Origin of the sequence: Streptomyces sp. NPDC004327 (assembly GCF_042873935.1) — a bacterium.
Taxonomy (GTDB): Bacteria; Actinomycetota; Actinomycetes; order Streptomycetales; family Streptomycetaceae; genus Streptomyces.
Window position 1 is genome coordinate 392,191 of sequence record NZ_JBIAME010000004.1, and the last position, 115,343, is coordinate 507,533.

Sequence of the window (115,343 nt, forward strand, 5' to 3'; positions counted from 1 at the left end):
ATCCGGCCTCCGGACTCTGGCACCGCCTCGCGACGGAGATGGGATGCGTCCCGGACCACGAGTACGAGCGTCTGCGCCGCGTCGCCGAGCTGCGCGCCCACAGCGTCGACTCCACCCATCCGCCCACGCATCTGCGTCGCCGGCTCCTCGCAGGCGCGGCCCCGCACCCCGCCCGCGTCGTCCTCGACGAGGCCCGGGCCGAGGCCGTCGACGCCGAACTGGCCGAGGCCGCACGGGCCGTGGCGCGCGAGATCGTGAGCGCGGGGTAGCAGCCCCGTCCCGCCCCCGTCCGGCCTCCTCGCCGCACCGGCGCACGCGCCCGATGGGCCGCGCCCCCTCGCGTGTTACCTGCTGGTAGGGAATGATGGCGGCGGACCAACCGAACCATCCACACGGCCGGGGGCGATGCTGCGGTGACCACCAACCACCACGAGGACACGGTGCACGCCTTCCGGGACGACGCGCTCGGCGAGCACGACGCCGTCGGGCTCGCCGCCGCGATCCGGCGCGGCGAGGTCGGGGCCGAGGAGGCGGCGAAGGCCGCGGCCGAGCGGGTGCGGGACGTGGAGGACCGGCTGCACGCCGTGCAGACGTACGTCGACGTGGTGCGGCCCGCCACCGGCGGCATCGGGCTGCTCGCGGGCGTGCCGACCTTCGTCAAGGACAACACCGACCACCGCGGCCTGCCCACGGGCCACGGCAGCGCCGCCTTCACCCCGCCGCCCGCGAAGCAGCACGCGCCGTTCGTCCGGCAGTTCCTCAGCAGCGGCGTCACCGTTCTCGGCAAGACCCGGCTGCCCGAGTTCGGCTTCAGCCCCAGCACCGAGTACGAGCACGCCGAGCCCGTCCGCAACCCCTGGCACACCGGACACTCCGCGGGCGGTTCCTCCGGCGGCAGCGCCGCCCTGGTCGCCGCCGGCGCCGTGCCGCTCGCGCACGCCAACGACGGCGGCGGCTCCATCCGCATCCCGGCCGCCGCGTGCGGCCTCGTCGGGCTCAAGCCCACCCGCGGCCGCGTCGTGGCCAACGCCGAGAGCCGCCGGCTCCCGCTCGACATCGTCAACGACGGCGTCGTCAGCCGCACCGTACGGGACACCGCGACCTTCCTCGCCGCCGCCGAACGCTACTGGCGCAACCACGACCTGCCGCCCGTCGGCCTCGTCGAGGGCCCCGGCGAGCGGCGGCTGCGCGTCGGCCTGCTCCTCGACTCGCCGAACGGCGTGCGCTCCGACGACACCACCCGCGCCGCCGTCACCGAGACCGCCACCGCCCTCGAACGGCTCGGCCACACGGTCGAGCCCGTCGAGGTGGCGCTCGACGCCCGCTTCACCGACGACTTCCTCGTCTACTGGGGCCTGCTGGCCTTCCTCATCGGCGTCACCGGCCGCGGCTACGGCCCCGACTTCGACCGCCACCGCATGGACGGCCTCAGCCGCGGCCTGCGCGCCGCGTACCTCGACGACTGGCGGCGCACCCCGGGCGTGCTGCGCCGGCTCAAGCGCACGCGGGAGGCGTACGCCGCCGCCTTCCGCGGCCTCGACCTCATCCTGTCCCCGGTGCTCGCCCACACCACGCCGCCGATCGGCCACCTCGCCCCGACCGTGCCGTACCCGACGCTGATCGAGCGGATCCTCGCCTACGTCGCCTTCACCCCCGTCAACAACGTCGTCGGCACGCCCTCGATCTCCCTCCCGGCGGCGCGCGCGACGGACGGCGGACTGCCCGTCGGCGTCCTGTTCTCCGGGCGCCCCGGCAGCGAACGGACCCTGCTCGAACTCGCCTTCGAGCTGGAGGCGGACCGGCCGTTCCGGCGCATCCAGGACAGGTGACGGGCGGGAGACCCCTTGTCGCGGCGGGACTCCCTGTGCTCCAATCCGTGTCGAACACCTACGGACCGGGATGCTCGTCAGTCCCGGGGCGGCCCCGGGGCGCGAGGGCCGGACGGCGGGGGGTGCCGCGGGGACGCGGCGCCGGACGCCGGGCGTACGGGATCCAGTATCCACGTACCCGCAGGAGCCGCAAGATGAGCAAGCACGTCCTGGCCCAGAACCAGTACGGCAAGGCCGAGAACCGCATCGTCAAGATCACCCGGCAGGGCAACGACGGTGCCTGGCACGAGATCCGTGACCTGAACGTCTCCGTCGCGCTGCGCGGCGAGTTCCGCGAGGTGCACCACACCGGCGACAACGGGAACTGCCTGCCGACCGACACCACCAAGAACACCGTCTACGCCTTCGCCAAGGAGCACGGCGTCGCGTCGCCCGAGTCCTTCGCGATCCTGCTCGCCCGACACTTCGTCGACTCGCAGCCGGTGATCCACGAGGCGCAGATCCGCGTCGAGGAGTTCGCCTGGGACCGCATCCCGGTCCCGACCCGCGCCGAGCAGCACTCCTTCGTGCGCCGCGGCCAGGAGGTCCGCACCGCGCAGGTCACCTACAACGGCCACACCGGGCAGCTCCAGGTGATCTCCGGCCTCAAGGACCTGACCGTCATGAACTCGACCAACTCCGAGTTCCACGGCTACATCAAGGACGAGTACACCACCCTGCAGGAGGCGTACGACCGCATCCTCGCCACCAAGGTCACGGCCCGCTGGGCGCACTCCGCCCAGGCCACCGGCACCGGGGACTTCGACTGGGACCGCTCCTACAAGCAGGTCAGGCGGCACATGCTGGAGGCGTTCGCGGAGACGTACAGCTACTCGCTCCAGCAGACGCTCAACGCCATGGCCGAGCGGGTCCTCGACCACTGCGCCGGCGTCAACGAGGTCCGCCTCAACCTGCCGAACAAGCACCACTTCCTCGTCGACCTGGAGCCCTTCGGGCTGAAGAACGACAACGAGGTGTACTACGCGGCCGACCGGATGTACGGCCTGATCGAGGGCACCATCCACCGTGACGGCGTCCAGCCGGTGATCGCCACCAGCGACTGGATCACCGCCTGAGCGGATGGTCTCCGCGGGTGCCCCGGCCGGGGCACCCGTACCCGGCTCAGTCGCCGAACGAGCCGTGCCGGCCCGCCCCGGACGCGAAGCGGTCGGCGCCCCGCCGGGTCTCGCCGGCCGTCAGGGGGACCATGCCGTGGCGGAACTCGGCGGCGAGGGCCTCGGGCTCGGGGAGTCCGTGCCGGCCGAGGACGGAGAGCCGGTCGTGGCGCAGGCACAGCTGCGGGAAGGCCGCGATCTCATGGGCGAGCCGTTCGGCGGCCGAGCGGGACTCGCCCGGCGGGACGAGGCGGTTGGCGAGGCCGATCGCGTACGCCTCCGAGGCCGGCACCGGGCGGCCGGTGAGGACGAGGTCCATGGCGCGGCTCTCGCCGATGAGGCGGGGCAGACGGACGGTGCCGCCGTCGATCAGCGGCACGCCCCAGCGCCGGCAGAAGACGCCGAGGACCGCGTCCTCCTCCACCACGCGCAGATCGCACCAGAGCGCCAGCTCCAGGCCGCCCGCCACGGCGTGGCCCGCGACGGCCGCGATCACCGGCTTGGTCAGCAGCATCCGGGTCGGGCCCATCGGCCCGTCGCCGTCGGGCGCCACCCGGTTGCCGCGTTCCGTGCCGACGGCCTTGAGGTCGGCGCCCGCGCAGAACGTGCCGCCCTCGCCCCACAGCACCGCGACCGAGGCGTCCTCGTCAGCCTCGAACGCCCTGAAGGCATCGGCCAGTTGACGTGCCGTCGGCCCGTCCACGGCGTTGCGGGCGGCGGGCCGCGAAAGGACCACGGTCGTCACCGGGCCGTCGCGTTCGACACGGACGGCGGGTGCGGCGGAGGAAGCGTCGGCGGTCATGGGCGGCATTCTCGACCCGCGCCCCCGAAAGCGCCAGCGCCGTCCCGTCCGGCCCGTAGCAGAATCCGGCCGTCTGCGTCCGGACAACCGCCGAGACCGTCCCGTCCGGCCCGCCCCGGTGGGACGATGCCCGTGTCCGGCGGGGGACAGTCGGGGACCAGTCACCAGGAGGGGACATGAGCAGTGACGTCCGCGAGCGGCTTGCCGGACTCGGGCTGCGGCTGCCGGAGGTGAGTGCGCCGAAGGGGGCCTACGTGCCCGCCGTGCGCAGCGGCCTCCATGTCTTCGTCGCCGGCCAGATCCCGCTGAGCGGAGGCGAGCTGACCGCCACCGGCCGGGTCGGGGCCGAGGTCTCGGTGGAGCGGGCGAGGGAACTGAGCCGCCAGTGCGCGCTCGCCGCCCTGGCGGCCGCCGACTCCGTGGCGCCGCTGGAGGCGGTCGTGCGGGTGGTGAAGGTCGTCGGGTACGTGTCCTCGGCGCCCGGCTTCGTCCGGCAGGCCACGGTGGTGGACGGCGCGAGCGAGCTGCTCGTCGAGGTGTTCGGCGCGGCCGGCCGGCACGCGCGCAGCGCCGTCGGCATGAGCATCCTGCCGCTGGACGCGCCTGTGGAGATCGAGATCGTCCTCGAAGTCGCCCCGGAGCGCGCACCGTAGCGGCGGCCGCGGGGCGTTCGGGGCGCCGCGAGCCGATCAGCGGGGCCGACCGGCCGGGCGAGGCTCGTCACCGGCCAACGGTTGGGGCGGCGGCAAGCGGTGTCCGGGACGGTCAGCCGATCCGCACCGCCGTCCCCGTCACCTCGATCCCGCTCCCTGGGTCCGCCGGGACGCCCACCGTCAGCAGGCTCGGCCGGCCCATGTCCACGCCCTGGTGGATCGTCAGCTCCGCTGGCAGCGCCACGAGTCCGAGGTCACGCAGATAGCCGCCGAGGGCCGCGGCCGCCGCGCCCGTCGCCGGGTCCTCGACGACGCCGCCGGGCGGGAAGGGGTTGCGGGCGTGGAAGACGGTGTCGGACTCGCGGTGGACGAGGGCGACCGTGGCCCAGTCGCGGCGCGCCATCAGCGCGCCCAGCGCGGCCATGTCGTAGTCGAGGTCGGCGAGCCGCTCGCGCCCGGCCGCCGCGATCACCGGGTGCCAGGCGCCGGCGTAGGCGGCGCGGGGCGGCAGGGCCGGATCGAGGTCGGCGGGGGACCAGTGCAGCGCGGCGAGCAGTTCGGCCAGATCGGCCTCGTCGATCTCGGCGGTGCGCGGCGCGACGCTCACCAGGGTGGCGACGACGGTGCCGTCCGGCCGGGCCGACGTGGTGACGCTGACCGGTCCCGCCTGGGTGTGCAGCAGCAGCTCGCCGACCCCGTGCCGCTGGGCGTGCGCGACGGCGGTGGCGATGGTGGCGTGGCCGCAGAAGGGCACCTCGGTCTGCGGGCTGAAGTAGCGGATGTCGTGCGCCCCGTCGGGGCGCGGCACGGCGAACGCCGTCTCCGAGTAGCCGACCTCGGCCGCGGTGGCGGCCATGGTCGCCTCGTCGATGCCCGTGGCGTTCAGCACCACGCCGGCCGGGTTCCCGCCGAGCGGATCGGTGCTGAAGGCCACGTAACGCAGGATGTCCATCACCCGAACGTAGCCGCCACGTCACGGCAGCGTCAAAGGCCCTGCGGCAGGCGGTGGCTGACGGACCGTGAGTGCCGAAGCGGCCGGTGGGTGCGGGGAGTTCAGGCCCAGGTGAGGAGCTGCCCCGAGGCGCCGATCCCCACCGCGAATCCCAGTGCGATTCTGCGGGCGCCACGGCTCGGGCGCACCGCGTGGAAGTAGCGCGGGTCGATCAGCAGCGCCTCGCCGGCCCGGGGGGCGATCTCCAGGGACTCGGCGCCCCGGACCACCGCCTCGTCGTAGCCGTACGAGGCGGGCAGCCGGTGCGACTCGTCCTCGGGCTGCCAGCGGTGCCGCCACAGCACCGTCTCGCCGCCCGCCGGCGGCACGCTCAGATAGAGGTTGAAGGCGAACTGGCCGATCAGCGGCACGTCGAGGAGGTCGTCGGCGTACTCGCGCAGCGAGTCGTCGAAGTGCACCCGGAAGCCCTGGTTCGGCTCCCGCGCCACTCCCGCGCCGAGCTCCCGCCCGCCCCGGCGGCCGACCGCCACCCCGCCCGGCCAGTGGGCGCCGAGCCCCTCCCGGCAGAACAGGAAGGGGTCGAAGGACAGGCCGAGGCCCTGCCAGGCCTCGTGGTGGCCGGCGAGCGCCGGCCAGTAGCTGTCGGCGAGCCCGCCGTCGGCCATGTGGTCGCTGACCCCGACCCCGAACCGCATCACCGGCGGCTGGACGCGGGCCGCTCCGTACGAGTCGAACGCCCGCTCCTCCAGCGCGCCGAGCACCTCGGCGCAGCGCTCCGGCGCCATGAAGCCGGGCACCCGGACGGCCGCGTACCGCCCGGCGGCGAGGCCGGCGAGGAGTGCGCGGGTGAAGGCGGGCGCGGTGGCGGTGCGGAAGAACGGGTCGTGCGACACGGGCGCCGGCGGGTCCGGCGCGGTGTGCGCCGGGCTCGTCGCGCTCGTCGAGTTCCCCAGGTTCCCTGACGTCATCTCGTCGGCCCCCCGACTTGTCGAAAGACAGCGGAATACAGCTGCGCCTATCCGGGATGCGATCCGCTGGTCGCGCGGAACGCGGTCTTCGCGTCGAGTTCGAGCGCCTGACGTCCGGCCTCCAGCGCCTCCATGGCGACCTGCCGGCCGAACTCCGCCTGCAACTCCTCCAGCTCGCTCCCCGGGGCGCCCCACGTCGGGGACTCGTCGTCGTAGGTGTCGGTGGGGCGAGAAGTCATGGGCGGACCTCCGAGCGATTCGGTAGGGGACGCGTCACACAGGGTGAGGCACCGTCAGGCTACGCGCAAGGCCGCCGTAGCCGACGGCCTTTGTCAACTGCCGCCGTAACGAGGGTGTTTCACGTCGGCATGCCCCGCATCGCGGCCAGCGTCCCCCTGGCCTGCACCGACAGCGGATGCTCCGAGGCCACCACCCGGTCCAGGTCGCGCACCAGCGCGCGCAGCGCGTTCACCGCTTCGGGCGTACGGCCGCGGATGCCGAGCAGTGCCAGGACGTAGGTGTAGCGCAGCCGCATCACCAGATGGGAGTCCTGCGGCTGCGAGGCGTCGCGCAGCGCCCCGGCGATCACCCGCTCCGCCTCCTCGGCCCGGTTCTGGCGCAGCAGCGCGTGCGTCAGCGTCTCCCGGACCCGCAGGATCTCCGGGGTCGCGGGCGGCCACTGGTTGCGGCGGCTGATGTCCAGGATCTGCCGGGCCTCCGTCTCGGCCTCGCGGTGCGCGCCGAGCGCGAGCACGGTCCGGGCCAGGGTGTGGCGCACCACCAGGGTGTCGTAGTGCTCGGGGCCGCGGACCTCGTTCTCCGCCTCGACGATCGAGCGCAGCAGGACCTCGGCCTCACCCTCCCGCCCCGCCTGCTCGTTGATCGCGCGGGCCAGCTTGTGGCGGCTGGCCAGGGTGTCGGCGTGGTCCTCGCCGAGGATCCGGGTGCGCGCCGTGACGACCAGGCCGAGCACCTGCTCGGCCTGGCGCAGCTGCTCCCGGTCGAGCGAGATGCGCCCCTGCTCGTGCCGCAGGCCCAGGATCTCCCGGTCGTCGGGGTCGAAGCCGTACGAGGTGCAGCGCTCCACCAGCGGCAGGAGCAGGGCGTACGCGGGGCCGAGCAGCCCGGTGGCGATGAGATAGCGGGCGGTCAGCCGGGCCAGCTCCAGGGCCTCGGTGCGCACGGTCCGGTCGGTCATGCCGAGGTCGCCGAGCAGGCAGGTGCGGGAGACCTCCAGGGTGTGCGGTGCGAGCGCGGCCCACAGCGGCCAGTTGGCGGGATGGTCGGGGTTGCGCGGATGGGTGGCGGACATCAGCATCCGCAGCGCGAGGCCGTAGTAGTCGGCGGGCCGCCGCCGGACCTCCTCGTCCTCGCGCAGCACGCCGTGCACGACCGGGTGCAGGGTGAGGACGGCGGCGAGGTTCCGGTCGGTGACACCCTCGCGCTCGTAGGCGTCGACGAGTCCGAGCTGCTCCAGGCCCTCCAGGGCGGGGCGGAGCGAACCGGCGCCGGGGAAGAGCGGGGACTGGGCGAGCACGGGGCCGGCGAGCAGGCAGCGGTAGGGGACCGGGGCGATGCTCAGGCAGGCGAGGACCTTCAACAGGGTCGGCGCGTGCGGCAGCCGGTGCTCGGCGAGCAGGTCGAGGCCGATGCCGCAGACCTTCTCCACGATCTCGCGGCCGAGCAGTTCGGTCAGGTGCGGGCCGTCCCGGTCGGCGGCGGCGTCGCCGTCGGGCGCGACCACCTGCCGGAAGGACTCGAAGTCGCGGATGTCGCTGTCCAGGGTGATCGGGCTCTCGTGCACGGCCTTGATCACGTCGGCGGCGCCGCGCAGGGCGAGCGGCAGCCCGCCCAGCCGCTGGGCCAGCCGGCGGGCGTCCTCGTTGGTGCCGCCGATGCCGCCGGTCCGTTCGAGCAGCATGGACGCGCCGTCGTCCTCGTCGAGGGGCAGCACCTGGTGGACGCGGACGCCCTCGCCCCACGCCTGCTTGCTGCGCACCCGGCTGGTGACGAGGACGGTGCCCTGGGGGTTCTTCGGGGTGCGCAGCCAGCCGGTGCCGTCGGCGACCGGGCCGTCGGGCGGGGCGAGCCGTTCGGGGTCGTCGGCGTTGTCGACGATCAGCAGCCACGGGTCGGGGCACTCGTCGAGCAGCGTCCACACCAGGTCCATGGCCGCGCCGGGCGGGCCGACGAGCCAGGCGCGTTCCACCGTGATCGAGGGGGCGCCGAGATCACGGGCGATCATCCGCATGCGCGCGCTGAGTTCGGGCGTCGACACCCACCACACCCGGTATCCGGCGCGGGCCGCCCGCTCCGCGGCCTCCAGGGCCACCCGGCTCTTCCCCGAGCCGCCGAGGCCCGCCACGACGTGCACCTGCTGACGGGCCTCGTCGGACAGCAGGTGCGCGACGAGGGCGAGCCGGTCCTTGCCCTTGAGCTGGCCGTCCGCCTGCTGCGCGTAGGGCGGCGGCGGGAAGGGCGCCAGGTCCGGGTCCTCGGCGGCGGGCGGGGGCTGGGAGGGGGCGCCGGCGTCGGCCGTGCCGTCCGGGAGCGCCGGGGCGGACTCCGACACGGGTACGGGGGCGGGCTCCGGCGGGGGCGCGGCCGGGCCGGGCTCCGCGGCCGCCTCCAGGAGGGCCTGGCGCACGGCCTGGTAGGCGTGGGCGGAGCGGTCCGCCGGCCGGACGATGCCGAAGTGGTCGGCGGGCACCACTCCGCCCCTGGGGAAGACGCCGCGCGCCACCACGGGCGGCACGATGTCGTCGGCGGAGCCGCCGTAGGCGCGCACCGGGATGGGGCACTCCTGGGCGCCGTGCTCCCGCGCGTACACCACCGAGCTCAGCACCGTGCGCTGAGCCTCCGTCACCGAGCGGTCGAAGGGACGCAGTTGCTGTTCCTGCGGGTTGTTCCACAGCTTGAGCGCCTTGCGCACGGTGAGGAAGAAGCCCGAGCCGGTGTTGGGGCAGGCGAACATGGTGAAGTGCCTGATCCGCGCCAGCTCCCGGCCCTCGCCGTTCCACAGCTTGCGGGCCAGGAAACGCTGCACGACCAGGCCGCCCTGGCTGTGGGTGACCAGGACGATCCGCTCGGCGCCGGCGAGTTCGGTCTCCAGGAAGGTGCCGAGCTGGTCGGCGATGTCGTCGGTCTCGGCGACCCGGCGATCGGGCCGGAGCCGGACGAGCGGGGAGTCGTAGGCGAAGGGATGGACGCTGACCCAGCCGGCCAGCTCGGGGTCGTCCTCGATGAGCGCCGTGAACGCCTGCCACACCCGTGCGGAGGAGAACAGCCCGTGGACCAGCACGAGGTGGACGCGCGTCGACGCCATCGCGAACCTCCGCAATCAGAAAAGGTGTTGAACCAAAGTGATTTCGATCGCAGATGAAGCAGCAGACAGGTCAATGATGCACGAGGTACGACCTGAGGAGCCATAAACAGACAACCCCGGCCCTCGGCACGTGCTCGGCCGGCGTTCGGCCCTCCCGTTCGGCCCTCCCGTTCAGCCCTCCGCCCGGCCGGCGCGCCCGTACGGGACCGTCAGCCGGCGGCGCCGTTCGGTGCGGGCGTGGGTGTGCCGGTCGAGCTCCTCCATGAGGCGGCGGCCACGGTGCTCGGGGTCGAGCTCGTCGAGGACGCGGTCGATCTCGGTGAGCAGGGCTCCGTAGAGCTGCCAGTGGCCGGGTTCGCGCAGGGCGATGACGAGCAGCAGCTCGGCGGCGTGGGCCCGGGCGGCCCGGGCGGCGCGCAGTTCGGCGGCGAGGCGGGCCTCGGCGGCCTCGGCGGGCGCGCTGCCGGGCGCCGTGACGAGGACGGCGAAACTGACGAAGGCGTCGGCGGTGTGCTGCGCGGTCTCCCGGAGGGCGAGCGCGGCCGGCCGGTCGAGCAGGGCCGCGCCGGCCCGGGTCTTGGCGAGGTCGGTCACGGTGCGGGCGAGGACGCGCAGCACGACGGCGCAGATCTCCAGGGTGTCGAGCCCCGTGCGCAGCACGATGCGGTGCAGCAGTCCCTCCTTCACGCGCGGGTTGAGCCGCAGGCTGTCCTCGGCGGTGCGCAGCGCGCCGTCCACCTCGGCCACGTCGTTGTCGAGCCGCCGAGCCTCGTGCAGCCGGGCCGCCGCCCGCTCCACCGGCGGCGCCTCGGTGAACTCCTCGGCCACCTCCCTGAGCAGTCTGCGCATCCGCCGCGCCAGGTCGACGATCGAGTCCCCGGCCGTGTCCACCCACACGGGCGGCGCGAGCACCAGATTGAACAGCAGCCCGACCACGGCGCCGATCACGGTCTCCAGGACCCGGTCCCAGGCGGTGTGGGCGACCTGGGTGACCCCGAGCACCAGCATCGCGCTGATCGCGACCTCGGGAATGAACTCCTCGACCTTCACGAACCGCCCCACGACCAGGGACGCCAGGATGACCAGGGCCAGGCTCCACCAGGAGAGACCGACGATCGCGCTGAACGCGATCGCGATGAGGACGCCGACGACGACGGAGTTCACCCGGCGCAGGCTCGTCGTGAGCGTCGAGTAGAGCGTGACCTGCACGACGAGCAGCGCCGTCAGCGGCGCGGTGAGCGGCGCCGGCTCGCTGCTCAGCCAGAGCGCGACGACGTACGAGATGGTCGCCGCCGCCGTCGACCGCACCGTCTGCACGACGAACGGGTCACGGCGCAGCCGCCTGACGAGATCGGCGAACCGGACGCCCGCCGCGCTGCTCTCTGTCACGTGCTCCCTCGCTCCGGTCGCATGGCTCCGGCCCCCGAGCCTGCCACCCGCGCCGGTCTCCGGAGCGCTCGGCGCACCGTGCCGCTCCGGCGGAGGCCGCGGCCGGCCCCGTACGGCGCGGGGCCTGTCCGGCGGATCGGGGGCGGACAGGCCCCGGGGCGTACGGCGGATCGGGGGCGGACAGGCCCCGGGGTGTACGGAGCGAACGGCCGGGCCGCGGCCGGGCGGCCGCCGTCACAGGAAGGCGTGGCCCTCCCCGCGGTACGTCGGCACGACGTCCACGATCCGGTCGCCCTCCACCAGGTGCAACTCGTCGACGCGCTCGCACAGTTCGCCCGCCTTGGCGTGCCGGAACCAGACCCGGTCGCCGAGCCGCAGGTCGTCCGCGGCCGGCCCGGCCAGCGGGGTCTGGACCTCGCCGGCGCCCTCGGTGCCGAGCAGCCGCAGCCCGGCCGGATGGACCGGCAGGGGCAGCCGGGACGGGCCCGGGGCGCCGGAGGCGGTCCAGCCGCCGCCGAGCACGGTGACATGGCCCGGCGCCGGGCGGCGCACGACGGAGAGCGCGAAGTAGGCGGCGGGCAGCGGGCGGAAGCCGCGGTAGTGGTCGAACAGGACGGGCGCGTAGACACCGGAGCCGGCCCCGAGCTCGGTGACGGCGGCCTCGGCGGACGTCGACTCCAGGCTGCCGGTGCCACCGCCGTTGACGAACTCGAGCGGCGCCACGGCCCGCACCGCCCGGATCGCGGCCGCGCGCCGGGCCCGCAGCTCGCTCGCGGACAGCCGCTGCATCAGCCGCACCGCGGCACGGGCCGGGCCCGATCCGGGCTGGTTGTCGCCCATGCCGGCGATCTGCCCCTCGTACGACATGACGCCGACGAGCCTCAGCCGCGGCCGTGCCACCACGGCCCGGGCCAGTGCGGCGGCCTGCTCGGGCGCGTGCAGCGGCGAGCGGCGCATGCCGAGGTGCAGCCGGCCGCCGAGCAGCCGGAGCGAGGCGTCGAGGTCCAGGCAGACGCGCACGGGCGGGCCGGCCGGCCCGACGGCCTCGGTGATCAGGTCGAGGTGGGCGAGGGAGTCCACCATCACGGTGATCCGGGCGGCGGCCCGCTCGTCCGAGGCGAGGCGGCGCAGCGCCGGCACGTCGGCCGTCGGATAGCCGACCAGGATGTCGCTCCCGGCGCCGTCCGTCCCCCCGTCCTCCTCCGCCAGCCACAGCGCCTCCGGCAGCGTGAACGCCAGGATCCCCGAGAAGCCCGGCATCCGCAGCACGTCCCCGATCAGCGCACGGCAGCGCAGCGACTTGCTGGCCAGGCGGATCGGCTTGCCGCCCGCACGCCGGGCCATCTGGGCGGCGTTGGCCCGCAGCGCCGCCAGGTCGACCACCGCGAAGGGGGGCTGGAGACCGGCCGTGGCGCGCTCCAGGCCGTCGAACCCGGCGGGCGTGAGGGGGCGGGTGGCGGCGGGGTGCGGGGCGGTCCGGGTGTCGTCGTCCGGCGGGGCGCTGGCCATGGTGTGGAGCCTTTCCGTGGGCCGGTTGCAGGCGGGCCCACGGTCTCTTGGGCATGCGTCCAAGTCAAGAGTTCCGGACCCTTGACTTGAACACTTGACCAAGTTCAGTCTTCCGGCAGGCCGCCGCCGGGACGGCGCCGGCCCGCGGACGACCGAGAGGACCCCTGGCATGAACAGCGTGTGGCGCAACTGGGCGGGCAACGAGGAGGCCCGGCCGAGCCGGGTGCTGCGCCCCGCGAGCACCGAGGACGTCGCCACCGCCGTCAAGGACGCCGTACGGGACGGGCTGCGCGTCAAGCCGGTCGGCTCCGGCCACTCCTTCACCGGCGTCGCCGTCGCCCCCGACGTGCAGCTGCGGCTCGACCGCTTCGACGGGGTGACCTCGCTCGACGCGGAGACGGGCCTGGTCACCGTCGAGGCCGGCATGCCGCTGTGGAAGCTCAACCCCCTGCTCGCCGCGCACGGCCTGGCCCTGGAGAACATGGGCGACATCGACCGGCAGACCGTCACCGGTGCCGTCTCCACCGGCACCCACGGCACCGGCGCCCGGCTCGGCGGCATCGCCACCCAGATCCGCGCCCTGGAGCTGGTGACCGCCGACGGTTCGGTCGTCAGCTGCTCGCCCGCCGAGCGGCCGGAGCTGTTCGCGGCGGCCCGGGTCGGCCTCGGCGCCCTGGGCGTGATCACCCGGGTCACCCTCCAGACCGTGCCGCTGTTCGCGATCCACGCCCGCGACACCGCCATGCCCGTCGCCGAGACCCTGGAGCGCGCCCAGGAGCTCGCCGACTCCAACGACCACTTCGAGTTCTTCTGGTTCCCGCACAGCACCACCGCCCTCACCCGGCGCTTCACGCGGCTGCCCGGCGACGCCCCGCTCAAGCCGATCGGCGACCTCGCCCGCCGCTTCGACGAGACCCTCACCAACGTGGCCTTCGAGGCGCTCAACCGCGTCGGCACCCGCTTCCCCGGCTGCGTGCGGCCGAGCGCCCGGCTCGCGGCCCGGCTGATGTCCTCGCGGGAGTGGACCGACCACTCGTACAAGGTGTTCCCGAGCCCGCGGGAGGTCCGCTTCCACGAGGGTGAGTTCGCCATCCCGCGCGAGCACGCCGTCGACGCGCTGCGCGCGATCAAGCGCTGGATCGACGAGCACGACGAGCGGGTCTCGTTCCCGCTGGAGGTCCGCTTCAGCGCCGCCGACGACATCTGGCTGTCCACCGCGAACGGCCGCGACAGCTGCTACATCGCCTTCCACCAGTACCACCGCATGCCCTATCAGCGGTACTTCCGCGCCTGCCAGGACATCCTCGCCGGCTTCGGCGGCCGCCCGCACTGGGGCAAGATGCACGACCTCGACGCAGCCCTGCTGCGTCCCCGCTACGACCGCTTCGACGACTTCACCGCGCTGCGCGACGAGCTCGACCCGGCCGGCGTGTTCGCCAACCCCTACCTGGACCGGGTCCTCGGCCCGGCGCCCGGGGCGGGCCCCGCGTAGCTACCGGCGCGTAGAGGGTGGCCGGCAGGTAAAGCGCGGTAAAAGTCCTGCCGGGCCGGCTGCGGTTCCCGTACGGAGCGTTTACGCCGCCTTATCGCGCCCTTAACGTCACACGGCCCCGTCCGCACTCCCCGGAACGACGGATTCCGCAGCGGGCGGGGCATTGACCTGCGGTTCCGCCCGGGCTTCCATTCAGCCCGGGAGCCACGGACCCTTCACATCACCGGACGCCTCGGAGGCGATACCGCTCCCGCTCAGTTACACCGCTCGCACCGCACCGATCGGAACCGCCTGATGACCGACACCCTCAGCGCACCGCACGCGCTCGCTCCTCCGACCGAGCCCGTGCCGCAGAAACTCAAGCGTTCCATCGGTGTCGTGGGCGGCACGCTGCTCACGCTGTCGTGCGTGACGCCCGCGTCGACGCTGTTCGTGGTCGTACCGGACCTGTTCTCCGGCGTCGGCACGTACGCAGCCCTGACCATCGCGATCGGCTCGCTGCTCTGCATCGGCGTGGCGTTCTGCTACTCCGAGCTCGGCACCCTCATCCCCAGCGCGGGTGGCGAGTACGCCATCGTCTCCACGCTCGCGGGCCGGCTCGCCGGCTGGCTGGTGTTCGTCCTGTCGCTGCTCGTGGTGATGATCGTGCCACCGGTGATCGCGATGGGCACCGCCGACTACCTCGCGCCGCTCGTGCACATCCCGGCCCCGATCGCCGGCGCCGGCGTCATGATCCTCGCGACCCTGGCCGGCCTGCTCGACCTGCGCGCCAACGCCTGGATCACCGGCATCTTCCTCGTCCTCGAGGTCGTCGCGGCGGGCGTCGTCGCGGTCCTCGGCTTCGCCCACTCGCAGCGCGGCCTCGGCGCCCTGGTCCACGGCCAGGTCGCGACCGAGGGCGGCGGCCACTCGCTGGTCACCGGCGCCCTGGTCGTCTCCGGCCTCGCCATCGCGCTCTTCGTCACCCAGGGCTTCTCGACGGCCGTCTACCTCTCCGAGGAGCTGGAGAACCCGCGCAAGAGCGTGGCCCGCACCGTGCTCGCCACCCTGGCCATCTCCACCGCCGTCATCCTGGTCCCCGTCGTCGCCATCACCCTCGGCGCCGGCGACCTGCAGACGCTCACCGGCGGCGACATCAGCGGCATGATCGCGGCCTGGTCGAACTCCGCCGTCGGCACCTTCATCAGCCTCTGCGTCGCGCTCGCCATCATCAACGCCGGCATCGTGATGGTCATCCAGAACTCCCGCGTGCTCTTCGCCTCCGCCCGCGACAAGGCCTGGCCCGAGCCGGTCAACAACGCGCTGTCCCGCCTCGGCCGCTTCGGCTCCCCGTGGGTCGCCACGCTGCTCGTCGGCGTGCCGGGCGCGGCCCTCTGCTTCGTCAACCTGGACACCCTGTACGGCGTGACCGGCGTCTCCGTCACCGGCATGTACCTCCTGGTCGCGGTCGCCGCGCTGTTCAGCCGCAAGGGCGCGCACCGCGAGGTCGCGGCCTGGCGCATGCCGCTCTGGCCGGCCGTCCCGGTGCTGCTCATCGGCGTCATGGCGTACATCCTGTACATGCAGGACGCGAAGTACCTGCTGTGGACCGGCGGCATCACGGCCGTCGCCACCCTCTACTGGGCCTTCTACCTGCGGCCGCGCCAGGACACCCGCTGGCTGGTCAGCATCCCCGAGGACGAGCAGGACTGATCCCCCACCTGCGGCGTCCCCAGAGGGCCGGAGCGGTTTCGACCGCCCCGGCCCTCGGCGTACGCCCGCGAAACCCTGGAGAGTGACTCCACCGCGCGGGACGGCATCGGGGCGTCGGGCGTCGGGAACGAGACGGAGAACGACATCCGCCTCGGCAACTACCGAACGCGCCCGCCCCGGGCCGGTGTTCCGGCCCGGGGCGGCGCGATCCGGCGGCTCACGCCGCCTGCCGCAGCTCCAGCGTGCAGCACTTCACGCTGCCGCCGGCCTTCAGCAGCTCCGACAGATCCACCCCGACCGGCTCGAAGCCGCGCGCCGCCAGCGTCCCGGCGAGCCGGCCGGCGGCCGACGGCAGCAGCACGTGCCGGCCGTCGGAGAGCGCGTTGAGCCCGAAGGCGGCGGCGTCCTCCGGTCCGGCGAGGACCGCGTCCGGGAAGAGCGACTCCAGGACGGCGCGGCTGCCCTCGCAGAACGCGCCCGGGTAGTACATGATCTCCGTCTCGGAGAGCACGCACAGCGCCGTGTCCAGGTGGTAATAGGACGGGTCCACCAGGGTGAGGCTGACCACCGGCAGACCGAAGAACTCCTCGGCCTCCTCATGGGATCGCGGCTCGGTACGGAAGCCGGTGCCGGCCAGGATCATCCGGCCCGCGAGCAGGTAGTCGCCCTCGCCCTCGTTGACGAACCGGGGTGAGCGGGTCGCCCGGTAGCCGCGCTCCGCGAACCAGCCGAGGTACGCGGGTCCCTCCGCCGCCCGCTCGGGGTGGCGGAAGCGGGCGCCGAGGACACGGCCGTCGATGACGGTGGCCCCGTTCGCGGCGAAGACCATGTCCGGCAGCCGGGGCGCCGGCGGTATCTCCTCCACGGTGTGCCCGAGTTCGCGGTACAGCTCGCGCAGCCGGGCCCACTGGGCCATCGCCCGGGACCGGTCGGCCCCGGCCTGCGGCCGCATCCACGGGTTGATGGAATAGGTGACGTCGAAGTGGGTGGGCGGGCACATCAGGAACCGGCGCGCGGTCGCCACCCGCGGCGGCCGCCGGCTCGCCGGAAGCCGCGACGCGACGGTGCCGCGATCCGTGCCCGTGCCCGTGCCCGTGCCCGTGCCCGTGGCCATGTCCGTGTTCGTGCCGGTGTTCGTTCCGGTATTCATGACGCGCCTCCTCGGCGCAGACCCGCGACCCGCGCGGGCATCGACCAGATGTAGGAGAAGCCCTCGCCGGCCCGGTGGTCGAAGCCGTTCTCCGCCTCGTAGGAGGCGTAGTCCGGGTGGTACAGCGAGTGCGGGGAGGAGCGGCCGACCGTGACGGCCGAGCCCTTGTAGAGCTTCACGGTCACCGTGCCGGTGACCCGCTCCTGTACGTCGGTGAAGAACGCGTCCAGCGAGGTGCGCAGGCCGGTGAACCACTTGGCGTCGTAGACGAGCCCGGCGTACCGGCGGCCCAGGTCGGCCTTGTACTGGAAGAGGTCGCGCTCCAGGACCAGGTTCTCCAGCTCGCGGTGCGCCTCGTAGAGGACCGTGGCGGCGGGGCTCTCGTACACCCCGCGCACCTTCAGGCCGACCAGCCGGTTCTCCATGATGTCGATCCGGCCCACGCCGTGCCGTCCGGCCCGTGCGTTCAGCCGGGTCACCAGCTCCACCGGGCCGAGCGCCTCGCCGTCCAGCCGCACCGGCACGCCCCGCTCGAATTCGACGCGGACGAGCTCGGGCCGGTCCGGGGCGGACTCGGGTGCCGCCGTCGCCGTGTACACCTCCTCCGGCGGGGCGAGGCCGATGTCGTCCAGCGGACCGCATTCGACGCTGCTGCCCCACAGGTTGGTGTCGCGGCTGTACGGGCTGGTCTTGAAGGCGGGCGTTTGCACCCCGTGGGTCCGGGCGAAGGCGAGCTGGGCCGCCCGCGTGTGCAGGTCCCACTCCAGGACCGGGGAGATGATCCGCACCTCGGGGGCGAGGGCGGTGATGCCCGCGTAGAAGCGGACCTGGTCGTTGCCCTTGCCGGTGGCGCCGTGGGCGACGGCCTGGGCGCCCTCCGCCCGGGCGATCTCCACCAGCCGCTCGGCGATCAGCGGCCGGCTGAGCGAGGCCGCCATGACGTACTTCCCTTCGTAGAGGGCGTCGGCGCGCAGGGCCCGGAAGGCGTAGTCGGTGACGAACTCGTGGCGCAGGTCCTCGACGTACACCTTGGCGGCGCCGTTGTGCTCGGCGCGGGCCCGGACCTCGTCGAGGTCCTCGCTCTGACCGAGGTCGGCGCAGAAGGCGACGACCTCCGCGTCGTAGGTCCGCTGGAGCCAGGAGAGCGCCAGCGAGGTGTCGAGTCCGCCCGAGTAGGCGAGGACGATCCGCGTCTTCTTCCTCATGACCGCCTCCCCGTGGCCGCGGCGTGGAGTCTGCGGAGCATGGCCCGGGTGTAGAGCCGTTCGCCCCACTGCTCGTCGGAGACGGGCAGTTCGTGTTCGTTCGCGATCATTCCGATCACCTCGTAGAAGAGGACCAGGCAGTGCGCCGCGGTACGGGCGCTGAGGGAGGCCGCGCTCTCGCCGGGGACGATCGGGAAGCGGTTGACCTTCACGATCGGTCCGGCGTCGAGCCGGGGCACGATGTGGTGGCTGGTGGCGCCGAACTCCGTACCGCCCTGGACGAGGACGAAGTCGTAACCGCCGACACCACGGAACTGGGGGGGCGCCGGGTGGAAGTTGAGGGCGCTGACGGCGGCCCGGCCCAGCGTCTCGGGCTTCAGGATCAGGTCCGCCTTGAAGGTGAAGATGTGGTCGCCGTGCCATTCCTCGTGGAGGCGGGGCGGCGGATCGCCGTAGTCCCACAGCAGGACGGTGACGTGGTCGAAGACGTCCCTGAGGTGCTCGGCGGCGAGCCGGCTCCAGGGCGAGGTGTCCCCGATGAACAGGACCCTCCGCTTGGCGGCGCTAGTCCTCATGAGCGTCGACCGTGTCCTTGACGTCGTCCAGGTCTTCGGGGTGGTCGTCGTTGCGGGCATCGCTGAGCTTCCTTCCTGCGAAGATGAACCGGACGGCGACGAGCACCGCCGCCACGGCGAGTACGGTGAGGGCGCTGACCCGCTCGGAGAGGATCCAGGCGCCGAGGAGCACGGCCACGGCGGGCGTGACCAGGGTGTAGCTGGTGGCCAGGGACGTGCGGACCGCCTTGAGCAGGTACATGTACGCGCTGTAGGCGACCAGCGAGCCGAAGACCACCAGGTAGCCCCAGGCCCACAGGGCCGAGGCGTCGGGGACGCGGTCGAGGCGCTCCCCGGCGAGCAGTCCGACGACGGTGACCAGGCTGCCGCCCGCGAGCATCTCGCCCGCGTACGCCGTCGGGCCCTGGGGCAGGTCGAGGTGCTGGCTGAGCACCGAGCCGAGCGACCAGCTGATCGCGGCGGCGATGATGACGATCGAGCCTTTCGTCCCGCCGCCGAGGCCGCCGTCGAGGGCGAGCAGCACGACGCCGGCGAGGCCGAGGACGATGCCGTACACCTCCAGGCGGTTCGGCCAGCGGCGCGTCGCGAGTCCGGCCATCAGGGCCGTCCACACGGGCACGGTCGCGATGCCGACCGAGGCGAGTCCGCTGGAGATGGACCGCTCGGCGATGGCGATGCCGCCGACGCAGCCGCCCTGCATGAGGCCGCCGACGAGCGCGCAGTTGAGCCACTGCCGGCGGGTCGGCGGCCGGTGGCCGCGGGCCAGCAGGACCACGGCGAGGATGATGCCGCCCGCCAGGAAGCGGGTGCCGGTCATCAGCAGCGGCGGGATGGTGTCGAGGGTGTAGTCGATGGCGAGGTAGGTGGAGCCCCAGACGACGTAGACCGAGACGAGGCACAGGACCACGATCGGGGTGAGGGCCGGGGCCGGGGCTTTGCTGCGGATCTGGAGAGTCACGTCGGCACTTCCCTGTCAGTCGCTCGCGCGGAGTCCGGGCGAGCAGGTGTAGCCGAGGATGAGGATGTCCCGGGTCGCCCGCCGGCCGGGATCGACCGGCGCGGTGGGCGTGACGGAGTGCAGGACGTCACGGTCGGCCCAGAGCATCGTGTCGAGCGGGTCGGCGAGCACGAACTCGGCGAGCACGGCGCCCGATTCGCTGTGCACCCGGGAGTCGCCGCCGCGCGTGTTGCTGCGGTCCATCAGATGGATGGCGCCGAAGTCGATCTCGTCGCGGTGGACGCCTTCGGGTGTCGGCTCGCCCACCTCGCGGGCGGTGGCCAGGGTGCGGAACTGGTGGCAGGCCACCTCCCACGGCTGGTCCAGGCTCTCCTGTGGCACCGGGAACTGGGCGAAGTCGAAGCGGATCAGCTCGTTGAGCAGGGCGTTGCGCACCGAGGCCGCGGTGAGCGGGGCCACCTCGCGGTGGATGCCGCCGGCGTACCGATTGGCGGAGGCCGACTGGAAGTACGGCCGGTGGGCCAGGAGTTGGATGCTCCGGGTGCGCGGCAGATACCGGAAGCGGGCGTAGCGGCGCTTCCGGAAGCTCGCGCCGTCCTTCAGGTAGCGGTCGGGCTCCAGGCGGTTCCACTCGTCGGCCAGGGCCCGCTCGGTGGCCCGCGCGGTCGGGTCGACGGTGAGGTCGGCGCCGTGGATGAGCGCGTAACCGCGGTCGCGCAAGGCGCGGTGGTGCGGATTCGACCAGGTGATCCTGGGCATGTCGGTGCTCCTTCGTCCGGTCCGTCTCGGGTGCGGCCCGCGGGGTGCGGGCTCTGTCATCGACTCTCGGGCGCCCGCTGCCCCAGCTGCATGAGCGAGGAGTCCCGTCCCGGTCCCCGTCCCGGTCCCTGTCCCGGTCCCTGTCCTGGTCCTGGTACCGGTCCCGGGGACTGCGCGGCGGTGGACTGCGCGGCTGTGGCGGCCGGCGCGGTGGTGGCGGGCTCGGTGGGGACGAGGGCGGCGAGCGCCTCGCGCAGCACGTCGGCGCCGACCCGGGTGTACGGGCGGCCGTGCTCCAGGTGCGGGGCGCCGAGGCCGTCGAGCAGGACGAGCGCCCGGTCCGGCTCCGCGCCGGCGGCGCCCCGCTGGCGCGGCGCGCGCCCCGGGCCCCGTACCAGCTCCGCGACCACGTCCCCGGCACGGATGCCCGCGGGCAGCGCGACCGGCCCGCCCGCCCGCTCCACCAGCGCGGTGTGGGCCCGTTCGGCGGCCGGGTCCAGGAGCCCCATGAGCCGGGCCGCCCGCGCGGAGACCAGCATGCCGAGGGTGAGCGCGTCACCGTGGGCGAGCGCGCCTTCGGGCGCGCGGGCGAGCAGGGCGCGCGCGACGGCCCGCCCGTAGCGCAGCGCCGCCGCCTGGCCGGTCTCCAGCGGGTCGAAGCAGAGCAGCGTGGCCCGGACTTCCCCGCACAGTGCGAGGAACGAGGCGAGCGTCGCCGGGTCGTAGCGGCCGTCGCGCCGCAGCCGGGCGGCCACCTGGTCGTACGAGCCCGGGACCACCGTCAGGACGTTCCGCACCAGCGCGCACACCCCGGCCCGCAGCGCGGCCGCGTCCAGCGTCTCCAGGAACTCCAGGCGGGCCTGGACGAGGACGGGCGCGGGCGCCGCCAGACCGGCGGCCGACAGCGCCGCGTCCGCCATGGCGCGCGGCGTGGTCGGCAGCCGGAGCAGCGGCGGCGGGGTGCCGTCGGCGCGCAGGAGCCGGTCGGCGGCCTCGATGGTCCGGGTGCCGCCGAGGGCCACGACCGCCGTGCCGTCGGGCACGGTGCGCGGGGCGGTGGCGGGGTGCCACACCTCGGCGGGGGCCGCCGGCTCCAGGGCGCGCAGCACGCGCGCGAGGTGCGCCGCGGGCAGCGCCGGGACGGCGAGGACGGCGATGCGGCGGGCGCCGGTCCGCTGCGCGGCCAGGGCCAGTTCGGCGTCGGCCGCCGGGCCGTCGCCGTGGCGGACCTGGAAGGTCAGGTGCACGGGCCCGGCCTGGACGAAGCGGTCCAGGGCGAGCGCCGGGAAAGTGGTGGTGCACATGGTTCCGACTCCGGGGGAGTGGGGGGTTGCCCTGTCACCGTCTCCGGCCGGAGCTCCCAAGGGCATGAGACGCAAGCCCCGTTCACGCCCCCGCCCGCGCCCGACACGCGCCCGGTCCCGGGGAACCGGGACGCGGGACACTACCGTCCGTCATGATCGGTTACTGGTAGTGTCCGCTCGTGCGCGAAGATGACCGTTCCGTTCCCCGCGTCCTGATCGTCGATGACCATCCGCTGTTCCGCGAGGGGTTGAAGGCCGCCCTGGAGAGCACCGGCAGCGCGCTGGTCGTCGCCGAGGCCACGACGGCCGCCGAGGTGCCGGAGGCCGTCGCGCAACACCAGCCCGACGTCGTCGTCATGGACCTCTCGCTGCCCGACGTCTCCGGCATCGAGGCCACCCGGCGGCTCACCGAGGAACACCCCGGACTGCCGGTCCTCATGCTCACCATGTCCGACGACGACGCCAGCCTCCTCGCCGCACTCCAGGCCGGCGCCCGCGGCTACGTCGTCAAGGGCGCCGGCTCGGACGAGGTCCTCAGCGCCCTGCGCACGGTGGCCGCCGGCGGCGCCGTCATCGGCTCCGACATCGCGGCCCGGCTCTCCCCGCTGCTCTCCGGCAGCCGGATGCGCGACGCCGAACAGCTCTTCCCGGCGCTCACCTCCCGCGAGGTCGAGGTGCTCGACCTGATCGCCCGCGGCCACGACAACCGGCGCATCGCCCGCGAACTCGTGCTCTCCGAGAAGACCGTGCGCAACCACATCACCCATGTCTTCGACAAGCTCCAGGTGACCTCCCGCGCCGAGGCGGTCGCCCGCGCCCGCGACGCCGGACTCGGCGAGGACGCCCCGGGCACCCCCGCGACCTAGGGCCTGTCCGGCCATGATCCACCGGACAGGCCCCAGGCGGTGACCTGGGGCCGTGACCCAGGACCCGGCGGAAACCGGGACCCGGCCGGGACACCCGGCCCATGCGCCCGGGACCCCACGCGCACGAGACTGAAAGACCATCGCCGAACGGGCGGGGAGGAGGCCGACATGCGCGCAGGCCGCCCACGGACAGGGGACGCCTCCTGGACGAGCCGCACCCGACTCCCGCGGACCAGGCCCGACATGGTGCCCGCCTACGTCGTGTGCGTCGTCACCATGCTCGCCGGCGTCGTCTGGGCGGGACTCACCCTCACCCACTTCGGCGACCCCGACCTCCGGCACGTCCGGCTCTACCTCGCCGGCTCGCACGTCCTGCTCGGCCTCGGCCTCGCCCTCACCGGCATGGTGTTCGCCGCCCGCCGCTCCGCCCGCAACCTCGGCCGGCTGCTGCTCGCCGCCGGCTGCACCCTGACGCTCGATCAGGCCATCTCGCTGGTCGCCGTGCTCGCGGGCGTCGGCCCCGGCGTCTTCGCCGCCGTCCTCGTCTTCGCCCTGCTGACGTACTCGCTGCTCGGCGTCGTCATCTACCCGCTGCCGCTGTGGCTGCCGACCGGCCGGCTGCCCCGCTTCTGGGGCCGCCCCTACGTCGTGGTCATCGCGCTCTGGAGCTTCCTGCAGCAGTACTACCACTTCGCCTACCCCGGCACCGTCTACTACGGCCGCCCCACCACGCTCACCGGCGGCGCCTGGACCTGGCTGCAGGACCTGCTCACCCCCTGGATGGACACCGCCACCGCCTGGGTGCCGCCCGCCATCGTCGCCCTCGCCGTGCTGCTCATGGCCCTGCGCTGGCCGTACACCCACAAACGCGAGCGCACCTACGCCATCCTCGTCGTGCCGTACGGGCTGTGGATCACGATCCTGTACGTCCAGCGCTTCGCCGACGCGCCCGAGGGCTTCACCGTCATCGCCTTCTACGTCGCCGCGGCCGCCTGGCCCGCCACCCTCGGCTACATCCACGTCCGCGAGCGCACCTGGGTCCTCGACCGGGCCGGACGGCGGATCCTCACCACCCTCGTCCTCACCTTCGTGCTGTTCCTCGTGTACGCGACCGGCGCCTTCGTCCTGTCGTACTTCGTGCCCGGCTCCACCACCCCCAAGACCGCGCTCATCGCCACCGCCGCCCTCCTCGTCGGCATCCTGCTGCGCCCCACCGCGCACGCCGCCGCCCGGCTCGTCGACCGCTACTACTACGGCGGCCGCGCCCAGCCCTACCAGGCCGTGCGCCAGCTCGCCGACCAGCTCGGGCACGCCCTCGACCCCGGCGACATGCCGAGGCTGCTGTGCGACACCGTCGTGCACACCCTGCGCCTGCCCGGCGCCCGGCTCGTCATCAGCACCAAGCACGGGCCGCGCGAACTGGCCCGCCGCGGCGACCCCGGCACCGCCCAGGAGACCTTCCCGCTCGTCTACCAGGGCAACGACATCGGCCACCTCCTCGTGCCGCCCCGGCACGGCGAACTCGCCCTCGACGACCAGGACCGCGAGGCCGTCCGGCTGCTCGCCGACCACAGCGCCCCCGCCATCGCCTCCCTGCGGCTCTACGAGGAACTGCAGACCAGCCGCGAGCAGATCGTCCTGGCCCGCGAGGAGGAACGCCGCCGGCTCCGCCACGACCTGCACGACGGGCTCGGACCCGCGCTCTCCGGACTGCGCCTCCAGGTCGACGCCGTACGGGCGGCCATACCGGCCGAACCCAAGGCCCTGCGCTCGCTGACCGCCGTCTCCGAGGGCATCGGCCGCGCCATCGACGAACTGCGCCGCATCACCGTCGGCCTCGCCCCGGCCGCCCTCGACCACGCCGACCTGCCGCGCGCGCTGCAACGCCTCGCCGAGCAGCTCGGCCGTACCGTACGGATCACGGTGGCCCTGCGCCCCGATCCCTTCCCCAAGCTCCCGGCGGCGGTGGAGGTCGCCGTCTACCGCATCGCCGCCGAGGCCCTGAACAACACCGTCCGGCACGCCCACGCCGACCGGGCCGAGGCCACGGTGGTGCTCGCGGACTCGGCGGTCACCGTCGAGGTCCTCGACAACGGCGACGGCATCGGCCGGGAGCGCGGCGAAGGCGTCGGCCTGCGCTCCATGGCGGACCGCGCGGAGGAGCTCGGCGGCACGTTCGAGCTGGTCAACACGGGTGTCGGCACCCTGGTGCGGGCCGTCATGCCCTGTGGGCAAGGTGGGACCGGTGTGGGACCTGAGGATCAGGCGCCTGGGACAGCCCCCGGCCGAGACTGAAGACGTCAGATCGGCCGACCGGCCGTCACGACGAACCCGAGGATCGACATGCGCCAGGCCAAGTCAACGTTCCGCACGACAGTGAAGGTGCTGGTCCTGCCGGCGCTGGTCGCGGCAGCCGTCGTGGCCGCCCGCCGGTTCCCCGGCGGCGGCACTCCCGCGGCCGCCGGGGCCCGGCGGTTCCCGGGCGGTGGCACCCCGTTCGCCGGCGGCTCGAAGCGCCGCTTCCCCGGCGGCGGCACGGGCTGACGCTCCCGCCGCACACCTCATCGCTCCGGCCCGATCCCCGGGCCGGAGCGCCCCTTTCCCCTTGCCACACCCCACGTATCGAGGCCCCGAGATGCCTGCTGCCCAAGAATCCGCGATACCGCCGTCCACCGCGCCGGCCGTCCCGCGCACCGCCGCCGCGAAGGCCCTGTACCGGGCCATGACCGGCGCCGCCGGGCCCGCCGCCACCGGCTGGACCGGCCCGCCCCGCTACCCCGAGCCGCCGCGCCGCGGCGAGAAGGTGCTGATCCTCGGCGCCGGAGTCTCCGGCCTCACCGCCGCGTACGAACTGAGCACGCTCGGTTACGACTGCACGGTCCTGGAGGCACAGCACCGGGTCGGCGGCCGCAACCGCACGGCGCGCAACGGCGACCGGTTGTACGAGCTCGACGACGGCACCGGCCGGCCCGTGCCCACGCACACCTGCCGCTTCGACGAGGGGCTCTACCTCAACCTGGGCCCCGGCCGCATCCCGCACCACCACCGCCGGGTGCTCACCTACTGCCGGGACTTCGGCGTCGCCCTCCAGCCGTACGTCATGGAGACCACCGCCAACCTGGTCCGCCCGCCCCACCTGGCCCGGGCCCTGCCCAACCGCCGGGTCGCCAACGACATCCGCGGCCACCTCGCGGCGAAGCTCGCCGAGACGCTGGACGGAGGCGGCCCGAACGGTGCCGACGGTGCCGACGACGGCGACGGGGCGGCCTTCACCGCCGAAGTGCGCGACCTGCTGCGGATCTTCGGCGCGCTCGACGCCGACGGCAAGTACTCCGTCGCCCAGCGCTCCGGCTACCTCCACGACCCGGCCGAGGAGGAGCCCGTACCCGTCCCCGCCCCGCCGCTCACCTTCGAGGAACTCGTCGGTTCGGGCTTCTGGAAGACCCGCTTCTACCAGCCGCTCGACTACGAGTGGCAGGCGACCATGTTCCAGCCGGTCGGCGGCATGGACCACGTCGTCATGGCCCTCGCCCGGGAGGCGCGGCGCGCCGGAGCGACGATCGTCCTCGGCGCCGAGGTCACCGAGGTCGCGCTGCACCCGGCCGGCACGGCCGGGCCCGACGTCACCGTCGGCTACCTCGTGGACGGCGAGGAGCGGCAGGCCACCGCCCGGTACTGCGTCAGCAGCATCCCGGTGCCGGTGTTCCGGGGCGTGCGGCGCAGCGGCTTCTCCGCCGCGTACGAGACGGCGCTGCGGGTGGTCGAGTTCGCGAAGACCTGCAAGGTGGGCTGGCAGGCCAACCGCCGCTTCTGGGAAGGAGATCTGGTGGGCGAGCCCGGCGCCGGGAACGCGCCGGACATCTACGGAGGCATCAGCTGGACGGCCCACGACATCACCCAGATCTGGTACCCGTCGCACGACTTCTTCACGGCCGGCGGCGTCCTCGTCGGCGCCTACAACTTCACCGACGCGGCCGCCCGCTTCGGCGCGCTCCCGCCCGCCGAGCGGCTGCGCCAGGCCCGCCAGGGCGCCGCGGAACTCCATCCCGAGTTCCGCGACACCGCCCTCGTCCCGGAGGACAAGGGCATCAGCGTCGCCTGGCACAAGGTGCCCTATCAGCTGGGCGGCTGGGCCGACTGGCAGCCGGACCGCGAGGACCACAAGGAGGCGTACCGCAGGCTGCTCCAGCCCGAGGGCGGCGACCTGTTCCATGTCACCGGGGACCAGATCTCCCCGCTGCCCGGCTGGCAGGAGGGCGCCATGATGTCGGCCGAGTACGTCATCCACCAGATCCTCGGCCTCATGCCGCGGACGGTGCCGGACGTGATCGGCGTGCCCGACTCGGTCGCCCTCACCCAGGGCATGGTCTGAGGCTCACCCCCGGCCGATCGTGTCGAGGAGCAGGCGTGCGGCCACCGTCGTCCCGTCCGTACGGATGGACCCGGCGACGGCGGCCGCACGCGCGCGGGTCTCGGGGGCCAGGGCGGTCCCGAGCGCGGCCGACAGGGACGCGAAGGTCGGGTTCGGCCCGTCGTGGGCCGCGCCGATGCCCAGGCCGGCCACCCGGCCCGCCCAGTACGGCTGGTCCGCGATCTGCGGCACGACCACCTGGGGCGCGCCGGCCAGGGCCGCCGTGGTCGTCGTGCCCGCGCCGCCGTGGTGCACGACGGCCGCGACCCGGCGGAACAGCACGTGGTGGTCGGCCTCGCCGACGGCGAAGCAGTCGTCCTGGTCGTCGACGAGGGCCAGATCGGCCCAGCCGCGGGAGAGCAGGACCCGGCGGCCCCGCGCGCGCACCGCCTCGACGGCCGCCTTCGCCACGTCCTCGGCGTCACGCATCGGGATGCTGCCGAAGCCCACGTACACCGGCGGCTCGCCCGCGTCCAGGAACGCCGACAGGCCGTCCGACAGCGGGCGTTCGGCCGAGTGCCGCAGCCACGCGCCGGTCTGCACCACGTCGAGGTCCGCGGGCCGCGCCCAGGGGCTCAGCGTCGCGTCCGCCGCCAGCCACGGCCGGTCGGTCAGCACGAAGTCGCGGAAGTGGTCCACCGGCGGCAGCCCGACCGTCTCCCGGTGCGCGTTCAGCCCGGTGCCGAACAGCACGTTCATGTTCTCGACGTCGAGGTCCCACAGCACCCGGTTGTCGGTCTCGCCGGGCGGGAACGGCCGGCCCGGGCGCGGGAACGGCGGGTGGTGCGGCGACGGCAGATAGGCCGGGAAGTACGCCGTGAAGACATAGGGGATGCCCAGCTTCTCGGCCGCCGAGCGGGCGGCGGCCGCGGCCGGGAGCAGGCCCGTCGCCACCACCGCGTCGCAGTCCGCGGCCGCCGCGAGCACCGCCTCGTACGTCGTGACGACCAGCGCCGCCGCCCGCTGCGCCAGCCCCCCGTCCGGCAGCGGCGCCTTCCCGGTCAGCGCGCCCTTCACCATCGCGCGCAGCGGGTCGCCGATCGGCGCCGACGCGATGCCCGCCTCGGCGAGCAGCCCCGCGAAGTCCGGCGGCGCGCACACCCGCGCCTCCACGCCGGACTCCTTCAGCCGCAGCGCGAGCGCGACCATCGGCTCGACGTCGCCTCGGGACCCGTAGGCCATCAACAACACACGCATCGTGCGACTCCCCGTCGTTCGCTCGGTGATTCCCGTGATTCCCGTGATTCCGGGCTCAGTTGATCATCGCGCATGGCGAGGCCCCGCAGGGACATCACCCTGCGGGGCCTGGCTGCCTTCGCGGAGGGGCGGCTCAGTCGCCGTCCGTCGCGTTCAGCTGCGCCCAGGTGTCCTCGACCGTCTCGGCCACCGGGCGGACGCGCAGCCCCGTGGACAGGGCACGGGTCACGTCACCGCAGTGCAGCGCGTCGTGCAGCTCGCCGCCCGGCGGGCACCAGATGGGCAGGTCGGACCAGCCGGACACCTCCGCCGCGTCCAGGACGTCCTGGCCGACCCAGACCAGCTTGGTCCCGGCGCCGGTCGCGGTGACGCAGGCGTCGAGCAGTTCGCCGATCGTGGTGTGGCCCGGAGCGCTGACCATGTCGTACGGGCCGCTGAGGCCCGACTCCAGGGCGTCCAGGATCCACGCGGCCATGTCGCGCACGTCCACGTACTGCAGCGGCGTGTCCCGGGGAGCGGGCGCGAGCAGCGGGCCGCCGAGGGCGATCCGCTTCAGCCACCAGGGCAGCCGGCCGGAGTTCTCCCGGGGACCGAGCAGCAGACCGGCGCGGACCAGCAGGGACCGCTTGTCGCCGAACTCGCGCAGCACGGCCAGCTCGGCGCCCCGCTTGTCGGCGGCGTAGTCCGTGGCGTCCGCGTCCGGGTCGGCGTCCACCACCGGGCCGTCCTCGTCGAGGCCGGCCGGGATGGGCCAGGTGTAGACGGACCGGCTCGACACGAACACGTACCGCTCGGCCCGCTCCGCGAGCAGCCGCGCGGAGTCCCGGACGATCCGCGGCGCCGCCGACCAGGTGTCCACGACGGCGTCCCAGCTGCCCTCCGCGAGCGCGGCGAGCCCGCCGGGTTCCGTACGGTCGCCGTTCAGGACCGTCACGCCGGGCGGCGCCGGGTGCTCGCCCCGGTGGAAGACCGTCACGTCCCAGCCCCGGTCCCGGGCCGCCTCCGCGACCGCGCGGCCCGCGAAGTCGGTGCCGCCGAGCAGCAGTAGCCTCACTGTGCGCATCCCTCCTCGTGCTCAGGCGACCGCTGCGGTCGCCGACGTGCGCTCCCGGTAGTCGGCGAACCGGTCGGCGATCTCCTGCGCCCGGTCCTCCGCCTCCGACAGCTTCATCTCCTGGCAGTCGTACCCCAGTTCCTCCGTCATGATCGCCATCGCGGAGGGTTCGAAGACCACGGTGCCGTCGTCGCGGATCTCGCTGATGCCGTCCTGCACCTGACCGGAGAGGCTGATCGCGTCGGCCTGCTCCCTGGTCATGCCGTCGGGCAGCACGATCTCGTACGAGCCGTCGGCGGCGATCGCGACCGGGTGGCCGCCCACCGCGCCGCCCGCGCCCGGGGCGTGGACCAGGGCCGCCCGGCCGTCGGCCAGCGGTTCGAGCACGCTGAGCGCGGAGGCGGCCGTCATCACCTGGCCGGGCATGCCGCCGGTGCGCCGGTAGCGCTCGGGCAGCCGGTTCAGGAGCGCCGGCACGTCGAGCTCGGCGGTGATGTCGCGGCCGTCCAACCGGATGCCCAGGCCCATCCCGGCCGGACCGCTGTTGCCGGTGCGGGACAGGCGGTGCGAGACGTAGTGGTGGGCGACGAGCCGCACCTCCACGTCGCCGACCGGGCGGCCGAGTTCGTCGGCGACGGCCGCGGTGATGCCGGGCACGTTGTTGGCGACGTTGCCGATGCCGAGGTCGGGGGAGAGGCCGACGGCGGTGAGCGCCGGGTGCACGGCGTCCGGGTAGGCGGCGTTGACGACGACCGGGTTCACGCCGGACAGCCGGACGGCCTCCATCGCCTTCATCGCCGGCACCAGGTGCATCGGAAGCCACGGGCCGTAGTTGGCGGCGTACAGGCGCTGGAACGCCGACTGCTCCAGGGTCGAGATGACCCACCACGACTGGTAGCTCGCCGCCAGGAACAGCACGTCCGGGCGGAATTCGGCGATCCGCTCGGCGGTGCGCGCCACGTCGCGCAGATCGGTGAGCGCGTGGCTGACCCGGGGCTGGTAGCCGCGCTGGATCGCGCAGAACCGGGCCAGGTTGGTGGCGCGGAGCACCGCCTCCTCGTCCCGGCCGACCAGTCGCAGCTCGCGCGCGGGGTCGCTCTGGGCCAGCGCGTGGAACGCCTGGCGGCCGATGTCGCCGGCGCCCAGCACCATGACCTTGCGCGCCTCGCGCGCGGGGGCGGCGGAGTTCGCGGGGGTGTTCATCGGGTCCCTCCAGAGGTCGCGACGGCGGAAGCGGCGAAGACGTGCGCCGCGGTGGGTACGGCTCGCTGGGCGACCGTGGCCGCCACCAGGCCCGGCAGGTCCCGCATCGAGCGGAACACCTCCGCGCCCGCCCGGTGCGCCCCGAGCTCGCGGTCGGGGGTGTACTGCAGGACCCGCATCCCGGCGTCGAGCCCGGCGTCCACGCCGACCGGGCTGTCCTCGATCACCAGGCAGTCCAGGGCGGCTGCGCCGGACATCTCCGCCGCCCAGAGGAACAGCTTCGGGTCGGGCTTCCAGGCGTCCACGTCGTACGCGGAGAACAGCCGGCCGGCGAAGTGGTGCAGGATGCCGGCCTTCGCGAGCCGGCGCTCGATCAGCTCGCGCGGGCTGTTGGACGCCACGCACATCCCGGCCACGCCCGGCAGGGCGGCGAGGCGGTCCAGGGCGTACGCCACGCCGTCGATCGGTTCGAGGTGGTCACCGATCAGTTCCTCGCACTTGGCGCGTGCGATCGGCATGGCGTCCGCGGGCGGCGGCGTGCCCGTCAGCTCCTCCATCAGGTCGAGGCACTCCTGCATCTTCTTGCCGGAGAACAGCTCGTCCCGCCGCTCCTTGTCGAGCGCCAGCCCCATCAGCTCGCCCACGTGGGCGAGTCCGCCGTTCTCGGCGTCCTGGGTGTCCACGAGGACCCCGTCCAGGTCGAAGACCAGGAACAGGCCCCGCGGCCCGTTCACCGGCTCGTACGGCTCACTCATATGCGTACTCGATCCACTCGACGCTCTCGATGGCGGCCACGGTCGCGGCCAGCTCCTCGTGGGTGGCGGCGGAGCCGATGACCGCCGCCGTGTTGCCGCGCGCGCCGATCCGCCAGTCCACCGAGGCGCCGGGCTCGATGAGCACGGCCACCCGGTCGACGTTCGGCAGCCGGCGCAGCGCGGTGACGTTGCGGATGCCCCGCACGCTGCGCGCACCGGCGGGCGGCACGATCAGGTAGTGGAAGGCGACCGGCCCGTCCTTCTTGACGTCCGGCGTCTCGTACGGCAGGCCGAGCGCGGCCGCCACCGCCACGTACGCCGGGTCGGAGGTGCCGGAGCGGACCGCGAGGTCGTCCACCCAGGCGCCGAGCCGGCCGTTGACCTCGATGACCCGGGGGCCGTCGGCGGTCAGCTTGATCTCGACGTCGGCGACGCCGTGGATGTTCAGGGCGCGCACGGCCCGGCAGGCCAGGTCCCGTACTGCCCGCTCGTCCTCCTCGGACACGACCGAGAAGCCGCCGTAGCCGCCGCGCTCGCGGAAGGGCTCGGCGAGCGCGAACTTGCTGGTGACGAAGACCGGGCGGACGTCGTCGCCGTCGGCGACGCAGTCCACCGCGATGTAGTCGCCCCACGGGGCGGCGGTGGGACGGCCGACGAGCAGCTCCTCGATCATCACCGCGGTCTCGACCGGACCGCCGCCGGAGGCGTCGAAGCACTCGGCGATGGCCGCCCGGCACTCCTCCTCGGTCGTCACGGCCTGCGTGTTGCGGCTGGAGGCGCCGACCACCGGCTTGATGATGGCCGGCAGCCCGACGTACGCCAGGGCCTCGTCGGTCTGCTCGGGCGAGGTGACCGTGCGGAAGCGCACCGCGTCCACGCCCGCCTCGGCGAAGCGCTCGCGCTGGAGGTCCTTGTGGGTGATCGCGGCCACGTCGGCGGGAGAGTGGTAGCGCAGCCCGAGCGCGGCGGCCAGCCGGACGGTGCGGGCGATCTGGAACTCGCTGAAGGTGATGATGCCGGTGAGACCGAGGTCCTTGAGGGCCGTGACGGTCTCCTCCTCGGTCCGGCCGGCCAGGTCCACGACCGTGCCGACCGTCCGGAGGGTCGGGATCATCTCCCGGGCGTGCTCGGTGTCCGCGGTGGCGAACACCAGGGCGCAGCCCGCCTGCCGCGCGGCCTCGGCCAGCCGGGTCGGGGCCAGGCTGCCGGTGTCGTACACCACCAGCAGGACCGGTTGGTCACTCATGTCTGTCGTCCACTCTGTGTCGGAAGGAGAAGAAGGCACGGGGGCTTCAGGCCGCCGGCCAGTCGCCGCCGCGGCGCACGGTCATCAGCGCCTGCGCGAGGGACTCCACGGTCGTCAGGCTGAAGAGCACCCGGACCGGGATCTCCAGGCCGAACTCGTCCTGGAGCTTGAGGGCGACCCGGGTGGCGACCAGCGAGTCGCCGCCGAGCTCGAAGAAGTCGTCGTGCGCGCCGACCTCGTCCGCCCACAGGGCCTCGGCCCAGGCCCGGGCCACCGCGCGCTCGGCCGCGTTGCGCGGCGCAACGAACGCGGCCTCCAGCGCGGACCGGTCGCCGTCCGGTGCGGGCAGCGCGGTGCGGTCGGTCTTGCCGCTGCCGGTGAGCGGCAGCGCGTCGAGGAAGACGAACACGGCGGGCACCATGTAGCCGGGCAGGGTGCGCCCGCACCACTCGCGCAGCGCCGTCACGCCGAGCGTGCGCCCGGCCGCCGGCACGCAGTACGCGACGAGCGCCCGCTCGCCCGGCACCGCGTCGTCCCGCACGGCCACCACGGCCTCGGACACCTCGGCGTGCGCGAGCAGCGCCGCCTCGATCTCGCCGAGTTCGATGCGGAAGCCGCGGACCTTCACCTGGTGGTCGAGCCGGCCCAGGAAGTCCAGGCTGCCGTCGGGCAGCCAGCGCACCAGATCGCCGGTGCGGTAGACGCCGTCGGCGAAGCGCTCCGCCGTCAGGTCCGGGCGGCCGAGGTAGCCGCGGGCCACGCCCGCGCCGCCGATGAGGAGTTCGCCGGGCACGCCGACCGGGACGCGGCGGCCGTGCTCGTCCACGACCGACAGCTCGGTGTTCGGCGACGGCCGGCCGATCGGGACCGGGCCCGCCGCCTCGGTGATCTCGGCGAGCGTGGCGTACACGGTGGTCTCCGTCGGACCGTACCCGTTGACGACCCGGCGCCCCGCGCGCAGCATCCGCGCCGCCAGCTCGGCCGGCAGCGCCTCGCCGGCGGTGAAGACCGTCAGCTCGCGGCGGGTGTCGCCGAGGGCGTCGAGCAGCGGCCGCCACGCGGACGGGGTGGCCTGGGCGAGCGTCACCGCGTGCCGGTCGATCAGTTCGGCGAGCGCGCGCGGGGTGTGCACCTGCTCGCGAGTGGCGCCGATGACCCGGCCGCCGGTGATCAGCGGCAGGAACACCTCGACGCCCGCGATGTCGAAGGTCGCGGAGGTGGTGAAGAGCACCCGCTCGCTCTGCGGCGCCGGGAAGGTGTCCCGCATGCCGTACAGCAGGTTGACCAGCGAACCGACCGTGACGGCCACGCCCTTGGGCGTGCCGGTGGAGCCGGAGGTGTAGAGGACGTACGCGAGGTCGTCCGGCCCGGCGCCGGTGAGCGAACCCGTCTCCGGCTCGTGCGCCTCGATCGCCGTCCGGTCCGTGTCCACCGCGACCAGGACCCGGCCCTCGCCGGCCAGCCGGTCGCGCAGCGACTCCTGCGTGACGACCACCGGCATGGAGGTGTCGGCGAGCACGAACGCGAGGCGCTCCACCGGGTGTTCGGGGTCGAGCGGGACGTACGCCCCGCCGGCCTTCAGCACGGCGAGCAGCGCCACGACGAGCTCGGTGCCGCGCTCCAGGCACACGCCGACCGGCACGTCCCGGTCCACGCCGAGGCCCCGCAGGTGCCGGGCGAGCCGCCCGGCCCGCGCGTCGAGCTCGCGGTACGTGACCTCCTCGGCGCCGAAGACGACGGCGACCGCGTCCGGGGTCCTGGCCGCCTGCACGGCGAACAGGCCCGCGACGGTGCCGCCCGTCGGGTAGGCGGCGGCGTTGCGGCCCCAGGCCTCCAGGGTCGCGAGCTCCTCGGCCGGGACGATGTCGAGGTCGGCGAGGGCGGCGCCCGGCCGGTCGCAGACACCGGCGAGCAGGGTGAGCAGCGAGCCCGCGAACCGCTCGGCGGTGGCGTCGGTGAACAGCGCGGTCCGGTAGTGCAGCCGCAGCCGCAGCCCGGCCTCCTCGTCGTCCGCCCAGGACAGCGCCAGGTCGGGCGGGCAGTACCCGGCCGGAGCCGTGTATCCGTCCGCGGCCGCGCCGAACACGGCCTGCACCAGCGGGTGGTGGCCGCCCGACCGCTCCGGCCCGGCGCCGAGCGCCGCCGCGAGCTCGGCGAACGGCGTCGCGGCGTGCGCCCGGGCCTCCCGGACGGCGGCGTCCACCCGCGCGGTCAGCGCGGCGAAGCCGTCGCCCCGCAGCTCCGTGCGGACCACGACCAGGTTCCCGTCCACCGGGACGCCCACCGCCACGTCCCGCTTGCGGGCCCAGCGGCCGAGCACCGTCCGGTAGGCGGCGAGCAGCGCGACCGGCAGCCCGACGCCCAGCTCGGCCGCGGCCTTGCGCAGCGCGTCCGCGGCCCTGGCCGGGACGGTCACGGTGTGCCCGGCCACCGCCGGCGCGGCCTCCGGGGCCGTGGGGCGCGGCCGGTCGAGCGGCGGCTCCAGCGGCTCCAGACCGTCGAGGGCGGACCGCCAGAACGCCGTGTCGGCGGCCCCGCCCGTCTCGTCCAGCGCGTCCGTCATGACCCCTCCTTGGTGCCGAGGATCCGCGCCAGTGCGAGGCGGTCCGTCTTTCCGTTGTCGTTCAGCGGCAGCCCGTCGAGCAGCCGGATCCGTGCCGGCACCATGTGCAGCGGCATCTGGTCGCGCAGCCAGGCGTCGAACGCCGCCGGCTCCACCTCGCGGCCCGCGTAGGCGGCGGCCAGCTCGGTCTCGCCGTCCTCGGCGGTCACCGCGACCACGGCCACGTCCACCACGTTCGGGTGGCGCCGCAGCACCGCCTCCACCTCGCCGATCTCCACCCGGTGGCCGCGCAGCTTGACCTGCTGGTCGAGCCGGCCGTTGTGGATCAGGACGCCGTCCTCGCGGCGGATCCGGTCACCGGTGCGGTACCAGTGGCGGTCGGTGAGCGGCTCGGAGCCGTCGTAGACGACGGCCGGGCCCGCGCCCTCCTCGTAGCTCAGGAAACGGCCCGTGTTCTCCCGCGGGTCCAGGTAGCCGTCGAAGCGCTGCGGGCCGCGCACGCACAACTCGCCCTGCTCGGCCGGGAGTCCGTCCTCGTCGAGCAGCACGCCCTCCATGTGCGGGTACACCGTGCCGATCGGCACCGTGCCGCCCGCGTACTCCGGCCAGTCGGAACTCGGGCCGGTGAGCAGGTGGTTGGTGCAGCACAGGGACAGCTCGGTGGGACCGTACACGTTGTGGATCGCGGTGTGCGGAGCCACTTCGCGCCACAGCTCGACGTGCTGCCGGGTGACCGGCTCGGCGCCGAAGATGCTGTGCCGCAGGGTGACGGCGCGCCCCAGCGGCATGTTGCCGAGCCGCTGCGCCTCGCGGATCACCGACGGCACCGAGAACCAGTGGGTGAGCTCGCGCTCCACGATGAAGTCCACCGGGCGGTAGAGCTCCGCGGCCGACGGCACGACGAGCGTGCCGCCGCCGCCCCAGGTGGCGAACAGGTCGAAGGCGTGCGCGTCGAAGGTCAGCCCGAACACCCCGGAGATCCGGGAGCCCGGCCGGATCTCGAAGCGCGGGATGTTGTGCGAGAGGAACGGAGAGAAGTGCCGCTGCAGGATCGGCACGCCCTTCGGCTGGCCGGTCGAGCCCGAGGTGAACAGGATGTACGCCTCGGCGTCCAGGTCGTCCGGCACCGGCGGCAGCCCGTCGCCCAGCGGCGCGGAATCGGCCCGCTCGGAGTCGTCGAGGTCCAGGACGGTCGGCCGGTACCGCTCGGGCAGCGCGTCGAAGAGCCCCGCCGAACGCGGGCCGACGAGCGCGGCCTCGACGCCGGCCCGCTGGGCCACGTCCAGGTTGCGCTGCTGCGGGTGGTCCGGGTTGAGCGGCAGCACGCCCGCGCCGAGCCGCTGGATCGCCAGATAGCCGGCGTACGCGGCGACCGAGCGCGAGGCGACCAGCGCCACCCGGCGCGGCACGCCGCCGTGCTTGCGCACGATCCGCTCGGCCAGCGTCAGGGCCAGCGCGCGCAACTGCCCGTAGGTGAGGACCTCGGCGCCGATCTCCAGGGCCGGCCGGTCGGGCAGCGCCAGGGCCGAGTTCTCGAAGCGCCGGTAGAAGGTGAGCTGCTGCGCCGGGTCGGCCGGGTCGGGCACGGGCGCGGTGGGGGTCTCGGCGGTCATCGGTTCCTCGATATCCATGTGCGCTCCAGGTTCTCGACCAGGTCGGGGCTGTGGAGACGGCGGCTCTGCTCGATGGCGTAGGCCGCCATGTAGCGGCGCAGCTCGTCCTCCGGCTCCTCGTGGGCGTGCATCACGCGCCGGTTGTTGATCACGGCCGGGGCGGCGAGGACGCCGGCGGCCGCCGTGATCGCCTCCGCCATGCCCTCCTCGGGCACGATCTCGTCGCACAGCAGCCGGCCCTCGGCGGAGTCCGCCTCGATCCGCCGGTCCGCGATGATCATGTGACGGGCCAGCCGGTTGCCCGCCACCCGCGGCAGCCGCAGGTTGGCGACGCCCGGGATGATGCCCTCGCGCAGCGCGGGCAGCGTCAGATACGCCTCCTCGGTGGCGATGACCCGGTCGAAGACCAGCAGGATCTGCGCGCCGCCACCGATCGCGAACGTGTCCACGGCCGCGATCCACGGCTTCTCCACCGGCTCCGGCCACCAGTCGCGGCCGTCGTCCGGCACGCTGAGCCCGCGCAGCAGCTTGTGGATGTAGCCCAGTTCCCGCGTCAGGAAGAAGTCGATCAGCGAGATCCGGCCCTCGTACAGGCGGGTGAGGTTGATGCCGGCGCTGAACACCCGGCGGCCGGCGTACCGCGTGTGCGTCATCGGCGCGCCGCGCATCACGCCGACCCGCACCGCGTCGTCGAGCAGCACCAGGTCGACGGCCGCCTCCAGGGCGGCGACCAGCAGATCGTCCTCGGCGTTCAGGAACGCCGTGTTGTCGACGGTGACCTCGCCGATGTCACCGCGCCGCTCCACCGTGACCACACCGAAGTCGGCGCGGCCGGTGGCCCGGAAGCCGCTGAGGGCCGCGAGCGCCCGCTCGGTCGGCCGGCGCATGGCGTCCAGCAGGTGCCGCCCCGACAGCTCCGACTGCAGCAGGCCCCAGAACAGGATGCCGTGGTCGATCTCCAGACCCAGCTTCTCCCGCTGCGAACGGCGCCGCTCCGCCTCCAGCTCGTCCTTCGTCGGCACCAGGCCGGGCACCAGCTGCGCCGCCGCGGTGGCCAGGTCGTCGAGCCGGTGATGCGCCCGCCGGCCGTCGGTCAGCTCCTCGTACAGCCGGTCCGCGTGCCGCTCCATGAACCGCCGCCGCGCCAGGCGCGCCGCCGTGCGCAGCGGCCCGTGCACCGGCTCGCCCTCCGACCGCTCGGCCAGATCGGCCAGGAAGCGGGTCAGCGTCGTGGTGTCGGCCTCGAAGTCCCCGGTGAGCCCGGGTGCCGGCGTCGCCGTCATCATGATCCCCCTTGAGTACGTGTCGTGCGTGTCGTGCGGGCCCGGGCACGCGCCCTGAGCGCCTGCTGCCGGGCCTGGCCGCGATCCGAACCGGCTTCCGGGGCGGCCCCGTTGCCGCTCCCCCCGCCCTCGCCCGGACCCTCGCCGAAGTACGCGGCCATCGCCCGGATCGTGGAGTGCCGGAAGAGGTCGATCACATCGACCTCGCGGCCCAGCGCCGTCCGCAGCCGGTCCCGCAGCCGGACCAGCAGCAGTGAGTTCCCGCCCACGTCGAAGAACCCGCTCTCCGCGCCGACGGCCCGCCCGAGCACCTGCTCCCAGGCGTCCGCCACCAGCCGCTCCACCTCGCTCACCGGCCGCTCCGCCGCCTCCGCCGCGGCCCGCGCGGCGCGCCGCTCGGCCGCCTGCGCGACCGCCTTGAGCAGCGAGGTCCGGTCGGCGCGGCCACTGGGCAGCAGCGGCAGCCGGTCGAGCACTTCGAGCCGGTGGGGCAGGAGATAGCCGGGCAGGATCCGGCCGAGGTGCGCGCGCAGGGCGTCGGCGGTGAGCCCGGCACCGGGCCGTGCGGTGACGGCGGCGACGAGGGCGCGGGCGGCCGCCGGCGCATCCGCCGTCGCGGGGCCGTCGGCCAGGACCACCTCGGCCCGGGCCACGTCCGGGTGCGCGAGCAGCGCCGCCTGGACGTCCACCGCCGCCACCCGGACGCCGAGGACGCCGGTCTGCTCGACGGCCCGCCCCGCGAACTCCAGTCGTCCGCCGGGCGTCCACCGTGCCAGGTCGCCCGTCGCGAACAGCCGGCCGCCCGGCTCGGTGCCGTACGGGTCGGGCCGGAACCGCTCGGCGGTCGGCCCGGGCCGGCCGAGGTATCCGCGCGCCACGGCGGAGCCGCCGATGTGCAGCTCGCCGATGACGCCGGGCGCGAGCAGCCGGCCCGCCGGGTCCAGGACGTACACGGTGGCGTCGGCGGGCAGGCCGAGCGCGACCGGCCCGTCCGCGCCGGCCGCCACGGGCCCGGCCAGCGCCGGCCCGCCCGTCTCGGCCGCCGCGTACACCTGGTGCACGGCCGCGGCCGGGATGCGCGCCGGGACCAGCGGCTCGCCCGCGGCGAGGACGTACGCGCTGTCGACTCCGGTCCCGGTGGGCGAGCCGAGCACGGACGGCGCCGCGCAGACCGTGCCGGCCGCGCCTCCGGCCGGGACGACGACCCGCCCGCCCCGCACCAGCGGGGCGAACAGCTCGAACACGGCACCCGCCGCGTCCGGCGCGCCCAGCGGCACGACGGCGTCGAGCGCCTCGGCGGGCAGCTCCCGCGCCGCCCAGCGCAACCGGGAGGCCAGCTGGCGGTGTTCGAGGACGACGGGCATCGGCTCGCCGGTGGCGCCGGCCGTACGGAGCACGACGGCGGCGTTGCGGGGCCGCGCGGCCGGGGCCGCCTCGGCGGGCGGGGCGCCGTCCGCGGGAACGGAGCGCTCGGCGTCCACCTCCACCACCCGCACCTGCGTGTGGTCGAAGAACGGCACCGCCACCGGGTCCGCCAGGACGACCCCGAGGGCCGCCTCGGCCACGGCCAGGCGGAGCAGGAAGGCCGGGAGGTCCGAGGCCAGCGGGACGCAGACGCCGCCCGCCTTCCAGACGGCCAGCTCGGCGGCGACGAGGGCGAAGGAGGCCGGGGCGCAGACGCCCACGCGGGTCTCCGGTCCGACGCCCAGCCGGCGCAGCCGCGCCGCCAGGTCCTCGGCGGTGGCCTCCAGCTCGCGGTACGTCCAGGAGCGCGGCCCGGCGGCCACGGCGACCGCGTCCGGGGTCCGGGCGGCCTGTGCGGCGACCAGGGTGTGGACGCACTCCTCCGCCGCGCCGGCCCCGGCGGCCGGGTTCCACTCCGTCAGGAGGAGGCGGCGCTGGGCCTCGTCGGGGCGGAGCAGGGCGGAGACCCGCTGGGCCGGGTCGGCGCCGACGCGTTCGAGGACGACGCGCAGCCGGTCCAGTAGCAGCTCGGCGGTTTCGGCGTCGAAGAGGTCGGTGCGGTAGTCGGCGAGCGCGTGCAGGCCGCCGTCGGCCGTCTCCAGCGTGTCGATCGCCAGGTCGGCCTTGGTCGTGGGGAGCCGCAGCTCGCCCGCGCGGAAGACCGCGCCGCCCGCCCGGTGCTCGGGCGCGGCCGGCTGGTGGGTGTACATGACCTGGTAGAGCGGGTGGTGGCTGGGGTCGCGGGGGACGTCCAGGGCGTCGATGACCTCGTCGACCGGGAGGTCGGCGTGGTCGAGGGCGTCGAGGAGGTCGCCGCGGACCCGGGCGAGCAGCTCGGTGAACTCCGGGTCGTCCGAGACGTCCGCCCGCAGGATCACCGGCCGGGTCAGGTAGCCGACGAGCCCGGCGGACTCGACGGTGTCGCGGCCCGAGACGGCCATGCCGGTGAGGACGTCGGTGGTGCCGTACGCGCTGAGCACGACGTCCACGGCGGCCTTGAGCACCATGTACAGCGTGCACCGCTTCTTCCGCGCGAGGACGCGCAGCGGCTCCACGACCCCGGCCGGTATCTCCGCGGTGCGCCGGTCGCCGCCGTGCCCGGCGGCCGGGCCGCGCGGAGCCCGAACCGGCAGCTCGGTGACCCGGGGCGCGCCGGCGAGGCGGGCCGTCCAGTAGCGGAGGTTCTCGGCCCGGTCCTGCTCGTCGCGCTCGGTGCGGGCGGCGAGGAAGTCCCCGTACGCCACGGCCGGCTCCGGCAGCGCCACCGGCCGGCCCTCGGCGAACGCCCCGTACAGCTCGGTCAGTTCGGTGACGAACAGGGTGAGCGAGGCGCCGTCGAAGACGATGTGGTGGACGCCCACCAGCAGCCGGTGCGCGGTGGTCGCCGCGTCGGTCAGGCGCAGCAGCCGCAGCCGCAGCAGCGGACCGCCGTCGACGTCGAAGGGCTCGGCCGCGAACGCGGCGGCGAGCTCCTCGGCCTCGTCCGCGCCGGCCGGCTCGGCGGCGGGCAGCGCCGGGACGCCGGAGGCGGCGTCGAGCACCGACTGCACGGGCTCGCCGTCCTCGTCCCGCGCGATCCGGACGCGCAACGCGGGGTGCCGGCGGACCAGTTCGGCGAGGGCGCGGCCCAGCGCGTCCTCGTCCAGCGGGCCTTCGACGTCGACGGCGAAGGGCACGCTGAAGAAGGGATCGCGCGGGCGCAGCTGCGCCAGCGTCCACAGCCGGCCCTGGGCCCGGGTGAGCGGGAGCCGCAGCTCCTCGGTGGGGGAGTGGGGGGTCACGAGACGGCCTCCGATTCGGCGGCGGCGCGGGTCCGGCCGAGCGGGGAGACGGCCAGGAGCAGGGCGACGGGCAGCAGCACGGCTCCGGTGAGGACGATGGAGCGGCCGATGCCGGCCAGGTCGGCGGCGACACCGCCGAGCACCACACCGATGATCATGAAGTTGACCATGAGCGCGTTGAGCAGGCCGACGCCGCGGCCGCGCAGCTCCTCCGGCAGGTCGCTGAGCAGGGTGTTGGCCACGGGCACCTGGAAGAGGCCGGAGCCGAGGCCCGCGATCAGACACCACAGGAGCACGGCCGACAGGCCGAGGGTGTCCCGCAGCCGCCCGGTGGGGGCGAGCAGCAGCAGCGACACGGCGAACAGGACGATCGACCAGACCAGCAGCTTCCGGTCGCCGGCCCGGCGCACCAGCGGCGGACCGATCAGCGCGCCGACGACCGAGCCGGCGCCGAACGCCGCCTGAGCGAAGCCGTAGTCGAACGCGCCGAGGTGGAAGCCGGAGAGCAGCTGGGTGTTGAGGTTGGTGGTGAACAGGCCGAGCGCCAGCATGACCGGCACGAGCACGACGGCGAGGAAGCGCAGCGACGGCACGGCGAGCACGCCGCCGATGCCGACGCGCAGCGACCGCCAGTACGACTCGCGCTTGGCGCCGCTCGCGGCCGGCACCGGCACCTCCTTCAGTACGGCCATGCTGCCGAGCAGCAGCGCCGAGACCACGAAGGTGCCCGCGTCGATGACGAAGACCGCCGGGACGCTGCCGAGGGCGAGCAGCACACCGCCCATGGCCGGGCCGACCAGGTTCAGGGTGTGGCTGGTCGACTGGAACAGCGCGACCGCCGTGGGGATGCTGTGGCCGCGCACGATCAGCGGGACCGCGCTGATCCGCGCGGTTTCGAAGAACGCCTTGCCGATGCCGCTGAGCAGGATCAGCGCGAGCAGCGGCAGCGGCGAGTCCCGTACGACGATCATCAGCAGGGCCAGGACGGCCCGGACCAGGTCCGAGCCGACCATCAGGACCCGGGCCGGCACCCGGTCGGCCAGCGGGCCGACGAAGGCGCCGAGCACACCGGACGGCAGCAGCTGGGCGATCACGACGAGGGAGACGTACAGCACCGGGTTGGACGTCTCGGTGGCCACCACGTAGATCAGGGTGATCTTGGTGATGGCGTCACCGAGGAACGACGCGACGACCGCCAGCCAGTAGCGGATGTACGTGCGGTCCTTGAGCAGCTCAAGCATGGGCGCCTCCGTTCGCGTCCGTGCGCAGCACGTCGTTGAGGACGTCCGCGAGTCCCTCCACGTACGGGTGGCGCATCATCGTGTAGTGGTTGCCGGGCACGGTGCGGACGTCGATGTCCCGGCCCGTCAGCTCCCGCCAGGAGTCCGACGGGTCGTGCTCCTCCTCCGCCGCGCGGATCAGCGTGACCCGGCCCTTGACGGCGTCGGGGCGGAAGTTCCACAGCAGCCGCAGGTTGGCCACCCACAGGTCCAGCACGTCCGCGATCTGCTCGCGGCCGGCGTCCGGCGGCAGGTAGTCCGAGGCGCGGGCCAGGTCGAGCAGATAGTCGAGGTGCTCGTCCGGGGTCATCGTGCGCAGCTCGTCGACCGGCTTCAGCCGGTCGCCGTAGTCCCACTGGAGGTTGGCGGCGACGGCCTCCACGATGTCGGCCCGGTCCGGCTCGTCGCCCTCCGGGACGACCGCGGGGGCGTGCGCGTCCATCATGATCACGGACACCTCGGCGCCGGTCTTCTCCAGCTCGGCGGCGACCGCGTAGGCGTTGGAACCGCCGTAGCACCAGCCGGCCACGGTGTACGGGCCCTCGGGCTGCGTCTCGCGGATCAGCCCGGCGTAGGCCGCGGCCCGCTCGCCGAAGCCGTCGAACGGCAGCCGGCCGTCCACCGGCGGCGGCGAGGCGAGCGCGTACACCGGCCGGCCGCCCTCGACGAGGCCGGTGAAGGGCATGTAGCAGACGACCTCGCTGCCCGCGGGGTGCGCGAAGAACACCGGGGCCGCCCCGTCGTCCGACCCGGCACCGAGCTCGATGAGATGGACGCCGTCCTCGTCCGTGTAGCCCTCGCGCAGCATCCGCGCGAAGCGCTCCACGGTCGCGCCCCGGAAGATCGCGGCCATCGGCAGCCGCGCGTCGTAGCGGCGCTCGATCTCCGCCATCAGCCGCAGCACGAGCAGCGAGTGCCCGCCGAGTTCGAAGAAGCCGTCGTGCAGACCGACCGGCGAGACGCCGAGGACCTCCTCCCAGAGGTGCGCGACCTCCAGCTCCAGGGCGTCGCGCGGCGGCACGTAGCTGCCGGCCGTGCGCTCGATCACCGGCGCGGGCAGCGCCCGGCGGTCGATCTTGCCGCTGGTGTTCAGCGGGAAGGAGTCCATGCGGACGACGACCGACGGGACCATGTAGTCCGGCAGGAAGCCGCGCAGCAGCTCGCGCAGCTCCTCCTGGGACGGCGCCGGGCCCTCCTCGGCCTCCACGTACCCGACCAGGCGTTTGTCGCCGGGCCGGTCCTCGCGGACCAGGGCCACGGCGCGCCGCACGGCCGGGTGCTGTTCGAGGCGGGCCTCGATCTCGCCCAGCTCGATGCGGAAGCCGCGCAGCTTCACCTGGCCGTCGTCGCGGCCCAGGAAGACCAGCGTGCCGTCCTCGCGCAGCCGGGCCTTGTCGCCGGTGGCGTACAGGCGCGCGCCCGGGCGGCCGGAGAACGGGTCGGGCACGAACCGCTCCGCGGTGAGCCCCGGCCGGCCGCGGTAGCCGCGGGCCACACCGGTGCCGCCGAGGTACAGGTCGCCCGGCATGCCGACCGGCACCGGGGCGAGCCGCTCGTCGAGCACGTACACCTGGGTGTTGGCGAGCGGGCGGCCGATGGAGATCTGCTCGGTGCCGCTGTCGAGGCGGTGCGCGGTCGACCAGATGGTGGTCTCGGTCGGGCCGTACACGTTCCAGGTGCGGCCCGGCTCGCGGACCAGCCTCTCGGCGAGCGAGGGCGGCAGCGCCTCGCCGCCCACCAGGGCGCGCAGCGTGCCGTCGTTCTCCCAGCCGGCCTCCACCAGCAGGTGCCAGGTCGCCGGCGTGGCCTGGAGCACGGTCGCGCCGGTCTCGGCGAGCACCTCGGCGAGCCTGCGCCCGTCGACGGCCTCCTCCTTGCGCACGATGTGCGTCCGGGCGCCACTGATCAGCGGCGCGTACAGCTCCAGGCCGGCGATGTCGAAGGTCACCGGGGTGACGGCGGCGAGGGTGTCGCCGGGCCGCAGGCCCACCTCGCCGGCCATCGAGAGCAGCAGGTTGACGAGGTTGCGGTGGGTCACCTCGACGCCCTTGGGGCGGCCCGTGGAACCGGAGGTGTAGATGACGTACGCCAGCCGGTCCTCGGCCGTCGCCGGCCTCGGCGGCTCGGGCGAGGCGGCGGCGATGCCGGCCGCGTCGGTGTCCAGGCAGACCCGCTCGCCCGGGCAGCCGGCGAGGACGTCCAGGTGGGCGGAGCGGGTGAGGACGAGGCGGGCGCCGGCGTCGCCGGTCATGTCGGCGAGCCGCGCCGCCGGGTAGCCGGCGTCGAGCGGCAGGTAGGCGCCGCCCGCCATCAGCACGCCGAGCAGGCCGGTGAGCAGGTCGACCGACCGGTCGAGGCACACGCCGACCACGGTCTCCTCGCCGACGCCGCGGCCGCGCAGGTACGAGGCGAGCCGCCCGGCCCGCTCCACCAGCTCCGCGTACGTCAGCGACTCCTCGCCCGAGGAGACGGCCACCGCGTCCGGTGTGGCCGCGGCCTGCCGTCGCACCAGGTCGTCGAGGGCCACGCCGGGCTCCCGCTCGGCCGCGGTGCTGTTCCACTCCACGAGCATCCGGTGCGCGTCCGCCTCGCCGACCAGCGACAGGTCCGCGACGGCCGTGCCCGGGTCGGCGACGATCTGCTCGACGAGCCGGGTGTACTGACGGGCGAAGCGCGCCATCGTGCTGTCGTCGAACAGGTCGGTGTTGTACTCGAAGAGGCAGTGGAAGTGGTCCTCGGAGATGCCCGGGTCGTCGAAGACGCCCAGCATCACGTCGTCCTTCGCCGTCCGGTTGTCGAGGGTCAGCTCCTCCACCCGCAGGCCCGCCATCGGCGCCTGCTCCTCGTAGTGGAAGTCCACCAGGATGAACGACGACTGGTAGAGCGGCGTCCGGCTCGGGTCGCGGTCCAGGTCCAGCTCGTCGAGGAGCGTGCCGAACGGGATGTCGTTGTGGTCGAAGGCGCCCATCATCGTCGTGCGGGTCGCCGCGAGCAGCTCCCGCACCGTCATCCCGGGCCGCAGCGTGGAGCGCAGCGGCAGGACCGTGAGGAAGTAGCCGACCATCGGCTCGATCTCGGGCCGGCCGCGGGTCGACGAGGTGGTGCCGACCAGGATGTCGTCCTGCCCGGACAGCCGGTGGAGCAGCACCTCCCAGGCGGCGAGGAGGAGCACGAAGACCGACACGCCCTCCCGCTTCGCCAGCTCCTTCACCGCGCTCGTCAGCTCCGGGGTGAACGGGAACTGGTGGCGGGCGCCGTTCGCCGTCATCACCGGCGGGCGCGGCCGGTCCGTCGGCAGTTCGAGGACCGCGTCGGCGCCGGCGAGCTGCTTCTTCCAGTACGGCACGTGCCGGCGCGCGACCTCCTCGCGCAGCCAGTCCGGCTGCCAGAGCGCGTAGTCCGGGTAGTGCACCTCGATCTCCGGCAGCTTCGGCTCGCGGCCGGTGGCGTACGCGGAGTACAGCTCGGCGATCTCGGCGTTGAAGATGCCCATCGAGCCGCGGTCCCAGACCAGGTGGTCCACCGCGCCGACGAGCACGTGCTCCTCCTCGGCGAGCCTGATCAGGGTCACCCGCAGCAGCGGGCCCGCGACGATGTCGAAGGGCACCCGCAGCTCGGCCGTGGCCAGCCGCTCCATCTCGCTCTCGCGCCGCTCCGCCGGCACGGACCGCAGGTCCACGTGCCGGATCGGCACGTCCATCGCCGGGTGCACCACCTGCACCGGCTTGTCGCCGTCCTGCGCGAAGGTGGTGCGCATGGCCTCGTGCCGCTCGACGAACGAGTCCACCGCCCGCTGCAGCGCGGCCACGTCGAGCGCGCCGAGCAGCCGGGACGTGAAGTGCACCGTGTAGACGGGGTCCTCGGGGTCGAACTGGTGGATGAGCCAGATCCGCTCCTGGTCCACGGTCAGCGGCACCGGGTCCGTGGTGGTGCGCCGGGCGACCGGGCCGAGGGCCGGCACGGCCGCGGCCCGCGAGGCGCGCTCGCGCATCGTGCGGTCCAGCAGGGCGCGCTGGGCCGGGGTGAGTCCGGCGAGCCGGTCTGCGAAGTCGGTCACGACTGCTGCCCTTCCGCGGACCGGTAGCGGTCCTTCAGTTCGGTGAGGTGTTCCAGGCCCTTGAGCACCACGTCGGGCTCCAGGCCGAAGTCGACGAGGCAGGCCACCTCATTCACGCCGATGTCCACCAGGTCCTCGATCAGCGACTCGCACTTGTCGGGCGTGCCGAGCAGCGCGAGGGAGTCGAAGTAGCGCTCGAAGGTGGCGTTCAGCATGGCCTCCTGCCCCTCCTCGCCGAGCTTGGAGAACTCGCTGCCGAAGCTGTCCTGCTGTGCCAGGAACGTCTTCAGATAGCCCGTCAGCGAGCCGCGGACCAGCTCCCGCGCCTCCTCCTCGTCCTGCCAGAGGAAGGTGTGCACCATGGCGGTGACGATGCCGGTGTCCGGGTCGTGCCCGGCCTTCGCGCGGGCCTCGCGGTAGGCGGCCGTCTTCTCCTTCAGATCGGCCGGACGCTGCGCCACCAGACCGGTCAGCAGGTTCGCGCCGATCTCGCCGGCCCTGACGAAGGTCTCCGGGCTGCCCTGCGCGGACACCCACACCGGCAGTTCCTTCTGGATCGGCCGGGGCAGCGAACGCACGCTCTGCGGCGTGCCGTCGGCGCGCGGCACCTCCACGCTCTCGCCCGCCCACAGCCGGCGGATCGTGGCGATCGCGTCGAACATCTCCTCCTTGCGGTGCGGGTAGCGGGCCTGCCCGTCACCCGGCGCCAGGACGAAGTCGTCCGGGTGCCAGCCGGAGGCCGCGGAGATCGCGGCCCGCCCGCCCGACAGGTTGTCCACGACCGCCCACTCCTCGGCCGACCGCACCGGGTGGTGCAGCGGCAGCACCGTGCTGCCCGCGCGGAGCTGGATCCGCTCGGTCACCATCGCGAGGGCCGCGGCGAGCACCGACGGGTTCGGGTACAGGCCGCCGAAGTCGACGAAGTGCCGCTCCGGCACGGAGATGCCGCTGAAGCCGTTCCGGTCGGCGAACCGGGCGCTGTCGAGGAGCAGTTGGTACTTGCCCGGGCCGGCCGCCGTGCCGTCACCGGAGAAGAAGAACAGGCTGAAGTCCATCCGGCTGTCCGCGCGCCGCGCGCGGCGCGGCACGGCGGCCCTCGCCGCACGCTCCTTCTCGCCGCCCAGCTCCTCGGGCGCCTTCTGCTTGCGCTCGCGCAGCTGCTTCTCCAGCACGGCACGCTGGCTCGGCGACAGCGAGGCGAGGCGCTCCTGGAGCCGCCGCGCGGTCTCCGACTCGGTGTTCTGCTCCGACATGGTCACGCGTCACCCTTCAGCTTCGCCTCGGCCTCGTCCGCCGACAGGCCCTCGATCTCGCGCAGCAGCGCCTCGAACTCGTCCAGGCCGATCGCCTCCGCCTGGTGCGACCGGATCGCCGCCGCGAGACCGTCCACGGTCGGCGCCTCGAAGACGGCGCTCATCGGGAAGTCGCCGTGCAGCGCGCGCAGCCGGCTCACGATCTGGATGGCGAACAGCGAGTTGCCGCCCAGCTCGTAGAAGTCGTCGTCCGGTCCGATCGGCGAGGCGCCGAGCATGTCCCGCCACACCCGGGCCACCGACTGGGCGACCTCGTCGTCCGGCCACACCGTCGCCGGGTCCCAGCCGTCGTCCGCGGCCTGCCGGCCGCCGCCCAGCGAGTCGGTGAACGAGGACGCCGTCAGACCCGCCTGGTCGGCGAGCACGTCCTGGAAGTCCGCCCGCGACACCACGACCTGCGGAAGCCCGCCGGCCAGCGCCGCCCGGGCCAGGCCCAGGCCCTCGGCCACCGGCACGCCCTGCTCGTGACGCAGCCGCTCGTACACGGCCCGCACCTCCGGCAGGCCCGCCATCTGCTGCTCGAACCAGTCGTCCCACGCCCACTGGGCCACGTCGAACGCCACGACCGTGCGCCCGGCGCCCGCCGCGGCCTGCGCGCAGGCGTCGGTGAACGCGGCGGCGGCGGTGTTCTCGGACTGCCCGAAGCCGCCGATGATGCCGGTGGACGACGAGCCCGCCAGCAGGAACACCTCCGGCCGGCCGGTCAGCAGCTCGTCGAGCAGCAGCGTGGAGCGCACCCGCGCCGCGAGGACCGCGTCGAAGTCCTCCCGCGCCTTCAGCGCGACCAGGCCGGAGCCCCGCGCCTCCGGGAAGTGCAGCACTCCGCGCAGCCCGCCCTCGCCGAACAACTCATCTGCCTGGCCGATGACTTCGCCTGCCTGCCGCGGGTCCGCGAGGTCGGCGGCGCGGTACGTGACGCGGTCGTCCGCGAGCAGCGCCGCGAGACGCTCGCCCTCCGGGGCCTCCGCGTCGCCCACGAGCAGCAGCCGCGCCCCGGACTCCGCCAGGTGCTCGGCGAAGCTCAGCCCCGCCTCGCCGGGCAGCCCGGTGACCACGAACCCGGAGCCCTCGGGCCAGGCCGTCTCCGCCGCCACGGGCGCGAGCCCGACCGGCGCGAAGGCGCGCAGCAGCCGTCGCCCGCCCCGGTAGGCGACGAGCGGCTCGGCGCCCGGGCCGGTCAGTTCGGCGACCAGCGGGCCGGCCACCGCGGCGGCCGGGGCGCTCGCGCTCACGTCCACGGCCCGGCAGGTCAGCCAGGTGTACTCCTGCGGCAGCACGGTCACCGCGCCGTACACGGTCGCCCGCTCGGGTCGCAGCACGGCCGTGCCGTAGGCGTCCTGGAGGTCGTCGGTGATCACGTCGACGCGCACCGGGCGGTCCTCGCCGGATTCACCGAGCGCCTGGGCGAGGCCCACCAGGGCGTGGAAGCCGTTGTCCAGGGCCTCGGCGTAACGCGCGGCGGCGTCGCCGGAGCCGTCGCGCCCGGCGACCGACCAGGCGTGCAGCACCCGGTCGGGCGTGACGCCGTCGCCGCGCAGCTCCCGGACGACCTGCGGCAGGTCGCCCGCGGCCGACGGCGCGGCGGTGAACTCGTGCTCGGCGGTACGGGCGTAGCCGGCGCCCTTGCGCACGGTGACGACCGTGTGGCCGGCGCCGCGCAGCCCGGCCGCGACCTCGTCGGCGAGCCCGCGCCCGTCGGCCAGGACCAGCCACGTCAGCGGGCTCTCGCCGGCCGCCTGAGGCAGCGGCGCCGGGTGCCACACCGGGGCGTACGTCCAGCGCGCCGCGTCCTCGCGGACGCCGACCGTGCCCTTCGCCTCCGGCTTCGGCAGCAGATGGCTCGGCCCTTGGAACGGGTAGGCGGGCAGCGGCACCCGGCGCCGGAAGCGGCCGCCGTGCAGCGCCGTCCAGTCGACGGCCACGCCGTGCCGCCACAGCTCGCCGAGGCCCTCGCGCAGCGCGCGGTCCTCGGCCGGGGTGGCGGCCTCGCCGCGCGGGCGGCGCAGCAGCGTCACCACGGGCAGCGGCTCGTCGTGGGTGCGGACCAGGCCGCTCAGCTGGCTGCCCGGGCCGGCCTCGACCAGGACGGAGGGGCCGCGCCGGGCCAGGGTGGTGATGCCGTCGGCGAAGCGCACCGGCTGCCGGGTGTGCGCCACCCAGTACTCCGGGTCGGTCGCCTGCTCGTCGGTGATCCACGTGCCGGTCACATTGGACAGGAAGGGGATCGACGGCTTGTTCAGGGGCACCGAGCGCAGCACCTCGGCGAGCCCGGGCAGCGCCGGCTCGACCAGCCGGGTGTGGAAGGCGTGGGAGGTCTCCAGCTCCTTCACGGAGATCCCGCGGCCCTCCAGGAGGCGGCGGGCCGCGTCGACCTCCTCCGGGGTGCCGGCGACGACGCACGAACCGGGCGCGTTGACGGCGGCGACCACCGCGCCGGTGCCCTCGACGGCCTCGGCGACGGCCCGCTCGTCGAGCAGCACGGACAGCATCCGGCCGGGCGCCAGATCCTGCATCAGCTCGGCCCGCCGTGCCACCACCTTCAGCGCGTCCGCCAGGCCGAACACGCCCGACAGGCAGGCCGCGACCAGCTCGCCCAGGCTGTGCCCGGTCATCGCGTCGGGCCGCACGCCCCACGACATCAGCAGGCGCGCCACCGCGTAGTCCACCGAGAACACGGCGGGCTGGGTCCAGCGGGTCTGCCGCAGCCGCTCGCGCGCGCCCTCGTCGTCGCCGGCGGCGAACACCAGCTCGCGCAGGTCCGCGCCGGTCAGCGGCGCGAGGATGTCGGCGCAGGCGTCGAACGCCTCGCGGAACACCGGCTCGGTGCGGTACAGCTCCGCGCCCATGCCCGCGTACTGGGCGCCCTGCCCGGGGAACAGGAACACCGTGGCGGGCGCCTCGGCGTCCTCGGCGACCGGCTCGGTCGCGGGCACCGTCCGGCGCAGCGCGGCGACGGCCTCGGCGCGGTCGGCGGCGACGACGGCACGGCGGTGGGGGAGCGCGGCCCGGCCGGACTGGAGGGTGTGTGCGACGTCCGCGAGACCCGCCTCGGGCTCGGCCTCCAGGGCGTCGGCCAGCCGCTCGGCGACGGCCCGGAGGTCCTCCGGGGTGCGCGCGGACAGCGGCAGCACCTGGCGGCCCTCGTCGGGCCCGGTGGCCTCGACGGTGGGGGCGGCCTCCAGGACGACGTGCGCGTTGGTGCCGCCGATGCCGAAGGCGCTCACACCGGCGCGCGGCGGCAGCCCGGTCGCGGGCCACGGCAGGCCCTCGGCGTCGACGCGGAACGGGCCCTTGTCGAGGGCGAGCCGCGGGTTCGGCGCCGTGAAGTGGGCGGTCGGCGGGATGTGCCGGTGCTCCAGGGCGAGCGCGGCCTTGATCAGACCGGTCACGCCGGCCGCCGCGTCCAGGTGGCCCACGTTCGACTTCACCGAGCCCAGGTGCACGGATCCGGCGGGCAGTTCGCCGCCGAACACCTCGGTCAGCGCCTGCACCTCGATCGGGTCGCCCAGCGGCGTGGCCGTGCCGTGCGCCTCGACGTACTGGATCGAGCCCGGCTCGACCCCGGCCACCGCGAGCGCCTCGGAGACGACCTCGGCCTGCCCGCGCGCCGACGGGGCCGTGAAGCCGATCTTGGCGGCGCCGTCGTTGTTGACCGCCGAGCCGCGGATCACCGCGTGCACGTGGTCGCCGTCCGCGAGCGCGTCCTCCAGCCGCTTCAGGACGACGACGGCCACGCCGTCGCCGGACACGGTGCCGGTGGCCTCCGCGTCGAACGGGCGGCAGTGCCCGTCCCGGGCCAGGATCGCGCCCTCCTCGTAGGTGTAGCCGCGCGGCTCGAACTCCCGCACCGCCACACCGCCCGCGAGCGCCATGTCGCACTCCTGGGAGAGCAGCGACTGCACCGCCAGGTGCACGCCGACCAGCGACGACGAGCAGGCGCTCTGCACCGTGAAGCTCGGCCCGGTCAGGCCCAGCTTGTACGAGACGCGCAGGCTCAGCATGCCCGGGTCGTTGCCGACGGCCACCTGGATCTCGTCCGACACGCGGCCGTCGGGGCCGCCCTGCGGGATCCGCTCGCGCAGATAGCCGCTGCCCGAGACGCCCGCGAACACACCGGTACGGGTGTCGACGGAGCCCGCCGGGTAGCCGGCCCGCTCCAGGGCCTGCCACGCGGTCTCCAGGAGCAGCCGGTGCTGCGGGTCCATCAGCTCCGCCTCGGAGCGGGTGACCCCGAAGAAGGACGCGTCGAAGCGGTCCCAGCCCTCCAGCGGGAAACCGGACTTGACGAGCGCCGGGTCCGCGAGCAGCGCCTCGGGCACGCCGGCGCCGGCCAGCTCCTCGTCGGTGTAGTGCGTGGCGCCCTCGGCGCCGGCCACGACCAGCCGCCACAGCGCGTCCACGTCGGGGGCCCCGGGGAAGCGTCCGCTCATCCCGATGATGGCGACGGACTGCTCCGGCAGCTCCGTCCCGTGCGTCTGCGCGGTCATGCGATCCCCTCGTTGGTGTCGTCTTGGCGGGCGGCGAGCAGTTCCTCCAGCGCGCCCGCGAGTTCGCGTACGGTCGGCAGGTCGAAGAGCATCCGCAGCGTCACGGGCACCCCGAGCCGCTCCTTGGCCACGGCCACGGCCTGGGTGGCGAGCATCGAGTGCCCGCCCAGTTCGAAGAAGTCGTCGTCGAGGCCCACCCGGTCCACGGAGAGCAGCCCGGCCCAGACGTCGGCCAGCGTCTTCTCGACGGGGGTGGCCGGAGCCGCGAAGTCGGCGTCGAGATCGGGCCGTACGGCCTCCGGCGCCGGCAGTGCCCGCCGGTCCACCTTGCCGTTGATGGTCAGCGGCAGCCGGTCCAGGCCCACGAACACGTTCGGCACCATGTACTCGGGCAGCGTCCGCCCCAGGTGCTCGCGCAGCTCCGAGGGACCGGCCGCGTCCGCCGCGCTCCCCGCGGCGACCCAGTAGGCCACCAGGCGCTTGTCGCCCGCCGCGTCCTCGTCCACGACCACCACGGTGTCGCGGACCTCCGGGTGCGCGGTGAGCGCGTTCTCGATCTCGCCCAGCTCGATCCGGTAGCCGCGGATCTTGACCTGGTGGTCGAGCCTGCCCAGGTACTCGTGGTCGCCGCCCGCCGGCAGCTCCCGCGCGCTGTCGCCCGAGCGGTAGCGGCGGGCGCCCGGCACGGTCGCGTCCGGGTCCGGCAGGAACCGCTCGGCGGTGAGCGCCGGACGGCCCAGATAGCCGCGGGCCACGCCCGCGCCGCCCACGTACAGCTCGCCGGCCGTCCCCGGCGCGGCCGGCAGCCCGTCGGCACCGGCCACCCGCATCGTCCAGCCGCCGAAGGCCTCGCCGATCATGCTGCCCGGGCCGGTCAGGTCGGCCTCGGTCATCCGGCGGTAGGTGGAGTGCACCGTCGTCTCGGTGATGCCGTACATGTTGACCAGCTCGGGACGGTCCTCGCCGTGCCGGGCGAGCCACGGCCGCAGCATCTGTGGCGGCAGCGCCTCACCGGCGAACACCACGACCCGGAGGGCCAGTTCCGCGGGCGTGCCACCGGACTCGGCCAGCTCCTCCTCGTACCGCACGAGCTGCCGGAAGGCGGCCGGCGTCTGGTTGAGGACGGTGACGCCCTCGCGGTGCAGCAGCCCGTGGAAGTCCTGCGGCGCGCGGCGTACGTCGTCGGGGACGACCACGAGCCGGCCGCCGTGCAGCAGCGCGCCCCACATCTCCCACACCGACACGTCGAACGCCGCCGACGAGAACATCGACCACACGTCGTCCGGGCCGAAGCCGAAGTGCTCCCGGGTGCCGGTGAGCAGCGCCGTCACCTGGCGGTGCTCGACCATGACGCCCTTCGGGGTGCCGGTCGAACCGCTGGTGTAGATGACGTACGCGAGGTTCGCGGCGACCGCGCCGCCGCCGTCCGCCGGCGCCTCGGCCGGGCAGCCCGACAGATCGGTGCCGCCGGGGCCGGTGAGCACCGTGTGCGCCGTGCCGCGCACGCCGTCGGCCCGGTCGGTGACCAGGACCGTCGCGCCGGCGTCGGCGAGCATGAACTCCTGGCGCTCGGCCGGGCTCGCCGGATCCACCGGTACGTACGCCCCGCCCGCCTTCAGCACCGCGAGCAGCGCCGTGACCAGCGTCGTGGTCCGCTCCAGGCGCACCGCCACCGGGACCTCCGGGCCGACGCCCAGGGACCGGAGGTGGTGGGCGAGCCGGTTGGCGTCGCGCTCCAGGTCCCGGTAGGTCAGCCGGCCGTCCGGGCCCGACACGGCGACGGCGTCGCCGCGCAGCTCCGCCTGCCGTTCGAACCAGGTGTGCAGGGTCCCCGGCGCGGAGCCCCGTCCGTCAACGGTCAAGGTCGTGCTTCCTCTCGGTGCGTGGCGGTTCGGTGGGTGGCGGTGAAGGACCGGGCGGCCGGCAGCCGGCCGACCGGGGTGTCCGGGTCGGCGACGGCCTCCGCGAGGGTCCGCTCGTAGGCGGCGAGCAGCGCGGCCGCCGTGTCCGGCCCGTACAGATCGGTGTCGTACTCGAGGGTCAGCTCCACGGCGTCGCCGCCGCGCTCCTCCACGTACAGACTCAGGTCGTACTTCGCGGTGTCCTGCGGACCCGTCAAGTCGAGCTCGCACGGGCCGAGTCCGGCGAAGACCGGCGCGCGCCGCTCGCCCAGATAGCTGAACATCACCCGGAACACCGGCGTGAAGTCCCGGCTCCGCCGGGTGACCAGCGCCTCGACCAGCTTGTCGAAGGGCAGCTCCTGGTGCGCCGCCGCGTCCAGGACCGCCGCGCGCACCCGGCCGACCAGGGTCCGGAAGCCGGGCTCGCCGGCGAGTCCGGCCCGCACCGGCACCATGTTGATCAGACAGCCGACCAGGTCCTGGAGCTCCGGCCGGGTGCGCCCGGCGGCCGGAATGCCCACCGTCACGTCCTCGCTCCCGGACCACTCGGCGAGCAGCGTGAACAGCGCCGCCAGGTGCGTCATGTTCGCCGTCGCCCGCTCGCCGCGCCCGAACGCCCGCACCGCGCCGACCAGTTCCGCCGGAAGCAGCCGGGTCGAGACGGCGCCGCGGAAGCTCTTGGAGCGCGGCCGCGGCCGGTCGGTCGGCAGCTCCAGGGCGCGCGGGTCCTCGCCGAGGACCGCGCGCCAGTGCCCGACCAGGGCGTCGAGCGTGCCGCCGGTGAGCCGGGCGCGCTGCCACTCGGCGAGGTCCGCGTACTGCAGCGCCGCCCCGGGAAGCCCCTCCGGCGAGCCGTAGAGCAGCCCCAGCTCGCGGTAGAAGACCTCCACCGAGCCGCCGTCGATGGCGACGTGATGGAACGTCACCACGAGCCGGTGGTCGTCCGCCGCGACCCGCACGAGCCGGGCCGCGAGCGGGGGAGCGGCCGCCAGGTCGAAGACGTGCCGGGCCGCCTCGTCGGCGATCCGCCGCGCCTCCGCCTCCGGATCGCCGGACGCCGACACGTCGGTGAACGGCAGCGGTACGGGCGCCGGCGCGGCGATCACCTGGTGCGGCACGCCGGCGGGTGCCGCGTACGTCGTGCGCAGCACCTCGTGGCGGGCCACCACGGCGTCGAGCGCCAGGCCGAGCGCCGCCCGGTCGAGCGCGCCGCGCAGCCGCAGCACCGTCGGCACGTTGTAGAGCGTGGTCTCCGGGTCGATCTGCTGCATGAACCACAGCCGCTGCTGCGCGAAGGACAGCGCGGGCCGGGCGTCCGCGCCGCGCGGCAGCGCGCGCAGCACGTCCGCCGCCGGGAACGCGTTCGGGAACGCCGCCGGGGCCGGGCCGGGGACCGTGGCCGAGATGCCGGTGCCGGAGGTGGTCGGTCCGGCCGGCGGTGCCTTCATCGCGGCGTCCACCACCTCGGCCATCGCCGCGAACGTGCCCGCGCCGAGCAGCTCCGCGGGCGACACCGTCAGGCCCAGCTCCTCGTCGATCAGCACGGCCAGCCGGCCCGCCGCCTCCGGGCCGCCGCCGAGCGCGGCGAACTCCGCGCCGGGCGCCGGCTCGCCGACGCCGAGCAGCTCCGACCAGAGCCGGGCCAGCTCCTCCGTGACGAATCCGCTCGCGGTCATGCGAACGCCACCCCCTTGCGCGCCGAGCGCACCGTGCGGTGCAGCAGGTCCAGGAACGGCTCCGGCCGCGCCTTGAAGTAGAAGTGGTCGCCCTCGAAGACATGCACGTCGGCCGGGCCCGCCGCCGAGTGGCGGCTCCACAGACCGGCGTCCGCCACCGGCACGTTCGGGTCCTCGTCGCCCGCGAACACGGTGACCGGGCACGGCACGGTCACGTCCGGGGCCACCCGGTAGCGCTCCAGGGCCGCGAAGTCGGCGCGCACCGCCGGCAGGCAGAGCCGGATCAGCTCGGCGTGCTCCGCCACGTCCAGATCCGTGCCGCCGAGGCCGACGATCCGGGCGAGCACCTCGGTGTCCGTCTCCTCGCCGGCCCCGTCGAGCCGGTCGGCGCGGGCCTCGTGGTGCGAGGGCGCGGCGCAGGCCGAGGCGACGAGCGCGGCCGGCCGCGACGCGGTGCGGGCGAGGCGGCGTGCCGTCTCGAAGGCGACGATCGCGCCCATGCTGTGCCCGAAGAACACCGGACGGTCGAGCTCACGGGCGGTCAGCGAGCGCGCCGCCGCGTCGGCCAGCGCCTCCACCGACCGCGCCGGCTCCTCGAAGAGCCGGTTCTCCCGCCCCGGGTACTGGATCACGAGCAGCTCGACGTCGGGGTCGAGCGCGGCGGAGAGCGCGTGGTAGTAGCTGGCGGCGCCGCCCGCGTGCGGGAAACAGACCAGGGTGTGCTCCGCCGCCCGCCGGGGATGGAAGCGGCGGATCCAGAGGTCCTTGGCCCGGTCGCTGCCGCTGCCGCTGTCGGTGTCGTGTGTCAACGTGAGTCCCTGTCGGAGCGCGTGCGTGACGTGCGTGGCGTTCATGACGTGCGTGGACGTCGAGAAGTTCGGGGCGGTTCGGGTACGGGAGGCGGTGCGCGGCCGTCCCGCGGCGCGGCCGGGCGGGGCGGCCGGGGGCCGGCGTACGGCACCCGGCGCGGGGCCGGGAGCCGGCGGCCCGGCCGGCCGTCAGCCCGCCTGGAGCACCGGCTCGGCCGGGCGCGGCGCCCGCCGGGCGTTCGCGAACTCGACCACCTGCGCGGCCATGGTGGCCAGTTGGGCCCGCACGTGCGGGTCGGCGCAGCCGCCGTCGGGGGTGAAGACGGTGACCGAGGTGTTCACGGCCACGCCCAGCGGGGTGTTCCAGCCGCGCAGCGCGTGCACGGTGTCGCGCAGCGCCGACAGCGTGGTCATCGCGCCCTGCCAGCCCTCGCCGACCGCGAGCGAGCCGACGGCCCGGCCGCTCAGATAGGGCCGCTCGTCGTCGCGGAGGCCCTCCAGGTGGTCCAGGGCGTTCTTCAGCAGGCCCGACACGGCGCCGTGGTAGACCGGGCTGGCGAGCACGATCCCGTCGGCCGCCGCCACCTCCGCGAGCAGCCGCTCCGCGGCGGCAGGCCGGCCGGCCGCGCCCGGGTCGAGGAGCGGCAGGACCAGCTCCGCGCCCGGCACCAGCCGGGTCTCGGCGCCCAGCCGCTCGGCCTCGTCGAGCACCAGGCGCAGCGCCCGTTCCGCCCGCGAACCGGGCCGGCGGGAACCGCCGATGCCCACCACTCTCACTGTGTGCCGCATTAAGGAGCCCCCGAAGCCGTGTGCGGTCGAAATCCCATCCTGTGCGGTCCCTCGTCGTCCGCGTCGTGTGCGTCGTCCCGAAGGGCCTGAACTCAGCGTTGACCACGGAAACTTGCCGGTCAAATGTTCGCCCACGGCTCTTCCGATGGGAGAGATCGGGGAATCCGATGAGCCCGGAACAGGTGCGCCGGCGGCATCGGCACCGCATCGGCACCGCCGATGAGCGACATCGAAAGGACGGTGCCGCCGCTCCTTGATCGGGCCGGTCACCGGGCCCGATCATCGGACGATGCACCTGCGGCCCGGACGAACCGGATCCAGCGAACCGGCGGCGCGATGACGGCGGCCGACGAGCCCACCGCCCCGCGGATCGCCGTCGTGGGCGCGACCGGCGCGGTCGGCGGCACGCTCCTGGAACTCGTGGAGGACAGCGGGCTGCGCTACCGCGAGCTCCATCTGATCGCCTCCGCGCGGTCGGCCGGCCGCGAGATCCGCGTCGACGGGCACGACCGCCCGGTGCACGGCCTCGACGGCTTCGACTTCTCCCGGGCCGACGTGGCCTTCTTCTTCGCCGGCGCCGGGGTCAGCCGCCGCTGGGCGCCGCTCGCGGCCGCCGCGGGCGCCCTGGTGATCGACGGCAGCAGCGCCTTCCGCCTCGCCGAGGACGTCCCGCTGGTCGTCCCCGGCGTCAACGGCGCCCTGCTCGACCGCAGGCCGGTCCGCGGGCTCGTCGCCGGCCCCGGAGCCGCGACCGCGGCCCTGGCCCGGGTCCTCGCCCCGGTCACCCGCCGCTGGGCCGTCCTCAGGGTCGTGGTGAGCACCTATCAGCCGGCCTCCGAGGCCGGTCACCCGGGCATCGAGGAGCTCCAGGAGGGCACCCGCGCCCGGCTCCAGGACCCGCAGACGGCGCTGCCCGCCGAGGCGTTCTCGCCGCCGCTCGCGTTCGACGTGCTGACCGGCGGCGCCGAGGCCGACGACGGCTTCACCGAACAGGAGCGCGGGCTGCGCCACGAGACGCGACGGGTCCTCGGCCTGCCCGGGCTCGACCTGACCGCCACCTGCGTCCGGGTGCCCGTGGTGAACGGCCAGTGCGCGGCCGTGTGGGTGGAGTGCGCCGCCGCCGTGGACCGTGGCGAACTGGTTGCCGCGCTGCGCTCGGCGCCCGGCGTCACCGTCCACGACGCCGGGTGCGCCACGCCGACCCCGGCCACGCTCGACGATCCCGACCAGGTGCACGTGGGCCGGATCCGGCTCTCGCCGGCCGACCCGACGGGCTTCTGGCTGTGGCTGGTCGCCGACAACCTCAGAGGCGGGGCGGCCCTGAACGCCGTCCAGGTCCTGGGAGAGCTGACGGCACGCGGCACGCTCTGACCCAGGACCTGGATTCCAGGCTGTTCCTTTCGCGCAGTTCAGCCCACGAGCTGGAGCTCGGGGCGTTCCTCCCGCACGGGCGGCCCGGCCTGGGCGTCCTGCGCGGCGAAGCGCACGGTCTGGTCGATGAACGCCCGCATCTCGCGGGTCACCTGCTGACCGCGCCGCCAGGCGATCTGGGTGTGCACCTCGAACGGCGGCCGCCAGTCGAGCACCACCAGGGCGCCCGCCGCGACCGCGTCGGCCACCGCGACCTCCGGCAGCACGCTCACCCCGAGCCCGGCGGCGACCCCGCGCTTCACGGACTCGACGGTGCCGAACTCCAGGAGCGCCGGCCCGGGGCCGGCGGCCGCTTCCGCCAGTTCCGCCTCCAGGAGCACCCGGTAGCAGTCACCGGCCTCGGGCACCAGGAGCGGCACCGCCGCCAGGTCCCCCGAGGTCAGCCCGGGCAGCCCGGCGAGCCGGTGGCCCGGCGCGGCGACCGCCACGAGCGGCTCCGACCACAGGCGTTCCGTGCTCAGGCCCGCGTGCTCGGTGCGCGCGTCCATGAAGAAGCCCATGTCCAGGGCGCCCTGCCGGAGCGCCTCGCAGGTGCGGTCGGCGGAGCCGGTCCGCAGCGAGATCCGCAGCCGCGGATAGCGGTGGTGGAAGAACTCCAGGACCGGCGGCATCCGGTACGAGGTGAGGCTCTCGCTCGTCCCGACGGTGAGCAGCCCGGTGGGCTCGGCCCAGCCGGTCGTCTTGTCCCGGGCCTCGTCGACGAGGGACAGGATGCGCTCCGCGTACGGCAGCAGCCGCTCGCCCGCCGGGGTGAGCCGGATCCTGCCCCGCAGGCGTTCGAAGAGTTCCACGCCGAGGGCCACTTCCAGGCTCTTGACCTGGGCGGTCACGCTCGACTGCGCGTAGTTGAGGTCGGCCGCCGCCTTGGTGAAGCTGAGCAGCGTCGCGACACGGTGGAAAGTGGTGAGCTGTCTGAGATCCAACGGGCCTCCCCCTCGGGCTCTGCCGGATTCCTGCGTCATTCCCGCGTCACTACTGCCAGCCCATGTCCTCCCGGACACCGGTGGGGATGGCCGGAGTGAGGGCGGGCCGCTGCACGGTGCCGGACGCGGACGACCCGGTGGGCGGGGTCGTGGCCGAGGCGGTCAGGGCGGGTCCGAGGACGGTCGCGGCGGCCAGGGCGGTGACGGCTGCGGCCTTGACGACACGGTCGCGGAGCATGAAGGACATCCTTCCGGTTCTGGTTCGCACGGGCGGTGGACACATGCATCCCTTGGTGGGGTGTCCACCGCGCATTAGCATCACCGGACAGGGCGCCGAGGGGGAAGGAAGATCAGCTGGACCCTTTGGGCCTTGGCCGAAAACGGCCACGAAGCCGCCGTCGAGCGGCGAGCACGGACCGCTCGTCACGGGCCCTCGGGCCGGTGACGACGCGGTGAACATCGGGGAACGGGGGCCTCATGCTGGAAGCGCTGGGACTGGACACGACCACGGAAGCCGTCTACCGGGCGATGCTCGCGGAGCCCCGGGAAGGGGCCGCGGACCTCGCCCGGCGGCTCGGCACCACGGAGGAGGCCGTGCGGCGGGCCTGGGAGCGGCTCGCCGGGCTCTGCCTGGTCCAGCCCGCCGAGGCGGACGCCGGCCGGCCCGAGCCGGTGAGCCCGGCGCTCGGCCTGGACCATCTGGTCGCCCGGGCCCAGACGGAGCTGGAGGAGCACCGCAGACGGGTCGCCGCCGCGCGGGTCACCGCCTCCCGGCTCGCCGCCGAGTACGCCGAGCTGCGTGCCCGCACCACCCCGGTGACCGTGGAGCACCTGCCCGACGTGGCGCAGATACGGGCCAGGCTGGCGGCGCTCACCGACAGCGTGCGCGGCGAGGTCATGGTCTTCGCGCCCGGCGGGGCGCAGACCGAGGCCAACCGGCAGGCCGCCCGGCCGCTCAACGAACGGCTGCTCGGCCGCGGTGTGGTCATGCGGACCGTCTATCTGGACAGCGTCCGCAACGACCCGGCGACCGTCGCCCACGCCCGCGAACTCACCGGCCTGGGCGGCCAGGTCCGCACGGTCGCCACGCTGCCGATCCGGATGACGCTGGTCGACCGCGAGGCCGCGGTGGTCCCGGTGGACAGCGAGGACTCCAGCGCGGGCGCCGTCGTGCTGACCGGCCGGGGCCCGCTGACCGCCCTGTGCAGCCTCTTCGAGACGGTCTGGGAGACCGCCCGGCCGCTCGGCGACACCGCGGCCCGCCGCGCCGACGACGGCGACGAACTGGACCGTCAGGAGGCGGCCGCGCTGCGGCTCCTCGCCGAGGGCCACACGGACGAGGGCATCGCCAAGCGCATGGGCCTGTCCCACCGGACCGCCCGGCGCATCGCGACCGTCCTCATGGAGCGGCTGGGCGCGCGCAGCCGCTTCGAGGCGGGCGTCCGGGCGGTGCAGCGCGGCTGGCTGCCGAGCGACCTGTGACCGGGCCCGGCGCCGCGCCCCGCCGTCAGGCGGCGGCGCCCCGCCGTCAGGCGGCGGCGCCCCGCCGGACGCTCAGCGGACGCTGGTCCGTCCAGACCTCCTCGACGTGCGCGAGGCACTCCGCCTTGGTGCCGGCGAAGCCGGCCGCCCGCCATCCGGCCGGCAGCTCGCGCCCCTCGGCCCACAGGGAGTACTGCTCCTCGTCGTTCACGACGACCACGAACCGCTCGTCCACACCCGCGTCCTGCACGGCGCATTCCTCCACGACTGAACTGAATTGAGAGAACGTCCTCAGCCTCGGGGCAGCCGCCGTCCCCGGCAAGATCCTCGTGATGGAACCTGCTGAACACCCGCATCGGCTCCTCCGATGGCGGCCCCGGGCGGGCCGGGGCCGCGCCCGCGGATCAGGCCGTTGCGGCGGCCGTACCGGGCTCCACGTCACGCAGCCGCCGCAGCGGCGAGAAGAGCACCCAGAGCCCGCCGAGGCCGGCCCCGACGAGGCCGATCCACAGGGTGGTGCGCAGCCCGACCCAGGTCGCGAGCGCGCCGCCGACGAGGGCGCCCAGCGGGATGGTGCCCCAGACGATCCAGCGCACCGCCGCGTTCATCCGGCCGAGCAGCTCCGGCGGGCAGATCTGCTGCCGGTAGGTGACCTGCGCGGTGTTGTAGACGATGGCGCCGAAGGTGAAGGCGAACCAGCCGAAGCCGTAGAGGACGACCCGCCAGCCCGGGTACGCGAGCGGGGCGAGGAGGGAGGGCAGGCCGAGGATCAGCGGCGCCAGCCAGATGATCCGGGCGGAGCCGACCGCACGGGCGAGCCGGCTCGCGAGCAGCCCGCCGAGGACGCCGCCGGCGGGACCGAGGGCGAGCAGCAGACCCGCCTGGCCGGCGGAGAGCCCCAACTCGCGCACGAGGAACGGCATCTCCATCGCCGAGGCCATGTGCGAGAAGAGGTTGACCGTGCCGGTGCAGGCGACGATCCGGCGCAGCACCGGATGCCGGAGCACGAACCCGAGCCCCTCGCCCATCTGCTTGCGGAACGGCGGCCGGGGCCCGTCGGGGCGGGCCGGCTTGGGCTCGGGCGTCCGGATCAGGAACAGCGACACGGCGCTGACCAGGAACGACACCGCGTCCGCCGCCAGCGCCCTGGCCCCGCCGAACGCCGCGACGAGCACGCCCGCCGCCGTGGGGCCGAGCGTGGCGGCGGCCGCGCCGGTCGTGCCCAGCTTGCCGTTGGCGTCGATCAAGGACTCCTTGTCGACGAGCACCGGCACGTAGCTCTGGTACGCCACGTCGAAGAACACCGTCAGGGAGCCCGTGACCAGTGCCACCACGCACAGATGGGCCAGCGTGAGCGTGTCCAGGTACCAGGCCACCGGCACCGTCGCCACGACCGCCGCGCGCAGCACGTCGCACCACATCATCAGCCGGTGCCGGGCGACCCGGTCGACCACCACGCCCGCCGGGAGCGCGACGAGCAGGAAGGCGAGCGAGCCGAGCGCGGTGAGCAGGCCGACCTGGAAGTTGGAGGCGTTCAGCGCGGTGACGGCGAGGAACGGCAGCGCGAACGGGGTGATCATCGAGCCGAGTTCGCTGATCGTCTGGCCCGTCCACAACAGCATGAAGTCGCGGTGGCGCAGCAGGGAGGGGCGGCCGGTGCCGGCGGGTTCGGTCTTCTCGGATGCGGTGTCGGTCACGTCTTCGGTCCGATGGGTCGTAGGGGCTCGGCGGCGGCCGCGGCGAGCAGGGTCGTGTACCGCGCGGCGAGCCGCCGTGCGGTGGTGTCCTCGAAGAGGTCCGCGCTGTACTCCAGACGGCCGGTGCAGCCCGCGCCGTCCCGGGTCAGCGACAGGGACAGGTCGACCTTCGCGGTCCGGGTGTCCCCGAACTCCCGGGCCACCCGGCAGCCTTCGAGGCGCAGGCCGGGGGCGGCCGCCGGCTGGTAGCTGAACATCAGCTGGAACAGCGGGTTGGCGCCCGGGTCCCGGGCCGGGTTCAGCTCCTCCACCAGGAGCTCGAACGGCAGCGCCTGATGGGCCAGGGCGGCCCGGCTCTCGTCACGGGCCCGCAGCACCAGCTCGCGGAAGCTCGTCCCGTCCGGCACGCCGAGCCGCTGCACGACCGTGTTGCCGAACATGCCGACCAGCGCGAAGTGGCTCTCGCGCTCCCGAAGGGCCACGGGCGCGCCGATCACGACCTCCGGGCCGCCGCCCTCCTCGCGGACGAGCGCGGCGAACGCGGCGAGCATCACGGCGTACGGGGTGGTGCCGCAGGCGCGGGCCACCAGGTCGACCTGCTGGACGGCCTCCGCCCCGAGCTCGAACGGCACATGGGCGCCCGCGAAGCTCCACACCGCCGGGCGGGGGCGGTCGGCCGGCACGCTCGCCACGGCCGGTACGCCGGCGAGGTGCTCGGCCCAGTAGCCGCGCGCCCGGTCGAGGCCGGTGCCCGCGACCCGCTCCGTCTGCCACCGGGCGAAGTCCGCGTACTGCTCGGTCAGCGCCGGCAGTTCGGGAGCGCGGCCGGCGGCGAGCGCCTCGTACAGCGACGACAGCTCCTGCTCCAGGACGGCGAGCGACCAGCCGTCGCACACGATGTGATGGAGCGTCAGGCACAGCACGTGCCGGCCGGGCGCCGTCGTCAGGAGCAGCGGCCGCAGCACCTCGCCGCCGCCCAGGTCGAGCGGCCGGCGCGCCTCGGCGACGGCGAGCCGCTCCGCCTCGGCCGCCGGATCCGTGTGCCCGGTCAGGTCGACGCGGGGGAGCGGCACCGGCTCCGCGGGCCGGACGGCCTGGCGCAGCGCGCCCCTGGCCATCCGGTAGCCCGTCCGCAGCACCTCGTGGCGGCCGACCAGCCCGGTCAGCGCCCCCTCCAGGGCCCGGACGTCCGGCTCGCCGTCGATCCGGTAGACGACCGGCACACTGTAGGCCGGGGTGTCCGGATAGAGCCGGTCGAGGATCCAGAGCCGCTTCTGCGCGCAGGAGACCGGATGGTCACCGGTCACGGGGACACCTCGTCCGGCGCGGGCGCCGCGGCGAGCCCGGCGGCCACTTCCGCCGCGAGCCGCTCGATCGTCGGGTCGTAAAGGTACTCGCCCAGGTCCACCCGTACCCCGAAGGCCGCGTCGGCCCGCGAGAGCAGCCGCATCGCGAGCAGCGAGTGACCGCCGAGCGCGAAGAAGTCGTCGGTGACGCCGACCGACGCCAGGCCGAGCAGCTCGGCGGCGATCGCCGCGAGCTCGCGCTCCAGATCGGTACGGGGCGCGACCGCGGCCGTCTCCTCGCCGTCCGCCGGAGCCGGCGGCAGCGCCGCCCGGTCCACCTTGCCGCTGGTCGTCAGCGGCAGCGCCGGCACCACCACGAACGCGGACGGAATCAGCCACTCCGGCAGCCGCCCGGCCAGGAACTCCCTGAGACCGGTGGGCGTCTCCCCGGGCACGGCCGGGGCCAGATGGGCCACCAGGCGTCGCTCGCCCGTCGAGTCGTCGGCGACCACCGCCACCTCGCGGACGTCCGGGTGCAGGCTCAGCGCCGCCTCCACCTCGCCCGGCTCGACCCGGTAGCCGCGGATCTTCACCTGGTCGTCGGCCCGGCCGAGGAAGTCGAGCCGCCCGTCCGCCAGGAGCCTCACCAGGTCCCCGGTGCGGTACATCCGGGCGCCCGGCTCCGTCGCGTACGGATCCGGCAGGAAGCGCTCCCCGGTCAGCTCCGGCTGTCCCGCGTAACCGCGGGCCACGCCCGGCCCGCCGATGAACAGCTCGCCCGGCTCCCCGGCCGCGACCGGCTCCAGGTCCTCGCCGAGCACATAGCAGTCGGTGTTGGCGATGGGCCGTCCGATCGGCACCGAGCGGGCGTCCGCCGGGAGCGCGGTCACCTCGCCGCACACGGCGAAGGTGGTGGTCTCGGTCGGCCCGTAGCCGTTCACCAGGCGGGCCGGGCGCGCGGCCGGGTCCGCGTCGAGCAGCCGGCGCACGGCCGCGACGTTCAGCACGTCGCCGCCGACCAGCAGGGTGCGCAGCCCGGCGAAGCTGTCGGGCCGGTCGGCCATCACCGTGGTGAAGAGCGCGGAGGTCAGGAACATGCAGGTGATCCGGTGCTTCGCGAGCGCCTCGGCCAGCGCGCCCGGCGTCAGCACGGTCGCGGTCGGGATCACCACGACCGTGCCGCCGTTCAGGAGCGCGCCCCAGACCTCGAAGGTGAAGGCGTCGAAGGAGGAGTCCGCCACCTGGGCGATCCGCTCGCCGGCCCCGAGGTCCGCGTAGTCGGTGTCACGGACGAGCCGCAGCACCGAGCGGTGCTCGACGACGACACCCTTGGGGCGGCCGGTCGAACCCGAGGTGAACAGGATGTACGCGGGGACCCGGGAACCGCTCGCGGGCCGTGGCGGCTCGGCCGCGTCCGTCGCGCCGCCCGCCCGCTCGGCCTGCCGCAGCTCCTCGGCGGTGACCGTCACGGCCGCCTCCGCGGTGGCCAGCATGTGCTCCTGGCGCTCCCTCGGGTACGCCGGGCTGACGGGCACATAGGCGCCGCCGGCCTTGAGGATCGCCAGCAGGGCCGTGATCTGCCCGTGGCCGCGCTCCAGGAGCACGCCCACCCGCGAGCCGTCTCTCACGCCCCGGCCGCGCAGCAGCCGCGCCAGCCGGTCGGACCGGGTGTCGAGCTCCGCGTACGAGAGGGTGTGGCCGCCGTCCACGACGGCCGGCGCGTCCGGGCGGGTCCGCACCTGTGCGGCGAAGGCCGCGGGTATGGACACGTCCGCCGGGTAGGGGGTCACGGCCCCGCGCAGGATGCTCACTTGTCGTTCTCCACTTCGCTGTCGAGGGACTCGGCGTGCGTCGCGGCGCGCGTCCGCAGCTCGCCGTCGTACCGGATCCGGCCGCCCGGACCGGCGAGCCGCGGCGGGGCGACGGCGGTGCGGCGGATCATCGTGACGCTGTTCTGCCGGAGCTTGTGCGACTCCAGGAGGTTCAGCACCTCCAGCTCGCCCGGCCTCGCCCGCTGCAGTCCGGCCAGGTAGCGCAGGATCGCCTCGCCCTCCGGATAGGTCATCAGATAGTGCAGGACCACCACGCCGCCGGCCGGATTGATCCGGTCGAGGAAGTGGTCCAGGAAGTACAGGCAGTCCCACGCGTCGACCCAGGCGAAGTCGATCGGCCCGAAGCCGTCCGGCAGCGCCCCGTCGGCCTCGCGCAGCGGCGCGTCCACGACGGTGACCTGCCCGGCGAGCCCGAGCTCGGCGAGGACCTCCTCGACCTGTCCGGCCGAGGACTCGGGGATCGACAGGTCGTCCAGGGCCACGAAGTGCGGCCGGTACGGCTCCAGATACGCCGCCGGGGCCGCCAGCGCGGGCTCGGCGCGCAGCCAGTCGTCGTCCAGCGGGGCCCCGGAGCCGAGGTACGGCCGGGTCTTGGCGGCGAGCAGCCGCGACTCCTCGTCCGCCAGCTCCCGGGCCTCGGCCAGCGCGGCCGCCAGGAAGGGCGTGGTGTAGCCCATCCCGACCTCCAGGACCCGGCGCGGCCGGGTCATCCGGATCAGCCCGGCGAGGAACGGGGCGACGGCCTCGGTGCCCATGCCGGGCACCCGCAGCCGGGCCACCGCCTTCGCGAAGCCGGGGCTGTTGGTGGTCATGCGGGCGTCGTCAGCCATGGGCGTTCTCCTGGGCGTTCTCCCGGGCGTTCAGGTCAGCGATCCGCTGCAGGCCGTCCATGACGGTCCCGGCCGGCAGCCCGAAGTCGATCAGACAGGCGATCTCGTCCACGCCGATGCCGCGCAGTCGTTCCATCGCGCGCGCCGCCGTCTCCGGCGAGCCGAGCAGCCCGCAGTCGTCGACATAGCGGTCGAAGGAGCGCCGGACGAGGAACTCCAGGTCGTCCGGGTGCAGTTTCGCCGGGTCGATCCGGCGCCGGCCGTCGAGCCCCGAGCCGAGGAGCAGCCCGAGCGAGCCGCGCAGATAGCGCAGCAGCGGCTCGCGCACCAGCTCCCGGACCCGGTCCGCGTCCTCGTCCAGATACGTGTGCACCATCAGGACCACGTGCCGGCCGCCGGCCGCCCGGTACTCGCCGATCTTGTGCGCGAGGTCGTCCAGGTCCTGGCCCAGGAGATGGGTCAGGATGCCCGCCCCCATGGCCCCGGCGGCCCGGAAGGTCTCCACGCCGCCCGCGCTGGTGATCCAGGTCGGCAGCTCCGGCTGCACCGGCCGGGGATGCACGGACACCTTCACCTCGGTGCCGGTCCCGTCCGGGAAGGCCAGCGCCTCGCCGCGCCACAGGTCGCGCACCTGCCGCACCTGCTCCGTCAGCAGCCGGCGGCGGTCGGCGTACGCCTCCGGGCGCAGCGCGAAGTCGGCCGCGTGCCAGCCGGACGCGAAGGACACGCCGACCCGGCCGCCGGAGAGGTTGTCCACGACGGACCACTCCTCGGCGATGCGCAGCGGATGGTGCAGCGGCGCCACGACGCTGCCCGCCCGGATCGCCACGCGCTCGGTGACGGCGGCGACCGCCGCACCGGTGACGGCCGGGTTCGGGTACAGGCCGCCGAAGGGGTGGAAGTGCCGTTCCGGCGTCCACACGGCGGCGAGTCCGTGGGCGTCGGCGAACCGGGCCCCGTCGAGCAGGAGCCGGTAGCGGGACCCGGCGAACTCCTCGCTGTCACTGGCGAAGTAGAAGAGGCTGAAGTCCATGCCGCGCCGCGGTGCGGCACCGGCCGGTGGTTCAGGCGAGTGCGCCATCGTTGACCTCACTGACGATTCGGCGGAGCGCGCCCCGGTCCACCTTGCCGTTGGCGCCCAGGGGCAGGGAGTCGAGGTGCGCGAAGCGGCGGGGCACCAGATGGATCGGCAGCGTCCCGCGCAGCGCGCGGACCAGCTCCATCCGGCCGGTCTCGCGCCCGGTGTAGCAGGCCACCAGATCGGTGACGCCGTCCCGCGCGACGCCGAGCACGACGGCCTCGGTCACCGCGTCGAGGCGGCGCAGCGCGGCCTCCACCTCGCTCGGCTCGACCCGGTAGCCGCGGATCTTGACCTGGTCGTCGAGCCGGCCCCGGTGGACCAGGTGCCCGTCCTCGGTCCGGACCCGGTCGCCGGTGCGGAACCAGCCGTCGTCCGTGAACCGGCCCTCGTCGTCGCGCGGGTCCAGATAGCCGTCGAAACGCTGCGGTCCGCGCACCCACAGCTCGCCGGTCTCCTCGGCGACCCGGTGTTCGAGGCCCTCGTAGACCCGGCCGATGGGGACGGTGCCGTTGGAGGTCACCGGCCACCGCTCCGGGTCCGCGGGCAGGCGGAACTCGGCGCAGGCGATGGTGAGTTCGGTCGGTCCGTAGAGGTTGTCGATGCTCGCCGCAGGTGCCACCGCGTGCCAGGCCCGCGCCTGGTCGAGGGTGAGCTGCTCGCCGCAGAAGACGCTGTGGCGCAGGGCCGACGGCCGGCCCGCGGTCAGCTGCTCGAAGCCCGCGCTCACCGAGACGGCCGACGGCACCGAGAACCAGTGGGTCAGCTCCCGGCCGGTCAGGTACTCGACCGGGGCGAACAGCTCGGAGCGCGAGGGGACCACGAGCGTCGCCCCGCCGCCCCAGGTGACGAACAGGTCGTACACCGACAGGTCGAAGGTCAGCTCGAAGGTGTGCGACATCCGGCAGCCCGGGCCGACCCCGAAGCGCGCGATGTTGTGCGCCAGGAACGGCAGCACCTGCCGGTGCCGGATCGGGATGCCCTTGGGCCGGCCGGTCGTGCCCGAGGTGAAGAGCAGATAGGCGAGAGCGTCCGGATCCGCCTCGTACGGCGCGAGCAGGCCTTCCGGCTCCGCCGCCCGGACCTCCTCGTCGTCCAGCGCCAGGACAAGGCGGCCGCCGGCCCACCCGTCCCCGCCGCGCCGGGCGGCGGCCGCCTCGGCCACCACCACGTCGACGTCCGCCGCCTCGCAGATGCCCGCGTTGCGCGCCGCCGGGTAGTCGGGGCCCAGCGGCACGACCGCGGCGCCGAGCCGCAGCGCCGCCAGATAGCCGGTGTACGCGACGAGGCCGCGGGCGGCCAGCAGGCCGACCCGCCCGACCGGGCCGCCGTGCGCGGCCGCGATCCGCTCCGCGACCGCCTCGGCGCCCCGCAGCAGCTCGCGGTAGGACACCGCGCCGCCGCCCGGCGGCCCGGCGGACGGCAACTCGACGGCCACGGCGTCCGGGAGGCGCTTCGCCGTGGCCGCGACCACCTCGTACAGACTGCGGGTCATGCGCCGCTCCGCAGGAACGCCGCCTGCCCCCGCACGGTCGGGTGCTGGAACAGGTCGGTGGCGCGCAGCTCGCGCGGCGTCAGCTCGTTCAGCTGCTCCCACAGCAACAGCAGCAGCAGCGAGTTGCCGCCGGCGTCGAAGAAGCCGACGTCCAGGGGTATCTCGGCCTCGTCGTAGCCAAGGGTCTCGGCCCAGGCCGCCCGCACCGGGCCGATCAGCTCGTCCGCGTCGCTCACTTCTCGTCCTCCCGTCGCCGGCCGGGCTCGCCGGTCAGCGCTGAAATCCTGGTCTCCGGAGCCGCGGTCACCGCGGCGAGCAGCCTCTCGTACCGCCCGGCGGCCCGGGCGACGGTCGCGGCGTCGAAGAGGTCCCGGTCGTACTCCCAGATGAACTCGATCGCCCGCGCCCCGGCCCGGTCCGGCTGCCCGATCGTCTGCTCGGCCCGCGGGATCGCGATCACGTTGAGATCGAACTTGGCGCTGCCGTTGCTGACACCGGGCGTGACCTCGACCTGAAGGCCGGGGATCCGCACGGCCCGCGACGGCGAGTCGTGGAACGCGAACAGCACCTCGCACAGCGGCTGGCGGCCCCGCACCCGCGGCGGGCGCACGCCCGCCACCACCCGGTCGAAGGGCAGCTCCTGGTGCTCCAGCGCGCCGAACGTCGTCGTCCGCGTCCGGCGCAGCAGTTCGCGGAACGACGGGTCGCCGCGCAGGTCGGCCCGCAGCGCCACCGTGTTGACCAGCATGCCGAACATGCCGTCCACCTCGGGCCGGGTGCGGGCCGCCATCCCGGTGGCGACGCAGAAGTCGTCCTGCCCCGACCAGCCGGAAAGCAGCACCTGGAACGCGGCGAGCATCACCGAGAACAGCGGCACCCGCTCGCGCGCGGCGAGCGCGCGCACCGCGTCGGCCAGTTCGCCCGGCACCGTGAAGCGGGGCGCGTCACCGGTGAACCGGCGCCTCGGGGTCCGCGGCCGGTCGGTGGCCAGGTCCAGGAAGTACGGCACGCCGTCGAGCTGCCTGCGCCAGTACGCGAGCTGGGCGTCGGCGGCCGGGCTCGCCAGCCAGGACCGCTGCCAGACCGCGAAGTCGGCGAACTGGACGCCCGGTTCGGGCAGCGGCGAGGGCTCGCCCGCCGCGAACGCCCGGTACAGCGCGCACAGTTCGTCGACGAAGAGATTGAACGCCCAGCCGTCGTGGACGAGATGGTGCTCCAGGTGCAGCAGCACGTGCCGGTCCTCGGCGGTGCGCAGCAGCCGCCAGTGCACCAGCGGCAGCCGGTCCACCGGGATCTCGGCCGCCACCGCCGCGCGGATGACATCGGCCTCGGCGCCCTCGCCGGCCCCGCGCAGGTCCTCCACGCTCAGCCCGACCTCGTACGGAGGGTGCACCACCTGCACCGGGCCGTCCGGCGTCTCGGCGAAGGTCGTGCGGTAGGCCTCGTGCCGCCGCACGATCTCGGTGAGGGCGGCGGCCAGGACCCGGGCGTCGAGCGTTCCGGTGAGCTCGATCTTCGCCTGGAACTGGTAGGCGAGCATGCCGGGGTGCAGGCGCTGCATGAACCAGAGCCGTTCCTGCGCGCTCGACAGCGGCAGCGGCACGGTCCCGTCCCGCGGCACCGGACGGATCGCGGCCATGTCGTTCATCCGCGCTCCTCGGTGGCGGCCGGCCGGTCTTCGATCAGCGCGGTCCAGTCGACCGCCGCCCCCGCCGCCCACAGCCGTCCGGCCGCGGTGAGCAGCAGCTCCCACTCCGTACGGGTCTCCAAGCGGCCCGGCAGGGTCTGGACGACCGATGCGAGCGCGTCCGCCGGGCGGTCCGGGTGCCCGAGGGCGAGCCGGGTGAGCGCCTGGCCGGGACCGAGCTCGACGAGCAGCGGATCGGGCAGCCGCCAGATCTCGGCCAGCTCGTCCGAGAAGCGCAGCGTCCGGGACAGCTGGCGGGCCCAGAAGGCCGGGCTCGTCGCCTCCTCGTCGCGCAGCCGGGTGCCGGTCACGTTCGAAAGGAGCGGGATCGCGGGCGGCGCGAGCGGCACGGTGGCGAGCAGTTCCTCCAGCGGGCCGGTCAGCGCCTCCGTCATGGCCGAGTGGTAGGCGTGCGCGGTCGCGAGCCGCTGGCAGGGCAGCCCCGCCCCGGTCAGCCGCCGCACGGCCTCCTCGACCGCCTCGACGGGGCCGGAGAGCACGGTCTGCTGCGGTCCGTTGAGCGCGGCGAGCGACAGCGGCCCGGGCAGCAGCCCGGCCAGCGGGCCGTCGAGCGCCTGCGGACCGGACGCCACCGCGAGCATCGCGCCCGGCGGCAGCCCGTCCACGAGCCGCGCCCGGCCGGTGACGAGCCGCAGGGCGTGCTCGACCGGGAACACCCCGGCGACGCACGCGGCCGTGTACTCGCCGACGCTGTAGCCCGCCAGCGCGGCCGGCGCGGCGCCGAGCGCCGTCAGGGCGCGGGCCAGGGAGTACTGCAGCGCGAAGAGCAGGGGCTGGGCCACGACCGTGCGGTGGATCTCCTGCGGAGCCGTGTGCCGGTCGAAGACCTCCTCCGGGCTCGCGGAACCGCCGGGTTCTTCGGCCGGGAACAGGACGGCGCGCAGGTCGAGGCCGTGCTCGTCGGCGAGCACCTCCAGGCAGTGGTCGAGCTCCTCCCGGAACGCCGGCAGACACCGGTACAGACCGGCGCCGAGCCCCGGGTACTGGTCGCCGACTCCGGAGAACAGGAACACCCGGGAGGCCGCGTCGCCGGGGCCGCCGGTGAAGACCCGCCGCACGTCCCGCTTGCGCAGCCAGCGCGCCGCGTGCCCGGCGGAGCCCGCCAGGACGGCGCGCCGCGCCGCGCCCGGCTCCGCCGGGGGAGCGGGCACGGCCGGCAGCCGCGCGAATCCCGCGTCGCCCATCGCGTCGAGGCGGTCGGCGAGCTCGTCCGTGGCCCGTTCGAGCAGTTCCGCGGTCGGCGCGGACAGCGTGAGCAGCCGGGGCGCCACGGGAACGGGCGCGGGCGAGGTGTCGCGTACGGTCACGGCGCCACCGCCGCCCGTACCGACTCCGGCCAGTTCTCCGGATCCAGGCCGTGCCGGCACAGGAACGCGTAGGCGAAGCGTTCGAGACCGAATCCGGCGCACCCGGTGAACACGGGCTCGCCCGTCTCGCCCCCGATCCCGAAGGACCGGCCGAAGAACTGCTCGTGGTAGTTGAACGAGCCCACCGAGACGTCGCGTTCGGCGTCCAGCGGCAGGCGCAGCTCGTACTTCAGCTCCAGGAGCTTCTGCGACCAGGCGCGCGCCGCGGTCGTGTCGTTGAGGAAGAACGGATCGCCCGCCACCTCGCACCGTCCGCCCAGACCGAGCGCGTCCACCAGCTCGTACGCCCGCTCCATCAGCCGCCGGCGCGCGTCGAGCACGAACTCCGGCGTGCCGAGGAAGACGATCTCGCGGATCGTGAAGTCCCACAGCCGCTCCAGGGAGCGCCGGTAGCGGGACTCGTTGCGGAAGGACTTGCCCCGCGCGGTCACCACCAGCGACGACTCGGGCAGCGGGCCGTCCGCGAACTGGTGGTAGGTGTGGAAGCACATGGTGGGCGGCAGGCAGTGGTCGAAGCCGCCGCTGTGCGCGGTGAGCGCCGTGCGCAGATCGCCGCCGGCCGCGAGGTCGTCGAGGAAGCCTCGGTAGCTGTCGACGTCGCCGTGCAGCCGCGAGACGGACATCACCATCTGCGGGAACGACTCGAAGTAGCCGGTGCGGCGCAGCGCGTCGGCGGTGATCAGCGTCGGGTAGCGGAACTCCCGGGCGCCGAACTCCGCCACGACCAGATCGCGCAGCAGCCCGTCCAGGTGGTCCATCAGCGACAGGACCGGCTCGCCGACGGCGATCTGGCCCTCGCCCGCCTCCACGGCCGCGCCGCGCGCCACCAGCTCGTCGAACACGTCCTTCGCCGGCCCGGTGTCGGCGGCCCGCCAGACCACCTTGGGCTCCAGGAACCGCTGCCCGAGCAGGTCGTTCGCGGTCACCAGGTTGAGCTTGCGGGTCAGCTCGGCCGCCTCGTCCGCCTCGGCGGCCGCGGCGTGCAGGCCCAGCTCCACGTCCACGGCGGTGATCTCGTCGCCCGCGTCCGAGCGCACCAGCGAGAAGCCGGTGATCGTGTCCGAGACGAAGTAGACGCGCTGGGCCAGCTCCTGGGCGAGCTCGGCGGGCAGCGCAGGTTCCAGGGGAAGCCGGAGGGTCGTCACCGCGGCTCGCCCCCCGGTACCGCTCCGCCGGACAACGCGCCGTGCACGCCGAGGAGTTCGGCGAGGATGCCGCGCTGCACCGCGTTGGACCCGGCGTAGATCGGCCCGCCGAGCGCGTCACGCAGTTCGCGCTCGATGCCGAACTCCTCCAGGTAGCCCCGGGCGCCGTGCAGTTCGACCGCGGCCTTCGCCGTCTCGACCAGGCCCTCGCTGATGAAGATCTTGGCCATGGTGGCCTCCTGGAGGGCGAGCCGGCCCTCCCGCTTCAGCCAGCCGACCCGGTGGAGCAGCATCCGGGCCAGGTCGAGGCGGATCTTCATGTCCGCGATCGGGTGCGACACCGCCTGGAAGGAGCCGAGGGTCCGGCCGAACTGGCGGCGGGTGTTGGCCTGCCGTACGGAGGTCTCCAGGATCCGCTCCATGGCGCCCACGTGCGGGGCGAACATGAAGGACCGCTCCCACTCGATGGTCGAGGTGAAGACCGGGTAGCCGCCGCCCTCGCGGCCGATCAGGTTCGCCGCGGGCACCACGGCGCCGTCGAACTCGACGACGCCCATCGGGGTGGTCCGCAGCCCCATCTTCGGCAGCTCGCGCTTCTTCACCACGCCGGGCGTGTCGGCGGTGACCAGGAACGCCGACAGCTGGTCCTGGCGGCCCGGACCCGTACCGGTGCGGGCGATCGTGACGTAGACGTCCGCGACGGGGCCGTTGCTGATGAAGCACTTGGTGCCGGTCAGCCGGTAGCCGTCGCCGTCGCGCTCGGCGGTGGTGGTCATGCCGAGGATGTCGGAGCCGGCGTCGGGCTCCGACAGCGCGTGGGCGCCGACCAGCGAGCCGTCGCACAGGCCGGGAAGGAAGCGGCGCTTCTGCTCCTCCGTGCCGTGCAGCAGCAGATAGATCACACAGCCCCAGAGGTGGTTGTTCACCGCGAACACCAGGCCGTTGTCGGCGCAGCCGTAACCCAGCGCGTCCAGGGCGATCATGGTGGTCAGCGGGTCGAAGCCGCGGCCGCCGTACTCCTCGGGCACCGGCCAGCCGAGCACGCCGAAGTCCGCGCAGCGCTGCCAGTCCTCCCGCGGGAAGCGGGCGCCGCGGTCGGCCTCGGCCGCGTCACGGCCGAGCTCCGTCCGGGCGAAGGCGATGATCTCCCGGCGCAGCCGCAGCTGCTCGGGCGTCGGTTCGACGATCACGCGCCGCCTCCGGACAGGGCCTTTTTGCGCTCCACGAACTCCGCGATGGCGGCGACGGAACGGAAGTTGGCGACGGCGAGGTCCTCGCCCGCGACCGCCAGACCGTAGGTCCGCTCGACCCACATCACCAGCTGCACGGCGAAGAGCGAGTTCACCAGACCCGAGGCGAACAGGTCCTCATCGTCCTCCACCTCCACGCCGTGCACGTGCCCGGCGAGGAACTCCCGGATCAGGACCTTGTCGTCCTCGCCCGTCACGTCGGTGGTCGTCACATCGGTCGTCACGTCAGCCATGGGGGTCACTCTCCCGACTCGTAGGAATGGAAGCCCTGTCCGGTCTTGCGCCCGTGGAGACCCGCGTCCACCAGTCGGGTGAGCAGCGGGCAGGGCCGGTACTTGGGGTCGCCGAAGTTGTCGTACAGCACCTTCAGGGACAGCAGGACGGTGTCGAGGCCGATGAGGTCCGCGGTCTCCAGCGGGCCCATCGCGTGCCCGAAGCACTCCTTGAACAGCCGGTCGACGTCCGCCGCCGTGGAGACCCCCTCGTGGAGGAGGAAGACCGCCTCGTTGATGGTGAGCATCGCGACCCGGTTCGTCACGAAGCCCGAGGAGTCCTCGACCAGGACGTGGCCCTTGGCGACGCCGTCGAGCAGCGCCCGGGTGCGGGCGATCGTCCCGTCCGAGGTGTGGTGGCCGCGGATCAGCTCGACGGTGGGCTTGAGGTGTGCCGGGTTCATGAAGTGCATGCCGATCACGTGCTCCGGTCGGCCGGTGAGCCCGGCGACCCGGGTGATCGGGATCGCGGAGGTGTTCACGCCGAAGGGCGTCCCGGGCCGGCAGACGGCGTCGAGCTCGGCGTAGAGCGGACGCTTGACCTCCCAGTCCTCGGTGACGTTCTCGATCAGGAAGTCCACGTCCGCGAGGTGCTTGAGGTCCAGGGTGAAGTCGATCCGCCCGCTCACCTCCCGCGGATCGCGAACGGGCGTGCCCGGCCGGACCAGCGGGGCGAACCGCACGTTCCGCTCGATCTCGTCCCGCGCGGACGCCAGCGCGGCCTCGGTCACGTCCACGAGCACGACCTCGTGCCCGTGCTCCGCGAACAGCTCGGCCACCCCGCGCCCCATCGTTCCGGCGCCCACCACGCCTATGCGGTCCACCCGCGGTCTCCCCTCGTCGTCGGTGTCGAAATCTGCAGGGACTCGCGCAGGACGCGCAGGAGATCGTCCCGCCCCTGTCCTGCGCGGAAGTAGAAATGTCCTCCGGCCGCGACCCGTTGCGCGGTCGTGGCGCTCGTGTGCGCGGCCCAGCCCTCGTGCCAGGCCGCGTGCGGCTCCTCGCTGCCCGCGAGGACGGTGACCGGCCGGTCCAGCGGCTCGGCCGGCGCCGGGGCGTACCGCTCCAGGAGGGTGTAGTCGGCCCGGAAGCTCGCGAGCGCGTGCTCGCGAAGGTCGGCGTCCTCGCGCAGATGGGCCATGGGCTCGCCCGTGCCCCGCTCGATCGCGTCGAGCAGCTCGTCGTCCGACATCCCGTGCACCGGCCGCGCGACCGGCGACAGCGGGGGAGCGGGACACGAGGAGACGATCAGCCGCTCCGGCAACCGGCGCCCCCGGGCCCGCAGTTCGCGCGCCACCTCGAAGGCGACCAGGGCGCCCAGGCTGTGGCCGAAGAACACGAACGGCCGCTCGGCGCGGCCCGTGCCGTCGGGATCGGCGAAGTCCACGGCCGACACCAGGGCGTCCACCAGGTCGGCCATCCGCGTGAACGGCGGCTCCGCCCGGCGCGTGGTCCGGCCGGGCAGGTGCACGCCCCGCACCTCGGCCTCCGGCAGCTCGTCGGACCAGCGGACGTACTCGCCCGGCAGCCCGCCCGCGTGCGGGAAGCAGTAGAGGACGGCGACGGCGTCCGGCCGGCGGTGCCGGCGGACGGTCCACCGCGTCACGGCGTGACGTCCCGGTCGAGCCGCGCGTCGATCAGCGCGGCGAACTCCTCGGCCGTGGGCGCCGTGATCAGCTCCTTGGGGGCGAGCTCGACCGGGTACGTCTCGCGGACCCTCGCCACCAGGCGGGTCGCGATCAGCGAGTCGCCGCCGAGGTCGAAGAAGCTCTCGTCGGGCTCGACCTCGGGCAGGTCGAGGATCTCGGCGAAGATCTTCGCGATCAGCTCGTACGTCGCCGTCCCGGCCGGCGGTGCGACCGCCACCGGGGGCACGGCAGTCGGCGTCGTGCCGACGGACGCCGGAGCCGGTGCGGACGCGGGCTCCGGCGCGCCTGCCGGGGCCGGGGCGGTCTGTCCGGTCCGGCCCACCGTGAACAGCCGGCGCTCGAAGGGGTACGTGGGGAGGCCGACCCGACGCGGGGGGCGGCCGTCGTGCAGCACCGCCCAGTCGACGGCGGCACCGGTCAGCCACAGCCGGCCCGCGGCCGCGGGACCGTCCTCGGGCCGCTCGGGCTCCCCGGCCGACGGCCAGACCGCTCCGGGCGCGGTGACGAGCCGGTCCGGCTCCTCGCCGGCCAGCACGCGTACGGCGTCGGCGTGGTCGCGTACCAGCGCGAAGCGCCGGTACGGCAGCTCCCGCCGGCCGGTCTGCAGCGTCCAGGCCACGTCGGCGAGCGGTGTGTCCGGCGCCCCGGACAGGTGCTCGGCGAGCCGGGCGGTCACGGCGTCGAGCGCAGCCGGGGTCTTCGCCGACAGCGGCAGCACGTACGGACCGCTCGCCGCCCCGTCCGCCCGGTCCGGCTCCTCGGTCACCGGCGGCTGTTCGAGGACCACGTGGGCGTTGGTCCCGCCCACGCTGAAGGAGCTCACCCCGGCCCGGCGCGGCATGCCCTCCGGCCGCCATTCCTCCGCGTGGGTGACCACCCGGAACGGGCCGCTGCCGAAGTCGATCTCCGGGTTGGGCTCGGTGAAGTGCAGGCTGGGCGGGATGATCCCGTGCCGCAGCGCCAGGACGGTCTTGATCAGACCGGCGATGCCCGCGGCGGCGTCGGTGTGGCCGATGTTGGTCTTCACCGAGCCGATGCCGCAGGTGCCCCGGCGGCCGTCCTCGCCGCCGGCCCGGCCGTCACCGCCGTCCGCACGGTCACCGCCGTCCGCGCTGTCCGCACCGTCCGCGCTGTCCCCGCGGCGGAACGCCTTGGTGAGCGCGGCGATCTCGACGGGGTCGCCGAGCCGGGTGCCGGTGCCGTGGGTCTCGACGTAGGTGCAGGAATCCGGCGTCACGCCCGCCACCCGCTGCGCCCGTTCGATGACCGCGGCCTGCCCGGCGATGCCCGGGGCGGTGAAGCCCATGCGGTCGGCGCCGTCGTTGTTGACCGCCGAGCCGAGGATCACCGCGTCGATGCGGTCGCCGTCGGCCACCGCGTCAGAGAATCGTTTCAGCACCACGATGCCGACCCCGTCGCCGCCGACCAGTCCGCTCGCGGCGGCGTCGAAGGCCCGCAGGACGCCGTCGGGCGCCTGGATCCCGACCTCGTCGGGCCCGCCCACCCCGGACGGCAGCCGCACGGTCACGCCGCCGGCCAGAGCCATGTCGCAGTCGCCGCTCAACAGTCCCTGCACCGCGAGGTGCACGGCGACCAGCGAGGTGGCGCACGCGGCCTGCACGGCCACCGTCGGACCGGTCAGGCCGAGCCGGTGGGCCACCCGGTTGCACAGGAAGTCGGGCCCGTTGGCGACCCGGATCTCCCAGTCCGACACGGACGCCAGCTCGGCCCGGTGCGCCCTGAGCAGCTGCGCGTACGCGTTCTCGCCGCCGCCCCCGTACACGCCGACCGCTCCGGTCACCCGCTGCGGATCCTGGCCGGCGTCCTCGAGCGCGGCCAGGGCGCACTCCAGGAACATCCTGGCCTGTGGGTTGATGAGCCGCGCCTCGCGTGGCGAAATGCCGAAGTATCCGGCGTCGAACCACTCGGGATCACCGAGGATCCCCCGCGCGGCGACACCGTCGGGTCCGCTGACCCGCGTGATCGAATCCTTGCCGTCGAGCAGATTCCGCCAGAACGCTTCCGGACCGTCCGCGTCGGGAAACCTGCAGGTCAGACCTATGACGGCGACACGCCTGTCCACCGCAATCACGGCAGCCCCCGTTTCTGTTCCGTGATCAACGCGTGGATCCTATGCAACGGGCAGTCGGGCCACAAGAGTTGACAGGACGGGCTCGGGGGCGCACGCGGGGCGTCGTGATCGACTGGCCGGAATTCGCCGTTACGCGGATCGGGGGAGGGCCCGCGGAGGGCGGGATCAGCCGGCCGCCGGGATCACCACCGAGGTGAGGATCAGCCCGTCACGCACCGCCCAGCGGCCCGTCATCGTCGTCAGCGGCACTCCGCCGACCTCCGGACCCGACCGGTGCAGCTCGACGGTGAACGTGCCGTTCTCCGGCGCGAACCGGACGGTGGCGTCCTCGAAGCCCAGCCAGCGCCGGGCGAGCGGGAACCACGCCTTGTAGACCGATTCCTTCGCGCTGAACAGCACCCGGTCGAAGCAGACCTCGGGCCGCTCGGCCGCCCATCGCGCCTGCTCGGCGTGCTCCTCGGGCCGGGCTATCACGCCGAACACGCCCTCCGGCAGCGGCGCGTGCGGCTCCGCGTCGATGCCCACCGAGGCCACCGCGCCCTGCCGCGCGAGCGCGGCGGCCCGATAGCCGTCGCAGTGCGTGATGCTGCCCAGCACCCCGGCGGGCCACAGCGGCTCCCGGTGCTCACCGCTGAGGATGGCCACCGGCGGCAGCCCCAGCTCGGCCAGCGCCTGCCGCGCGCAGTGCCGCACGGTCACGTACTCCCGCCGCCGCTGCTCGACGGCCCGCGCCAGTGCCTCTTCCTCGCCCGGGAACGGCCGCGCGTCGGGGACGTCCCCGTACGACTCGACGACCACGACCTCCGGCGGCAGCAGCGCCCTCACAGAAAACTCACCTGGATCATGGGGGTCAAGGTACGGCCGCCCGCCGGGCGCCCCGGCCCCGGGGTCCGGCCCCCGGGGCAAGGCCCGTGACGGCGCCGGCCGCCGGTGGGAGACTGGGGGCATGGTCGGCGACCTCGACGACGAACTGCGGGCCCGGCGGCACGGCGGCAGCGGTCACCGGTCGGTGCCCCACACCGCCGACGCCCAGGTGCGGGCCTGGGGGCCCACGCGCGAGGCGTGCCTCGCGGAGGCCGTCCTCGGCATGGTCGAGTGCTTCGCCGAGGTGTCGGGGGTGCGGCCCACCGCCGTGGAGCGGGTGCGGCTCGGGCCGGGCAGCGACGAGGACCTGCTCGTCGGGCTGCTCGACGAGTTCGTCTTCCGCCTGGAGGTGACCGGCCGGATTCCGGTCGACGTGGAGGTCGAGGCGGCCGAGGAGGACGAGGGCCTGGACGTGCGCTCGGCCGTCGCGGAACTGGACGCGGTCGACATCGTCGGGGCCGCGCCGAAGGGCATCTCCTGGCAGGGCCTGCACATCGGTCCCGACCCGTACGGCTGGTCCTGCACGGCGATCGTGGACGTCTGAGCGCCCAGGGGTCCGCCGGGCGCGGTCCCTTCGACCACACGGAGAGGTGCGAGCCGTGCCTGATCGCGGGCGGCTGAGCGCCCAGGGGGGCGTGCGGGGTTCCCCCTGCCCACACGATCAGGCGCGAGGCGTGACTGATCGTGGGCGCCCGGCCGCCCGGGGGGAACCCCGCCGGGCGCGCGGTGTCACCCCTTGACCACGCCGAGCGGCACGAGCCGTGCCACCCTGCGGCACAGCCCCGCGCCCTCGCTCGCCGCCACCACCGCGTCCACGTCCTTGTACGCCTCCGGGGTCTCCTCCGTCAGGCCCCGCCAGGACTTCGGGCGCGCGGCGATCCCGGCCCGGCGCAGCCGCGCCCGCAGCTCGCCGCCGGTGACCGTGCGGGCGGCCTGGTGCCGGCTCATGGTGCGGCCGGCGCCGTGGCAGGTCGAGGCGAACGCGCCGCCGTGCTCGACCCCGGCGAGCACGTACGAGGCGGTGCCGAGGGTGCCGGGAATCAGCACCGGCTGTCCGAACTCCCGGATGTCCTCGGGAAGTTCGGGGTGGCCGGGCGGGAAGGCGCGGGTCGCGCCCTTGCGGTGCACGCACAGCTGCCGCCGGGCGCCGTCCACCGCGTGCGTCTCGATCTTGGCCAGGTTGTGGGACACGTCGTACACCAGCGAGAGCCGGATGCCGGCCGCCCGCCGGAACACGCCACGCGTCGCGTCCGACAGCAACTGCCGGTTCGCGCGACCGTAGTTGGCGGCCGCCGCCATCGCGCCGAGATACGCCCGGCCCTCCGGCGACTCCACCGGAGTGCAGGCCAGCTGCCGGTCGGGCACGGTGATCCCGTACCGCGCCATCGCCCGGTCCATCAGCCGGACGTGATCGGTGCAGATCTGGTGCCCGAGCCCGCGCGAGCCGCAGTGGATCATCACGCACACCTGCCCCGCGGCGATGCCGAAGGCAGCCGCGGCCGGCTCGTCGTACACCGCCGCCACCCGCTGCAGCTCCAGGAAGTGGTTCGCGGAACCGAGGCTGCCGACCTGACCCAGCCCGCGCTGCCGCGCCCGCTCCCCGACCTGCGTCACATCCGCGTCGGCGACCGCCCCGCCGTCCTCGCAGCGCAGCAGATCACGCTCCTCCCCGTGCCCCCGCTCCACGGCGAACCGCGACCCGCCGCGCAGCAGCCGCTCCAGCTCCCGGTCCCCGTCGAGCCGCCACACCCCGCCGGGCCCGGCACCCCGGGGGATCGCCCGGTCCAGGCCGTCCATCACGTCGAGCAGGACGGGCCGCAGCGCCGCCTCGTCGCAGTCCGCGGCGAGCAGCCGCACCCCGCAGGAGATGTCGAAGCCGACGCCGCCCGGCGACACCACCCCGCCCCGCGCCACGTCGGTGGCGGCGACCCCGCCGATGGGGAAGCCGTAGCCCCAGTGGATGTCCGGCATCGCGTACGAGGCGGTCACGATCCCCGGCAGCGTGGCCACGCGTACCACCTGGTCAAGCGACCGTTCGGCGTCGGCGAGCAGTTCCCGGGAGGCGAACACCACCCCGGGCACCCGCATGCCCTCGTGCGGATCGATCCGGAAGCGGAAGGGACGTTCCTCGATCAGGTCCATGGCGACCTCCCCGTGAGGGGATTCGTCCGTCAGCTGCCCGGACTCCTCCTCCCACTCTCCCACGTCCCGCGCCGGCCGGCCGGGGCGGCCGGAAGCCGCCCTGTCGTCGCGCGCTCACGCGTGGCCGGACGGCCCCGGAAACGCGTGCCGGCAGGCCCCGGGCGACCGCACCCCGCTCACCCACTGTTCCGGCCGCCCGCAGCGGGGTCAGCCGGTGATCGCGACCGGCCCGTCCCACGCGTCCTGGTCGACGGTGATCGTGTAACCGCCGCGCGTCTCCTTGCTGTTGACCAGGTACTGGTGGCCGCGGCTGTGGCCGGTGTACTGGGTCGCGCCCCACGGCCAGTCGGCGGTGGTCGTGTTCTGCTTGTCCCACAGCGCGTACCAGAGGTTGCCCGGCAGGTCGGTGCGGTCGGTCGCGGTGGCGACGGCCTTGGCGCTGGAGCTGCTGAAGCCGTAGAAGCCGCCGCGGTACGTCTTGGCGCGCAGCGTCTTGGTGAAGGAGCGGACGTACGTCAGCACGGCGTCGTTGCACGCCTTGTTGGTGATGTCGTACGGCTCCATGTCCAGGTAGATCGCGCTGCCCGGCTTCATGCCGAGCGCCGACGCCTTCGCCACGGCGTCGTTGGCGTCCGTCACGCCGAGCGAGGCCGCCGTCGAGGCCGTCAGCTTCTCGGGGTTGGCGCTGGTCTGGCACGGAGGCTGGGCGCCGACGTAGAGGGGGATGAGGTTCCAGCCCATCGCGCCGACCGACTTCACCCAGGACGCGGTGAGGTTCGGCTGGGCGCAGCCCCGGTTCTTCCCGCCGACGTAGACCGCGGCACCTCCGTAGAAGCCGTTGCTCTTCCACGCCTTCATCGCCGCCAGCGACGGCGCCGTGCAGGTGTCGAAGGCCCGGCCGGTGAAGGTCTTCTGCGCGGGCCACACCGTGGCCGCGCTCGACGTCTGGGCCGCGATCACGGCGCCCACGACGGCGACGGCACCTCCGGTCGTCGCGGCGATGTAGCGACGCTTCTTCGACAGCCGATGGCCAGCCATACCCACCCCATCTTCCCGTGCCCCGCACCTCGGGGCAGACGCACTGTAACCAACGCCCGGCGGGGCGCTCGGACCGGGCCGTTGTCAGTGGTGCCCGATAGCTTCGGAGGTGCTGGAAGAAGCAGTCCTGACAGGGGGGAATGTGATGGCGGAGAACTGTGTCGAGACCACGCTCCGGGTGGTTCTGACGGACGTCAGCGCGGGTGTGGTGGCGGCGTGGCGGGCGGCGTTCGCCGACACGCCCGGCATCGAGATCCGGCGCGGCTCGATCCTCGACGAGGACGTGGACGCGTGGGTCACGCCGACGAACGCGGCGGGACGGATGGACGGCGGCGTGGACGCCGTGATCAAGCGGCATCTCGGGGCGGGCATCCAGCTGCGGGTGCAGCGGGCGATCCGGGACCGGTTCGCCGGGAGCATGCCGGTGGGCAGCGCGGTGTGCGTCCCGTCGGGCGCGACCGTCCCGCGCTTCCTCATCTCCACGCCGACGATGGTCGCCTCCTCGCAGAACGTGAGCGAGACGCTGAACGTGGCCCTGGCCTGCGCGGCCGCCTTCCAGGCCGTGCACCGGCAGAACCGCGGGGCGCCGGGCAGCATCCGCTCGGTGGCCCTCGTCGGCATGGGCGCGAGGACCGGCCGGGTGCCGGCCCGCGTCTGCGCCAACCTGATGTGGACCGGGTACACGCTCTTCCACGACCACTGGTTCGAGGACGACGACGAGCTGCGCGCCACCATCACCGGCCAGCTCGCCGGCATCGAGCAGGCGCCGCCCGCGCAGCGGGTCCGGATCGTGCCGCCGAAAGGGCATTCCTTTCGCCGCTGATCCCGGCCCCTCGCCCCACCCCGCGCCCCAGGCCCCACCCCATCCCGCGCCCGAGGCCCCACCCCACCCCGCGCCCCACCTCTCCGCCACGACGACCGGGAGCCCCTCCTCGATGAGCGACGCCACCGCCACGCCTCCGCAGCAGCCCGACGCACACGACCCGCTCGCCCTCGCCGACCTGTTCACCGGAGGCGGCGAGCCCTGGCTGCCGCTGCTCAAGCCCGTCCTCGAAGCCCGCCCGGGCGCCGCCGAGTTCATCGGCCCCGGCCGCAGCCCGCAGGTCGTCCCGGTGCGCGAGCTGACCTTCCAGGCGCTCAAGCCCAACCCGCCGCACAAGTGGAAGGTCGTCGCCTTCGGCCAGAACCCCTATCCGCGGCCGGAGAGCGCCACCGGCATCGCCATGTTCGACAACACCTTCGGCGACTGGAAGGACAGCCAGTTCGGCCGGGTCGTCAGCATCCGCTGCCTGATCAAGGCGGCGGCGATGTGGAAGTACGGCATCGCCAAGAAGACCCCCGTCGGCGAGGTCCGCGCCCTGCTGAAGGAGCGGGACACGGTCCAGCCGCCCGAGTGGTTCCAGGCGATGCTCACCCAGGGCGTGCTGCTCCTCAACGCCTCGCTGACCGCCAGCGCCGACGGCGCCATGGGGACCGACCAGCACACCGCCTTCTGGCGCCCGGTCGCCGAGCGGATCGTCGAGGAGATCCTGCGGGCCAAGCAGGACGCCGAGGACGAGGCGGACCGCGGTGTCGTCTTCGCCTGGTGGGGCGCCCACGCCCGGGGCCTGAAGTCGATCGTCCGACGCCTGGAGAAGAAGTACCCGGGCGTGGAGGTCCGGCACATCGACCACGCCAACCCGGCGGCTCAGGGCGACCTCTTCTGCGAGGGCGACCACTTCGCCACGGTGAACGAGGCGCTGCTCTCGCTCGGCGCCGACGCGATCGACTGGCTCCCGAGCAAGGGCTGGAACGAGCCGGCGGCAGGTGCCGGTGCGGGTGACGGTGCCGTCGCCGGGGGAGGCGCGGGTACGGGGGCCGGCGGGGCGGACGCCGACGTCGCCGCGCGCATGGGTGCCTTCATCGCCTCCACGATGGAGCTGCACCAGCTGTATCTGGAGCGGCTCACCAGCGTCCGTGACGAGGGGCACGTGCTGCCGCCGGTCACCGGCGTGTTCGACACCCCGCTCATGCCCTTCGAGGACGCCGTCGCCCCGGTCGCCGAGGTGCTCGCCGGACTGGGCCGGCACATCGACCGCTCGCGCGAGTTCGGCAAGCGGCGCGCGGACGAGCAGCCGGACGGCCCGCTGTCGGCCGACGCCATCGCCGCGCTCTACCTCTACACCTGCGAGTCGGGCTTCTACCGCGACATCAACGCCGTGCTGCGCTCCGCCGACCGCGGCCGCGTGGTGCCCTATCTGCCGTATCTGCGACTGCTGTTCTCGGCCGTCTCCCAACTCCCCGTCCAGCACCGGCCGCTGTGGCGCGGCGTCGGCCTCGACCTGCGCCGGCAGTACCCGGTCGGGCGCACGGTCACCTGGTGGGGCGTCTCCTCCTGCACCTCCGAGCCGGCCGTCGCCCGCGCCTTCCTCGGCAGCCGCGGCAAGCGGACCCTGTTCGAGGTGACGCCGGCGCGCGCGGTGGGCATCCGCAACTTCTCCGCCTTCACCGGCGAGGAGGAGTACATCCTCGCCCCCGGCACCCAGCTGGAGGTGACGGACGTGACGACCGAGCGCGGCGGCCTGTGCACGGTGAAGCTGGCCGAGGTGGACGCCCCGCTCGTCTCCTGACCCGGCCCCAGGAGGGGCGGCATTGCCTTCGAAGCAATCCATTGCAACGAAGCGTTGCGTTTGGCTCCACTGTCATTGCATCAATTTGCCGCCCCTCACTTGGGAAAACGCGATTATGGCGATTGACCAAACCATGAATGCAACGTAGCTTTCTGGATATCTGAACACGTCATGTCGCGAGCTGAGGAAGAGTCATGAGTGAATCGCACATCGTCACGACCCCCACGACGCGCCGGTCCGGCTGCCCCTTCGACCCGCCGGCCGAACTGACCGAGGCCCACCGGCGCGGCCCCGTCAGCCGCTTCACCCACGTCGGCGGCAAGCCCGGTTGGCTGATCACCGGATACGACCTGGTCAGGTCCGTCCTGGCCGACCCGCGCTTCAGCTCGCGCAAGGACCTCCTGAACGTCGTCGACTTCGAGGTCCCGCCGGCGCCGCCCGGCGAGTTCCTGCTCATGGACGACCCGCAGCACAGCCGCTACCGCAAGCCGCTGGTGGGCAGGTTCACCGCACGCCGGATGCGCCTGCTCACCGAGCGCATCGAGCAGATCACCACCGACTGCCTGGACGCCATGGAGGCCGCCGGACCGTCGGCGGACCTGGTGACCGCGTTCGCCAAGCCCATCCCGACCATCGTCATCTGCGAGCTGCTGGGCGTCCCGTACGAGGACCGCGACTCCTTCCAGGAGCAGATCGACACCTTCATGAGCGGGGAGACCAGCGACGAGGACCTGCTCGCGGCCTACACGGCGACCCAGGAGTACCTGGCCGAACTCGTCGCCTCCAAGCGCGCCAACCCCACCGACGACGTGCTCAGCGAGCTCACCGACAGCGACCTCACCGACGAGGAGCTGAAGGGGATCAGCCTCATCCTGCTCGCGGCCGGCTTCGACACCACCGCGAACATGCTGTCGCTCGGCACCTTCGCCCTGCTCCAGAACCCCGGGCAACTGGCCGCGCTGCGCGCCGATCCCGCGCTCGTCGAGCCGGCCGTGGAGGAGCTGCTCCGCTATCTCAGCGTCGCCAAGACGTTCATGCGGACGGCGCTGGAGGACGTCGAGGTGGGCGGTGAGCTCATCGAGGCCGGCACCACGGTCGTCCTGTCGTACAACACCGCCAACCGCGACCCCGAGCGCTTCGCCGACCCCGACGTCCTCGACATCCGGCGCAAGCCCTCCGGCCACCTGGCCTTCGGCCACGGCGTCCACCTGTGCCTGGGGCAGCAACTCGCCCGCATCGAGATGCGCGTCGCGTTCGCCGCGCTCCTCGACCGCTTCCCCACGCTGCGCCTGGCCGTCCCGGCGGAGGAGGTGGTGCTCCGCCCCGAGACCGCGGACATCTACGGCGTGAAGAGCCTGCCGGTGACCTGGGACGCGTGACCGCGAGACGGTGAGGGGCGGCGAGGAGCGGCGAGGAGCGGTGAGAGGTCCGGCCGGCGGGTTCCGTCCCGGGGAAGCCTAGGATGGCCGGCATGGCCCTGATCATGGATGACGTGCACCGGTTCGAGGCGGCCAGGCCCCGGCTCGCGGCCATCGCGTACCGGATGCTCGGCTCGGCGAGCGACGCGGAGGACGCCGTGCAGGAGACGTTCCTGCGCTGGCAGGCGGCCGACGTCGAGCGGATCGAGGTCCCCGAGGCATGGCTGACGAAGGTCCTCACCAACCTCTGCCTCAACCAGCTGACCTCGGCCCGCGCCCGCCGCGAGACGTACGTCGGCCGGTGGCTGCCCGAACCGCTGCTCGCCGGCGACCCGATGCTCGGCCCCGCCGACACCGCCGAGCAGCGCGAATCGGTGTCGTACGCCGTCCTCGTCCTCCTGGAGCGCCTGTCGCCCGGCGAGCGGGCGGTGTACGTGCTGCGCGAGGCGTTCGACTACCCGCACCGGGAGATCGCCGAGATCCTGGACGTCACCGAGAGCGCCAGCCAGCAGATCTACCACCGGGCCAAGAAGCACGTCGCCGACGGCAAGGCGCGCACCGAGATCGACGAGGCCGCCGCCCGGCGCATCGTCGAGGTGTTCCTGGCCGCCGCGACCAGCGGCCGCACCGAACCCCTCGTCCGTCTGCTCACCCAGGACGCCGTCGCGGTCGGCGACGGCGGCGGCAAGGTCCCGGCCCGCGCGAAGGCGTTCGAGGGCGCGCTCGCGGTCGCCACGTTCATGCGCGGTCTGTTCAAGCCCGGCGACGCCAAGCGCGCGCACGTCGGCGGCGCGCCGGACATCTACGCCACCACCGCCAACGGCGGGCCCGCCGTCCTGGCGGTCGTGGACGGCCGCGTCGTCGGCATCATCTGCCTGGAGGTCACGCCGGAGGGCATCGTCGCGCTCCGCAGCCAGGTCAACCCCGACAAGCTCGTCCGCGCGACCGAGCGGTGGGCCGCCGCGGACCGCGAGGAGGGCCCGCTCCACACCCTCTGACCCGATGTGACGCGGGTCACATCCGATCCTGTCAGGAATCCCGGGGCTGTCCGGTTCAAGGGGCGAGACCACGCCGGACAGCGGCGTACCCGCCCAGACAGGAGCACGGACATGCAGCACCGCATCGTCGTCCTCGGCGCCGGCTACACGGGAGCCGTCGCCGCCGGCCGCCTCGCCAAGCGACTGCACCGCGAGGATGTCGCCATCACCCTCGTCAACCCCGAGCCCGACTTCGTCGAGCGCGTCCGGCTGCACCAGCTCGCGACCGGACAGGACCTCCGGCCCCGGCCCTTCGACGAGATCTTCGCCGGCACGGGCGTGGAGCTGAAGCTCGCCAAGGTCACCGCCGTGGACGTGGACCGCAAGGCCGTCACCGTCACCGGCGTCGCTGGCGCTGACGGTGCTGACGGTGCTGCCCGGACGGAGGAGCTCGCGTACGACACCCTGGTCTACGCCCTCGGCAGCGGCTGGCACGACGGCGGCGTCCCCGGCGCCGCCGACCACGCCCACGAGCTCGCCAGCCGCCCCGGCGCCCTCCGCCTGCGCGACCGCCTCGCCGCCCTGGACGCCGGCCGGCCCGTGTTGGTCGTCGGCGGCGGACTGACCGGAGTGGAGGCCGCGACCGAGATCGCCGAGGCCCGCCCCGACCTCGACGTCGCCCTGGCCGTCCACGGTGCCCTCGGCGACTGGCTGTCGGAGAAGGGCCGCGCCCACCTGCGGAAGGTCGTCGACGGACTCGGCATCACGGTCCACGAACACGCCGCCGTCGACGCCGTGGCCGCCGACGGCGTGACGACGGCCGACGGGCGCACCGTCCCCGCCGAGATCACCGTCTGGACCACCGGCTTCGCCGTGCACCCGATCGCCCAGGCGACCGCCCTGGAGCTCGGCGCCGGCGGCCGGATCGTGGTCGACGCCACCATGCGCTCCGTCTCCCACCCCGACGTGTACGCCGTGGGCGACGCGGCGCTGGCCATCGGCCCCGAGGACAAGCCCCTGCGGATGTCCTGCGCCTCGGGCGTCCCGATGGCCTGGCAGGCCGCCGACGCCATCGCCGCCCGCCTGGCCGGCGTCAAGGTCCCCCACGTCTCCATCCGCTACTTCCAGCAGTGCGTCTCGCTGGGCCGCAAGCAGGGCCTGATCCAGTTCGTCACCGCCGACGACCGCGCGGTCGACCGTGCCCTGACCGGCCGCACGGCCGCCCTCTACAAGGAACTGATCTGCAAGGGCGCCGCCTGGGGCGTCGCCAACCCGACCGCGGGCATGCCGAGCCGGCGCCGCCGTGTCGTCACCCGGCAGGAGCCCCAGGGGCGGACGCGAACGGGAGCGGTGGCCTGAGCGCGCGTCATGAACCGCCCGGCGGCGCGGCGACCCGCGGTCAGGCGCAGGTGACGACCACCTGGCCCCTGCCGCCGTTGCTGGAGAACGCGATCGTGAAACGGCCGTTCGCGGGCAGCTGCTCGGCCCGGCCGCCCAGCGTGATCACCTGCGACGCGTCCGCCCCGAGAGAGCCACTGCCCACGCCGGCGGTGACTCCGGCGGGCAGCTGCCCGATCGACCAGTCGAGGCTGCCGCCACCGCTGTTACGGACCATCAGGGTGTTCGGCCACTCGCCGTTCGCGCAGTACTCCTGGACGCTCGCCGGACGCAGCGACAGCACCGGCGCGGCGACCGGTACGGGCACGCTCGACTGTGTGGGCCGCGCCGACCGCGTGGGCGGCGTCGACGGCTGCGCCGACCGGGTCGTACGAGGGGTGGACGCGGCCGGCGTCGGAGAGCTCGGCTCCGCCGTCGGAGCCGTCCCGCTCGGAGAGGGCGCCGGACCACCGCCGTCGGAGGAGGCGGAAGGGGCGGGGGCGGCGGACGCGCCGGGCGCCGCGGAAGCGGTGGTCGCCGCCGGCGCCTGCGGTAGGGCGGTGGCAGGGTCATGGCCCCACTGCCGTCCCACGAGCACCCCGCCCACGGCGACCACCATCGCGCCACCGATGACCAGCGCCATGGTCTTCAACGTCTTCGCCCTGGCACGCTTCTTGCGCGCCTTGCTGCCAGGGTGCTCGGTCAGCCCACCCTGAACGATGATGCCTCTGCCCACCACTCGTGGGTCGTCTTGCTTGGGTCCGATGGCGCGTGGGTCGTCTTGCTTGGGTCCGATGGCGCGTGGGTCGTCTTGCTTGGGTCCGATGGCGCGTGGGTCGTCCTGCTTCGGTCCGATGGCGCGTGGGTCGTCCTGCTTGGGTCCGATCGCCCGGGGGTCGTCCTGCTTCGGTCCGATCGCCTGCGCCGAGTCGTGGCCGTCGTGAGCCGTGCGTCCGCCCTGGACGATGATGCCGTCCTGGGCCGGGGCCGGGTCGGTGAAGCCTCCGCCCGTGCCCTCCGTGTGTGCGGGTACGTGTGCCGCCGCGTCGCTCTCCGGACGTGGCACGTCCGGTCCACCTCTACCGTCGCTCATGGCGCGAAATCCCCCTGTGGTCACTTGGCGTTCAGCCGGAACGGATCTCGTGGTCACGGGGTCGGCCCGGGACGACGAGGCTGCTCATACTGAGCCACTTTTCGGCCATGAGGTCCAGCCCTGTGACGTGACGGCGATGTCCCGATCTCGTACCGGTCGCGCCGCGGAGTTGTCGACAGAACGTCACCGCGCGGCGACACTGGGTGCGGAGGTGCGTACCCATGACCCAAGCCGACCGGCCCGGCGGCATGCGGGCCGCCGTACAGGAGACGTACGGCCCCGCCGACCTCAGCGCGGCCCCCGTCTTCGCGGGTGGCTTCATCAACTTCGGCTACTGGCGGCCCGAGGACCTCGACGGCCCGCCCAGCGTGGACGACCGGATCCGCAGTCAGGAGGACCTGTACCGGCGCGTGCTCGGCACCGCCGGCCCGCTCGCCGGCGGGCAGCTGCTGGAGGTCGGCTGCGGGCTCGGCATGGGCTGCGCCCTGGCCCTGGAGGAGTACGGACCGGCCCGGGTCACCGGCATGGACATCCATCCGCAGCAGCTGGAACGGGCCCGCCGGGCCAACGCGCACCTGCTGACAGGAGTCGGAGCCGGAGCCGGAGCCGGATCTGGAGACGGAGCCGAGCGGCTGCGGCTGGTGCGCGGGGCCGCGGAGGACATGCCCTTCGCGGACGCCGAGTTCGACTGCGTCTACAGCGTGGAGGCCGCCCAGCACTTCGACGACCTCGCGCGGTTCGCCGCGGAGACCGCCCGTGTCCTGCGCCCCGGCGGCCGCGCCGCCGTGACCAGCTTCTTCACCCCGGAGCCCGAGGCCGCGCCCCGCCTGGCCGAGCTGCTCGACACCTTCGCGGACGGCCTCGACATCGCCCGTACGCCCGCCGAACTGACCGACGCCCTCGCCCGGTCGGGGATGACCGGGGTGCGCTGCGAGTCCATCGGTCCCTCGGTCTGGCCCGGCTGGGACCACTGGCTGTCCGCCCAGTGGAAGCCGGGCACCTGGCCGAGGAACTTCCTGCACGCCTGGGAGCAGGGCCTCCTCGACTACTACGTGATCACCGCCACCCGCCGCTAGGGTCTGTCCGGTCCGTACCCGGCCCCTGGGCCCGGCCGGTCTGGAACCCGCTCCTCGGGCCCCGGCCGGTCTGGAACCCGCTCCTCTGGCCGGTCGGTCCGGCGGACGGACCTCGGGCCGACCGGTCCGTAACCCGCCCCTCGGGCCGGCCGGTTCTGCGGACGGCCCCCGTGGCGGTCTGCCGCGCCGTTCGTCCTCGCGCCTATCCTGGCGCCGTGTCCTCGTCCCCGCGGGATGCCGCGACCACGACGTACCTCCGCACGAGCCTGCCCGGGGCGGTGCCCGTGCTCGGGCACCTGCCCGCCCTGGTGAGGAATCCGGCGGCGTTCCTGGCGGGGCTGCCCGGGCGCGGGGATCTGGTGGAGATCCGGCTGGGGCCGAACCGGCTGGTGGTGCCCTGTCATCCGGAACTGCTCCGGCAGGTGTACGCGGACGACCGGACCTTCGACAAGGGCGGCCCGATCTACCAGCGGTTCCGGCGCGTCCTCGGCAACGGCCTCGCCACCTGCGCGCACGCCGACCACCGGCGCCAGCGGCGGATGCTGCAGCCCGAGTTCCGGCCCGAACGGCTGGCCGGATACGCCGAGGTGATGACCCGCGAGGCGGAGCAGCTGGCCGGGTCCTGGCGGCACGGCGAGGTGGTCGAGGTCTTCCCTGCCTGCTACCGGTTCACGCTGCGGGTCGTGGCGCGCAGCCTGCTCGGCACCGAGGCGCCGGATGCGCTGGCCGACCGCCTTCAGGGCGCGTTCGAGACCGCGTTCGCCGGGGCGCTGCGGCGGGTGATGCTGCTGCCCGCGGGCCCCGGCTACCGCATGGCGGTGCGCACGCTGCGGCGGACCGTGGCCGAGCTGGTGAGCGACCGCCGGACCCGGGACCCCGGCGGGGCCGACCTGCTGGCCGGACTGCTGGCCGCCCGCGACGAGGACGGCACGGCCCTCTCCGAGTCCGAACTGCACGACCAGGTGGTCACCCTGCTGCTGGCCGGCTCCGAGACCACCGCCTCCCAGCTCGCCTGGACCCTGCGCCTGCTGGTGGCACACCCGCGGGTGCTGGCGGCGCTGCACGCCGAGCTCGACGGGGTGCTGCCGGACCGGCGCCCCGCGCGCTGGGCCGACCTGCCGCTCCTGCCGTACACCGCCCGGGTGCTGACCGAGGCGCTGCGGCTCCATCCGCCCGGCTGGGTGCTCCTGCGCACACCCTGCCGCGGGGCGCCCAGGTGCTGCTCAGCCCGTACGTCGCGCACCACAACCCGCGCATCTTCGCCGACCCCGGCCGCTTCGACCCGGACCGCTGGCTGCCGGAGCGGGCCGCCGCGCTGCCGCGCTGGGGTTTCGCCGGCTTCGCGAACGGGCCGCGCCAGTGCCTCGGCGCCGACTACGCCCGCGCCGAGGCGGTGATCGCCCTGGCCACCCTGCTCGTCCGCTGGCGCCCCACGGCCGCCCCCGGGCGGGCGGACGACCGGCCCGCGCGGCTGACCACCGTGCTGCGGCCGCACCGGCTGCGGCTGCGCATGCTCCGGCGCTAGGGACGGCCGCGACCCGCACCGGGGCCTTCTGACGCTCCGACAGCCCGTCGCCCGGCCGAGGAACCGCACTTCGGCCGGACCGCCGAGCGGCTCCGGGTCTCCCAGGCCAGGGCCGGCCAGGCCATCAGGAAGCAGGAGCGGCGCATCGGCGCCAGGCTGATCGTCAATCCGGCGGTGATCGGTCGGGGTGGCACATGAGTTCGGCCGTGGCCGAAATGGGATCCAGGTCACACTCCCGCCGTACATCCCTTGGGGCCTCTCAAGCATCTTGTGTGCGCGAGGCACGCGCGGTTCTCGTCCGGACCACGTCCGGATCCCGTGCGGAGCCCGTACGGCAACGACTTCTACCAAGGGCAGAACACTTTGATAACTACGACTCTGGGCGTGCGTCGCGCCATGACCGTCGCGGTCACGACCTCGGCCGTGCTGGCCGGCGGCCTCTTCGCCGGTCAGGCGCAGGCCGCGACGCCGCCCGCCCCGTCGATCACCGCCCCGGGCGGCTTCGTCATGAACAACGGGACGGGTACGACGCTGTACGGGAAGGCCGCGGACACCCGCCGGTCGACCGGCTCCACCACGAAGATCATGACGGCCAAGGTGGTGCTCGCCCAGGCGAACCTCAACCTCGACGCCAAGGTCACGATCCAGAAGGCGTACAGCGACTACATCGTCGCCAACAACGCCTCCTCGGCCCGGCTCATCGTCGGCGACAAGGTGACCGTCCGCCAGCTCCTCTACGGCCTCATGCTGCCGTCGGGCTGTGACGCCGCCTACGCGCTCGCCGACAAGTTCGGCACCGGCGCCACCCGGGCGGCCCGGGTGAAGTCGTTCATCGGCAAGATGAACGCCGAGGCGACCCGGATGGGCCTGCGGAACACGCACTTCGACTCGTTCGACGGGATCGGCAACGGGTCGAACTACTCGACCCCGCGCGACCTGACGAAGATCGCGAGCAGCGCGATGAAGAACTCCACGTTCCGCGCCGTCGTCGCGACGAAGTCCACGAGCCAGAAGGTGACCACCGCCAGCGGCGGCTACCGGTACATGGCGTGGACCAACACGAACAAGCTGCTGAGCACCTACAGCGGCGCGATCGGCGTGAAGACCGGTTCGGGTCCGACGGCCAAGTACTGCCTGGTCTTCGCGGCCACCCGCGGCACCAAGACGGTCATCGGCACCGTGCTCGGCGCGCCGAACGAGACGAACCGCGCGACCGACGTGAAGAAGCTGCTGGACTACGGCTTCGCGAAGTAACCGGCGACGACCGGCGCACGACAGCGCCGGTCACGCCCCGGCTGCCTCCCGCCCGGCGGGAGGCGGCCCGGCAGCGGTGCCACGCCTGCCGGGGCAGGAGGGACGTGCCTGCTGCGGCGGCACGCTGCCCGGCCCGGGCCGCCCGAGTCACCTGGACCGCCCGAGCCCCATGCACCCCCTGTGCCACCCGGTCCACCCGCGCCGCCTCGCCCCCAGGCGCTGCATAATCCGGGAGTGCTTCTCACCGCGCGACGGCTCGCCCTCGCCACCCTGGACCGTCAGCTCCTGCTCGAACGCCGGCGCCTCGACGTGGCGGAAGCGGTCCGCCGCATCTGCGCTTTGCAGGCGCAGACCCCGGCGTCGCCGTACCTGGCGCTGTGGAACCGCGTACGGGACTTCGTGCCCGGGGACCTCGACGCCGCGTTCGCGGACGGCCGGATCGTGAAGGCGACGCTCATGCGGATCACGCTGCACGCCGTCCATGCCGAGGACTACGCGCCGTACCACGCCGCCATGCTGAGCACCCTTCGGGCGTCGCGGGTCCACGACCGCCGCTTCACCTCCACGGAACTGACCCCTGCCGACGCCGACGCACTGCTCCCGCCGCTCGCGGATTTCCTTGCGCAACCCCGAAGCGGCGCCGAGGTGGAGGAGGAGTTCACGGGACGGTTCGGTGAGCACGCGCACCGCATGTGGTGGGCGCTGCGCACGTACGCGCCGATACGCCACGTACCGACCGGCGGCCCCTGGTCGTTCGCCCAGCCGCACTCCTACCTCGCCGCGACGACGGCCCCCGGGTCCGTCGCCCCCCGGTCCGCGGCCGCCGGGTCCACGGCCCCCGGGTCCGCGCCGCCGTCGGAGGCGGCGGCCGGGGTGCGACGGCTGCTGCTCGCGCATCTGCGGGCGTTCGGGCCCGCGTCGGCGCAGGACTTCGCCCGCTTCACCCTGCTGGGGCGGTCCGTGATCACGCGGGCGCTGGACGCGCTCGGAGACCGGGTGGTGCGGGTGGAGGGCCCGGGGCGCGCCGCCCTGTTCGACCTGGCGGACGCCGTCGTGCCCGCCGAGGACACCCCGGCGCCGCCACGGCTGCTGCCGATGTGGGACAGCACCCTGCTGGCCCATGCCGTCCCCGGGCGGGTGCTGCCCCCGGAGTACCGGCCGCTGGTCGTCCGGCGCAACGGGGACATGCTGCCCTGTCTGCTGGTCGACGGGCAGGTCGCCGGAGTGTGGCGCGCGGTCGACGGCGGACTGGAACTGACCGCGTTCCACCGGCTCGGCAAGGCGGCGTGGCGGGGACTGACCGAGGAGGCGGAGAAGCTGTCGGCGCTGCTCGCCGCCCGCGACCCCGCCGTGTACCGCCGCTACGGGCACTGGTGGGACAAGGGCTTCCCCGGCGTCGAGACCACGATCGTCAAGGGGTGACACCCCGGCCCGGCCGCCGGGTGTGGCTTGATCATTCCGACCGGAAACCCGCTGTTACGGCTCGCGCACACACCGTAGAAACGGGCTGCTGATTCCCATTCACCGTTCTCGGATCCAAGGAGCCCACCGTGAACAGATTCCGCAGCACCGTCATGGCCGTCGCCGGCGCCGTCTCGATGTTCGCCCTCGCCGCCGCGCCCGCCCAGGCGGCCCCCGGTGACGTGACCACCACCTGCGCCAGCACCGCCACCCCGGCCGGCTACGTCGACGTCAGCTGGGGTTACAGCGCGAGCTGCGGCACCCAGAACTTCGACCCGAACATCAAGCAGATCAAGCAGCTCACCGGTCTGCCCATAGGCACGGTCGTCCAGGCGTGCGGGTCCACCTACTACCCCGTCGGCTGGGTCCAGACCGCCTCCTACTACTCCAGCTCCTGTGTCGCCTTCCCGAACTCCGGCTTCAACAACAACGCCTGGACGCTCAAGCGCGTCTCCTGACGCACCTTCCGCGGTCGGGGTTGGGGTTGGGGTTGGGGCTCGGTGGCGTGTCGTCGCCGGCCCCGCTTCCCGGTTCCGCCGGCCCCGCTTCCCGCTCCCGCCGGGCTCAGTCGCCGGACGGCGTGAGCAGCACGAAGTCGGCGTTCGACGGGTCGAGGCACACCGCGAGCCGGCCGACGCCTTCCGCGTCCTCCGGCCCCATCTGCACGCTGCCGCCGTTCCCGGTCACCCGGGCGACCGCGGCGTCGCAGTCGTCGGCGTGGAACACCGGGTGCCAGTACGGCCGCCCGCCCGTCAGGGAGAGGTGCTCGGCCGGCAGCTCCATGAGCCCGCCGTGCATCCGCTTCTCGGGCAGCCCGGCCGGTGTGACGAGGGAGTACGTGCCGCCGCCCGGCAGCTCCATGTCGCTGAACCACCAGCCGAGCACGTCGCCGTAGAAGCGCTTGGCCGCGGCCACGTCGGTCGTGTACAGCTCGGTCCACGACAGCGAACCGGTCTCGTCCACCAGTTCGGCACCCTTGGTCGTGCCGGGCTGCCAGACGGCGAACTGGCCCCCCAGGGGGTCGCTGTACTGGGCCATCCGGCCCCATTCGCCGAGGTCCCGCGGCGCCACCCGCACCGTGCCGCCGGCGCGCTCGACGGCCCGGGTCGTGGCGTCCGCGTCGGTGACGCTGTAGTAGATCATCCAGGCCGGACGCGCGCCCTCCTCGGTGAGCCTGCCGAGCCCCGCGACGACCTTGCCGTCCTTCCGGAACATCCCGCCTTCCATGTCCTCGTCCATCTCCTGGTCCATGTCCTCCCCGCCGCCCATGGGCTCGTACTCCCAGCCGAGGACGCGGCTGTAGAAGGCCGCGGCGGCCGGGACGTCGGGAGCGCCGAGGTCGAGCCAGCAGGGGGAGCCGGCGACGAAGTCCGTGGTGATCATGTCGATGGCCTTTCAGGGGTCCGGATGCGCCTTCAGCCTTGCACCGGACGCCGTCCCTCGCCCGTTTTCCGTTTTTCGTCCACCGACCGTTCCGGGCAGAGGGAGGGCCGGATCACGCCATGTGCGACGGGGGTCGTGCACTCGCCTTCCGGGATCAAGGGGACGGCCCTATGCTCCTGCGTCGGACATCGGGTTACCGCCGGTAAAGGGGTGGGGCATGGACCGTACGGGCAGCTCACGGCGCACCTTCGTGGCGGGCGCCGCCGCGGCGACCGGAGCGGTCGCCGCCGGGATGATCGCGGGACCGGCCGCCCTCGGTGCCGCACCCGCCGCCGCGGCGGAGCCGTCCGCGCCGCAGTCCGTGGCCGTCCTCGGCGGCGGCGTCGCGGGCCTGACCGCCGCCCACGAACTGGCCGAACGCGGCTTCCGCGTCACCGTCTACGAGCGCCGGGCGCTCGGCGGCAAGGCCCGCTCCATGGACGTACCGGACAGCGCGCACGGCGGCCGGCGCCCGCTCCCCGCCGAGCACGGCTTCCGCTTCATCCCCGGCATCTACCACAACCTCCCCGACACGATGCGGCGCATCCCCTTCCCGGGGAACGCCAACGGAGTCTGGGACAACCTCGTCGCCCCGGCGGAGATGTCCTTCGCCCGCACCGGCCGCGAGGACCTGCGCATCCCGCTCCCGTGGCCGGGCCACCGGCCCGCCGAGCTCACCCTCGACGAGATCCGGCGCGCCGTCACCGCTCTGCTCGGCACCGCCCGCTCCATCCCGCTCCACGAGACCGCGTACTTCGCCGACCGCTTCCTCGTCTTCCTCACGAGCTGCGACGAACGGCGCGACGACACCTGGGAGCGGACACCCTGGTGGGAGTTCCTGCGCGCCGAGCGGATGAGCTACGACTACCAGCGCATCCTGGCCGTCGGACTGACCCGCAACATCGTCGCCACCAAGGCCGAGGAGGCCAGCACCCGCACGGTCGCCACCCTCCTGGAGGCATTCGCCTTCAACGCCCTGGGACGCGGCGCCGACGGACCCCTCGACCGGATCCTGAACCTGCCCACCAACGAGGCGTGGATCGACCCCTGGGTGGCCCATCTGACCGGACTCGGCGTCGAGTTCCGCATCGGCTGGACCGTGCGGGAGCTGTCCTACGACTCCGGTGCCGGGCGGATCGGCGCGGCCGTGGTCGAGGACCCGCAGGGCGTCCGCCGCCCGGTGACCGCCGACCACTACGTCTCCGCCATGCCGGTCGAGCACGCCCGGCGGACCTGGGGCGCGGCGCTGCGCGCGGCGGACCCGCAGCTGGCGCGGTGCGACCGACTGGAAACGGACTGGATGACGGGCATCCAGTTCTATCTCACCGAGCACGCCCCGCTGCTCGCCGGTCACGCCAACTGCATCGACTCCCCGTGGTCCCTGACGGCGATCCAGCAGGCCCGCCACTGGCCGTCCCGCGACTTCCCCGCCGACTACGGCGACGGGGCCGCCGTCGACTGCCTCTCGGTGGACATCTCGGAGTGGGACCGGCCCGGCATCCTCTACGGCAAGACCGCCAAGCAGTGCACCCGCGCGGAGGTCGCCCGGGAGGTGTGGGCGCAGCTGAAGGCCGCGTTCAACGACACGGGACGCACGGTCCTGAAGGACAGCGCGCTGCACTCCTGGTTCCTCGACCCCGGCGTCGACGGCCTCGGCACACCGAACCCGACCAACGAGGACCAGCTCCTCGTCCACCCCGTCGGCACCTTCCACAACCGCCCGAAGGCCGCCACCGCGATCCCCAACCTCTTCCTGGCCGGCGACTACGTGGCCGTCGACATCGACCTGGCCACGATGGAGGGCGCCAACGCCTCCGCCCGCCAGGCCGTCAACGCCCTCCTCGCCCGCACCGGCTCATCCGCCCCGCGCTGCACCGTGCAGCCGCTCTTCCGCCCCCCGGAGCTGGAAGCCCTCAAGCGCCACGACCGCCTGCGCTACCGCCTCGGCCTGCCCAACGCGCTCGACGTGGGCTGAGCCCGCCTCACACCGCCGACAGGGGGAAGCCCTCGGAGGCCCGCGCCTCGCCGTCGGCGGCGACGGTGAGAAGGGCGTAGCCCGGCAGAGAGGCGATCCACCGGTGTGCCTCGGGAGCGCCCAGGACCATCGCCGCCGTCGCGTAGACATCGGCCCAGAGCAGGTCCGGGCCCGTCACGGTGGCCGCCAACAGGCTCGTGGCCGCAGTACGGGTGCGCGGGTCGGTGATGTGCGGGCCGCGCTCGCTCGTGCCCGAGGTCGCGATGGCGTGGTTCCTTCCCGCCACCACGGCAAGGAGGCGGCCCGGCCGCCGGGGGTCGGCGATGCCGGTGTGCCAGAGGCCCGCGGAGCCCGCCGCGCCGCCGACCCGTACGTCACCGCCGGCGTTCACGCACGCGTCGGTGGCGCCGGCGTTCCGCAGGAGCCGCCAGGCCCGTTCGGCGGCCCAGCCCTTCACCAGGCCGCACGGGTCCAGCGGGCCGTCCGCCCAGGCGTCGAAGGCGCCGCGGGTGCGGCTGTGCGCCAGCTCGCACAGCTCCAGCACCTGCCGTACCTCGGGAGGGGCGTCCGCCCTGCCCGACTCGCCGCGCCGCAGCCGGCTGACCGCGCTGTCCGGCAGGAACGGGGAGAAGACGCGGTCGGCCTCGTGCAGCAGCGCCACGGCCTCGCCGAGCGCGGCGCGCAGCACGGGCGTCGGGCGGTGGCGCAGGGTGAAGGAGACGATGGTGCCCATCACCGGTTCGGCGTGCCGCCACGCGGCTTCCCCGGCTCCGGTCCGCTCACGCATGGGCCCGGTCCAGTGCGCTCTGCAGGGAGCGGACGTAGCCGTCGCTGGTGTACGTGGCTCCTGACACCGTGTCGATCCGGGCGTTCTGCGCGGTCAGTGCCTCCCCGGTGAGCATCGGCACCGCATAGCCGGCTATCTCCCGGTCGCGTTCGTTCTCCGACGGGGCCCTGACCACGGTGACGTCGGTGAGCCGTCCACCGCTGACCGTGACGCGCACCTGCACCCGGCCGTAGCGGGTGTCGACGGCGTCCCCGGTGTACGTCCCGGAGGCCAGCGTTCCCGACGCCGCACCGGAGGTGCCGGGCCCGGCCGGCGCGGTGGGGCCGCCGGGCGTGTCGGCCGGATGGTGCGCCTTGAGGGCGAGCAGCGAACAGATGCCGGTTGCCGTCGCGGCGACGGAGAGCAGGGGACGGCGCATCGGAGGCATCCTCGGGATCGGGCCGGATCGGATCGGATCGGTAGGGGGCGGGTCGCGGCGGGGCGAGTCGGAGCGGGGCGGGTCGAGTCGAGTCGGAGCGGGGCGGACCGGTACGGGTTGTCGCGGTTCGGAACAGGCCGGGTCGGCGGTCGGAGCGGATCGCGTCCGCCGGCGGGCGCGGTGGCGGGCCGTTCAGAGGGCGAAGGACTCGTGGTGGATCCGGTGCGCCGGCACCCCCGACGCGCGCAGGGCCGCCACGGCCGCCGACGTCCAGTCGGGCGGCCCGCACAGATAGCACGAGCGCCCCGCGACGTCCGGCACCAGGGTCCGGAGCGTCTCGGCGTCCAGCGGCAGCCGGTGGCCGGCGGGTTGGCTGACGGAGTAGTACGCGCGCGTGCCGCGCCTGGCGGCGATGGCGTCGAGCTCGTGCCGCAGCACCAGGTCCTCGGGCCGTCGCGCCCAGTGGATCAGCACCGGATCCTCCGGCAGCGTCTCGAACAGCGTCCGCAGCGGGGTGATGCCCACTCCGGCCGCCAGCAGCAGTGCGGGCCGCCCCGCCGCGCGATGGGCCGTGAGGGCGCCGTACGGGCCTTCGGCCCACACCCGGGTACCGGGGCGGACCGAGGCGAGTGCCGTGCTGTGGTCGCCCACGGCCTTCACCGTGATCCGCAGGCTGCGCCCGTCGGGGACGGCGGACAGCGAGTACGGCGACGCGGTCCACCACAGTGCCGGGGACAGGAACCGCCAGCGGAAGAACTGACCGGGGCGGACGTCGAGTTCGTCCATGCGCTCCCCGGTGACCAGCACCGACACCACGTCCGGGGCCTCGCGACGGACTCCCGCGACCCGCAGCCGGTGCCGCCGCGACAGCCGCAGCGGCATGAGCAGCCGGAACCAGAAGAGCAGCGCCGCGGCCCCCGCGTACAGCACGTACCAGAACATCCGCGCCGCCGGCCGGCCGAAGTCCGCGCCGTTCGTGAGCTGGTGGCCGAAGGCGAGGAGGACCGCCGCGTACGTGAGCAGATGGAGGTGGTACCAGGTCTCGTGGCGCAGCCGGCGCCGGGCGGCGCGCGCCGAGACCACCGCCGTCAGCAACAGGACCAGCAGGGCGGCGGTCGCCTTGAGCATGTCCGGATAGTGCAGGACCACCCGGACGCCCTCGGTGACCGGATCCGTCCGGCCGGTGAGCGCGTAGCCCTCGACGATCAGCACCGCGTGGGCCACCGTCAGGCCGATCGTCCAGCGGCCCGCCGTCGCGTGCCAGCGGGCCAGCCGGTCGGTGCCCACCGTACGGTCGAGCGGCGGCACCCGTGCCATCAGGATCAACAGCACCGCGCACACGTACCCCGCGAGCAGACCGGTGATCCGGCCCGCCCCCGTGAACCAGCCGGCCGGACCGCGCACCGAGGCCGTGTCCAGCCACCACAGGCCGAGCACCGCGGCGGCTCCGGTCCAGATCAGGGCCTGGACCGCGGCCGTCACCGCGGTCGCCGATCCGGCGGTCCGGCCGGCGCGCCGCCGGCCGCCCGGCCCCGCGGTCCGTGCGACTTCCGTGCTCATCCGCTGCCTCGCCTTCGGTCCCGTGGCACCCGGCGGGACGCCGGGGCGTGGCCACTGTGGTCCGCGACCCTGTGAGAAACCTCTGAACCGAGAACCCGCGCGGACCGGCCGGCCCGTCCCGGACCTGCGCCGGGGCGGGCGGCGCACGGGCGGGCGGCCGCGACCGTTCAGAGGAAACTCAGAGGAGGGGGCGGATCTCCGGCTCCGCGGCGTCCGGCATCCTGGAAGGACCATGAATCCATCGCCGCGTACCGAGGTGCGCCGCCCCGACGGTGCCCGGCCCAGGGTGCTGGTCGTCGACGACGAGCAGGACCTCACCGAGGTGCTGGCCGCAGCCCTGCGCTCCGAAGGCTGGGAGGTGCGCACCGCGGGCACGGCCGCCGAGGCGATCGCGGCCGCCGCTGACTTCGGCCCGGACGCGGTGGTCCTCGACTGGATGCTGCCGGACGCCGACGGCCCGCGCGTACTGGCCCGGCTGCGCGCCGCCAGGCCCGCCGTGTGCGTCCTCTTCCTCACCGCGCGCGACGCCGTCGAGGACCGGATAGCCGGGATCACCGCCGGAGCAGACGACTACGTCACCAAGCCGTTCAGCCTCGAAGAGGTGCTGGCCCGGCTCCGCGGACTGCTGCGCCGCGCCGGGCTCGCCACCGCCGCGCAGGGCGCCGGCCCGCGCCTGGCCGTCGACGACCTCGTCATGGACGAGGACGGCCACGAGGTCACCCGCGGCGGCGTACCCGTCGACCTCTCCCGCACCGAGTTCGAGCTGCTGCGCTACCTCCTGCGCAATCCGCGCCGCGTGCTGTCCAAGCGGCAGATCCTGGAACACGTCTGGCGCTACGACTTCGGCGGACGCGCCCATGTCGTCGAGCTGTACATCAGCTACCTCCGCAAGAAGATCGACGCCGGCCGGTCCCCGCTCATCCACACCGTGCGCGGCGTGGGCTACGTGCTGCGCCCCGAGCGCCGATGACTCCCGAGCACGCCCCGCCCCCGCCGTCGCCCGGCCGGTCCTGGCGGATCCGCGCGCCGCGCCCGCGGCCCCTGCTGCCGTACTCCCTCGGCGCCCGACCCCGGCCGCCGCGCTCTCTCCGTGCCCCGCTCCGGCGGCCGCGCTGCCTCGGTGCCCGGTTCCGGCTGCCGCACGCTCCGCGCACCCGGCTCCGGCTGCCGCACTCCCTTCGCGCCCGGCTCACCACCGGGCTCGTCGTGCTCCTCGCCCTCGGCAGCGTGACCGTCGGTCTGGTCACCGTCTTCGCGCTCCGCAGCTTCCTGGTCAGCCGCCTCGACCAGCAGATCGCGGCGAGCGGCGGCCGGTTCGCGGTCAGCCTCGAACACGAGGACCGGCCCGACACCGACAACCAGGGCGACACCCGGGGCCAGGCCGACGGAACCCTCGGCGCCCGGCTGCTCGGCGGCCGGGTCGAACAGGCGGCCGTGGTACGCGGCGCGAGCGACGTCCGGGTGCCGCTGACCGCCGGGGACGCGCGGGCACTCGCCGCGCTGCCCCCCGACGCCCGGCCCCGCACCCTGCGCCTCGCCCGTCTCGGCGCCTACCGCGTCGCCGCCTGGAGGGGCGACGACGGGGACGTCCTGCTGACCGGGCTGCCCCTGCGCCCCGTCGAGGAGACGCTGCACCGGCTCGCGGCGGTGGAGACCGCCGTGTTCGCGGTCGTCCTCACCGCGGCCGGCGTGACCGCCGCGGCCTGGACCCGGTTCTCCCTGCGCCCGCTCGAACGGCTCGCCGCGACCGCCGACGAGGTGACCCGCCTCCCGCTCGCGGCGGGGCAGGTCGCCATGCCGCCGCCCCTGCCCGGTACCCGCCCGGATTCCGAGGCGGGCCGGCTCACCGGCGCGTTCAACCGGATGCTGGGCCATGTCGGCGACGCCCTGGACCGGCGCCATGTGGTGGAGGAGCGGCTGCGCACCTTCGCGGCCGACGCCGGACACGAGCTGCGCACCCCCGTGGCCACGGTGCGGGCCCGCGCCGAACTCGTCCTGCGCAGCCACGGCGACACCCTGCCCGACGAGGTCCGGCACGCCCTGGAACGCATCGACGCCGAGTCCCGCCGGATGAGCCTGCTGGTGGACGAACTCCTGCTGCTGGCCCGGCTGGACGCGGGCCGCAGCCTGCGCCGGGACGACGTGGACCTGACCCGAGTGGTGCTCGACACCGTGGCGGACGCGACCGCCCGGCACCCCGGGCACCACTGGGAGCTGGACCTTCCCGAGGACCCCGTCCATGTCACCGGTGACGACGACCGCCTCCACCAGGTCCTCACCAACCTCCTCGCGAACGCGGGCCGGCACACCCCGGCAGGCACCCGGGTCGCCGTCGCCCTCACCCTCGATGCCGATGCCGATGCCGATGCCGATGCCGATGCCGATGCCGATGCAGACGCCGGCACCGAAGCGGGCGACGACGGCGTGCGCCTCACCGTCACGGACGACGGCCCCGGCATTCCGGCCGAGCTGCTGCCCGGCGTCTTCCACCGGTTCACCCGGGGCGACTCCTCGCGCTCGCGTACGACCGGCTCGACCGGCTCCACCGGCCTCGGTCTCGCCATCGTGGACGCCGTGACCCGCGCCCACGACGGACGGGCGACCGTCACCAGCCGGCCCGGCCACACCCGCTTCACACTGCGGCTGCCCGCCCGGCACGACGGCGTCGACGCGCTCGCCCCGGCCCACGCCGGCACCACGACCTCGTGCCCGGAGGAAGAGGTCACGGCGGTACGGCCGCGGCCGACGGCACCCGACGACCGGGCCCGGGCCGACTGACCGGGCCGCCCACCGGCGGTCGAGGAGCGGCGACCCGGTGTGGGGCCCGAGCCGGATCCGCGAGACGAACCGGGGACGCGCGCCCATACTGAGGAGGACGGCAGCCGTCCAAGGGGGGCATCCGTACAGGACTCTCGGTGGCGATGCAGCAGGTGCCCTTCGACGAAGTGACCACCAGCGCGGCCCGGGACGCGGGCGGGTGGCTCGGTGCCCTGCCGGTCGCCGTGGTCGCCACCAGCGCGGAGGGAACGATCGTCCGCTGGGACCGCGCGGCGGAGGACCTGCTCGGCTACACCCCGCACGAGGTGCTCGGCCGCCACATCGCCGACCTGCTCCATCCCGACGCGGACCGCGGTCTCGGCCGGTCGCTGTGGGAGGGAGCGGCCACCGGGCGCGGAGTGATGGGCATGGTGACCGCCTGGCACAAGGAGCGGCGGCCGCTGGAGCTGGAGATCTGGGCCTGCCCCGTCCCGGCCCGGCACCGGGGCGGGACGACGGTGCTGGTGTTCGTGTCGGAGGCCGAATCCGCGCGACGGATACGGGGCTCGTCGGCGGTGTGGGACGGACTGTTCGCCCGTTCCCCGGTCGGCATCGCGATCCTCGACACCGAGCTGCGCTTCCTCCGCGTCAACCCGGCCCTGGAGGCGATGAACGGCCTTCCGCAGGCCGCGCACCTCGGGCGCCGCCTCGTCGAGATCCTGCCCGACGTCAACGCCGCGGACATGGAGCGCGCCATGCGCCGGGCCCTGGACGAGGGCAAGCCCGTCCTGGACTCGCGCCGTACCGGCCGCACCCCGGCCGACCCGGACCACGACCACGTGTGGTCCGGCTCCTACGTGCGGCTGGAGGACACCGACGGACGCCCGATCGGACTCGCCGCCACCCTGATCGACATCACCACCCAGGAGCAGGCCCAGCTCGAAGCCGATGAGGGCCGGCGCCACCTCGCCCTGGTCAACGAGGCCACGCTCAAGATCGGCACCAGTCTGGACCTGGAGCGCACCGCGCAGGAACTCGCCGACGTCGCCGTACCCGACCTCGCGGACGCCGTCACCGTGGACGTCCTGGAGAGCCTCGCCGCCGGCGGTGAGCTCGGCGCCGGCCTGGTCGGCGGCGTCCTCCTGCGCCGGCTGGCCAAGGCGCCGCTGACGGGATCGCCCGTCACCAGCGTCCTCGCCCCCCTGGGGCGCACGCTCGACTTTCCCGCCTACGCGCCCTACATCCGTACGCTCGGCGCGCGCCGCCCCTTCGTGATCACCCGGTTCGACGAGCAGGCCATCGCCCCGGCCGCCGGCCACTCCGCCACGCCAGCGGAGCTGCTCCGGCGGGGAGTGCACTCGTTCATGATGATCCCGCTGCTCGCCCGCGGCGTGGTGCTCGGCCTGGCCACCTTCTACCGGACCCGCCCCGTCGGCCCCTTCACCGAGGACGAGGTCGCCCTCGCCGGTGAACTGGCGGCGCGCGCCGCGGTCTGCGTCGACAACGCGCGCCTCTACCGCCGCGAACACGACACCGCCGCCGTGCTGCAGCGCAGCATGCTGCCGCAGCACATCACCCCGCCGCCCGGGATCGAGGTCGCCCACCGCTACCTGCCCGCGAGCGACGTCAACGAGGTCGGCGGCGACTGGTACGACGTCATCGTCCTGGAGGGCGGCAGGGCCGCGCTCGTCATCGGCGACGTGATGGGGCACGGCACGCCGGCCGCGGCGGTGATGGGACGGCTCTCCGCGAGCGTCCGTGCCCTCGCCCGCCTCGACCTCGCCCTCGAGGACATGCTGTACCAGCTTGAGGCCGCCCTGGACGATCTCACCGAACCGATGCTCGCGACCTTCCTGTGCGTCGTCGTCGACCCGGCCACCGGCCTCTGCCGCATCGCCCGCGCGGGCCACCCGCCCCCCGCGGCCGTCGCTCCCGACGGCACGGTCCGCCTACTCGACGTACCGCCCGGACTGCCACTGGGCGTCGGCGGCATGCCCTTCACGACGACCGAGGTCACGCTGCCCCTCGGCAGCCTCCTCGTCCTGTACACCGACGGCCTCGTCGAGGCCCGCAGCAGCGACATCGACGCCCGCCTGGCCGAGCTGACCGGCCTGCTCGCCGAACCCTTCCCGTCCCTCCCCGCCCTCTGCGACCGCCTGCTCACCCACCTCGTCCCGGCCGCCTCGGACGACGACATCGCCCTGCTCGTCGCCCGCGTCGGCAGCGCGGCCTGAGCGCAGGACGGGAGGTGCCCCGCTCGGCGGAGGCGGCCCCAGTACGACGGGGGCGGCGCGGGGCGGGTGGTGCCCGCTGCGTGCCGGCGGCGCCGGCCACGACGCCGGCGCGTCAGGGCCGCCCGCCTTCCGAAGGCACGCGTCCACCATCCCGGGCACCGCACGGGCAGGGCCCGGTCGGGTTCCGGGCCGGGACCGAACGGCCCTACCCGGTCACCGCGCCCGGTGAAAGCGTGGCAGCGAGCCACCTCGCACGCGGAAGGCGGTGGGGACGATGGAATCGCCCGAGGTGACGGGTCCCGAGGTGACGGGTCCCGAGGCGACGGGCCGCGAGGTGACAGACCCCGAGGTGACAAGCCCCGAGGTGACAAGCCCCGAGGTGACAAGCCCCGAGGTGACAAGCCCCGAGGTGCTGGACCCCGAGGTGCTGGACCCCGTCGTGGTGGGCGTTGACGGCTCCGATGCCAGTCTCGCCGCCCTGGACTGGGCGGTCGACGAGGCGACGCGGCACGGACGCCCGCTGCGGATCGTGCACGCCTCGTCGTGGGAGCGCTACGAGGGCCGGGTGCCCGACGTGAGCACGGAACGGCCCTCCGGGCAGGTCCTCGCGGAGAACATCGTCGCCGCGGCCGTGGAACGGGCCGGGCTGCGTGCTCCGGGGCTCGCCGTCACCGCGGACGTCGTCGCCGAGGACACGTCCAGTGCGCTGCTCCGGGAGGGGCGGCAGGCCGCGTTGCTGGTCGTGGGGTCCCGTGGACTCGGAGGACTGGCCGGCCTGCTGCTCGGCTCCGTCGGCTACGTCGTGGCCGCCCGGGCCACCGGACCGGTGGTGGTCGTCCGTGGCGACCGGTACGCCCTGCAAGCGCGGCACCAGCGGATCCTGCTGGGCGTCGGCGACCGTGACGTGGACGCTCCGGCCGTGCGGTTCGCCCTGCGGGAGGCGGCGGCCCGCGACGCGGAACTCGACGTGGTCGGCGCCTGGCGGCGGCCCGCCCACGGAACCGTCGGCCACCCGCTCCCACCCCGTGGGCCCGCCTCGGCCTTCGAGCACCGGGCGTCGGAACTCCTCGACGACGCCCTTGCAGAGGCGGCCCGCGATTTCCCGCGGGTCCGGATCCGTACGAGCACCGTAGAAGGCCCGGCCGACCGGGTGCTGACCGAGCGCTCCGCCGCCGCCGACCTGCTGGTCGTCGGAGCGCGCCGCAGGGACGGGCTCGTCGGCCGCGAGCTGGGCCGGGTCGCCCACCGGGCGCTGCACCACGCCGCGTGCCCGGTCGCCGTCGTCCCTCCGCGGCAGCCTGAACCGTTGGAAGGAGCCCCATGATGGACGCAGTCGCCCGGCACCACATGAGCGACCTCGGCCGCCGCGTCGAGGCCCGCCGCACCCGCCTCGGCCTGTCCCGGGAGGAGGTGGCCGCCCGGGCCGGATCCACACCCGGCTACATCGGCCTCCTGGAAGAGCAACTGCCCACTCCCGGGATCGAGGTCCTGGTCCGGATCGCCAACGCGCTGGAGACGACCGTCCAGGACCTGACCGGGTACACCGCGGACGTCGCGCCCGGAACGGGCCGGGCCGGCCTGCACGCCAGAATGGACGAGATCGACGCGTCGGAATGCTGGGCGCTGCTCGACGACCACGGCGTCGGCCGCGTCGCCGTCATGGGGGACGCCGGGCCGGAGATCTTCCCGGTGAACTACCAAGTCATGGGCGGAGAGGTCCTGTTCATGACAGCAGAGGACGCGCCGCTCGCGAAGGCGGCGGATTCCGGCACGGCGATCGCCTTCGAGGAAGACCACATGGACGAGGCCTTCAGCCAGGGCTGGAGCGTTCTCCTCGTCGGCCCCGCCCGTACGGTGTCGGACCCGGCGACGGCCCGGGCATTCGGGGACGCCGCCTACTCGACGCCCTGGACCGGCGAAGGGCGGGACGTCCCCGTCGTGCTCACCCCGCACCGGGTGACAGGACGACGGATCCGGGTGCAGGGCGCTCCCGGCACGGAGCCCGGGGGCGGGGACTGATGAACGGGCGCGGTGACGGGCGCCGCTGAGCAGCAGGCGCGCCGCCCCTCGGCCCGGGTGTGACAGCCCGGGCCGGTGCCTGCCGTCTCCGCCTCACACCACGGGCCCCCGGCCACCGTCCTGCGCGACAGGACGGCGGGCGCCGCACTCGCCGTGGCCGAGCGGCGCAGGCTGCTCGCCGAGTCGGTGGCAGGCTGCGCCGAGCGCCACCCGGACGTCGACGTGACGCGGTCGATCGTGCGCGGGCACCCCGTCGAGGAACTCGCCCGGGCCTCACGGCAGGGCCTCGCTGTCGTCGTCGGACGCCGTGGACGCGGTGGCTACTCCGGCATGCGGCTCGGTTCCACCGTCCACGGACTGCTGCACCACGCCGACTGCCCTGTGATCACCGTTCCCCTGCCCGAGACGGGAGGGACGGACGAGATCCCCGGCAGGGCCGACCGGTCCCGGCCCCTCACCCCGCTGACGGACCGATCGGCCCCGGCCGGCTGACCCGCTCGGCACTGGGGCGCACCGGGCCCCGGGCGCCATCGTGGGAGAGGGAGAGGAAGAGGGAGGGATCGACAGGGACCGGCGCCGGCCGGGACCCCGCGACCGAGGAGCAGAACGATGACCGGAGACAAGGTGGAACGCAGGCACAGCCTGATCCCCGACTTCAACGACTGGTTCGGCCGCGAGTTCCCGGGTCTGCCCGGATGGCGGCCCGGCGCCGCCGCCCACTCCATCCCCGTGGAGGTGACCAGCGGTGACGGCGGCTACGTGCTGCGGGCCGAACTGCCCGGCATGGAGCCGGAGGACATCACGATCACCGTCGACGACAACCTGATCACGGTGAGCGCCGAGCACAGCGAGAGCGCGGAGGACAAGGAGCACTCGGAGTTCCGCTACGGATCCTTCCGGCGGACCCTGCGGCTCCCCGCCACGATTCCCGCCGACGCCGTCGACGCCTCCTGCCAGGACGGCATCCTCACCGTCCGCATCCCGATGCCCGAAGCGAAGTCCGGGACCGCACGCAGCATCCCGGTGAAGCGGGTGGAGAAGGGAGAGGGGTCATGAGCACCAAGCGCGTACTCGTCGCCTACGGAAGCAAGCACGGGGCGACCGAGGGCATCGCCGACGAGATCGGCAGGACGCTCCGCGCCGACGGCGTCGACGCGGTCGTCCGGCCGGCCGACACCGTCACCGACGTGACCGGCTACGACGGCGTCGTGCTCGGCGGCGCCCTGTACGCCGGACGCTGGAACGGCAAGGCCAGTCGGTGCGCCCGGCGCAACGCCGAACAGCTGCGCCACCGTCCCGTCTGGCTCTTCAGCAGCGGCCCCCTCGACAGCTCCGCCGAACAGCACGACGTCCCGCCCGCCCCCGGCGTCGCCCGCCGGATGAAGAAGCTCGGCGCGCGCGAGCACATCACCTTCGGCGGTGCCGTGACCGCCGAGACGCCGGGACGCATCGCCGCGTCCATGGTCAGCCACGGCAAGGGCGGGGACTTCCGCAATCCGGAGCGGATCCAGGCCTGGGCGCATCACATCGGCAGCGAACTCGACTCCATGGACTGAGCGGCACCGCCGACGCGTCCGAGGACCCCCGGTCCCGGTTGCGGTGCCCGGGGTTCGCGGAACCCTGGGAGGAGACCGCAGCCGAGGAGGATCCGCGCATGGTCGCTCCCGCCCGGAAACGTGCCGCCGCTTCGAGTTCCCCTCCGAGCTCCCCTCCGAGCTCCCCTCCGAGTTCCCCTCCGAGTTCCCCTCCGAGTTCCTCTCCGAGCTCCTCTCCGAGCTCCTCTCCGGGCCCTGCGCCGGGACCCACGCCGGGATCCACGCCGCCCCGAGCGGTCGTCCTGGACACCGACGGCGTGCTCCTCGACTCGGCCTCCCTCCATGCGGCGGCGTGGAAGACGGCCTTCGACGCCTGTCTCGGCGAGCTGGTGCCAGGGCCCGGGACGTGGGCGCCGTTCGACGCGGACACGGACTACCGTCGCTTCGTCGACGGCAGGCCGCGCTACGACGGAGCCGAGGCGTTCCTGACGGGCCGGGGCATCCGCCTCCGCCCGGGGGAGCCCGGCGACCCGCCCGGGTGCGGCTCCGTCTGGGCGGTCGCGGCGCGCAAGGAAGCGGCCTTCCTGGACCGGCTGGCCACGGAGCGGGTCGCCGCCTTCGACGACGTCGTGACCGCCCTCACGGCACTCCACGCGCTCGCCGTGCCGTGCGCCGCCGTGTCGGCGTCCCGCCACGCCCGGTCGCTGATCACCGCCGCCGGGCTCGACCCGTACCTCGCGGCCGTCGTCGACGGACAGGACGCCGCCCGGCTCGGACTCGCCGGAAAGCCGGACCCCGCGCTCTTCCTGCACGCGGCCGCAATTCTCGGCACGAGCCCGGGCGACACGGCGGTCGTCGAGGACGCGCTCGCCGGTGTCCGCGCGGCACGCCGGGGCGGCTTCGGTCTCGTCGTGGGTATCGACCGCACCGCGGACGGGCACGGCGGCGCCGCCTTGCGGGAGCAGGGCGCCGACCTGGTCGTCGCCGATCTCGCCGCGCTGGTTCACGGCGTATGGGGCGATCGCGCATGAGCACCGGCCGGATGTGGAGGTACGACCGCTACGAGCCGGAACGCGAACAGCTCGTCGAGGTGCTGTGCACCCTCGGCAACGGCCGCTTTGCCACCCGGGGTTCCGCCCCCGAGTGCGGCGCCGGCGGCCCCCACTACCCGGGCACGTACCTGGCCGGCTGCTACGACCGGCGTACCTCGTTCGTCGCCGGTGAGCGGGTGGAGAACGAGGACCTCGTCAACCTCCCGAACTGGACGCTGCTGTCCTACCGCTGCCTGCCGGACGACGGTCCGCCCGGCGCATGGCTGACACCCGACAGCGAGGACCTGCGGCACTACGACGTACAGCTCGACCTGCACGGAGGAGTGCTCACCCGCAGCATGCTCTTCCGTGACGCCCGCGGGCGCGGACTGCGCGTCGGCCACACCCGCGTCGTGCACATGGGAGACGCCCACCTCGCGGCCCAGCGCACCACGTTCCGCGCCTACGGGTGGCGCGGCGCCGTCGAGGTGCGCAGCGTCCTCGACGGCGCCGTCACCAACGCCGGGGTGCAGCGCTACCGGCGCCTGGAGACGCACCATCTCGTGGAGCACCGCAGCGGGTTCGCCCCCGACGGAGTCGCCTGGCTCACCTGCCGTACGGCCGACCCGGGCATCCGGATCGCGATGGCCGTCCGCACCGCCGCCCACATCGCCCGCCCCGCCGGTCCCGTCCCTGCGGCCCGGGAGGTCGCCACGAGCACCGCCACCGTCCAGACGTACCACCTGCCGATCGGCCCCCGTCGCTCCGCGGCCGTCGTGAAGACGCTGGCCCTGCGCGCCTCGACGGACCGGCCGGCCGTGGATCCGCTCGCGGCGGCCCGCGCCGGCCTCGCGCTGGCCCCCGCCTTCCCACGGCTCCTCGCCACGCATCGGGCGGCCTGGCAACGACTCTGGGAGCAGGGAGAGCTGGCCGTTCCGGGAGAGGCCGGCCGGATCCTGCGGCTGCACCTGTTCCACCTGCTGCAGACGCTCTCCCCGCACACGGCCGACCTCGACGCGGGCGTCCCCGCCCGTGGTCTGCACGGCGAGGCGTACCGGGGCCACGTCTTCTGGGACGAGCTCTTCGTGCTGCCCTACTTCAGCCTGCACTTCCCCGAGGTGGCCCGGGCCCTGCTCCTGTACCGGCACCGTCGGCTCCCGGCCGCCCGCGAGGCGGCCCGCCGGGCCGGCGGCGTCGGGGCCGTGTACCCGTGGCAGAGCGCGAGTTCGGGCCGCGAGGAGACACCGGAGCTGCATCTCAACCCCCGTTCCGGGCGCTGGCTGCCCGACCGCTCCCGGCTCCAGCGGCACGTGGGCTCGGCCGTCGCCTACAACGTGTGGCGGTACGCGCGGACCACCGGCGACCGCGGATTCCTGCACTCCGCCGGCGCCGAGATCCTGCTGGAGGTCGCCCGCCACTGGGCGGGGGCGGCGTCCTTCGACCCGGAGAGCGGCCGCTACCGGATCCGCGGCGTCGTCGGCCCCGACGAGTACCACGACGCCTACCCCGACGCCACGGCCCCCGGCATCGACGACAACGCCTACACCAACGTGACCGCCGCCTGGGTGCTCGCCCGCGGCCTGGACCTGCTGGGCGAACTGCCCGACGCCCGGCGCGCCGAGCTGGCCGAGCGGCTGTCGCTCGACGACCGCGAACTCGACCGCTGGGACGACGTCTCGCGCCGCCTTTACGTGCCCTTCCACCACGGCGTGGTGAGCCAGTTCGAGGGCTACGGCGAGCTGGCGGAGCTCGACTGGGACGGATACCGCGGCCGCTACGGCGACATCCGCCGGCTCGACCGGATCCTGGAGGCCGAGGGCGACACCGTCAACCGCTACCAGGCGTCGAAGCAGGCCGACACCCTCATGCTCGGCTACCTCTTCCGGCCCGAGGAGCTGTACGGGCTCTTCGCCCGGCTCGGCTACCGCCTCGACGACGACGGCTGGCGCGCCACCGTCGATTACCACCTGCGGCGCACCAGCCACGGGTCGACGCTCAGCAGCCTCGTCCACGGCTGGGTGCTGGCCCGTCAGAAGGGCGCCGGCGCCTGGCGGTACTGCGAGGAGGCGCTGCTCGGCGACGTGGCCGACATCCAGGGCGGGACGACCGGCGAGGGCATCCACCTCGGCGCGATGGCGGGCACCGTCGACCTCGTCGAGCGCGGGATCACCGGCCTGGAAGCCGGACCGGACGGGCTCCGGGTGGCCCCGGTGACACTGGCGGAGATCCCCCGCTTCGCCTTCACGCTCTGCCTCCACGGCCATCGGGGCGTACGGGTGCGCATGCTTCCGGGCCGCCTGGCCGTCCGGGTCCCGGCCTCGCCGAAGGGCCCGCTCGTCGTCGTGCTCCCCGGCGAACGGCGGTTCACGGTGGCGCCGGGGGAGGAGCGCTGGTTCCGCTTGTGAGGGGTGCCGCCCGGTCATCCGTCGGGGCCGCGCGCGCCGCGCGCCGGGGCGGCGAGACGCGTGGCGTCGGTGTGGTGACGCTCGAAGGCCGGGTGCGGCATCAGGGCCGGGCCCGGACGCTCACGGGACTCGCCGAGCGGGTGGACGGTGTCGTCGCCGTCGTGGACCGGCTGTCCGCCGACGAGGACCGTCGCCGCCCAACTCGGCGTCGCCCTGGGCCTGCGCGCCCGCCTGGTCCGGACGGCGTTCCGGCGGAGGAGCCGGCCGGACCCCCCGTGAAGACGGGGACGACGGCTGAATCCATGCGGCCTGGGAAGCCTCGGGCCACGGAGTTCTCCTGGCCCAGTGGGCTCCGGCCACCAGCACCATCAGGACAGCCGCCGATCCGCCCAGCACCATGACCGTCGAGGGCGAGGAATGGTCGAGGACGGTCCCTCCGGCCAGTGCTCCGACGGAGATGGTCGCCTGGAACGAGGCGGTGAAGAGGACGGAGGAGGCCTCGGGGAAGCCGGGCGAGGCCTTGGTGAACCAGGTCTGCGAACAGACCGGAACGGCTCCGTACGCGACGCCCCAGACGACCAGCAGGGTCACCGCTCCCACGGCCGACCGGCCGAGGACCGGCAGGAGCAGCGTCGCGGCGCCGATCAACGCGGCGGCAGCGGCGAAGGTCGCCCGGGGGTAGCGGCCGGCAGTCGATCCGCCGAGGAAGTTGCCGACGATTCCGGCCGCTCCGTAGACGAGCAGAGCGACCGTGACGAGAGTCGGACTCACCCGGGTCACCTGCTCCAGGAAGGGAGTGACGTACGTGTACGTGTCGAAGTGGGCGAGCACGACGAGGAAGGTCGTCACCAGGGCGAAGCGGGTGTCGACGCTCCGGAGCATGTCGCCGAGGACGTCGAGGCGGGTCGCCCGTCGGGAGGGGAGCGGCGGGACGACCAGGAACAGCAGGACGAGGACGGCCAGCGTGAACCCGGCCATCACCATGAACGCCGCCCGCCAGCCCGCGAGGTCACCGATGAACGTGCCCAGCGGCACCCCGAGTACGGAGCCGAGCGGAACCGCGGAGAAGATCACCGAGGTCGCGCGGCCCACGAATCTCGCGGGCACCAACTGACCGGCGAGCCCGGCTCCGATGGACCAGAAGCCGCCGATGGTGACGCCCACCATGACGCGGGAGACCAGGACCAGCCAGTAGTCCGGCGCGACGGCGGCCAGGAAGTTGGCCAGCGCCAGCAAGAGGACGAACACACCGAGCATGACCCGCCGGTCGACACGCCCCGTGGCCACCGTGACCAAGGGAGCGGAGACCGCGGCCAGGAAGCCCGGCATGGTCATCATGAGACCGGCCATTCCGTCCGAGACGGT

Annotated in this window: 92 protein-coding genes and 3 pseudogenes (3 of these 95 cut by a window edge); 38 read left to right on the forward strand and 57 right to left on the reverse strand. The window is 74.2% G+C overall.

What is annotated here, in order from left to right; genetic code table 11:
• From ACFYU9_RS16055 to pucL, 3 genes are all read left to right on the forward strand, one after another.
• Positions 1–269 carry the 3' portion of a M48 family metallopeptidase gene (locus ACFYU9_RS16055; RefSeq protein WP_389213317.1) on the forward strand. It extends 1,090 nt beyond the left edge of the window, so 269 of the gene's 1,359 nt are visible here — the last part of the coding sequence; its start codon lies beyond the left edge, outside the window; the stop codon is at positions 267–269.
• A gap of 144 nt (positions 270–413) precedes the next feature.
• Positions 414–1,829 (forward strand): amidase, encoded by a 1,416-nt coding sequence (locus tag ACFYU9_RS16060; RefSeq protein WP_389345106.1) that lies wholly within the window; start codon positions 414–416, stop codon positions 1,827–1,829.
• Positions 1,830–2,023: 194 nt separating this feature from the next.
• Positions 2,024–2,944, forward strand: a complete 921-nt coding sequence (gene pucL, locus ACFYU9_RS16065; RefSeq protein WP_389345107.1) for a factor-independent urate hydroxylase — start codon at positions 2,024–2,026, stop codon at positions 2,942–2,944.
• A gap of 46 nt (positions 2,945–2,990) precedes the next feature.
• Here pucL and ACFYU9_RS16070 read toward each other — a convergent pair whose 3' ends face one another.
• Positions 2,991–3,785 carry a crotonase/enoyl-CoA hydratase family protein gene (locus ACFYU9_RS16070; RefSeq protein WP_389345108.1) on the reverse strand — a complete coding sequence of 265 codons (795 nt, stop codon included), beginning with the start codon at positions 3,783–3,785 and terminating at the stop codon, positions 2,991–2,993.
• A 176-nt stretch (positions 3,786–3,961) separates the two neighbouring features.
• Between ACFYU9_RS16070 and ACFYU9_RS16075 the strand changes: the two genes are divergently transcribed.
• Positions 3,962–4,438, forward strand: coding sequence for a RidA family protein (locus ACFYU9_RS16075; RefSeq protein WP_389213324.1), 477 nt, complete (start codon positions 3,962–3,964; stop codon positions 4,436–4,438).
• Between the two features lie 112 nt (positions 4,439–4,550).
• Here ACFYU9_RS16075 and ACFYU9_RS16080 read toward each other — a convergent pair whose 3' ends face one another.
• The 6 genes from ACFYU9_RS16080 to ACFYU9_RS16105 all read right to left on the reverse strand — a co-directional run bounded on the left by ACFYU9_RS16080 (position 4,551) and on the right by ACFYU9_RS16105 (position 12,581).
• Positions 4,551–5,390, reverse strand: a complete 840-nt coding sequence (locus tag ACFYU9_RS16080) for a PhzF family phenazine biosynthesis protein (protein WP_389345109.1) — start codon at positions 5,388–5,390, stop codon at positions 4,551–4,553.
• Between the two features lie 101 nt (positions 5,391–5,491).
• Positions 5,492–6,358, reverse strand: a complete 867-nt coding sequence (locus tag ACFYU9_RS16085) for a proline hydroxylase (protein WP_389345110.1) — start codon at positions 6,356–6,358, stop codon at positions 5,492–5,494.
• A gap of 47 nt (positions 6,359–6,405) precedes the next feature.
• Positions 6,406–6,597, reverse strand: a complete 192-nt coding sequence (locus tag ACFYU9_RS16090; RefSeq protein WP_389213330.1) for a hypothetical protein — start codon at positions 6,595–6,597, stop codon at positions 6,406–6,408.
• 119 nt (positions 6,598–6,716) lie between these two features.
• Complete coding sequence (locus ACFYU9_RS16095; RefSeq protein WP_389345111.1) at positions 6,717–9,683, reverse strand: tetratricopeptide repeat protein; 2,967 nt, start codon at positions 9,681–9,683, stop codon at positions 6,717–6,719.
• Positions 9,684–9,854: 171 nt separating this feature from the next.
• Positions 9,855–11,072, reverse strand: a complete 1,218-nt coding sequence (locus ACFYU9_RS16100) for an aromatic acid exporter family protein (protein ID WP_389213334.1) — start codon at positions 11,070–11,072, stop codon at positions 9,855–9,857.
• A gap of 234 nt (positions 11,073–11,306) precedes the next feature.
• On the reverse strand, positions 11,307–12,581 hold the full coding sequence (locus ACFYU9_RS16105; protein ID WP_389213336.1) for an amino acid deaminase/aldolase: 1,275 nt from the start codon (positions 12,579–12,581) through the stop codon (positions 11,307–11,309).
• 169 nt (positions 12,582–12,750) lie between these two features.
• Here ACFYU9_RS16105 and ACFYU9_RS16110 point away from each other — a divergent pair, with 169 nt between their 5' ends.
• Both ACFYU9_RS16110 and ACFYU9_RS16115 read left to right on the forward strand, forming a co-directional pair.
• Positions 12,751–14,073 (forward strand): D-arabinono-1,4-lactone oxidase, encoded by a 1,323-nt coding sequence (locus ACFYU9_RS16110; protein WP_389345112.1) that lies wholly within the window; start codon positions 12,751–12,753, stop codon positions 14,071–14,073.
• 294 nt (positions 14,074–14,367) lie between these two features.
• Positions 14,368–15,765, forward strand: a complete 1,398-nt coding sequence (locus ACFYU9_RS16115) for an APC family permease (RefSeq protein ID WP_389213340.1) — start codon at positions 14,368–14,370, stop codon at positions 15,763–15,765.
• Between the two features lie 217 nt (positions 15,766–15,982).
• On the opposite strand, the gene ddaH is transcribed toward ACFYU9_RS16115, so the two are convergent.
• The 6 genes from ddaH to ACFYU9_RS16145 form a co-directional block, all read right to left on the reverse strand.
• Complete coding sequence (ddaH, locus tag ACFYU9_RS16120) at positions 15,983–16,765, reverse strand: dimethylargininase (protein WP_389213961.1); 783 nt, start codon at positions 16,763–16,765, stop codon at positions 15,983–15,985.
• Positions 16,766–16,911: 146 nt separating this feature from the next.
• Positions 16,912–18,120, reverse strand: a complete 1,209-nt coding sequence (locus ACFYU9_RS16125) for an argininosuccinate synthase (RefSeq protein ID WP_389213342.1) — start codon at positions 18,118–18,120, stop codon at positions 16,912–16,914.
• On the reverse strand, positions 18,117–18,695 hold the full coding sequence (locus tag ACFYU9_RS16130; RefSeq protein WP_389345113.1) for a formyltransferase family protein: 579 nt from the start codon (positions 18,693–18,695) through the stop codon (positions 18,117–18,119). Before ACFYU9_RS16130 ends, ACFYU9_RS16125 begins: the two co-directional genes overlap by 4 nt.
• On the reverse strand, positions 18,685–19,653 hold the full coding sequence (gene yedA / locus ACFYU9_RS16135; RefSeq protein ID WP_389213345.1) for a drug/metabolite exporter YedA: 969 nt from the start codon (positions 19,651–19,653) through the stop codon (positions 18,685–18,687). Before yedA ends, ACFYU9_RS16130 begins: the two co-directional genes overlap by 11 nt.
• Positions 19,654–19,668: 15 nt before the next feature.
• Positions 19,669–20,412 carry a 2OG-Fe dioxygenase family protein gene (locus ACFYU9_RS16140; RefSeq protein WP_389345114.1) on the reverse strand — a complete coding sequence of 248 codons (744 nt, stop codon included), beginning with the start codon at positions 20,410–20,412 and terminating at the stop codon, positions 19,669–19,671.
• A gap of 56 nt (positions 20,413–20,468) precedes the next feature.
• Positions 20,469–21,716, reverse strand: a complete 1,248-nt coding sequence (locus tag ACFYU9_RS16145) for a hypothetical protein (RefSeq protein ID WP_389345115.1) — start codon at positions 21,714–21,716, stop codon at positions 20,469–20,471.
• Between the two features lie 179 nt (positions 21,717–21,895).
• On the opposite strand from ACFYU9_RS16145, the gene ACFYU9_RS16150 reads away from it, so the two are divergent.
• From ACFYU9_RS16150 to ACFYU9_RS16165, 4 genes are all read left to right on the forward strand, one after another.
• Positions 21,896–22,582, forward strand: coding sequence for a response regulator (locus tag ACFYU9_RS16150; protein ID WP_389345116.1), 687 nt, complete (start codon positions 21,896–21,898; stop codon positions 22,580–22,582).
• A gap of 168 nt (positions 22,583–22,750) precedes the next feature.
• Complete coding sequence (locus ACFYU9_RS16155) at positions 22,751–24,877, forward strand: sensor histidine kinase (protein WP_389345117.1); 2,127 nt, start codon at positions 22,751–22,753, stop codon at positions 24,875–24,877.
• A 48-nt stretch (positions 24,878–24,925) separates the two neighbouring features.
• Entirely contained in the window at positions 24,926–25,126 is a 201-nt protein-coding gene (locus ACFYU9_RS16160) for a hypothetical protein (RefSeq protein ID WP_389213354.1), read from the forward strand.
• 91 nt (positions 25,127–25,217) lie between these two features.
• Positions 25,218–26,954 carry a flavin monoamine oxidase family protein gene (locus tag ACFYU9_RS16165; protein WP_389345118.1) on the forward strand — a complete coding sequence of 579 codons (1,737 nt, stop codon included), beginning with the start codon at positions 25,218–25,220 and terminating at the stop codon, positions 26,952–26,954.
• Between the two features lie 3 nt (positions 26,955–26,957).
• On the opposite strand, the gene ACFYU9_RS16170 is transcribed toward ACFYU9_RS16165, so the two are convergent.
• The 17 genes from ACFYU9_RS16170 to ACFYU9_RS16250 form a co-directional block, all read right to left on the reverse strand.
• Entirely contained in the window at positions 26,958–28,190 is a 1,233-nt protein-coding gene (locus ACFYU9_RS16170) for a glycosyltransferase (RefSeq protein WP_389345119.1), read from the reverse strand.
• A 133-nt stretch (positions 28,191–28,323) separates the two neighbouring features.
• Complete coding sequence (locus tag ACFYU9_RS16175) at positions 28,324–29,244, reverse strand: NAD-dependent epimerase/dehydratase family protein (RefSeq protein ID WP_389213964.1); 921 nt, start codon at positions 29,242–29,244, stop codon at positions 28,324–28,326.
• Between the two features lie 21 nt (positions 29,245–29,265).
• Entirely contained in the window at positions 29,266–30,447 is a 1,182-nt protein-coding gene (locus tag ACFYU9_RS16180; protein WP_389345120.1) for a hypothetical protein, read from the reverse strand.
• A complete protein-coding gene (locus ACFYU9_RS16185) occupies positions 30,444–31,202 on the reverse strand; it encodes an HAD family hydrolase (protein WP_389213362.1) in 759 nt (252 codons plus the stop codon). The genes ACFYU9_RS16180 and ACFYU9_RS16185 overlap by 4 nt, the downstream gene beginning before the upstream one ends.
• Positions 31,195–32,448: an acetyl-CoA carboxylase biotin carboxylase subunit family protein gene (locus ACFYU9_RS16190; protein ID WP_389213364.1), complete on the reverse strand. Its 1,254-nt coding sequence runs from the start codon at positions 32,446–32,448 to the stop codon at positions 31,195–31,197. The genes ACFYU9_RS16185 and ACFYU9_RS16190 overlap by 8 nt, the downstream gene beginning before the upstream one ends.
• A 46-nt stretch (positions 32,449–32,494) precedes the next feature.
• Positions 32,495–35,011: an amino acid adenylation domain-containing protein gene (locus ACFYU9_RS16195; protein WP_389345121.1), complete on the reverse strand. Its 2,517-nt coding sequence runs from the start codon at positions 35,009–35,011 to the stop codon at positions 32,495–32,497.
• A complete protein-coding gene (locus tag ACFYU9_RS16200) occupies positions 35,008–36,642 on the reverse strand; it encodes an AMP-binding protein (RefSeq protein WP_389345122.1) in 1,635 nt (544 codons plus the stop codon). The genes ACFYU9_RS16195 and ACFYU9_RS16200 overlap by 4 nt, the downstream gene beginning before the upstream one ends.
• Entirely contained in the window at positions 36,621–37,910 is a 1,290-nt protein-coding gene (locus tag ACFYU9_RS16205) for an enoyl-CoA hydratase/isomerase family protein (RefSeq protein ID WP_389213370.1), read from the reverse strand. The genes ACFYU9_RS16200 and ACFYU9_RS16205 overlap by 22 nt, the downstream gene beginning before the upstream one ends.
• The gene (locus ACFYU9_RS16210; RefSeq protein WP_389345123.1) at positions 37,907–41,152 is read right to left on the reverse strand and encodes a condensation domain-containing protein; all 3,246 of its coding nucleotides are present in this window, start codon (positions 41,150–41,152) and stop codon (positions 37,907–37,909) included. Before ACFYU9_RS16210 ends, ACFYU9_RS16205 begins: the two co-directional genes overlap by 4 nt.
• Entirely contained in the window at positions 41,149–42,393 is a 1,245-nt protein-coding gene (locus ACFYU9_RS16215; protein ID WP_389345124.1) for an MFS transporter, read from the reverse strand. The genes ACFYU9_RS16210 and ACFYU9_RS16215 overlap by 4 nt, the downstream gene beginning before the upstream one ends.
• Positions 42,386–46,489 (reverse strand): amino acid adenylation domain-containing protein, encoded by a 4,104-nt coding sequence (locus ACFYU9_RS16220; RefSeq protein WP_389345125.1) that lies wholly within the window; start codon positions 46,487–46,489, stop codon positions 42,386–42,388. The genes ACFYU9_RS16215 and ACFYU9_RS16220 overlap by 8 nt, the downstream gene beginning before the upstream one ends.
• Entirely contained in the window at positions 46,486–47,742 is a 1,257-nt protein-coding gene (locus ACFYU9_RS16225) for a MupA/Atu3671 family FMN-dependent luciferase-like monooxygenase (RefSeq protein ID WP_389345126.1), read from the reverse strand. Before ACFYU9_RS16225 ends, ACFYU9_RS16220 begins: the two co-directional genes overlap by 4 nt.
• 2 nt (positions 47,743–47,744) lie before the next feature.
• Positions 47,745–52,289 (reverse strand): beta-ketoacyl synthase N-terminal-like domain-containing protein, encoded by a 4,545-nt coding sequence (locus ACFYU9_RS16230; RefSeq protein ID WP_389345127.1) that lies wholly within the window; start codon positions 52,287–52,289, stop codon positions 47,745–47,747.
• The gene (locus ACFYU9_RS16235) at positions 52,286–54,151 is read right to left on the reverse strand and encodes an amino acid adenylation domain-containing protein (RefSeq protein WP_389345128.1); all 1,866 of its coding nucleotides are present in this window, start codon (positions 54,149–54,151) and stop codon (positions 52,286–52,288) included. Before ACFYU9_RS16235 ends, ACFYU9_RS16230 begins: the two co-directional genes overlap by 4 nt.
• Positions 54,148–55,866 carry a condensation domain-containing protein gene (locus ACFYU9_RS16240; RefSeq protein ID WP_389345129.1) on the reverse strand — a complete coding sequence of 573 codons (1,719 nt, stop codon included), beginning with the start codon at positions 55,864–55,866 and terminating at the stop codon, positions 54,148–54,150. Before ACFYU9_RS16240 ends, ACFYU9_RS16235 begins: the two co-directional genes overlap by 4 nt.
• Positions 55,863–56,675, reverse strand: coding sequence for a thioesterase II family protein (locus ACFYU9_RS16245; protein ID WP_389345130.1), 813 nt, complete (start codon positions 56,673–56,675; stop codon positions 55,863–55,865). The genes ACFYU9_RS16240 and ACFYU9_RS16245 overlap by 4 nt, the downstream gene beginning before the upstream one ends.
• A gap of 189 nt (positions 56,676–56,864) precedes the next feature.
• A complete protein-coding gene (locus ACFYU9_RS16250; RefSeq protein ID WP_389213388.1) occupies positions 56,865–57,443 on the reverse strand; it encodes an NADPH-dependent FMN reductase in 579 nt (192 codons plus the stop codon).
• A 357-nt stretch (positions 57,444–57,800) separates the two neighbouring features.
• Here ACFYU9_RS16250 and ACFYU9_RS16255 point away from each other — a divergent pair, with 357 nt between their 5' ends.
• Complete coding sequence (locus ACFYU9_RS16255; RefSeq protein WP_389213390.1) at positions 57,801–58,835, forward strand: aspartate-semialdehyde dehydrogenase; 1,035 nt, start codon at positions 57,801–57,803, stop codon at positions 58,833–58,835.
• A 38-nt stretch (positions 58,836–58,873) separates the two neighbouring features.
• Here the strand turns inward: ACFYU9_RS16255 and ACFYU9_RS16260 are convergent, their stop codons facing one another.
• A complete protein-coding gene (locus ACFYU9_RS16260; RefSeq protein WP_389345131.1) occupies positions 58,874–59,818 on the reverse strand; it encodes a LysR family transcriptional regulator in 945 nt (314 codons plus the stop codon).
• 49 nt (positions 59,819–59,867) lie between these two features.
• Positions 59,868–60,056, reverse strand: a complete 189-nt coding sequence (locus tag ACFYU9_RS16265; protein ID WP_389213394.1) for a hypothetical protein — start codon at positions 60,054–60,056, stop codon at positions 59,868–59,870.
• A 239-nt stretch (positions 60,057–60,295) separates the two neighbouring features.
• Here ACFYU9_RS16265 and ACFYU9_RS16270 point away from each other — a divergent pair, with 239 nt between their 5' ends.
• Positions 60,296–61,300, forward strand: a complete 1,005-nt coding sequence (locus tag ACFYU9_RS16270) for a helix-turn-helix domain-containing protein (protein ID WP_389213396.1) — start codon at positions 60,296–60,298, stop codon at positions 61,298–61,300.
• A gap of 46 nt (positions 61,301–61,346) precedes the next feature.
• Here ACFYU9_RS16270 and ACFYU9_RS16275 read toward each other — a convergent pair whose 3' ends face one another.
• From ACFYU9_RS16275 to ACFYU9_RS16355, 17 genes are all read right to left on the reverse strand, one after another.
• On the reverse strand, positions 61,347–61,550 hold the full coding sequence (locus ACFYU9_RS16275; protein ID WP_389213397.1) for an MbtH family protein: 204 nt from the start codon (positions 61,548–61,550) through the stop codon (positions 61,347–61,349).
• Positions 61,551–61,704: 154 nt separating this feature from the next.
• Positions 61,705–62,997 carry an MFS transporter gene (locus ACFYU9_RS16280; protein WP_389213399.1) on the reverse strand — a complete coding sequence of 431 codons (1,293 nt, stop codon included), beginning with the start codon at positions 62,995–62,997 and terminating at the stop codon, positions 61,705–61,707.
• Positions 62,994–64,304 carry a condensation domain-containing protein gene (locus ACFYU9_RS16285; RefSeq protein ID WP_389345132.1) on the reverse strand — a complete coding sequence of 437 codons (1,311 nt, stop codon included), beginning with the start codon at positions 64,302–64,304 and terminating at the stop codon, positions 62,994–62,996. Before ACFYU9_RS16285 ends, ACFYU9_RS16280 begins: the two co-directional genes overlap by 4 nt.
• On the reverse strand, positions 64,301–66,094 hold the full coding sequence (locus ACFYU9_RS16290) for an amino acid adenylation domain-containing protein (RefSeq protein WP_389345133.1): 1,794 nt from the start codon (positions 66,092–66,094) through the stop codon (positions 64,301–64,303). Before ACFYU9_RS16290 ends, ACFYU9_RS16285 begins: the two co-directional genes overlap by 4 nt.
• Positions 66,091–66,945 (reverse strand): hypothetical protein, encoded by an 855-nt coding sequence (locus tag ACFYU9_RS16295; RefSeq protein WP_389345134.1) that lies wholly within the window; start codon positions 66,943–66,945, stop codon positions 66,091–66,093. Before ACFYU9_RS16295 ends, ACFYU9_RS16290 begins: the two co-directional genes overlap by 4 nt.
• On the reverse strand, positions 66,938–67,978 hold the full coding sequence (locus ACFYU9_RS16300; RefSeq protein WP_389345135.1) for a MupA/Atu3671 family FMN-dependent luciferase-like monooxygenase: 1,041 nt from the start codon (positions 67,976–67,978) through the stop codon (positions 66,938–66,940). Before ACFYU9_RS16300 ends, ACFYU9_RS16295 begins: the two co-directional genes overlap by 8 nt.
• Before the next feature lie 31 nt (positions 67,979–68,009).
• Positions 68,010–69,518 carry an AMP-binding protein gene (locus tag ACFYU9_RS16305; RefSeq protein ID WP_389345136.1) on the reverse strand — a complete coding sequence of 503 codons (1,509 nt, stop codon included), beginning with the start codon at positions 69,516–69,518 and terminating at the stop codon, positions 68,010–68,012.
• Entirely contained in the window at positions 69,515–69,754 is a 240-nt protein-coding gene (locus tag ACFYU9_RS16310) for an acyl carrier protein (RefSeq protein ID WP_389213411.1), read from the reverse strand. The genes ACFYU9_RS16305 and ACFYU9_RS16310 overlap by 4 nt, the downstream gene beginning before the upstream one ends.
• A complete protein-coding gene (locus tag ACFYU9_RS16315; protein WP_389345137.1) occupies positions 69,751–71,166 on the reverse strand; it encodes a condensation domain-containing protein in 1,416 nt (471 codons plus the stop codon). The genes ACFYU9_RS16310 and ACFYU9_RS16315 overlap by 4 nt, the downstream gene beginning before the upstream one ends.
• Positions 71,163–72,533, reverse strand: coding sequence for an acyltransferase domain-containing protein (locus ACFYU9_RS16320; RefSeq protein WP_389345138.1), 1,371 nt, complete (start codon positions 72,531–72,533; stop codon positions 71,163–71,165). The genes ACFYU9_RS16315 and ACFYU9_RS16320 overlap by 4 nt, the downstream gene beginning before the upstream one ends.
• On the reverse strand, positions 72,530–73,738 hold the full coding sequence (locus tag ACFYU9_RS16325) for a hypothetical protein (protein ID WP_389213417.1): 1,209 nt from the start codon (positions 73,736–73,738) through the stop codon (positions 72,530–72,532). Before ACFYU9_RS16325 ends, ACFYU9_RS16320 begins: the two co-directional genes overlap by 4 nt.
• Positions 73,735–74,928 (reverse strand): acyl-CoA dehydrogenase family protein, encoded by a 1,194-nt coding sequence (locus tag ACFYU9_RS16330; protein ID WP_389213419.1) that lies wholly within the window; start codon positions 74,926–74,928, stop codon positions 73,735–73,737. Before ACFYU9_RS16330 ends, ACFYU9_RS16325 begins: the two co-directional genes overlap by 4 nt.
• A complete protein-coding gene (locus tag ACFYU9_RS16335) occupies positions 74,925–75,221 on the reverse strand; it encodes an acyl carrier protein (protein ID WP_389213421.1) in 297 nt (98 codons plus the stop codon). The genes ACFYU9_RS16330 and ACFYU9_RS16335 overlap by 4 nt, the downstream gene beginning before the upstream one ends.
• A gap of 5 nt (positions 75,222–75,226) precedes the next feature.
• Positions 75,227–76,084, reverse strand: coding sequence for a 3-hydroxyacyl-CoA dehydrogenase family protein (locus ACFYU9_RS16340; protein WP_389345139.1), 858 nt, complete (start codon positions 76,082–76,084; stop codon positions 75,227–75,229).
• Positions 76,072–76,866: a thioesterase II family protein gene (locus ACFYU9_RS16345; protein ID WP_389345140.1), complete on the reverse strand. Its 795-nt coding sequence runs from the start codon at positions 76,864–76,866 to the stop codon at positions 76,072–76,074. The genes ACFYU9_RS16340 and ACFYU9_RS16345 overlap by 13 nt, the downstream gene beginning before the upstream one ends.
• Entirely contained in the window at positions 76,863–78,992 is a 2,130-nt protein-coding gene (locus tag ACFYU9_RS16350; RefSeq protein WP_389345141.1) for a beta-ketoacyl synthase N-terminal-like domain-containing protein, read from the reverse strand. Before ACFYU9_RS16350 ends, ACFYU9_RS16345 begins: the two co-directional genes overlap by 4 nt.
• A 174-nt stretch (positions 78,993–79,166) precedes the next feature.
• The gene (locus ACFYU9_RS16355) at positions 79,167–79,826 is read right to left on the reverse strand and encodes a 4'-phosphopantetheinyl transferase (protein WP_389345142.1); all 660 of its coding nucleotides are present in this window, start codon (positions 79,824–79,826) and stop codon (positions 79,167–79,169) included.
• 121 nt (positions 79,827–79,947) lie between these two features.
• Between ACFYU9_RS16355 and ACFYU9_RS16360 the strand changes: the two genes are divergently transcribed.
• Positions 79,948–80,409: an archease gene (locus ACFYU9_RS16360; protein WP_389213431.1), complete on the forward strand. Its 462-nt coding sequence runs from the start codon at positions 79,948–79,950 to the stop codon at positions 80,407–80,409.
• Between the two features lie 185 nt (positions 80,410–80,594).
• Here ACFYU9_RS16360 and ACFYU9_RS16365 read toward each other — a convergent pair whose 3' ends face one another.
• Positions 80,595–82,007 (reverse strand): RtcB family protein, encoded by a 1,413-nt coding sequence (locus tag ACFYU9_RS16365; RefSeq protein WP_389345143.1) that lies wholly within the window; start codon positions 82,005–82,007, stop codon positions 80,595–80,597.
• Between the two features lie 207 nt (positions 82,008–82,214).
• Positions 82,215–83,045, reverse strand: a complete 831-nt coding sequence (locus ACFYU9_RS16370; RefSeq protein WP_389213435.1) for a glycoside hydrolase domain-containing protein — start codon at positions 83,043–83,045, stop codon at positions 82,215–82,217.
• 145 nt (positions 83,046–83,190) lie between these two features.
• On the opposite strand from ACFYU9_RS16370, the gene ACFYU9_RS16375 reads away from it, so the two are divergent.
• The 5 genes from ACFYU9_RS16375 (at position 83,191) to ACFYU9_RS16395 (ending at position 89,408) form a co-directional block, all read left to right on the forward strand.
• A complete protein-coding gene (locus tag ACFYU9_RS16375) occupies positions 83,191–83,868 on the forward strand; it encodes a macro domain-containing protein (protein ID WP_389213437.1) in 678 nt (225 codons plus the stop codon).
• Positions 83,869–83,980: 112 nt separating this feature from the next.
• Positions 83,981–85,654: an ADP-ribosyltransferase domain-containing protein gene (locus ACFYU9_RS16380; RefSeq protein WP_389345144.1), complete on the forward strand. Its 1,674-nt coding sequence runs from the start codon at positions 83,981–83,983 to the stop codon at positions 85,652–85,654.
• 194 nt (positions 85,655–85,848) lie between these two features.
• Positions 85,849–87,033 carry a cytochrome P450 gene (locus ACFYU9_RS16385; protein WP_389345145.1) on the forward strand — a complete coding sequence of 395 codons (1,185 nt, stop codon included), beginning with the start codon at positions 85,849–85,851 and terminating at the stop codon, positions 87,031–87,033.
• 92 nt (positions 87,034–87,125) lie between these two features.
• Positions 87,126–88,070 (forward strand): RNA polymerase sigma-70 factor, encoded by a 945-nt coding sequence (locus ACFYU9_RS16390; protein WP_389345146.1) that lies wholly within the window; start codon positions 87,126–87,128, stop codon positions 88,068–88,070.
• 111 nt (positions 88,071–88,181) lie between these two features.
• Complete coding sequence (locus ACFYU9_RS16395) at positions 88,182–89,408, forward strand: NAD(P)/FAD-dependent oxidoreductase (protein WP_389345147.1); 1,227 nt, start codon at positions 88,182–88,184, stop codon at positions 89,406–89,408.
• A 40-nt stretch (positions 89,409–89,448) separates the two neighbouring features.
• On the opposite strand, the gene ACFYU9_RS16400 is transcribed toward ACFYU9_RS16395, so the two are convergent.
• Entirely contained in the window at positions 89,449–89,754 is a 306-nt protein-coding gene (locus ACFYU9_RS16400; protein WP_389345148.1) for a hypothetical protein, read from the reverse strand.
• A gap of 10 nt (positions 89,755–89,764) precedes the next feature.
• Between ACFYU9_RS16400 and ACFYU9_RS16405 the strand changes: the two genes are divergently transcribed.
• The 8 genes and pseudogenes from ACFYU9_RS16405 to ACFYU9_RS16440 all read left to right on the forward strand — a co-directional run bounded on the left by ACFYU9_RS16405 (position 89,765) and on the right by ACFYU9_RS16440 (position 96,293).
• Positions 89,765–90,142, forward strand: coding sequence for a hypothetical protein (locus ACFYU9_RS16405; RefSeq protein WP_389345149.1), 378 nt, complete (start codon positions 89,765–89,767; stop codon positions 90,140–90,142).
• Between the two features lie 598 nt (positions 90,143–90,740).
• Positions 90,741–91,595, forward strand: a complete 855-nt coding sequence (locus tag ACFYU9_RS16410; protein ID WP_389345150.1) for a class I SAM-dependent methyltransferase — start codon at positions 90,741–90,743, stop codon at positions 91,593–91,595.
• 278 nt (positions 91,596–91,873) lie between these two features.
• Positions 91,874–92,767, forward strand: a pseudogene (locus tag ACFYU9_RS16415) (cytochrome P450); the annotation flags it as partial.
• Between the two features lie 44 nt (positions 92,768–92,811).
• Positions 92,812–93,120 carry a cytochrome P450 gene (locus ACFYU9_RS16420; RefSeq protein ID WP_389345151.1) on the forward strand — a complete coding sequence of 103 codons (309 nt, stop codon included), beginning with the start codon at positions 92,812–92,814 and terminating at the stop codon, positions 93,118–93,120.
• 54 nt (positions 93,121–93,174) lie between these two features.
• Positions 93,175–93,279 (forward strand): annotated as a pseudogene (locus ACFYU9_RS16425) (LysR family transcriptional regulator); the annotation flags it as partial.
• A 237-nt stretch (positions 93,280–93,516) separates the two neighbouring features.
• Entirely contained in the window at positions 93,517–94,374 is an 858-nt protein-coding gene (locus tag ACFYU9_RS16430; protein WP_389213967.1) for a D-alanyl-D-alanine carboxypeptidase family protein, read from the forward strand.
• 234 nt (positions 94,375–94,608) lie between these two features.
• Complete coding sequence (locus tag ACFYU9_RS16435; protein WP_389345152.1) at positions 94,609–95,796, forward strand: winged helix DNA-binding domain-containing protein; 1,188 nt, start codon at positions 94,609–94,611, stop codon at positions 95,794–95,796.
• A 128-nt stretch (positions 95,797–95,924) separates the two neighbouring features.
• A complete protein-coding gene (locus tag ACFYU9_RS16440; RefSeq protein WP_389213455.1) occupies positions 95,925–96,293 on the forward strand; it encodes a hypothetical protein in 369 nt (122 codons plus the stop codon).
• Between the two features lie 106 nt (positions 96,294–96,399).
• On the opposite strand, the gene ACFYU9_RS16445 is transcribed toward ACFYU9_RS16440, so the two are convergent.
• Positions 96,400–97,218, reverse strand: a complete 819-nt coding sequence (locus tag ACFYU9_RS16445) for a VOC family protein (protein ID WP_389345153.1) — start codon at positions 97,216–97,218, stop codon at positions 96,400–96,402.
• 217 nt (positions 97,219–97,435) lie between these two features.
• Here ACFYU9_RS16445 and ACFYU9_RS16450 point away from each other — a divergent pair, with 217 nt between their 5' ends.
• Positions 97,436–99,232 carry an FAD-dependent oxidoreductase gene (locus ACFYU9_RS16450; protein WP_389345154.1) on the forward strand — a complete coding sequence of 599 codons (1,797 nt, stop codon included), beginning with the start codon at positions 97,436–97,438 and terminating at the stop codon, positions 99,230–99,232.
• Between the two features lie 7 nt (positions 99,233–99,239).
• Here ACFYU9_RS16450 and ACFYU9_RS16455 read toward each other — a convergent pair whose 3' ends face one another.
• The 3 genes from ACFYU9_RS16455 to ACFYU9_RS16465 all read right to left on the reverse strand — a co-directional run bounded on the left by ACFYU9_RS16455 (position 99,240) and on the right by ACFYU9_RS16465 (position 101,997).
• Positions 99,240–100,019, reverse strand: a complete 780-nt coding sequence (locus tag ACFYU9_RS16455) for an FAD:protein FMN transferase (protein WP_389345155.1) — start codon at positions 100,017–100,019, stop codon at positions 99,240–99,242.
• Positions 100,012–100,437 (reverse strand): FMN-binding protein, encoded by a 426-nt coding sequence (locus ACFYU9_RS16460; protein WP_389345156.1) that lies wholly within the window; start codon positions 100,435–100,437, stop codon positions 100,012–100,014. Before ACFYU9_RS16460 ends, ACFYU9_RS16455 begins: the two co-directional genes overlap by 8 nt.
• A gap of 192 nt (positions 100,438–100,629) precedes the next feature.
• Positions 100,630–101,997, reverse strand: coding sequence for a ferric reductase-like transmembrane domain-containing protein (locus ACFYU9_RS16465; RefSeq protein ID WP_389345157.1), 1,368 nt, complete (start codon positions 101,995–101,997; stop codon positions 100,630–100,632).
• Positions 101,998–102,229: 232 nt separating this feature from the next.
• Between ACFYU9_RS16465 and ACFYU9_RS16470 the strand changes: the two genes are divergently transcribed.
• The 10 genes from ACFYU9_RS16470 (at position 102,230) to ACFYU9_RS16515 (ending at position 113,978) form a co-directional block, all read left to right on the forward strand.
• Entirely contained in the window at positions 102,230–102,967 is a 738-nt protein-coding gene (locus ACFYU9_RS16470) for a response regulator transcription factor (protein ID WP_389345158.1), read from the forward strand.
• Complete coding sequence (locus tag ACFYU9_RS16475; RefSeq protein ID WP_389345159.1) at positions 102,964–104,775, forward strand: sensor histidine kinase; 1,812 nt, start codon at positions 102,964–102,966, stop codon at positions 104,773–104,775. Before ACFYU9_RS16470 ends, ACFYU9_RS16475 begins: the two co-directional genes overlap by 4 nt.
• A 143-nt stretch (positions 104,776–104,918) precedes the next feature.
• Entirely contained in the window at positions 104,919–106,988 is a 2,070-nt protein-coding gene (locus tag ACFYU9_RS16480) for a SpoIIE family protein phosphatase (RefSeq protein WP_389213970.1), read from the forward strand.
• Positions 106,989–107,262: 274 nt separating this feature from the next.
• Positions 107,263–108,312, forward strand: a complete 1,050-nt coding sequence (locus ACFYU9_RS16485) for a universal stress protein (RefSeq protein ID WP_389345160.1) — start codon at positions 107,263–107,265, stop codon at positions 108,310–108,312.
• Positions 108,309–109,007: a helix-turn-helix domain-containing protein gene (locus ACFYU9_RS16490; RefSeq protein WP_389345161.1), complete on the forward strand. Its 699-nt coding sequence runs from the start codon at positions 108,309–108,311 to the stop codon at positions 109,005–109,007. Before ACFYU9_RS16485 ends, ACFYU9_RS16490 begins: the two co-directional genes overlap by 4 nt.
• A 75-nt stretch (positions 109,008–109,082) precedes the next feature.
• Entirely contained in the window at positions 109,083–109,499 is a 417-nt protein-coding gene (locus tag ACFYU9_RS16495) for a universal stress protein (RefSeq protein WP_389345162.1), read from the forward strand.
• A gap of 117 nt (positions 109,500–109,616) precedes the next feature.
• Positions 109,617–110,063, forward strand: coding sequence for an Hsp20/alpha crystallin family protein (locus tag ACFYU9_RS16500; protein ID WP_389213474.1), 447 nt, complete (start codon positions 109,617–109,619; stop codon positions 110,061–110,063).
• Entirely contained in the window at positions 110,060–110,563 is a 504-nt protein-coding gene (locus ACFYU9_RS16505; RefSeq protein WP_389345163.1) for a flavodoxin domain-containing protein, read from the forward strand. The genes ACFYU9_RS16500 and ACFYU9_RS16505 overlap by 4 nt, the downstream gene beginning before the upstream one ends.
• Before the next feature lie 281 nt (positions 110,564–110,844).
• On the forward strand, positions 110,845–111,573 hold the full coding sequence (locus tag ACFYU9_RS16510; RefSeq protein ID WP_389213976.1) for an HAD family hydrolase: 729 nt from the start codon (positions 110,845–110,847) through the stop codon (positions 111,571–111,573).
• Complete coding sequence (locus tag ACFYU9_RS16515; RefSeq protein ID WP_389213478.1) at positions 111,570–113,978, forward strand: glycoside hydrolase family 65 protein; 2,409 nt, start codon at positions 111,570–111,572, stop codon at positions 113,976–113,978. The genes ACFYU9_RS16510 and ACFYU9_RS16515 overlap by 4 nt, the downstream gene beginning before the upstream one ends.
• A gap of 312 nt (positions 113,979–114,290) precedes the next feature.
• On the opposite strand, the pseudogene ACFYU9_RS16520 reads toward ACFYU9_RS16515, so the two are convergent.
• Positions 114,291–115,343 (reverse strand): annotated as a pseudogene (locus ACFYU9_RS16520) (MFS transporter) (its annotated part continues 33 nt past the right edge of the window); the annotation flags it as partial.
• Positions 115,258–115,343: the beginning of a hypothetical protein gene (locus ACFYU9_RS16525; protein ID WP_389214012.1), read on the forward strand. It continues 202 nt past the right edge of the window; the window shows 86 of its 288 coding nt (coding positions 1–86); the start codon lies at positions 115,258–115,260; its stop codon lies beyond the right edge, outside the window. The pseudogene ACFYU9_RS16520 and the gene ACFYU9_RS16525 sit on opposite strands and share 119 nt — an antisense overlap.

What these genes read in the sequence shown, in the direction of transcription:
- pucL (WP_389345107.1), top strand. Translation starts at nt 2,024, where the DNA reads ATGAGCAAGCACGTCCTGGCCCAGAACCAGTACGGCAAGGCCGAGAAC.
- ACFYU9_RS16070 (WP_389345108.1), bottom strand. Translation starts at nt 3,785, where the DNA reads ATGACCGCCGACGCTTCCTCCGCCGCACCCGCCGTCCGTGTCGAACGC.
- ACFYU9_RS16075 (WP_389213324.1), top strand. Translation starts at nt 3,962, where the DNA reads ATGAGCAGTGACGTCCGCGAGCGGCTTGCCGGACTCGGGCTGCGGCTG.
- ACFYU9_RS16080 (WP_389345109.1), bottom strand. Translation starts at nt 5,390, where the DNA reads ATGGACATCCTGCGTTACGTGGCCTTCAGCACCGATCCGCTCGGCGGG.
- ACFYU9_RS16085 (WP_389345110.1), bottom strand. Translation starts at nt 6,358, where the DNA reads ATGACGTCAGGGAACCTGGGGAACTCGACGAGCGCGACGAGCCCGGCG.
- ACFYU9_RS16090 (WP_389213330.1), bottom strand. Translation starts at nt 6,597, where the DNA reads ATGACTTCTCGCCCCACCGACACCTACGACGACGAGTCCCCGACGTGG.
- ACFYU9_RS16095 (WP_389345111.1), bottom strand. Translation starts at nt 9,683, where the DNA reads ATGGCGTCGACGCGCGTCCACCTCGTGCTGGTCCACGGGCTGTTCTCC.
- ACFYU9_RS16105 (WP_389213336.1), bottom strand. Translation starts at nt 12,581, where the DNA reads ATGGCCAGCGCCCCGCCGGACGACGACACCCGGACCGCCCCGCACCCC.
- ACFYU9_RS16110 (WP_389345112.1), top strand. Translation starts at nt 12,751, where the DNA reads ATGAACAGCGTGTGGCGCAACTGGGCGGGCAACGAGGAGGCCCGGCCG.
- ACFYU9_RS16115 (WP_389213340.1), top strand. Translation starts at nt 14,368, where the DNA reads ATGACCGACACCCTCAGCGCACCGCACGCGCTCGCTCCTCCGACCGAG.
- ddaH (WP_389213961.1), bottom strand. Translation starts at nt 16,765, where the DNA reads ATGTGCCCGCCCACCCACTTCGACGTCACCTATTCCATCAACCCGTGG.
- ACFYU9_RS16125 (WP_389213342.1), bottom strand. Translation starts at nt 18,120, where the DNA reads ATGAGGAAGAAGACGCGGATCGTCCTCGCCTACTCGGGCGGACTCGAC.
- ACFYU9_RS16130 (WP_389345113.1), bottom strand. Translation starts at nt 18,695, where the DNA reads ATGAGGACTAGCGCCGCCAAGCGGAGGGTCCTGTTCATCGGGGACACC.
- ACFYU9_RS16140 (WP_389345114.1), bottom strand. Translation starts at nt 20,412, where the DNA reads ATGCCCAGGATCACCTGGTCGAATCCGCACCACCGCGCCTTGCGCGAC.
- ACFYU9_RS16145 (WP_389345115.1), bottom strand. Translation starts at nt 21,716, where the DNA reads ATGTGCACCACCACTTTCCCGGCGCTCGCCCTGGACCGCTTCGTCCAG.
- ACFYU9_RS16155 (WP_389345117.1), top strand. Translation starts at nt 22,751, where the DNA reads ATGCGCGCAGGCCGCCCACGGACAGGGGACGCCTCCTGGACGAGCCGC.
- ACFYU9_RS16160 (WP_389213354.1), top strand. Translation starts at nt 24,926, where the DNA reads ATGCGCCAGGCCAAGTCAACGTTCCGCACGACAGTGAAGGTGCTGGTC.
- ACFYU9_RS16165 (WP_389345118.1), top strand. Translation starts at nt 25,218, where the DNA reads ATGCCTGCTGCCCAAGAATCCGCGATACCGCCGTCCACCGCGCCGGCC.
- ACFYU9_RS16170 (WP_389345119.1), bottom strand. Translation starts at nt 28,190, where the DNA reads ATGCGTGTGTTGTTGATGGCCTACGGGTCCCGAGGCGACGTCGAGCCG.
- ACFYU9_RS16180 (WP_389345120.1), bottom strand. Translation starts at nt 30,447, where the DNA reads ATGAACACCCCCGCGAACTCCGCCGCCCCCGCGCGCGAGGCGCGCAAG.
- ACFYU9_RS16185 (WP_389213362.1), bottom strand. Translation starts at nt 31,202, where the DNA reads ATGAGTGAGCCGTACGAGCCGGTGAACGGGCCGCGGGGCCTGTTCCTG.
- ACFYU9_RS16190 (WP_389213364.1), bottom strand. Translation starts at nt 32,448, where the DNA reads ATGAGTGACCAACCGGTCCTGCTGGTGGTGTACGACACCGGCAGCCTG.
- ACFYU9_RS16195 (WP_389345121.1), bottom strand. Translation starts at nt 35,011, where the DNA reads ATGACGGACGCGCTGGACGAGACGGGCGGGGCCGCCGACACGGCGTTC.
- ACFYU9_RS16200 (WP_389345122.1), bottom strand. Translation starts at nt 36,642, where the DNA reads ATGGATATCGAGGAACCGATGACCGCCGAGACCCCCACCGCGCCCGTG.
- ACFYU9_RS16205 (WP_389213370.1), bottom strand. Translation starts at nt 37,910, where the DNA reads ATGATGACGGCGACGCCGGCACCCGGGCTCACCGGGGACTTCGAGGCC.
- ACFYU9_RS16215 (WP_389345124.1), bottom strand. Translation starts at nt 42,393, where the DNA reads ATGCTTGAGCTGCTCAAGGACCGCACGTACATCCGCTACTGGCTGGCG.
- ACFYU9_RS16225 (WP_389345126.1), bottom strand. Translation starts at nt 47,742, where the DNA reads ATGTCGGAGCAGAACACCGAGTCGGAGACCGCGCGGCGGCTCCAGGAG.
- ACFYU9_RS16230 (WP_389345127.1), bottom strand. Translation starts at nt 52,289, where the DNA reads ATGACCGCGCAGACGCACGGGACGGAGCTGCCGGAGCAGTCCGTCGCC.
- ACFYU9_RS16240 (WP_389345129.1), bottom strand. Translation starts at nt 55,866, where the DNA reads ATGACCGCGAGCGGATTCGTCACGGAGGAGCTGGCCCGGCTCTGGTCG.
- ACFYU9_RS16255 (WP_389213390.1), top strand. Translation starts at nt 57,801, where the DNA reads ATGACGGCGGCCGACGAGCCCACCGCCCCGCGGATCGCCGTCGTGGGC.
- ACFYU9_RS16265 (WP_389213394.1), bottom strand. Translation starts at nt 60,056, where the DNA reads ATGCTCCGCGACCGTGTCGTCAAGGCCGCAGCCGTCACCGCCCTGGCC.
- ACFYU9_RS16270 (WP_389213396.1), top strand. Translation starts at nt 60,296, where the DNA reads ATGCTGGAAGCGCTGGGACTGGACACGACCACGGAAGCCGTCTACCGG.
- ACFYU9_RS16295 (WP_389345134.1), bottom strand. Translation starts at nt 66,945, where the DNA reads ATGGCTGACGACGCCCGCATGACCACCAACAGCCCCGGCTTCGCGAAG.
- ACFYU9_RS16300 (WP_389345135.1), bottom strand. Translation starts at nt 67,978, where the DNA reads ATGGACTTCAGCCTCTTCTACTTCGCCAGTGACAGCGAGGAGTTCGCC.
- ACFYU9_RS16305 (WP_389345136.1), bottom strand. Translation starts at nt 69,518, where the DNA reads ATGACCCGCAGTCTGTACGAGGTGGTCGCGGCCACGGCGAAGCGCCTC.
- ACFYU9_RS16315 (WP_389345137.1), bottom strand. Translation starts at nt 71,166, where the DNA reads ATGAACGACATGGCCGCGATCCGTCCGGTGCCGCGGGACGGGACCGTG.
- ACFYU9_RS16335 (WP_389213421.1), bottom strand. Translation starts at nt 75,221, where the DNA reads ATGGCTGACGTGACGACCGATGTGACGACCACCGACGTGACGGGCGAG.
- ACFYU9_RS16360 (WP_389213431.1), top strand. Translation starts at nt 79,948, where the DNA reads ATGGTCGGCGACCTCGACGACGAACTGCGGGCCCGGCGGCACGGCGGC.
- ACFYU9_RS16365 (WP_389345143.1), bottom strand. Translation starts at nt 82,007, where the DNA reads ATGGACCTGATCGAGGAACGTCCCTTCCGCTTCCGGATCGATCCGCAC.
- ACFYU9_RS16370 (WP_389213435.1), bottom strand. Translation starts at nt 83,045, where the DNA reads ATGGCTGGCCATCGGCTGTCGAAGAAGCGTCGCTACATCGCCGCGACG.
- ACFYU9_RS16375 (WP_389213437.1), top strand. Translation starts at nt 83,191, where the DNA reads ATGGCGGAGAACTGTGTCGAGACCACGCTCCGGGTGGTTCTGACGGAC.
- ACFYU9_RS16380 (WP_389345144.1), top strand. Translation starts at nt 83,981, where the DNA reads ATGAGCGACGCCACCGCCACGCCTCCGCAGCAGCCCGACGCACACGAC.
- ACFYU9_RS16385 (WP_389345145.1), top strand. Translation starts at nt 85,849, where the DNA reads ATGAGTGAATCGCACATCGTCACGACCCCCACGACGCGCCGGTCCGGC.
- ACFYU9_RS16390 (WP_389345146.1), top strand. Translation starts at nt 87,126, where the DNA reads ATGGCCCTGATCATGGATGACGTGCACCGGTTCGAGGCGGCCAGGCCC.
- ACFYU9_RS16395 (WP_389345147.1), top strand. Translation starts at nt 88,182, where the DNA reads ATGCAGCACCGCATCGTCGTCCTCGGCGCCGGCTACACGGGAGCCGTC.
- ACFYU9_RS16410 (WP_389345150.1), top strand. Translation starts at nt 90,741, where the DNA reads ATGACCCAAGCCGACCGGCCCGGCGGCATGCGGGCCGCCGTACAGGAG.
- ACFYU9_RS16430 (WP_389213967.1), top strand. Translation starts at nt 93,517, where the DNA reads ATGACCGTCGCGGTCACGACCTCGGCCGTGCTGGCCGGCGGCCTCTTC.
- ACFYU9_RS16445 (WP_389345153.1), bottom strand. Translation starts at nt 97,218, where the DNA reads ATGATCACCACGGACTTCGTCGCCGGCTCCCCCTGCTGGCTCGACCTC.
- ACFYU9_RS16450 (WP_389345154.1), top strand. Translation starts at nt 97,436, where the DNA reads ATGGACCGTACGGGCAGCTCACGGCGCACCTTCGTGGCGGGCGCCGCC.
- ACFYU9_RS16455 (WP_389345155.1), bottom strand. Translation starts at nt 100,019, where the DNA reads ATGCGTGAGCGGACCGGAGCCGGGGAAGCCGCGTGGCGGCACGCCGAA.
- ACFYU9_RS16460 (WP_389345156.1), bottom strand. Translation starts at nt 100,437, where the DNA reads ATGCGCCGTCCCCTGCTCTCCGTCGCCGCGACGGCAACCGGCATCTGT.
- ACFYU9_RS16465 (WP_389345157.1), bottom strand. Translation starts at nt 101,997, where the DNA reads ATGAGCACGGAAGTCGCACGGACCGCGGGGCCGGGCGGCCGGCGGCGC.
- ACFYU9_RS16470 (WP_389345158.1), top strand. Translation starts at nt 102,230, where the DNA reads ATGAATCCATCGCCGCGTACCGAGGTGCGCCGCCCCGACGGTGCCCGG.
- ACFYU9_RS16475 (WP_389345159.1), top strand. Translation starts at nt 102,964, where the DNA reads ATGACTCCCGAGCACGCCCCGCCCCCGCCGTCGCCCGGCCGGTCCTGG.
- ACFYU9_RS16480 (WP_389213970.1), top strand. Translation starts at nt 104,919, where the DNA reads ATGCAGCAGGTGCCCTTCGACGAAGTGACCACCAGCGCGGCCCGGGAC.
- ACFYU9_RS16485 (WP_389345160.1), top strand. Translation starts at nt 107,263, where the DNA reads ATGGAATCGCCCGAGGTGACGGGTCCCGAGGTGACGGGTCCCGAGGCG.
- ACFYU9_RS16490 (WP_389345161.1), top strand. Translation starts at nt 108,309, where the DNA reads ATGATGGACGCAGTCGCCCGGCACCACATGAGCGACCTCGGCCGCCGC.
- ACFYU9_RS16500 (WP_389213474.1), top strand. Translation starts at nt 109,617, where the DNA reads ATGACCGGAGACAAGGTGGAACGCAGGCACAGCCTGATCCCCGACTTC.
- ACFYU9_RS16505 (WP_389345163.1), top strand. Translation starts at nt 110,060, where the DNA reads ATGAGCACCAAGCGCGTACTCGTCGCCTACGGAAGCAAGCACGGGGCG.
- ACFYU9_RS16515 (WP_389213478.1), top strand. Translation starts at nt 111,570, where the DNA reads ATGAGCACCGGCCGGATGTGGAGGTACGACCGCTACGAGCCGGAACGC.